Here is a 112,305-nt window from a genome sequence, read left to right as displayed (position 1 = left end):
TCATCGGGGTACTGAGCCGGAGCGACCTGCTTCAGCTGTTCCTGCGCCGGGACCGCTCGATCCAGGAGGAGATCAGGGAGGACGTCGTCGTCCGCATCCTGCGCCTCTCCCCCTCCGCCGTGCACATCGACGTCGACGAGGGCCGAGTGACCCTGAGCGGCACGCTGGACCGCCCGGGGCTCGGCCCGATCATCGTCCGGCTGTGCGAGACCGTGGACGGAGTGGTGGAGGTCGCCGACCGGCTCACCTACGAGGCGGCCGACAGCGACGGCGCGGGGAGCCCGGCGGGCGAGTGACGCCCCACCGGGCCCCCGGCCCGAACGGCGGTCCCGTCAGGACACAGCCTCCGGCCAGCCGTACCCGGGACCGGTGTGCTGGGGTACCGTCCCGGCACCCACCGCCTCCATCTCCCGGTTGGCCTCCCGCATGAGCTTGCCCGCCAGGTCCTTCATCGCGCGGCTCGCGGCGAGCTCGTCACCGATCGCCGGTACGTCCACGTCGCCCGGGTTGCACCGGGCCGAGCCGTGGCCCGTGAGAGTCGAGTTGCCGGTCCGGAGCCGGGCCTCGGCCTTGGTCCTGCCGTCCTCCTCGACCAGTTCCATGTCGACCGTCCATTCCAGGGAGCGGGTCATGGTCTGCCTCCTCGCACAGGGGGCCGCGAGGCACCGGGACGCGGCCCCTTCCTCTCCCTCAAGGATCCATCCGCCGGGGCCGGGGCGCACGGGGACGACGGGGGCGGTCGCTCACGCCCCGCCGAGACCTCAGGGGGCGCGGAAGAGGCGCGGGAAGCGCGGCGCGAGCCAGGGCCTGCGCCCCCAGCCGAGCGCCTTGCCCCGGGCGATCACGGGCCAGGGGTCGACCCGGCCCAGGGCGAGGAGGAGGAAGGCGACCGGCTCGGTGAGGATGGTGCAGTCCGGCCGTACGGGCGGCTCGTGGGTGACCTCGACCGCGCCGTCCGAGACGAGGACGCCGAAGCCCGGGCCGCTCCGGAGCCGTACCGCGAACCGCGCGGTCAGACCGGCGACGGCGGCCGGGTCGGTCACGCGGGGCATCGCCTCGACCATGAAGGGCAGGGTGAGGTCGACGCGCCGCGCGTCGAGCATGTGGGGGCGGCCGACGGCGAGGGCCAGGTCGTAGCCGTGGCCGAGCATATGGGTCAGCAGGTACGAGCCGAGGACGGCCGGACGCATGGCGCCGAGCGGAGTGTCGAGAAGACCGTCCGGGTCACGCTCCTCCACGGACACGAGGAAGGCTTCGGCCTGGGCGGTGATCATCTCCGCGAGCGGGCCGGGCGCCCGCTCGGCGAAGCCGGCGAGCGCGCGCTCGTTGGCGTCGGCCAGGCTGCCGGGGGTGCCGTCGCCGTAGGGACGCTCCTGACCGGCGGCCAGGTCGGCCATGAGGGCGTTCGCCTGGGCCAGGTGGGCGGCGGCCTCACCGAAGGTCCAGGTGGACCGGGGCACGGGCAGGCCCGCTCCGTCGCCGGAGGCGCCGTCCCTGCCCGGGGCCGCGCGCAGCACCGTGGCGATGTCCTCGGCCGTCCCCCGTATCGCCTCCGCGAGCCCTTCCGGAAGCACCCCGCCCGTTCGTCGCACCATCGCTCCGCCCCTCCCCTGGCTCCGGCGGCCCCACGCGGAGCACCGGCTGATCAGGGACCGTACCAGCGAGTAGCTCCGTCGGCACCGGTCGCGTCGCCGACGGCTCGGGGCGCCGGTGAGAACCGTGTCACCAGCCGCGTACGCCGGTGCGCCGGAACGGAGACGGGGAGCGCGTCGCCGGGGGCGGCTTGGGCCGCGGGGCGGGGCCGGGTGCCGGTCGTGGGGCCGCCCGCCGGGGATGCCCTCGACGCCGTGCCCGGTGATCACCGCCACCGGGCCCTCCTGACGCGCCCCTGACGTGCGGAGCCCGCACGCATACACCCCGCTGACGCCGAGCGGCTCGCCGCCCCGCGTCGGCGGGGGCGGCGGGCCGCTCGGTACCCGGAGGGATCACTCCACGACGAGGACGATCTTGCCCGTGGTGCGCTCGGTCTCGCCGAGCGCGTGCGCCTTCGCGGCCTCGGCCAGCGGGAAGACCGCCTCGACGTGGGCGCGCAGGGCTCCGGACTCCACCAGGGCGGCGACCGCGTTCATACCGGAGTGGTCGGCCTCGACGAGAAGGGTCGCCACGCGGACGCCCCGGGCCGCGGCCTTCGCCGGCTCGTCCGGGTCGGTGCCCGGGAGCAGCGAGACGAGGGTGCCTCCGGGGCGGAGGACGCCGAGGGACCGGGTGCGGGTGTCTCCGGAGAGGGGGTCGAGGACCATGTCGACGTCCTGGACGACCTCGGCGAAGTCGACCGAGCGGTAGTCGATCACCTCGTCCGCGCCGAGAGAGCGTACGAAGTCGTGCTTGGCGGCGCTCGCGGTGCCGATGACGTACGCGCCGCGGGCCTTGGCGATCTGGACGGCGAGGTGGCCGACGCCACCGGCGGCCGCGTGGACGAGTACACGCTGGCCGGGGCCGACTCCCGCGGTGTCGACGACCGCCTGGTAGGCGGTGAGGGCCGCGAGCGGCAGGGCGCCGGCCTGGACGTGGTCGATGCCGGCGGGCTTGTGCGCGAAGGCGCGGGCGGGGCCGGTCACGTACTCGGCGTGGGAGCCGACGCCGAACGGGTAGGGCAGCATGCCGAAGACCTCGTCGCCCGGCTTGAACACGGTCACGCCGTAGCCGACGGCCTCGACGACGCCGGAGACGTCCCAGCCGAGGACGAGCGGCAGGCGGTTGAGGAAGATGCCGGCGGAGCGGTGCTTCCAGTCGGTGGGGTTGACGCCCGCGGCGCGGACGGCGACGAGGATCTGGCTCGGGCCCGGCTCGGGCCGCGGCAGCACGACCTCCCGGAGCACCTCGGGGGTGCCGTGGTCGTCCTGGCTGATGGCGCGCATGGTGGGGTGGTTGCTCATGGATCCAGCGTGTCGGCCGGCGCAGCCGAGTACCATGGCGTGATTGCCATGTTTCAACGGGATCGTGCCAGCCGGGCGCACACGGAAGGGTTCGTGCCATGGGAGACCTGCATCGGGTCGTCGTCCTCGCCCTCGACGGGGTGTATCCCTTCGAGCTGGGCATCCCGAGCCGGGTGTTCGGTGCGGCGGGCGGGAACTACGAGGTCCTCACCTGTTCGGTGGACGGCGGGCCCGTCCGTACCAACGCCGACTTCTCCGTGACCGTCGAGCACGGACCCGAGGTGCTGCGTACGGCCGACACCCTCCTGCTGCCGCCCTTCGACACCTCGCTCCTCAGCCGCGAGCTGTCCCCGGGGATCGCCGAGGCCCTCGCGTCACTGCGGCCGGGCGCCCGGCTGGTGTCCATCTGCACCGGGGCCTTCGTCCTCGCCTCCGCCGGGCTGCTCGACGGGCGTACCGCCACGACGCACTGGGCGGTCGCGGACACCTTCCGGTCGTGGTTCCCGCAGGTGGCGCTCGATCCGGACGTGCTGTTCGTCGACGACGGCGAGGTGCTGACCTCGGCGGGGGCCGCCTCGGGCGTGGACGTCTGCCTGCATCTCGTCCGCAAGGACCACGGCACCGCGGTCGCCAACCAGGTGGCCCGGGTGTGCGTGGCACCCCCGTGGCGCGACGGCGGGCAGGCCCAGTACATCGAGCGGCCCGTGCCCGAACCCGCGGCGGGCGGGACCTCGGCGACCCGCCAGTGGGCGCTGGAGAACCTGCGGGATCCGCTGCCCCTGAGCGAGCTCGCCGAGCACGCCCGGATGAGTCTGCGGACCTTCGCCCGCCGGTTCAACGAGGAGGTCGGCATGAGCCCGGGCCGGTGGCTCATCCAGCAGCGGGTCTCCCGCGCCCGGCATCTGCTCGAATCCACGGACCTGGCCGTGGACGACATCGCCGGAGAGGTCGGCTTCGCCACCGGGACCTCGCTGCGCGAGCATCTCCATGCCGCCATCGGGGTCACTCCGCTCGCCTATCGGCGGACCTTCCGCGGCACGGTGACGACCGCGGTCGAGGCTGTGACCGTCTGAGCCTTTCCGCAGGCCAGAGGCGCGGCCGGGGCCTCATGGATATTCCCGCGGACCCATCGGAAGTCCCATGGCAGCCATAGGTTTCCTCATTGGAAAGCCGCCCGGGACAGGGCTACGTTCGAGGACATCGCCACACCGGCGGTCTCGGACCGAGGCGCCGGGTGCGCGATCACCGCCCTTCGGGCCGGACCCCGGCCCGTACCTCCTGGGAGAACCCATATGCCCAAGATCCTTTTCGTGATGACCGGCGCCGACCACTGGACCCTGGCCGACGGTACGAAGCACCCGACCGGCTTCTGGGCCGAGGAGGCCGCCGCGCCGTACGAGGCGTTCACGGCCGCCGGGTACGAGGTGGTCGTCGCCACCCCCGGCGGTGTCGTCCCCACCCTCGACAGGAGCAGCCTCGCCCCGGAGTTCAACGGCGGCCAGGAGGGTGCCGACAAGGTCGCGGCCACCCTCGCCTCGATCGCCGAGCTCCAGCACCCGGTCAGCCTGGACGACGTGGACCTGGCGGAGTACGCGGCCGTGTTCTACCCGGGCGGCCACGGCCCGATGGAGGATCTCGCCGTCGACGCCACCTCCGGTCGGCTGCTGATCGACGCCCTGAACTCCGGGAGGCCGCTGGCCGTCGTCTGCCACGGCCCGGCCGCACTCCTCGCCGCGACGGACGCCGACGGCGCGAACGCGTTCGCCGGTTACAAGGTCGCCGCGTTCACCAACGACGAGGAGACCCAGTCCGGCTTCGCCGACAAGGCGAAGTGGCTCCTGGAGAGCCGTCTCGTCGAGGCCGGCGTCGACGTCCAGGTCGGCGAGCCGTGGGCGCCGAACGTGGTCGTGGACCGCAACCTGATCACCGGTCAGAACCCTGCCTCCTCCGCTCCGCTGGCCGCCCAGGTCCTGAAGAAGCTGGGCTGAACACCGGGCGCCGACCGCCGGGGCCCCCACCGGGTCGCCGACCGGCGCACCCGCCCCCCGGGTCGCCGGCCGCGTGGGCGCCGACCGCCGGGGGCCCATCCACCGGGCGCCGTCCGCGCCCGGCCCGGTGCCGGGACAGCGGGCCGGACAGCAGGCCGGACACCCCGTACCCCATGAGGGTGCGGGGTGTCCGGCCGCCGGGGTGTCCGGCCGCTCCACCGCCTCGGCCCTCGCGTCGCCCCGGCCACGCCGCCGCCCGTGCGCGCCCCTCCCCGCCGCCACACCCGCCATAGGGAGATGAGTAGGCTTCCTGTGTGAGGCATACGGATTCTGATGGCCCGGGTGGCGGAGCTCGGCCCGGTACGGCGCCCGCGGCGGACCTGAATCTGCTGCGCACCTTCCTCGCGGTCTACCGCTCCGGCTCGTTCACCGCCGCCGCCGGGCTCCTGGGCCTGTCGCAGCCCACCGTGACCACACAGATCCGCGCGCTGGAGCGGCAGACCGGCCGGGAGCTCTTCGAACGGCTGCCGCGCGGCGTCGCCCCGACCGCGGTCGCCCACGATCTCGCGACCCGTGTCGCGCCTCCCCTCGACGCGCTGGCCGCCGCGACGGGCCACGAGACCGCGCCCCACGAGCGGGCCGCGCCCGTGCATCTGGCGGGCCCGGCCGAGCTGCTCTGCACCCGCGTCCTGCCGGCCCTGGCCCCGCTCACGGCCGAAGGGGTGCGGCTCCGGATCACCCCGGGCCTGACCGACCCCCTCCTCGACGAACTCCGCGCGGGACGCCACGACTTGGTGATCGCGACCTTCCGGCCGCGCGGGCGCGCCCTGACGGCGGTGCCGCTCATGGACGAGGAGTTCGCGCTCGTCGCCGCCCCGGTGTGGGCCGACCGCGTGGGGGATCGGCTGGCCGAGGAGGGCCCGGCGGCGCTGCACACCGTTCCGCTGATCACGTACGCGGAGGACCTGCCGATCGCGCGCCGTTACTGGCGCCATGTCTTCGGAGCCCGGCTGTCGTGCCCGGCCGCCGTCACCGTCCCCGACCTGCGCGGTGTTCTGGCCGCGGTGAGCGCCGGAGCCGGCTTCACCGTCCTGCCGCGCTACCTCTGCGAGGACGAACTCGCCTCCGGCGCGCTCGTCCCCCTCCTCCGCCCGGACGATCCGCCCATCAACACCGCGTATCTCGCCCAGCGCCCGGGCCGACCCGCGAACCCCGACGTGACGCGCGTCCGCGACCTGTTGATCGAGGCCGGACGCGGCTGGTGACGCGGGGCCGGGGCGGAGGAGAGGGAGGAGGGGCAGGGCGAAGGGCCAAGGGGGCAAGGGCAGCGGCTCAGCCGGTCGCTCCGGCGGCGGCCCGCTGCCAGGCGGCCTCGCGGAGGAGGCGCAGTCCGTTGAGTCCGACGAGGACGGTGGACCCCTCGTGGCCGAGGACACCGAGGGGCAGCGGCAGGGTGCCCACGAGGTCCCAGAGCACCAGGCCGGTGATGAACACTCCCGCGACGACCAGATTCTGTACGACCAGGGCGCGGGCCCGGCGGGAGAGCGCGACGACCGCGGGAACCGTGGCGAGTTCGTCGCGGACGATCACCGCGTCCGCGGTCTCCAGGGCGAGGTCGGAGCCCGCGCGGCCCATGGCGATGCCGGTGTGGGCGGCGGCCAGGGCGGGGGCGTCGTTGACGCCGTCGCCGATCACGAGCACCTTGCGGCCGGCCCTCTCCTGCTCCTGGACGACGGCGACCTTGTCCTGCGGAAGGAGTCCGGCGCGGACGTCGGTGATGCCGACCTCGGCCGCCAGGCGGGCGGCTGATCGCGGATTGTCCCCGGTGAGGAGCATCGGCGCGGTGCCGGTCAGCACGGTCAGGGCGGCGACGGTGGCGACGGCGTCCGGGCGCAGCCGGTCCGCGACGCCCAGGACTCCGGCCGGCACCCCGTTCACCTTGACCAGGACGGCGGTGTGTCCTTCGGCCTCCAGCTCGGCGGAGACGGTGGAGGCACGGGCGGAGAGGACGTCCTCGGTTCCGCTCAGGAAGCGGGCGGGCGCGCCGACCTCGACGGTTTCACCGTCCACGGTGGCGGTGACGCCGATGCCCGGGGTGGAGCCGAAGTCCTCGGCGGGCGCGAGCCGGTGGCCGCGGGTGTGGGCGGCGAGGACGATCGCGCGGGCGAGCGGGTGCTCGCTGGGGTGTTCGGCGGCGGCCGCGAGAGCGAGGACCCGGTCCGCGTCCGGGCCGCGATCGGACCTGTCCCGGCATCGACCGGCCCCGTCCGGACCCCGCCCGTCCTCGCCCGTGCCGCCCAGGGCCCGGACGGTCGTGACGTGCGGCGTCCCCTCGGTCAGCGTCCCGGTCTTGTCCAGGGCCACGGCATCGACCTGCCCGAGGCGCTCCATGACCACGGCGGACTTGACGAGAACACCGTGCCGGCCGGCGTTCGCGAGGGAGGAGAGCAGCGGTGGCATGGTGGCGAGGACGACGGCGCACGGCGAGGCGACGATCATGAAGGTCATGGCTCGCAGCAGCGAGGCGGTCGGCTCCGAGCCGAACGCGAGCGGGACGAGGAACACGGCCAGGGTGGCCGTGACCATGCCGAGCGAGTAGCGCTGCTCGACCTTCTCGATGAAGAGCTGCGTGGGGGCCTTGGTCCCGGAGGCCTCCTCGACCATGCGGACGATCCGGGCGATCACCGAGTCCGAGGCGTCCCGTGTGACCTCGACCCGTAGCGCGCCGGTGCCGTTGAGGGTGCCCGCGAAGACCTCGTCGCCGGTCTCCTTGACCACCGGCAGGGGCTCGCCGGTGATCGTGGCCTGATCGACCTCGCTCGCCCCCGCCAGGACACGGCCGTCGGCCCCGACCCGCTCCCCCGGGCGGATCACGACGACGTCCCCGGCCACGAGGTCCCCGGCCGCCACGCTCTCCTCGCCGCCGTCGGCGAGGAGGCGGGTCGCGGTGGCGGGGGCGAGGTCGAGCAGCCCGCGCACCGAGTCCGCGGTACGGGCGGTCGCCACCGCCTCCAGGGCGCCGGAGGTGGCGAAGATGACGATCAGCAGCGCCCCGTCGAGGACCTGTCCGACGGCCGCGGCACCGAGGGCTGCGACCACCATCAGCAGATCCACGTCGAGGGTCTTGTCCTTCAGGGCCTTCAGGCCCTCCCATGCCGGTTCCCAGCCGCCCGTGAGGTAGGCGGCGGCGAACAGCGTCCCCCACGTCCACGCCGGGGCGCCGAGCAGGTCCAGGGAGAGCCCGGCGAGGAACAGCACCAGGGCGGCGAGCGCCCAGCGGGCCTCCGGCAGGGCCAGGACGCGGGCACGCCGCAGCGCGGACGCGGGTGCGGCGGAGGGGGGTGCGGGCTCGGTCAGGGTGGAGGCCATGAGAGAGGGAGTCCTTCACGGGAGGAGTCGTACACCCTCAACGTACAGGAATACTTGAACATCCATTCATGTGTTCATCTCCGTAGGATGGCACCCATGGGCCATGGAGTGAACGCACCGGACAGCAGCACGGCACCGCGCACCCGTCTGACCCCCGAGAACGCACAGCAGGTCGCCACCACCCTCCAGGCGCTGTCCACACCGTCGAGGCTCCTGATCCTGGCCCGCCTGCGCGAGGGACCCTGCGCCGCGACCGAACTGGCCGCCGCCGTCGGCATGGAACAGTCCGCCTGCTCCCACCAGCTGCGCCTCCTGCGCAACCTCGGTCTCGTCGCCGGCACCCGCGAGGGCCGTTCCGTGGTCTACGCGCTCCACGACGACCACGTCGCGGGCCTCCTCGACCAGGCCCTGTACCACGTCGAACACCTGCGCCTCGGCATGACCGACCCGGCCGCCGGGCCGCGCTGACGCCCGCCGGCGCGAATCAGCGGTCCAGCAACTGCCCATGGTGCGGACGAAGGACCATGAGCGAGCCCTCCGGGGTCGCCACCATGGCGAAGGGGAACCGGTCGAGCTCCAGGCAGAGCGCGATGTCGTCCGCATGGACTCCCTGGCGCACGCCCTCCGCCAGTTCGCGGGCGGCGCGTGACTCGGCGGCGCGGCGGAGGAACCCGGCCGGGTCCGTCCCCGCGCCGGTGGCCCTCCGGGCGATGTACTGGGCGCACGCCAGATCCTCGTCGGCCCGCCCGTCCTCGCCGGTGACCACGAAGGTGACCGCGTCGCTCGCGCGGGACCGCAGGAGCCCCGCGGTCGCCTCCGCCACCACGAAGCTCGCGCACAGCACCAGCGACGCGTCCTTCACCGCGAGGGCGCCGACCGTCCCCGCCGTGGTCTTCTGCACGACGGTCCGGCCGCCGAGGTCGACGGACCGCAGCATGCCCGGCGAGTTGACGGCGTCGAACCCGGGCGCGGGCGGGCCGTCCTTGAGCGCCACCCACTCCGGGTGGCGTGCCTTGAGCGCCAGGGCCTCGTCCAGCGACCCGGCGAGAACGATCTTCTCCGCCCCCTGGGCGAAGGCCCAGGCGGCCACCGTGTAGGCGCGCATGACGTCGACCACGACCGCCACGGACGGGGCTTCCACCAGCTCGGGGATACCGAGGAAACGAGCGTCCATCCGACCATGATCACGCATGCCCGAGCCGAAGGGCCCGGACCGTGTCGGGCATCACATCAGCGGTCTCGGCACGCGACAGCTCCGGCTCTCCGTGACGCCGACTCCTCGCGCACGCTCACCCGGTGACGCTGGCCGGCACGTCGTCCCAGGCCAAGGAGGACATCCTCCAGCCCGCGGGGGTCAGGAGGTACTGGGTGGTCTTGTGGCCGGACCCCTCGAACCACTCGCCGTCGTGGTAGCCGGACTTGCGGTACTCGCTGAACCGGTGGGCGATCGATCCGAAGATCTCGGTACGCGCGGCGACCTCCCGTTCGGAGAACTCGGTCAGCGTCCCGTCGGTGAGCATCCTCTGACGGGGTTCGATGAACGCGTCGAGGTCGTAGATCACCGGTTCGTCCCCGACGTTGGCGATGATCCTCCCCTGCGGAATGAAGACGTCGCGGATGACGCCGAGGTCGGGCCGCCTGCCGCCGGTGTTGGTGAAGGCGCCGACGAACACGCCCATCAGCCTGTCGAGTTCGGCCTGGACCGCGGACGCGGACGCTTCCTCGGCGGACGGCCACTCGTCGGCGAGGACCGACCAGACCTCGATGTCGTGCCGCACGCCCCGGTACGGGGAGTGCCGCCGCAGCACACCGTCGCGCGTCATGCCGAGGCGGCGCGCGGCCCCGATGCTGCGGGCGTTGCCCGCCGCGACCCACCACTCGACCCGGCTCATCCCGCGCTCCGTGAAGGCCCAGTCGATCAGGACCCGGCAGGCCCGGTTCACCAGACCCCGCCCCTCCCCGGCCTTCTCGAGCCAGCAGCCGATCTCACACACCCCGGAGGTGCTGTCGAAGCGGGTGAACATGACGCCGCCGACCAGTGTGCCGTCCAGCCAGATGCCGAAGATCCCGCCCGTGTCCGTGGCCAGCCGGTCGGCGTAGCGCTGGAGGGTGGCCTTGGCGGAGGGCAGGTCGGTGCTGAAGGTCGCCCAGGGGATCCACGGGTCGACGGTCTCCCGGGCGCGGTCGATGTGGGCGAGGAACTCCGGCGCCTGCCAGGGCTCCAGGGGGCGGAGCCGTGCACGGTCGCCGATGGGCAGAGTGAACATGTGAGCAGCGCTCCCTCGGTGCGTAACAAGCGTTCGGTACGTAAGCTAGCAGCATGCCGCCCGCACCAGGAGACCGCGCCGCCCGCCGTGAAGACGTATCCGAGACGGTGTGGCAGGTCCTCGCCGACAAGGGGTTCGGAGGGCTGACCCTGCGCGCCGTCGCGACCGCGATGGGAGTCTCGACCGGGATGCTCATGCACTACTTCCCGACCAAACGCGCCCTGATCACGCATGCCCTCGACCTCCTGGAGAAACGCACCGCGGAGCGTCCCCGCCGTGCGCGTCCCGCCGGCGGCCTCGCCACCGTGCGCGTCATGCTCCTGGACATCCTCCCGCTCACACCGGGCGACACCGCCCGCAACCGCATCTGGGTCAGCTCCTGGGACCTCTCCCTCGCCGACGAAGGCCTCGCCGCCGAGCAGGCCGACCGCTACACCCGGCTGCGCTCGACCCTCCTCCCCCACCTGGTGGCCGCACGCGGCCTCGGCGAGCTCCCGGCAGACACCGACCTGGAACGACTCGCCGCCACCGCGGTCGCCTTCACCCACGGTCTGGTCGTCCAAGCCCTCTTCGACCCCGCCAGTTTCCCCGAGGACGTACAGACCGCGATGCTCGACGACTTCCTCGCGTCGACGGCCGCGCCCTGACCGGTGGGGCGGCTCCCCCGTCGCCCCGCCCGTGCGGCTCCTCGCCCGACGCGCGGGCGGCATCCCCCGCCGCGCGGGCGCCCCGTCCGGCCTCCGTGATGTCCGAACCACCGAGCACGGGCAGAATTGACGTGGAAGTCCCGCTCCGCCGGTGAGTGACGCGCTCGCCCTTCGCCCGTGCCCGGAAAGGGGGCCTGGTGTCCTCTCCTCGACCGGGGGGTCGCCCGTCGGGCGAACAGGACCCCGGGCCGCTCTGGTCGGAACCCGGGACACTGCTGGAACACGTGGCCGTGGCCGTGCTCGGCATCGACGGGGAGGGCCGGATCTGCTACTGGGGGCCCGGTGCGCAGCGGCTCTTCGGCCACGAGGCGACGGACGTCCTGTCCCGGCCGGCCGATGTCCTCTTCCCGGCCGCCCCCCTCGACGGGGCCGGTGCGGCGGAGCGCCTCGCGGAGCGTGGCCGCACCCTGGGCTACTGGCGGGCGCGCGTGCCGACGCTGCACCGGGACGGCAGGGTCTTCGACTGCGGGTTCCGGGTCTTCCCGGTGACCGGCGACGACGGCCGTTCCGTCATCGTGGGGCTCGCGAGCGAGAGCGAGGGACTCGACCGGGTGAAGACCAACCTCGCCTTTCTCGACGCGCTCTTCGAGACGTGCCCGATCGGCCTGGTCATGCTCGACGAGAACCTGCGCTACGTCCATCTCAACCAGGCTCTGGCCGACATGGACGGGGTCCCGATCGAGGACCACATCGGGCGGACCATGGAAGAGTTCATGATCACGTCCGACGGGGGCGAGTACCAGCGCATGCTGCGGGCCGTTTCCGACGAGGGCCGGCCCGTCGTGAGCACGCTGGTCGTCCTGCGGACGCCGGGCCGCCCCGACCGGGACCACGTACGCTCCGTGAGCTTCTTCCCCCTCAGCCGGGCCGTGGGCACGCGCCCGGGCGTCGGCGGGCTCCTCGTGGACGTCACCGACCGTGAACAGGCCCTCGTGGAAGCGGCCGCCGGGCGGCAGCGCCTGGCCCTGCTGGACCGGGCCGCCGCAGGCATCGGCACCACGCTCGACGTGAACGTCACCGCCAGCGAACTGGTCGAGGTCGTCGTTCCCGACTTCTGCGACGCCTCCGTGGTGGAGGTCGTGGAGTGGAAGGACGAACGCGAGGTGTTCGATCCGGAGTCGGTGCTGCTCACCCGACGGATCGCGGCCCGCACCTGCCTGCCGCCGCCCGCTCCCGAGCTGGTCGGCGGCCTGGAGAGCGTGACCTACCCGCCCGGCTCCACCATCCACGAGGCGCTCACCACGGGCCGGCCCGTCTGCGTCCCGGTGAACGACTCCTTCATGACCCGGACCGTCATCCACCAGGCGCGGGCCCGGCTCCTGATCGACAGCGGCCTGACGTCCCTTCTCATCGCCCCGCTCATCGCGCGGGGCACGGTGCAGGGAATCACGATGTTCGGCCGCTCCGACGCCCGCCCGGCCTTCACCGAGCAGGACCTCAGCCTGGCGGGCGAGCTCGCCTCGCGGGCGGCGCTGTGCCTGGACAACGCGCGGCTCTACAGCCGGGTCCAGGACATCTCGCTCACCCTCCAGCGGGCGCTGCTGCCCAGCGCCCTCGCGGACAGTCCGTCCGTACGCGTCGCCCACCGCTATCTGCCCGGCAGCCACGCCACGGAGGTCGGCGGCGACTGGTACGACGTGCTCGACCTGCCGGGCGGCCGGGTGGCCCTGGTGGTCGGCGACGTCATGGGACACGGCGTGCCCGCGGCGGCGGCGATGGGCCGCCTCCGTATCACCACCAAGGCGCTGGCCCGCCAGAACCTGGAGCCCGAAAGCCTCCTCGGCGAACTCGACGCCTGCGCCCAGGACGCCGGCATCGCGTACGCGACCTGCCTCTACATCCGCTACGACCCGACGACGGGCCTGGCCCGCATCGCGAACGCGGGCCACCTGCCTCCGTTGCTCCGCCGGCGGAACGGCTCGGTCGAGTCGATCGACGAGGTGCTGGGGGTGCCGTTGGGCGTCGGCGACGTGCCCTTCCGTACGACCGAGATCGAACTCCACGACGGCGACACCCTCGCGCTGTACACCGACGGCCTCGTCGAGGCGCGCGGTGTCGACATCGGCGAGGGAATGGCGGCGCTCCGGTCGCAACTCGAAGGAGCGAGCGGCACGTTGGAGGAGGAGTCCGACGGCGTCCTGGCCCGCCTCCTGCCCGAACCGCCCGCCGACGACGCCGTCATCGTCCTGGCCCGGATCCGGCGCCGGGACGCGGATCCCGGGCCGGGTGCCCGGGACTGAAGGCGCCGACGTCGCCGCAGCGCGTACCGGAGACGCGGACCGCGGGCCGCGGGCGACGCCGGCACGCGCGTGTGACGGCGAGGAGCCCGACGCGTCGCGGACCGGGGAGCACATCGGCCGAAGGGCGGGTGCGGGCGGGTGGACCGACCCGGCTCATGGATCGAACACGCAGGCCCTGCACAGGTGTTCACAGTCAAGGGTGACTTTCCGGCCACACGGAGCCCGTACTCACACATGCGTGTGACAACGACGGTCGGAACGGACGACGGAGAAGCGCCACAGGGCCGGGGAACAGCCTCGGGAGGCCATGCCCGAGGGCTTCGGCCGAACAGCCCAGCCGCCGAGTCGCCTCCATGGAAATGAGTAGGTATGGCCATATTCTTTCGCTGCGATTTCCGAGAGTCCCCGAGATTTTCGACTCGTCCGAATATCTCCCTTACGGCAGTCCACGCCAGCGGAGCGTGAGGCCGTTCCGCTTCCCATCCCTGGAGAACAAATGCGCGTTGCCGTGACCGGTGGCGGTGGATTCCTTGGGTCACATCTGTGCGAAGCGCTCCTGCGGCGCGGCGACTCCGTGGTGTGCCTCGACAACTTCTCGACGGGCGACCCCGAGAACATCGCCCCGTTCCTCTCCCACCCGGGCTTCGCCTTCGTGCACGCCGACGTGAGCGTGGCGGTGGAGGTCACCGGCCGCGTGGACGCCGTCGCCCACCTCGCGTCGCCCGCATCGCCTCCCGACTACCTGCGTCAGCCGCTGGAAACCCTCGGAGTCGGCAGCCGCGGCACCGAGAACGCCCTGCGACTGGCACTGCGCGACGACGCGCGCTTCATCCTCGCGTCGACCAGCGAGATCTACGGCGATCCCCTGGTCCACCCGCAGGAGGAGGCCTACTGGGGCAATGTGAACTCCATCGGCCCGCGCAGCGTCTACGACGAGGCGAAACGATACGCTGAGGCGGTCTCCGCGGCCTACCGCCGCACGCACGGCCTCAACGTCGGCATCGCGCGCATCTTCAACACGTACGGACCGCGGATGCGCCCGCACGACGGCCGGGTGGTGTCCAGCTTCATCACCCAGGCCCTGACGGGTGAACCCCTCACCATCTACGGCGACGGCGAGCAGACCCGCAGCTTCTGCTACGTCGACGACCTGGTCCGCGGCCTCCTGGCACTCCTCGACTCCTCCGAGATGGGCCCGTTCAACCTGGGCAACCCGGTCGAGCGCACCGTCTCCGAGCTCGCCGAGACGGTACTGACGATGACCGGCTCGCGTTCCGAGGTGAGACACCACCCGCTGCCGGCGGACGATCCGGTCCGCCGCCGGCCGGTGATCACCCGCGCCCAGGAGGTGCTGGGCTGGCAGCCGGAGATCGACATCACCGAGGGCCTGCGCAGGACCGTCGCCTACTTCGCGTCCCGCGCGGACGCACTCGGCGCGTCCGCCGCCGCGATCCGCGGCAGCCAGGACGAGACGGTGCCGCTGGCAGCGGCGACCGGCCCGGCGACGCAGACGATCCCCGGCCCGGCGGCCGCGGTCGGCGGTGCGACGCCCGCGGCGGCGGCCGGTCCGTCCGTATCGGGCGGCTGATCCGCCCGACGGGCGCGTCGGCACTGCCTGACGCGCCCCGGCGGCGCCACCGCACCGCCGCCCCGCCACGTCTCCCCCGGCCGGCCCTGCGCCGCCGGACGTCCGCGGCCCCCGGCCGGACGTCCGCGGCCCCCCGCCGCCCCCGAAACCCCCGCCCCGCTGACGCACCGCCTGGAGAACTCGCTGACATGCCGTCGTTGGAGCAAGGTCCCGCCCCCGCACTCGGGACCGTCCAGGATCCCCCACTCCTCTCCCCCGTTCCCGGCTCACCGGAGGAATGGGAGGCACTGGGCGCGGAGATCCGAGCCCTGTCCGACGGCGCCGTGGCCTCCATCGGCCCGGACGGCCCGGTCCTCGCCGGGCCGTCGCGTCGGCTCAGCACCCTCCCGACGAGCTTCGTCAGGGCCTTCTCGCGCTCCGACCGCCTCGTCGTCGCCCTGATGTCCCTCGGCTGGGCCGCCTGCCTGGTCTGGTTCTGGGCCTGGTGGCTCGAACCGTCCCACCGCATCGGCTGGCTCGGACTCGTCGTCAACAGCGCCCTGCTGCTCTATCTGACCTATCTGCCGGTGCACTTCCTCGTCGCGCTGATCCGGATGCGCCGTTTCGATCCGGCCGTCGCCGTACCGGCGCTCCGCACCGCCTTCGTGGTCACCCGTGCCCCCTCCGAGAGCTGGGACATCGCCCGCACCACCTTGGAGGCGATGCTCGGCCAGGACTACCCGTACGCCTACGACGTGTGGCTGTGCGACGAGGACCCGACCGAGGAAATCCTCGGCTGGTGCCGGGACCAGGGCGTCGCCGTCTCGTGCCGGCGCGGCCGCGCCGACTACCACCGGGCCGAATGGCCTCGGCGCACCCGCTGCAAGGAGGGCAACCTCGCCTTCTTCTACGACCATTGGGGCTACGCCGAGTACGACGTCGTCGCCCAGCTGGACTGCGACCACGTCCCCGGGCCCCGCTACCTCACCGAGGTCGTCCGCCCCTTCGCCGACCCGGCCATCGGCTATGTCGCGGCGCCCAGCGTGTGCGACTCGAACGCCGCGGGCTCCTGGGCGGCCCGCGGCCGGCTCCAGCGCGAGGCCATGTTCCACGGCCCCGTGCAGCTGGGTCACTCGGCCGGCCTGGCGCCCGTGTGCATCGGCTCCCACTACGCCGTCCGCACACAGGCACTGCGGGACATCGGCGGCCTCGGTCCCGAGCTCGCCGAGGACTTCTCCACCACCTTCCTGCTCAACTCGGCCGGCTGGCAGGGCGCGTTCGCGATCGACGCGGAGGCGCACGGCGAGGGACCGATCACCTTCGGTGCGATGGTCACCCAGGAGTTCCAGTGGTCCCGCAGCCTGGCGGTGATGCTCCTGGGGATGCTGCCCCGCCACCTCAGCCGGATGCCCCTCAAGCTGCGCGTACGCTTCGCCGCGGCGCTGATGTTCTACCCGCTGCTCGCCGCGGCCACCGTCATGGGCATCACGCTGCCGCCGATCGCGGCGATCACCGGCACCCCCTGGATCAATGTCAACTACTTCGAGTTCCTCGGGCACTTCTGGAGCATGTCCGTCTGGCTCATCCTGCTGACGCTGCTCTGCCGTCGCCGCGGGCTGCTGCGCCCCCGGGACTCCGCCGTCTTCAGCTGGGAGATCTGGCTGTTCGGCCTCTCCCGGTGGCCCTACGTGGCCTGGGGTGTGCTCGCCGCGGTGCTGCAGAAGCTGCGGCCCCGTCAGATCACCTTCAAGGTCACCCCGAAGAGGCGCGACGGCCTGGAGCGGCTCCCGCTCCGCAGCGTCGCCCCGTATCTCCTCATCACGACGTTCCTGTCCGGCGCGGCACTCGTCGGACAGTTCACCGGACCGGCCGTGGGCTATGTCTTCCTCTGTCTCTTCGGCGCCCTCTCGTACGCCGTCGTGACGCTCGCGATCGGCGCGCTGCACGTCAGGGAGACGGCTCGCGCGACCGGGGTCTCCACCTTCCGGGCGTCGCGCACGGCCGCGCTGCCGCTCTTCTGCGGGCTGCTCTGCCTCCTGCCCCTGGGGCTCGCCGTCGCCATCTTCCCCACCTACCTCACCGGTTTCTACGCCTGGTGACCGTCCGGCCCACGCGGCCGATCGAGAAATGAGGTTCTCCGTGCCCCGTACGGTGCTTGTCACCGGTGGCGCCGGCTTCATCGGCAGCCACACCTGCGTCGAGCTGCTCGGCTCCGGCCACGAGGTCGTCGTCCTCGACGACCATTCCAACAGCTCCCCCGAGGCCCTGGAGCGCGTCGCCAAGATCGCGGGCCGTCCGATCGCGGCGGTCCATGTCGCCGACGTGCGGGACCGCCGGGCCCTGGACGAGGTCTTCACCAGCCACCCGATCGACTCGGTGATCCACTTCGCCGCGAAGAAGGCCGTCGGCGAGTCGGTACGCATCCCGCTCACGTACTACGACATCAACGTCGGCGGCACCACGGCCCTGGTCTCGGCCATGCACGACCACGGGGTGCACCGGCTGGTGTTCTCGTCGTCCTGTTCGGTCTACGGCGACGCGACGGCCGTGCCGCTGACCGAGGAGTCCCCGGCAGCACCGACGAACCCGTACGCCACGACCAAGTGGACCTGTGAGCGGATCCTCGAGGACGCGTGCCGGCACGTTCCGGAGCTGCGGGTGCTGGCCCTGCGGTACTTCAACCCGACCGGCGCCCACCCCACCGGGCTGCTCGGCGAGGACCCGCGCGGCGTGCCCAACAACATCATGCCGTACCTCGCCCAGATCGCCGTGGGCCGCAGGGAGGAGCTGAACGTCTTCGGCGACGACTACCCGACGCCCGACGGCACCGGGATCCGCGACTACATCCACGTCGTCGACGTCGCCGAAGGACACCGCACCGCCCTCGACCACATCGACGACGAACCCGGTATGCGGGTCTTCAACCTCGGCACCGGACACGGCGCGTCCGTCCAGGAACTCCTGCGCACCTTCGAGGAGGTCTCCGGCCGGCCGATCCCGCACCGCGTCACCGGGCGCCGCCCCGGCGATGTCGCGGAGCTCGTCGCCGAGCCGTCGAAGGTCACCGCGGCCTGGGGCTGGTCCGCCCGGCACGATCTGGCCGCGATGTGCCGCGACGCCTGGCGGTTCCAGCAGCAGAACCCGTACGGCTACGCCCCCTGAACCGCCCGCTCGACCGCCCAGCACCACCCCACCTCCTCCCGCCTTCCTCTTTCAGACAGGAGCACAGCGCATGCGACTGACCGTCATCGGCACGGGCTATCTGGGAGCCGTGCACGCCGCGTGCATGGCAGAGATCGGCCACGACGTCCTCGGCGTGGACGTCGACGCCGAGAAGGTCGCCGACCTCGCCGAAGGCCGACCGCCCTTCTACGAGCCGGGATTCGAGGACCTGCTGGCCCGGTCCCTCGGCTCCGGGCGCCTGCGCTTCACCACCGACCTGCGTGAGGCGGCGGCGCACGGCGAGGTCCACTTCATCTGCGTCGGCACCCCGCAGCAGGCCGGCTCCCACGCCGCCGACCTGCGCTACGTCGACGCCGTCGTCGACGGGCTGGCGCCGCACCTCTCCGCGCCCTGTCTGATCGTCGGCAAGTCCACGGTCCCGGTCGGCACGACCGCCCGCCTGGCCTCCCGCGTCGCGCGTCTGGCGCCTCCGGGAGTGCGCGCGGAGCTCGCCTGGAACCCGGAGTTCCTGCGCGAGGGCTTCGCCGTCGAGGACACGCTCCGGCCGGACCGGATCGTCACGGGCGTGACCGGCGCGGAGGCGGACGAGACGCTGCGCCGCGTGTACGCCCCGATGCTGGCGGCGGGCGTCCCCTACATCCGCACCGACCCGAACACGGCGGAGCTGGTCAAGGTCGCGGCCAACTCCTTCCTCGCCACGAAGATCTCCTTCATCAACGCGATGGCCGAGATCTGCGACGCCGCGGACGCGGACGTCGTCACGCTCGCCGACGCCCTCGGCCACGACAACCGGATCGGCCGGCGGTTCCTGAACGCGGGTCTCGGCTTCGGCGGCGGCTGCCTGCCCAAGGACATCCGGGCGTTCACCGCCCGCGCGCAGGAGCTCGGCGCCGGTCCCGCGGTGGCGTTCCTCGACCAGGTCGACGAGATCAACCAGCGGCAGCGGAGCCGGACCGTCCTGCTCGCCCGGCGGATGCTCGGCGGCGACCTCGACGGTGCGCGGATCACGGTGCTGGGCGCCACGTTCAAGCCGGACAGCGACGACGTACGGGACTCGCCCGCGCTCGCCGTGGCGGCCGAGCTGCACCGGCAGGGCGCGCAGGTCCGGGTGCACGACCCCGAGGGCGCGGCCAAGGCGCGACTCGCCCACCCGGAGCTGTGGTGCGGCGCGGACCTGCTCGCGGCCTGCCAGGGCGCGGAACTCGTGCTGCACCTCACCGAGTGGGGCCAGTACCGCGAGCTGGATCCGGACAAGCTGGCCCGTGTGGTGCGCACCCCTCTTCTCATCGACGGGCGCAACGCGCTCCCGCACGACGCGTGGCGCGCGGCCGGCTGGACCGTGAAGGCGCTGGGCCGGCCGGCGCCGTCGCCGTCGCCGGAGGGGCGACGCTCCGCCGCGCCGGCCGTGGAAGCCCTGCGCACGGTCATCGCCTCCCCGTCCGCAGGTCCGGACGTGGTCGGGGTGCCGGCCGCCGTACTGCCCGGCGGACCGGTCAGCGGGACGTAGCGAGCCCCGGCGGGAAGAACCGCGTGCTGCCCGGCCCTGACGGTCTCCGACCGGCACGGCCGGGCAACGCCGTTTCGCCTCGGGCAGGTCGGCCCGGCAACCACCGTTCCGTGCCCGGCCGGCACGGCCCGGCAACCGCCGTTCCGTCCCCCGGCCGGCACGGTCCGGCACTCGCGGTTCCGTGCTCGGCCGGTTCGCCGTGGCCGCCCGGGACGGCTCAGTCGGTGGTGCCGGGCTGGACCGCCCCGACCACCGGCCGCCCCGACACCTGGTTGCCGAAGTAGTCGACGGGACCGATCTCGATGCCCAGGGTCGCCGGATCCAGTCCGAGGGGCACCTGGCCGTCGCAGTCGGGAGCCAGGCTCTCGGCGCCGGCACCGGCGCCGTCCGCGACCGGCGCGGTCAGGCCCCTCAGGCACGGGTCCTCGCTGAAGCCGGTCGGGTTGCCCTCCAGGGTCTCCTGGCCACTCGCCGTGCGCCAGCCGTCCAGCGAGGCGTAGCGGTCCGCGCCCCACTCCAGAGCCCAACGGCCGGTGCTGTAGTAGTCGTTGCCCTGGAGCAGGACCTTGCTCTTGCGGTACGACGACTGCGCCTCGACCAGGGGGCCGCCGTCGGTCGCGAGGATGTTGTTGAAGACGCGCACGTCCGTCATGCCGTCGCGCAGCCGCAGTGCCGGGGCGCGGAAGCCCGCGACCTCCGTGGAACCGAGACCCTCGGTGCGCATCACGACCGTGTTGTGGTGGATGTCCAGGCCCTTCATACGGGTGCCGTAGGCGACGATGCCGCCGTACTCGGGCAGCTTCCTGGCGTCGTCCCAGCTCATGTTGAAGCGGACGACGTTGTTCTTGTGCGCCCCGGTCGGCTTCCCGGAGTAGACCAGGAAGCCGGGACCGTCGTTGCCGTAGGCGAGGTTGTACTGCATGACGGAGGAGGACACGTTGTTGTCGAGGCCGAACCCGCCGCCGTCGACTCGGGAGCCGGTGCGGTTGTGGTAGGACCTGTTCCGCTCCAGGACCACGCGGGAGGAGTCGTAGACCCAGATGCCCTCGGGACCCTCCACCGCGCCGGCGGCGGACTTCGCGCCGTTGTCGTGGGCCACGGATCGCACCACCTTCGCGTCCAGCACGCTGCCGAGGGAGATGCCGCTGCCGGTGTTCCGCTCGATGCTCTTCGGATCACCCGTGTTGGCGTACGCCCTGACGCCTTCGATCCGGAGTCCGGAGTGCGCGTAGGCGGGACGCTCGGCCCTGAAGTCGGGCCCGTAGACGACGAGCCCGGTCTCGAGGTTGTGGTGCACGGAGACGTCGGTGATCCGCACGTCGCTGTAGCCGACGACGGCGTCCTCGTCGACGCCGACACTGATCCCGTTCTGGAAGCCGCTCGCCTCCACGTTCGTGATCCTGACGTGGCTGAGCCGTCGGGTCCCCGGCCGGCTGCTGCGGAGGGCGATGCCGACCCCCTCGCGTCGCGACGTACGGTCGCCGACGAGCGCGATGTTCCTGATCTCCACGCCGGCGGTGTCGCGCACGGTGATGCCGGAGGTTCCCCGCGGGGCGATCGTGGCGCGGCCGGCGCCGTACGACTCGATCACGACCGGCTTCGTCCCGCTGCCCGCCTCGCCCTCGTCCAGGGTGACGCTGCCGGCGAACCGTTCACCGCCCTTGAGCCGCAGGCGGTCGCCCGGCTGGAACCGTGCGCCGTTCGCGTGGTCGAGGGTCCGCCACGCCTTCTCCGGCGACATGCCGTCGTTGTCGTCGTCACCGCCTGGGCTCACGTAGAACGTGAACGGACCGCCGGTGACAGGGCGGGCCGGCCGGTAGACACCGGGTACATCACATCCTGTCACCAACAGAAGTACCGCGGCCGAGACACCGACGACGCCCCTCGACGTCCGACTCCGCTTCTCCACGTTCACGCACACCCCTTAAGGACTTCTCGCAAGACATGCCCCCATAAGCGGACAGACTGCCAGAAGAGGGAAGTGCGAAACGCCGACGACGTGTGCGCCATCCAGCCGACGATGGCCGTGTATCGAGGAGTGAAGGGGTTCACACCCACCTCCGCCGAACAGCGAACCGATCGCGGTGTCGCCCGGCAGATCCATCAGCTCGCTGTGCTGCCGGGAGGCCAGGTCAGCCCCGCCGGACGACAGCAGGCTGCCGGCGGGCACCCCCGGCGGCGCCTGGACGAGCCGGTCCCGCAGCTCGGAATCCGAGTCGGCGCCCCGCCCTCAGCCGCCCGCCCCCAGCAGGCCGCCTCGCCTCGGCACCGAGTTCAAAAGGAGCCGGGTGTACGGGTGGTCCGGCGCGTCGAGCACCCGGTCCACCGGGCCCGTCTCCATCACCCTGCCCGACTTGAGGACGAGCACCCGGTCCGCGATGTGTCGTACGACCGCCAGGTCGTGGGTCACGAACAGGAATCCGATGCCCGCCTCGCGGCGGATCTCGCGGAGCAGTTCGAGGATCTGGGCCTGGATCGACACGTCGAGCGCGGCGACCGCCTCGTCCAGGACCAGGACCCGGGGCTCCACCGCGAGGGCGCGGGCGATCGCCACGCGCTGGCGCTGTCCGCCGGACAGCCCGCGCGGCAGGGCCGCCGCCTCGCGGGCCCCGAGTCCGACCTGGTCGAGGAGTTCGGCGACCCGGGCCCGGCGCGCGGTCACGCCGAGGTCGGTGTGCAGGCGCAGCACCTCGTCCAGGCAGCCGCTCACCGTCACCCGAGGATCGAGGGAGAGGTACGGGTCCTGGAAGACCATCTGGATCTCGCGGGCCCGGGCGAGCCGCTCGGCACGGCCCCGCGCGCGGGCCGAGCGGTCCCGGCCGTCGAGCCGCACCGTGCCGCCGTCCGCGCGCTCCAGGCCCACGAGCATCCGGACCGTCGTCGTCTTGCCGCTGCCGGACTCGCCGACGATCGCGAGCGAACCGCCCGGTGGCAGTGTGAACGACACCCCGTCGACGGCCGCGTGCTCGCCGTACCTCTTGCACAGCGCTTCGACCTCCAGTCCCTTCGTCACAGCGTGATTCCTTCCTCGGCGCGGAGGCACGCGGCCAGTCCCGCGCCGTGCGGTGCGAGTGGGGGTGCCTCTGCCGTACAGCGCGGCACCGCGTGGTGGCAGCGGGCGGCGAAGGCACATCCGGGCGGGGCTTCGGCGAGGGAGACGGGCCGGCCCGGGATGGCCCGGGGCGGGGGCGCGCCCGCCTCGATGCGCGGGGTGGAGGCGAGGAGTCCCGCCGTGTAGGGGTGGCGGGGCCGGTCGAAGAGTTCGTCGGTGGACCGGGTCTCGACGATCCGGCCCGCGTACATGACGTACACCCGGTCGCAGATCGCCGAGGCGAGTTCGAGGTCGTGGGTGACGAAGAGCATCCCGGTGCCACGCTCGGCCCGCAGCCGGGCGAGCAGCGCGATCACCTCGGCCTGGGTGGTGACGTCGAGCGCGGTGGTCGGTTCGTCGGCGAGGAGCAGGGTGGGCTCGGCGGCGAGGGCGGCGGCGATGACGACCCGCTGGAGCATGCCGCCGGAGAACTGGTGCGGGAAGCGGCGCAGCGCGCCGCGCGGGTCGCGGATGCCGACGGCGTCGAGGAGTTCCTCGGCGCGCGCGGCGGCCCGGTCGGCGGGGGTGCCCGCGGCGCGCAGCCCCTCGGTGAGGAAGTCCCCCACTCTGCGCAGCGGGTTGACGGAGGCGCGCGGGTCCTGGAAGACCATGGCGACCTCGCGGGCGCGCAGCGCGGCCAGCTCCTTGGGGCGCATGCTCAGCACGTCCCGCCCGGAGACCCGGACCCGACCGCTGGTGCGGGCGCCCCGGGGCAGCAGTCCGAGGACGCTGCGGCAGGCGACCGACTTCCCGGAGCCGGACTCGCCGACCAGGCCGACGGTCTCCCCGGGCCGTACGGTCAGACTCACCCCGTCCAGGATGGGCCGCGCGGCCCTGTCCTCCGGGAGTCGTACTCCGAGCCCGTCGATCTCCAGGACGGGTGTGGTCGACGTCGTGGTCATCGTGTTCACTTCTCCCTCCGCGCGATGCGGTCGGCGAGCCCCTCGCCGACGATGCCGAAGGCCACGACCGCGAGCACGATGCACGCGGACGGCGCCAGCGCGGGGAGCATCGCGCCCTGGAGGACGGCCCCCTGGCCCTCGTTGATCATGGCTCCCCAGTCGGCGGTCGGCGGCTGGACGCCGAAGCCCAGGAAGGACAGGGCCGCCAGGTCCATGAGGGCGTACCCGAAGTTCATCGCGGACTGGGCGAAGACGGTCGGCGCGATGTTCGGCAGGAGGTGGCGGAGGCAGACCGTCCAGCCGGACCAGCCCTGCACCACGTACGCCTCGATGTACGGCCGTTCCTTCTCCTGGCGGGCGATGCCGCGCACGAGCCGGCCCACGTACGGGGTGTAGGCGACGGCCATGGCGATGACGGGTGCGGTCATGCCGGAGCCGAGGACGGAGACGAGCAGGATCGCGAGCAGCAGCCCCGGGATGGCGAAGACGAGGTCCATCGAGCGGGACAGGATCGCGTCCGCCCAGCCGCCCCGCCAGGCCGCCACCACACCGAGCAGCATGCCGAGCAGGGTGGAGACGCCGACCACGAGGAGTGGCCCGAGCAGCCCGGTGCGGGCGCCGTGGAGCAGCCTGGACAGGATGTCCCGGCCCGACTGGTCGGTGCCGAGGAGGTGGTCGCCGCCGGTGCCGACGAGGCTCGCGGAGAGGTCGAGTGCCTCGGGGTCGTACGGGGCGAGGACGGGTGCCAGCACGGCGACGAGGACGAGGACGGCGAGCACCGTGACCGACACGGCGAACAGGGGCCCCTGGCCGAAGAGGCGCAGTGCGCGCAGACCCGGCCTGCGGTACGGCACCGGGGTGAGAGTGGTGGTCATGAGGGGCCTTCCCCGGGGGAGAGACGGGGGTCGATGAGCGGGGCGAGGAGGTCGACCGCGAGGTTGACGAGGACGAAGGCCGCGACGCTGAGCAGGGTGACCGCCTGGACGACGGCGAAGTCCTGGGCGGTGACCGACTGCACGAGCAGCGAGCCGAGTCCCGGCACGTCGAAGGCGGTCTCCACGATCGAGGTGCTGATGAGGAGGCCGGCGAGCATGGTGCCGCCGACGGTGACGACCGGGCCCAGCGCGTTGCGCAGCACGTGCCGGCGTACGACCGTCCGGCCGGCGACGCCCCGGGCGCGCGCCACCTCGACGTGCTCGCGGCCGAGTTCGTCGAGCATCGCGGAGCGGGTGACCCGGGCGAGCAGGCCAGCGAAGGTCAGGGCGAGGGCGAAGGCCGGCAGGGTGAGCTGGTGGAGCCTGGCCCCGAGGCCCTCCGCGGCGCCGCCGCCGGGGCCGGGGAACCAGCCGAGCTGGACCGAGAAGAGCGAGACGAGCACGATCGCGGTGACGAAGGACGGGGTGGCGGTGGCCACGCCCGTGCCGATGAGCACGATCCGGTCGACGGCGCCGGGGCGGAGTGCGGCGAGGATGCCGACGCTCACCCCCAGGACGGCGACGAGCAGGGCCGCGTAGCCGACGAGGAGGGCGGTGCCGGGGAGCCGGGAGCCGAGGACGGCGGTGACGTCCTGGTGGTACTGGGCGGAGCGGCCGAGGTCGCCGGACAGGACGCCGCCGAGCCACTTTCCGTACTGGACCACGAGGGGGTCGTCGAGGTGGTGTTCGGCGCGCAGGGCGGCCACGGCCTCGGGGGTCGCGGGGCGGCCGTGCAGCAGGAAGGTCACGGGGTCGCCGGGGGCCAGGTGGATGGTGCCGAAGACGACGACCGAGGTCACGAACAGCACCGCGACCAGGCCCAGGAGCCGTCCGACGAGGAAACGGGTCATGACTGTGCGGCCCCGATCGTCGCGGCCCACGGGTAGTAGAGCTGGGCGATGCCGGTGGGGGCGCCGGTGATCCGCTTGCCGAGGAAGACCGAGTAGGGCGCCTCGTAGACGGGGATGACGGGGAGCTCGCGGAGGGCGATCTCCTGGAGCTTCGCCGTGAGGTCGGCGCGCTTGGCCGCGTCCGGCTCGGAGTTGGCCCGGTCGAAGGCGACGTCGAACTCGGCGTCGGACCAGTTGCCGTAGTTCCCGAAGTCGCCGGTGCGCAGGTACTGGTAGAACTCCAGCGGGTCCGGCGTGTTGTCGTAGCCGTTGGTGATGACCAGGTCGAGCCCCTCACGGGCCTTCGGGTCGACGAAGATGCTGCTGTAGGCGTCGGGCGAGACGGGCTTCAGCTTGACGTCGAGGCCGATCTGGCGTCCGGCCGCCTGCACCGCGTTGGCGACCACGCTGATCTCGGGCGCCAGCGAGCTGGTCACGAGGGTGATCGTGCGGCCGCTGAAACCGGCCTCCCGGACCAGCTTCTTGGCGCCCTCGACGTCGTACACCGGCTCGGGCAGTGTGTCGTACAGGGCGGCGGTCTTCTCGGGGACGAGTGCCCAGGCACCGCGTGCGGCGGGGGCCTTGGCGGGGACGCCGACGCCGCCGGCCGCCGCCTTGATGATGTTCTTCCGGTCCAGCGCCATGGACAGGGCCCGCCGGACCTCGCGGTTGCCGAGGGGGCCGTGGAAGTCGAGGACGGCGAGGTTCGAGGCCGCCGTGTTGGGGCCGAAGAGGACCGAGCCCTTGCCGCCGGTCCGAAGCTGGGCGAAGGAGGTGGACGGAACCATGTAGCCGCCGTCGGCGGTGCCGGACAGGAAGGCGTTGGAGCGGGCGGCCGCGTCCTCGATGAAGGTGAACTTGACGGCCTCGGACTTCGGAGCGAGGTTCTTGTCCCAGTACGCCGGGTGCTTGCGCAGGGTGATGCTGTCGCCCTGGGCCCACTTCTGGAGGGCGAAGGGACCGGTGCAGTTCAGGGCGCCCTTGGGGGTCCCGTAGTCCTTGCCCTCCTTCGCGAGGGAGGCGGCGCTCACGACGGTTCCGGGTGAGGCGGCCATGAGCTCGTGGAAGAGGACGTCGGCCCTGCCGAGGCGGATCGTCACCTCCAGCGGGCCGGTCTTCTCCACGGAGTCGACGCTCTTGAAGGCCGAGCCCCACGGGGAGCCGGTGGCCGGGTCCATCTGGCGCTCGAGTGAGGCGACGACGTCGTCCGCGGTCATCGTGGTGCCGTCGTGGAACTTCACGCCGGGGCGCAGGGTGTAGACGAGCGTGCGCGGGTCGGGCTGCGTCCACTTGACGGCCAGACCGGGCTCGATCCTCAGATCGGGGGTGACCCGCAGGAGCTGCTCGCAGACGTTGGCGAGCACGGTGTTCGGCGGGTAGTCGTACGCGAGGGCGTAGTCGAGGGTGTACGGCTCGGCGTACAGCGACCAGGTGAAGGAGTCCAGCGGCCCCTTGGCCCGCGGTGAGGTCGGGGTGACCTCGAAGCCGGCGCCGCCGGTGGCGCCGGCCTGGGGCCGGGTGGCGCCGGAGCAGGCGGTGAGGGAGGCCGCGAGCGCGGCGGTACAGGCGAATGCGATGAATCTGGGGGTACGCATGCAGATCCACCCCTTTACGGGTGTTGTGACGGGCACGGGGGGATGGAGCGAGTATTGATGCGGGAACGTTCCCGCACAAGACTTCGGCCGGGTTTGCGGGAACGGTTTTGCAGAGGTCGGGAGGATGGCAGCATCGCTCCCATGACCGAAGACTCAGGGCTCGGCGGACAGCCCGCGCCGCAGGACGGGCAGCCCCCGACGCGACGGGAGCAGCCCCCGACGCGACATCGGCGGACCCCGCCCACCCCGCGGGTGCGTCTCGTCGACGTGGCCCGCGAGGCGGGCCTGTCCAAGACGACCGTCTCCGCGGCGCTCAACGGCACCGGCCGGCTCTCCCCCGAGGTCCGGGAGCGGGCCCGCGAGACCGCGCGCCGCATGGGCTACCGGCCCAACGCCACCGCGCGCCAGCTGCGCGCGGGGCGGGCCCGGCTGATCGGATACGTGGTGGGCGAACTGGCCGACGCCCCCTGGACCTTCCTGGAGTCGCCGTACTTCGCCCGGCTCACCGGGGCCACCGCCGCGACCGCCCTCGGCCGCGGCTACGCGCTGGTGCTGCTGCCCGCCGGCTCCCTGGAGAGCGAGTGGTCGGCGCTGCCCCTCGACGCCGTGATCGTCGCCGACCCCGTCGCCGACGACCGGATCGTCGACGACCTGCTCGCCGCCCGCATCCCGGTCTTCAGTGACCGGTCCGTGGAAGGCCGGCCGGAAGCCCACTGGGTGGACGTCGACGCGACCGCCGCCGTCCACCGGACCCTGGACCACTTCCTGGCCCAGGGCGCCCGGCGGCCCGCGCTGGTCGTCCCCGACAGCACCACCCGCTTCCACCGCGAGGTGTTCGCCGCGCACCACGACTGGTGTGCGGCGCACGGGCTGCCGGAAGTGGCGGTACGGGCCGCCGAGCCCGGCAACGGGCCGGTCGTCCAAGCGGTCGAGACCGCCCTGACAACCGGGCCGGAACGCCCCGACGCCCTGCTCGTGGTCGCCGAGGCCAGCCCGCCGCTCGTCCTGGACGCGGCCCGCCGCCACGGCTACGACGTCCCCGGCGACCTCCTCCTCGCCTGTGTCAGCGAGGACGAGACCGCCGTGCACACCGAACCGCCGGTGACGACGCTCAGCCTGCGCCCCGACGCGGTCGCCGAGGCCGGGATCGAACTGCTCGTGGCCGTGCTGGAGCACGGGCGGTCGGAGACCCGCGGGGTCCTCGTGCCGGTCCGCCTCGACGTCCGCGCGTCATCGGTGCGACCGCCCCGGCTTCCGCCGCCTCCTCAGCCGCCGTGCACGAGCTCACCGCCCACATAGGTCCGCTCCACCCGCGCCTCGGCGATCTCCTCCGGCGGCGCGGCCAGGATGTCCCGGTCGAGCACCACGAGGTCGGCGAGATGTCCGGGAAGGAGGCTGCCGGCGTCGTCGAGCCCGTTCACGTGCGCGGAACCGGCGGTGTAGGCGGCGATCGCCGAGAGGAGGTCGATGCGCTGCTCGGGCAGGAACACCCGGTCGTCGGACGCCCCCGGTTCCCGGCGGTTCACAGCGACATGGATGCCCGCGAGCGGGTCCGGACTGGAGACGGGCCAGTCGCTGCCCGCCACCAGAGTGGCCCCGGCCCGCAGCAGACCGCCGAAGGGGTACTGCCAGGCCGCGCGCTCCGGACCCAGGAACGGGATGGTCAGCTCGTCCATCTGCGGCTCGTGCGCCGCCCACAGCGGCTGGATGTTCGCCAGGGCGCCGAGGGCCGCGAAGCGGGGCAGGTCGTCGGGGTGGACGACCTGGAGGTGGGCCAGGTGGTGCCGGTTGCCGCGCCGCCCGTTGGCGGCCACGGCCGCCTCGATCGCGTCGAGCGCCTCGCGCACGGCACGGTCGCCCAGCGCGTGGAAGTGGACCTGGAAGTCCAGCGCGTCCAGCGCCGTCACATGGTCGCGGAGGGCCTCCGGATCGACGAAGCTCAGCCCGCTGTTGGCGGTGGCGCAGCCGCAGCCGTCCAGGTACGGGGCGGTCAGCGCGGCCGTGAAGTTCTCCGCGATCCCGTCCTGCATGATCTTCACCGCCCCCGCCCGGAATCTTCCGTGCGCCAACTCCTCGCGGCGCTGGACCAGTTCGGGGATCTGCTCGGCACCGCGCTCGCGGTCCCACCACAGCGCGCCGGTCACCCGTGCGGTCAGCGAACCGTCCCGCGCGGCGGCCAGATAGGCGGTCGAGGGGTCCGCCATGCCGTTGAAGTCGCCGAGCAGCGCGTCCTGCCAGCCGGTGATGCCGAGCGAGTGCAGCAGCTCCTGGGCCCGCAGCAGCCCCGCGAGGCGCTCCTCCGGTGTGCTCGGCGGCACCAGCCGCGCGACCAGGGCCGTCGCGCCCTCCTGGAGCATCCCGCTCGGGAAGCCGTCCGCCTCCCGCTCCATCCGCCCGTCGGCCGGGTCCGGGGTGGCGGCGGTCAGCCCCGCCAGTTCGAGCGCCCGGGTGTTGGCCCAGGCCCCGTGGTGGTCGCGGTTCGAGAGCAGCACCGGCCGGTCGGGCACCACGGAGTCGAGCAGCTGACGGGTCGGCAGGCCGCCCGCGAAGCTCTCCATCGACCAGCCGCCGCCGGTGATCCACTCGCGCTCCGGGTGCGCCTCCGCGTAGGACCGGATCCGCTCCAGGTACGCGGCGGCGTCGACGATCCCGGTCAGGTCGCACTCCGCCAGCTCGCTGCCGCCGCCCACCGCGTGGACGTGGGCGTCCTGGAAGCCGGGCAGCAGCAGCCGGCCCGCGAGGTCCACGACCTCCGTACGGGGCCCGATCAGCTCCCGCACCTCGTCGTGGCCGACGGCGGTGATCCGCTCACCGGTGACGGCGAGCGAACTCGCCCGGGTCCGGGCCGGATCCATGGTGAGGACGGGTCCTCCGGTGAAGACCAGATCGGCGTGAGGCATACGGCGGCTCCCTTGCGTTCGTCCGCGCCGGACAACTGCGAGTGACGGGTGGCGAGTGACGGACGCCATGGAAGCCGAGTGGCGTTTACACGTCAATGGTGTTGACGTAAGGTCCCGGCCATGTCCGCACGCGTGGTCCCCGAAGGCGGCCGGCAGCGCCGCCGCCCCACCCGAGAGGGCGCCGTCCTCTCCGAGCGCCTGATCGTCGAGACCGCACAGCGTCTCGTCGAGCAGCACGGCGCGAAAGCACTCTCGGTCCGCAGACTCGGCACCGCCCTCGGCGCCGACCCCACCGCGCTCTACCGCTACTTCCGCGATATCGACGCGCTCCTGCTCGCCCTCGCCGACGAACTCATCGGCCGGGCCCAGCGGGGCTGGACGGCGACCGGCGACTGGCGCGCCGACCTGCGCGCCATGGGCCTGCGCATCCACGCCTCGTACCTGGCCCAGCCCCAGGCCGCACTGCTCGCCGCCCACCGCACCACCGGCCGCCCGCACGAGACCAGGGCCGTCGAGACCATCCTCGGCATCCTCCGCGACGGCGGCTTCCCCGACGCCCTGGCGGTGCGGATCTACCACGCCTTCGTCGACCAGGCTCTGGCCTTCGCCGCCCAGGACGCGGCGGCGGCCGCTCTGCCGCCCACCGCGGCGGCGGCCGACGCCGAGGTCTGGCACGCCGCCTACGGCCGCCTCCCCGGCGACAGTCACCCGCACATCACGGCGACGTATCCCCTCCTGGCGGCCGACATGCGCGACAGCGGCTACCCCTTCGCCCTGGAGCTGATGCTCACGGGCGCGGCCGCCCTCCACCCGGACGCGGAGCGGCAGGCGTCCGGCGGCCGCGCGGGGCGGTAGACGGCCCGCCGGCGGCCGCACGGAGCAGAGCCGGGTCTTACGTCAACACCATTGACCTTACCGAGCCCCGCCGGGTCTCATGGGCGGCACCTCGGAACGAGCCCCCTCGCGCGGGCTTCTCCGCCACCCGAAGGAAGCCACCATGGACCCCCTGCTCTCGCTCCGGGACGCCGACCCGACCCCGTTCTGGCTCGACGACCCGCGCCGCCCCCGGCCCACACCCGCCCTCGTCGGCGGCACCACCTGCGACCTGCTGGTCGTCGGCGGCGGATACACCGGCCTGTGGACCGCCCTCGTCGCCAAGGAACGGGACCCCTCCGCCGATGTCGTCCTCATCGAGGCCGACGAGGCGGGCGGCGCCGCCTCCGGCCGCAACGGCGGCTTCTGCGAGTCGAGCCTCACCCACGGCCTCGGCAACGGCCTCGCCCGCTGGCCCGACGAGATCGGCGTCCTCGAACGCCTCGGCCGCGCCAACCTGCGGGCCATGGAGGACACCCTCACCCGCCACAAGATCGACTGCGACTGGGAACGCACCGGCTCCCTCGTCGTCGCCACCGAGCCCCACCAGGTCGACTGGCTCGCCGAAGAGGCCGAGACGGCCGCCCGGTACGGCGCCACGACGACCGTCCTCGACACCGACGCCGTCCGCGCCGAGATCGACTCCCCGACCTTCCTCGGCGCCGTCTGGAACAAGAGCGACACCGCCATGCTCAACCCGGCGCGGCTCGCCTGGGGCCTCAAGCGCGCCTGCCTCGACCTCGGCGTCCGGATCCACGAACACACACCGGCCCTCTCCCTGGACGAGCACGGAGCCGTCGTCTCCGTCGGCACCCCCTACGGCCGCGTCACCGCCGGCCGCGTCGCCCTCGCCACCAACGCCTACCCCTCACTGGTCCGCCGCCACCGCCTCTACACCGTCCCCGTGTACGACTACGCGCTGATGACCGAACCGCTCGACGAACGACAGCTCGCCTCGGTCGGCTGGCGCAACCGGCAGGGCTGGGCGGACCCCGCGAACTCCTTCCACTACGTACGGATCTCCGCCGACAACCGCATCCTGTGGGGCGGCTACGACGCCGTGCACCGCCGCCACGTCCGCGCCGAGCACGACCGGCGCCCCGCGTCGTACGCGACGCTCACCAGCCAGTTCTTCCACACCTTCCCGCAGCTGGAAGGCCTCCGCTTCAGCCACGCGTGGGGCGGCGCCATCGACACCAGCACCCGCTTCTGCGTCTTCTTCGACACCAGCCACCGCGGCAAGGTCGCCTACGCCGCCGGCTTCACCGGGCTCGGCGTCGGCGCCACCCGCTTCGGCGCCGAGGTGATGCTGGACCTGCTGGCCGGCGAGCACACCGAGCGCACCGCCCTCGACCTCGTACGCCGCAAGCCGCTGCCCTTCCCGCCCGAGCCCGTCCGCTCCCTCGGCATCGGCATCACCCAGCGCTCCCTCGCCCGCGCCGACCGCGACGAGGGCCGCCGCGACCTGTGGCTGCGGACCCTCGACCGCCTCGGCCTCGGCTTCGGCAGCTGACCCCCGTACCTCTCTCGCCTCGCGCGCACGACCCGCCGCGCGCCCCGTCCCGGGGCGCGCGGCTTCGCGACGGATGGTTTCGCCCGCCGGGATTCGTGGCCTCGGTGCCGCGCCCGACCGTGTCGGCCGACATACGGTGAGGGTGGCCCGCCCAGCCCCGCGCTGTGCGCCGCCGCTGCCGCGGCCACAGTCCGCCCCCCCACGGCGACAGAACCCTGATGCGACAAGAGGAGTCCGCGATGGGAACGTACGAGGATGTCTTCCGCGCGAGCACGGAAGACCCGGAGAACTTCTGGCTCGACGCCGCCGGGGGCATCGACTGGGATGTCGTCCCGCGACGAGCCCTGGACTCCTCGCGCGCTCCCTTCTACCGCTGGTTTCCCGACGGGCGGCTCAACGTCTGCTTCAACGCGCTCGACCGGCACGTCGAAGCCGGCGACGGCGACCGGCCCGCGCTCGTCTACGACTCCCCCGTCACCGGCACCCGGCGGACCTACAGCTACACCCAGCTGAGGGACGAGGTGAGTGTGTTCGCCGGAGCGCTCGCCGGGCTCGGTGTGGGGCGCGGCGACCGGGTGGTGATCTACATGCCGATGGTTCCGGAGGCCGCCGTCGCGATGCTGGCCTGCGCTCGCATCGGCGCGGTCCACTCGGTCGTCTTCGGCGGTTTCGCCCCACGAGAACTCGCCCTCCGCATCGACCACGCCGCGCCGAAAGTGGTCGTCTCCGCCTCCTGCGGCATCGAGGGCAAGCGTGTCATCGCGTACAAGCCGCTGCTCGACCGGGCGATCGAGCTCGCCGCCCACAAGCCGCAGAAGAGCGTGATCCTGCAACGGCCGCAGGAACCGGCCGAGTTGGGGTCCGACGACCTCGACTGGGCCGACCTGGTGGCCGCCTCGCAGCCGGCCGCATGCGTTCCCGTCCCCGCGAACGATCCCCTGTACATCCTCTACACGTCCGGAACGACCGGCAAGCCCAAGGGAGTGGTGCGCGACTGCGGCGGCTACGCGGTGGCCCTCCACTGGTCGATGGGCGCCGTGTACGACATCGGCCCGGGCGACACGATGTTCACCGGATCCGACGTCGGATGGGTCGTCGGTCATTCGTACATCGTCTACGCGCCCCTGCTGGTCGGCGCCACGACCGTCCTGTACGAGGGCAAGCCCGTCGGCACACCGGACGCCGGCCAGTTCTGGCGCGTCGCGGCCGACTACCAGGTCAAGACCATGTTCACGGCGCCCACCGCCTTCCGGGCCATCCGCAAGGAGGACCCGGAGGGAGCGCTCACCGCGGACCACGACCTCTCCCGCCTGCGCTACCTCTTCCTCGCCGGTGAGCGTCTCGACCCCGAGACCTATCGCTGGGCGAGCGCTCTCCTCGGGGTCCCGGTGATCGACCACTGGTGGCAGACCGAGACCGGCTGGCCCATCGTCGCCAACCCGGTCGGAATCGAGGCCGCCCCCGTCAAACCGGGCTCCCCCACCCGCCCGCTGCCCGGCTGGGACGTCCGCGTCCTCGACGCCTCGGGCGAGCAGGTACCCGCGGGCGTCGAAGGCGCGATCGTGGTCAGGCTCCCCCTGCCGCCCGGAGCGCTCCCCACCCTCTGGAACGACGACGATCGCTACATCGCCTCCTATCTGTCCGCCTTCGACGGCTTCTACCTCACGGGCGACAGCGGCCACATCGACGAGGACGGCTATGTCTTCGTCATGGGCCGCACCGACGACGTCATCAACGTCGCCGGACACCGGCTGTCGACGGGCACGATGGAAGAGGCCCTGGCCGCCCACCCCGACGTCGCCGAGTGCGCCGTCATCGGCGTCGCCGACCCCCTCAAGGGGCAGGTGCCGCGGGGCTTCGTCGTCCTGAAGGCCGGCACCGCCCGCGCACCCGGCGAGGTCGAGGCCGAACTCGTCCGGCTCGTACGCGACCGCATCGGCGCCATCGCCTCCCTCAAGGACGTGGCGGTCGTGGCCGCGCTGCCGAAGACCCGCTCGGGAAAGATCCTCCGGAAGACCATGCGCGGCATCGCCGACGGCCTCGACGAGCCCATCCCGTCCACGGTCGACGACGCGACCGTCATCGAAGCCCTGCGCCCCGTTCTCCGGCGCACGGGTGACACCGGTCATCCCGGCTCCTCCGACAGCCCGACCGTCTGAACCGTCTGAACCGTCTGAACCGTCACGCGAAGAAGGGCCCGAACTCGACGAGTTCGGGCCCTTCTTCGTCGGCGCGTGGAGTCCGGACCCTGACAGCACGACCAAAGCGCACCCCATCTCCGCAACCCTCAACTCCCCTTTGAGACAACAAAGTTGACCGAAGTTGATTCTGTCAGGTGCATGACTTACAGGGGTCCGGGAGCATACCGTCGGAAGGCCCCGGAGGTTCGGCGATCCGATCGCCAGGTCGACCGGTACCAGCGCCACTCCTCCCGCACTCCCGGTTCCGCCAGGTCCCGGGTCCCCCCACGAGTGAAGGAGCAGCATGTCGCTCTACACATGGCTGAAGACGGCCACCGTCGGCGCCGCGGTCGTCCTGGCCACGGCATCGGCCACCACGGCGAACGCCGCACCCACGCCGACGACGGAGCCTTCGGCGACGAGCGTCGCGGCAGTGGTGACTCTTCGTTACGACGACAGCCGCGCCGGAGGCTGGGAGGCGGCCATCGCGGCCGGTGTCGCCTCGTGGAACGCGAACGTCGACAACGTCAAGCTGGTCGAGGCCCCGCCGGGCACCCGGGCGGAGATCGTGATCGTGGCGACCACCGGCTGGCCCCAGGCCACGCTCGGACCCGTCCGTCCGGGCCGGCAGGTCCGTGTCGAGCTGGGGAGTCAGGCGGTGAGCCAGGGGTACGACAAGACCCGCATCGCCGCCCATGAACTCGGCCACAGCCTGGGCCTCCCCGACACCAAGCCCGGCCCGTGCACGCAGTTGATGTCGGGATCCAGCGCCGGTACGGCGTGCGTGAACGCGGTCCCCAACGCGACCGAGCAGGCCCGGGTGGAGTCCGCCTACGCCGGCGGCGCCGCCTCAAGCATCGCGACCGACGGCCGCACCCTCGTGGACGCCCCGTAACCCCGTAACCCCGTAACCGAAGCCTCAACGGCCGAGGTCCCGAACGGCGGGGCGCCCGATCGAAGTCCACGATCGGGCGTCCTGCCGTCACCGTCGACAGCTGGTGCGAGCCACCTCTGTCAGTCGCCCGCGTACCAGCGCTGGTTGGACCCACCGTTGTTCTTCCACAGCTGGGCCGGGGCGCCGTTCGCGTTGCTGAAGCCACCGATCTCGATGTTGAAGGAACTCCACGCGAAGTAGTAGACGGGGCCGACCCCTTCGCCCGGGAGGCGGTAGAACCTCTGATTTATGTCGTCTTCGCCGAAGTTGTAGTGGCACGTCCACTGGATCAGCTGGACTCCGTTCGCCACATTGCCGTTGGGGATGTCCACGCATCTGCCCGAGTGGACATTCACCAGGGTGAACTGGTTCACCCCATCGGGGTCGACCACCCACCAGCGCTGGTTGTCGCCGCCGGTGCAGTCCCACTGGCGGACGGGAGCGCCGTTGTCCAGACTCCAGTCGGCCACCTCCAGGCACTTCCCGGACGCCCGGTTGATGATCCTCGTGGGCCCCCCGGTCGATGCGTCGGCGGACGCGGGCTGCACCAGGGTGAAGGACAGAATGAATCCGGCGAGGCCGGCGAAGGCCCGCAGAGCGGTCTTTCTCAGGTTCACGATGATCTTCCAGAATCGATTCGGACGGACGCCGTGCGGGACTCACTGTGCTCGGCGCCTCCAACCGCTGGTTAACACCGCTCTAACGGATCCGCGGCACGGACGACCACGACACCCCTCAGGATCCCGCCGAGCCGGTCAGGGGGTGACGATCGGGAAATTCGGGTCCGGCTTCGTCACGTACGAGAAGAGGCGGGCCAGCAGCTCCGGGTCGCCGTCGACGACCACTCCGTCCAGGCCCTTCCCGGCCAGGACGCCGAGGAGCCGTGACTTGGTCAGGGTGAGGGTGAGACCGGCGGGGGTCCGGGGTTCGCCCTCCACGGTCCGGTGGGTGAGGGCGCCGTTGTGCAGGGTGAGGCGATGACGGGCGTTCTCGTCGACGAGCACGAGATCGATCGTGATGTCCTCGTTCCAGGCGCGCGGCCCGTCGATCCGGATGGCGATCGAGTCCGCGAGCATGGGGACCGTGAGCGCCTTGAGCAGTTCGGGGCTGGACAGGTCGACGATGTCGGAGGACGGTCCGTCACGGAGTTCCTTCGCCCCTGTCAGATAGAAGTTCCGCCAGGTGCCGTTCTCGGCGCCGTGTCCGAGCGCTTCGTACACCCCGGCGAGAGCGGACTTCGCCTCCGAGTTCTGCGGATCGGCGAAGACGAGGTGGTTGAGCACCGTCGCGGCGAACCGCAGATCGCCGCTCTCGATGTACGTGCGGGCCTTGGCGAGCGCTTCGGCGGGGCCGCCGGCCAGGGCCACGTACCGCACCGCGAGTTCCACCGGCGGGTGCTCCCAGAGGTGGGCGGGGTTGCCGTCGTACCAGCCGAGGTAACGCTGGTAGATCGCCTTGGTGTTGTGGCTGAGGGAACCGTAGTAGCCACGGGCGTGCCAGGACTTCTCCAGGGCGGGCGGCAGCTCGATCCGCTCGGCGATCTCGACGCCGGTCAGGCCGTCGTTGAGCATGCGCAGCGTCTGATCGTGCATGTACGCGTACAGGTCACGCTGCTCGGCCAGGAACCGCACCACGTTGTCGTGGCCCCAGGTCGGCCAGTGGTGGGAGGCGAAACCGACGTCGTAGCGCCCGTGGAAGTACTCGATCGCCTCGTCGAGGTAGCGGGCCCAGATCCGCGAGTCGCGGACGACGGCGCCGCGCAGGGTCAGGACGTTGTGCATGGTGTGCGTGGCGTTCTCGGCCAGGCACAGCGCGCGGTGGTCGGGGAAGAGGAAGTTCATCTCGGCCGGCGCCTCGGTACCGGGTGTCAGCTGGAAGACGATCCGCACCCCGTCGACCGTCTCCTCCTGCCCGGTCTCCGTGATGTCCACGGTCGGCGGAACGAGGGAGATCACGCCGGTCGAGGTGGACTGCCCGAGGCCCACGCCGATCTGGCCCGCCGGCGAGGTGGGGAGCATGACGCCGTACATGTACCCGGCTCGGCGGCCCATGGCGTTGCCCGCGTAGACGTTCTCGCTGACCGCGTGCTCCAGGAAACCGGCCGGTGCGAGGATCGGCACACCCTCCTCCGTGCCGTGTGGGAGCACCCCGCGGGAGCCGCCGAAGTGGTCGCCGTGCGAATGGGTGTAGATCAGTCCGGTGACCGGGCGGTCGCCACGGTGCCCGCGGTAGAGAGCGAGGGCCGCGGCGGCGGTCTCCACGGAGATGAGCGGGTCGATGACGACGATCCCGCGCTCGCCCTCGACGATCGTCATGTTGGAGAGGTCCAGGCCGCGGACCTGGTAGATGCCCTCGGTGACCTCGTACAGGCCCTGCCGGGCGCAAAGCTGCCCCTGGCGCCACAGACTCCGGTGCGCGGTGTCGGGGCAGTCGCCCTCGAGGAAGGCGTAGACGTCGTTGTCGTAGACGACCCGGCCGTCCGCCGCCTTGACGACGCCTGGGTCGAGAGCGCCGACGAACCCCCGATCGGCGTTCTCGAAGTCCGTCGTGTCCTCGAACGAGGGCAGGGTGCTCATACGGCCGCTCCGTTGCATGGTCTGGCGTACTGTCGCTCAATAGGACCATTCATTTGAAACCCTTGCATATCGCTTGATAGCCCACTCCTCCTTGCCCGCCGTCGCGTCACATTTCGGCCCACACCGTCTTCCCGTCGTCGGCGTAGCGGACGCCCCAGTTCTTTGCGAGGGTGGCGCAGATGAGCAGTCCCCGGCCGCCTTCGTCGCCGGCTCTGGCGTGCCGGAGGTGCGGGGCGGCCGCGCCGGCATCGCTGACCTCGCAGATGAGCCCTGTCGAATCCGGTGCGTCCGCGATGAGTCGGAGCGTGATCGGGGCCGCGCCGTAGCGGATAGCGTTGGTGACGAGTTCGCTGGCGACCAGCGTCGCCGTGAAGGGGTCGGCGGGGTGCCCCCACTGCCGGAGGCAGGACTCGACATGACTCCGTGCGGTGGCGACGGACGGGAAGTCGAAGGGAATCGTCCACTGGGCCAGTTCGCTCGGCGGCAAGTGGCGCGTGCGGGCGACCAGCAGGACGCGGTCGGGGGCCAGGAGCCGGTCCACGTCGTCCGCCATCGCCTCCGGGGTGCGTCCGGGGTGGACCAGTGCGTTGACGACGGCTTCCATCGACGGGCCGTCGTCGACGTATGCCGCCGCGGAGGCCATGCAGAGGATGCTGCCCTCGGGCGGGACATGCGTGGAGCAGGCGAAGGGCGGCCCCTCGGCTCCGAGCAGGGGGCTGTCGTCGACCGGCTTCGTGTCGACCGTTCCGTCGGGGTGGGCGACGACGAACAGGGAACGTCCGGCGCGTGCGATGTCGAGCCGGCCGCCGACCGGGTCGTGGACGGCGATCGTGCAGCTCGCGGTAGGGACGCCCGCATCGGACGGATCATCCTGTTCGGCGGCGAGCCGGAGGGTGGTGGCGTGGAGCCTGGCGAGCAGTTCGTGCGGGTCGAGATCGAGGGTGGTCAGACTGTTGACGGCGGTCCGCAGCCGGCTCATGGTGGCGACGGTACTCAGCCCGGCGTGCTCGACCTGGCCCACGACGAGCGCGACGCGCGCCCCCGGAAGCGGGATGACGTCGAACCAGGAGCCGGCGCCTCGGCCACCGGACCGGTGCCGCTGGGCGACTTCGACGGCCCTCTGCGTGACCTGCTCCTGGCGCAGCGGCCAGCTCTGCAGCGCCGTCATCACGATGTGTTCGCGGGTGAACCGCAGGGCGTTCTCCAGGCAGGTCACCGTACGGGCGGCCATGCCGTCGACGAGGTCGAGGTCACCGGCACCGTACGGTTCGGCCCCCGCCACCCGGTGGAAGGCGACGGCACCGAAGATCTGCCCGCGCATCGCCAACGGCGCCGCGATCCCGGCAGAGGCGTCGCGTCCGCCCGTCGCCGACATGATCGAGGAAGCCGTCGCGGACAGGACGTCTCCGAAGACGCCGGGAAGCAGGATGGCTCCTGCCTCCGGAACGGACATGTCCCCGCGCGTGCTCCCCGCCGCGGCGCAGCGCAGGAGTGGAAGGCTGTCCGCTGCCTGCAGGCCGGGTTCCTTTCCCTGCAGTACGGCGTCGGTGAGGGCGACGACGGCCCAGTCGGCGAAGTCGGGCACCGCCACTTCGACGAGTTCCCGGGCCGTGCGCTCCACATCGAGGCTGGAGCCGATCCGTTCGCGGGCGCTGTGCAGCAGTCGAAGCCGGTCCTGTGCGCGTTCACGCGCGGTCACGTTCGTGCTCGTGACGACCACGCCGAGCACACGCCCCGCATGGTCCTCGAGCCGGTGAGCGGAGACCGAGAAGACGCGCCTTGTCTGCGGATCGGCAGGAGGCCGGCTCGTGATGAGCCGTTCGACCACCGGGCGTCCCGTGGCGAGGACCTCGCGCAGAATGCTCCCGTCGACACGGACCCCGACAGGGGCATAGGCCTCCGCCGCCGGCATCCCGACCACGCGCTCCGCCTGGAGGCCGAACAAGCCGAGGGTGACGGCGTTCACGCGGACGATGCGCAGATCCGTGTCCAGGACGTGGAGTCCCACGTCGGACTGCGCGAAGACGGCGTCGAGGATGGCCTCGTCCCACACACCTCGACGGCCGTGTTCCGCATCGTCGGCGTCCGGTTCCGGTCGGCTACGGCGCCGGAAAAGACCGTCCCGGGCCCCCTGTTCGCGGGGCTCTTCGGGGTGTGCGTTCACCCGTCCCTCCCACCCGTCCACACATGCCGGCACAAGGACCGGGACAGATCGTCGCCGGTCGAAGCGCCTCTCCGAGCTCGTCGCCTGAACCGGCCGACCCCGCCGGCGCGCTCCTCCCGGTGATGTCCTGGGGTGCGTGGGCCACGCCTCCAGCTCTCCGAGGTGCGGCCACGCCGGGCGACTCGGCGCGCCCTGATCCCGAGCCTCGCGCAGGGCGGGCGCCTTCGGCGAGGTGGAAGGGACCGTTCGAGTGAATGGCGGCGACCGGCAAGGAGCTTCCGGCACAACAGAAAGAGGGGGCGCCGGTGCCACCGAACGGCCAAGGTCGGGCGGACCGTCATCTCTCGTCCCGGGCTGGTCCGATCGGTCGGATCCTCAGGTCGTCGCGCCGGGCGCGGCGGCGATGAGGCTATGGATGCGTCACCGGACCATCCATCGGCATCACCCTCAGGAGCCACTCAATGCGCCCCATCAGAGCAGCCTGTCTCGGAACGGCCACTGCGCTCGTCACCCTGCTCGCCGGCGCCCCTGTCGCCGCCGCTGCCGATTCGGCCCATGCCACGGGCAAGGACAAGGTCATCATCCTCATCGGCCGGCTCGCGGAGCAGACGCGTTTCCCCGTCAACCCCGGCGGCAGCCCCGCCCAGGGCGATCGGACCGTCTTCCGTTCGGTCCTCTTCGACCAGGAAGGCAACCAGGTCGGCGAGACCGGCGGCACCTGCGACACCACCCGGGTCGACAACGGCGGAGCGGAGGTGTGCGTCGTGACCTACAACCTCCCGGGCGGCCAGCTCTCCGTGCAGGGGATGGTCTTCGGCCAGCTCAACCCGGGCCCGCCCCCTTCGTTCGACAACGGGATCACCGGCGGCACCGGCACGTACGACCGGGCTCGCGGCTCCATCCACGCCGAAACGATCGCTCCGGGCACACGGCGCTTCACGATCAACCTCGCCTGAAAGACGCCTGCCACCAAGCCCGTTCAGGGGCACGGGGCACGGGGCACGGGCTTCGGATAAGACGTCCGCCGAGGCCGCCGTCGGGGACGACCTCGGCGATGCGGGCGAGGTCGTCGGTGGTGTACTGGTCGCGAGACGTCACCTCGCCGCTGAGGAAGCCGCGGGCGAGTGGGGAGTAGGCGACGAAGCCGACGCCGAATCCGCCAGGACCGGGAAGAGCTCCTGCTGCCCGACGCCCGGCCGGCCCGCCTTCGGTGGCGACGGCGGGACAGGCCGGCAAGAAGATCGGCTGCGGGCCCACCTGCCCGCTGGCGACCACCGGCCGCGCCTACTACGGCGACCACGTCGCCGGCTCCGTCACCGCCTCCGACTTCTCGAAGGTCTCCTCGGCCTCCGGAGCGGTCGCGACGCGCACGTGTTGCAGGCACAGCGCCTGTTCGGCGAGCCGGACTACCTCCTGCGGGTCGCCACTGCCGACCTGGCCGCCTTCCAGCACCTCTACGACCAGCAGCTCGCCCGGCTCCCCGGCGTCCAGCGCCTGACGTCCACCCTCGTCATGAAGAACGTCGTCCAGGACAGACCGCTGCCCGAATAGCCGCTGAGCTGCCGGCGTACGCGCGGCCCCTCGGCCGCCACGTTTCGAAGCTCCGTGCACGGACAAACGGTTCGTCGACGCGTGGGCAAGGGAGGGGTTTCGAATGAAGGCGACCAGTGTGGACACCGGTGCGGTCAGAAGGAGCCCCAGAGCTTCGTGGCGCGACCTGGTGCTCGCCGTGGGGCTCGTGGGGATATGCCTCGCCGGTCTGATGCTCTTCTTCAAGGCAGCCCAGACGGCGGGAAGCCGCGGCTCAGGAGTCGTCGCCGTCGTGCTCGTGGCGCTCGGCGTCCTGGGAGTGTTGTCCGTCGGACTGTCGACCGCCAAGAGGGGCATGGCATCCTTCCGGGTGCACGGGCGGAGGCCTGACGTCCGGCGGGACGACCCGGTCCCCGCGCCGACCGCTCCCGACATCGGCGGCGAGGCCCTGGACCACACAGCCGTCGACGCCGACGGTTTCGAGCACACGGTGGCAGCGCTCTGCGCGAGGGACGGCTGCACCCCCGTGGAAGTGGTGGGCGGGGCGGGCGATCTGGGCGCCGACGTCGTCGCGGTCACCGTGGACGGCCGACGTCTCGTACTCCAGTGCAAGCACTACGCACCGGACAACCGGGTCGGCTCCCAGGATCTGCAGCGGTTCGGCGGCACGTGCTTCACCATCCACGAGGCGGACGTGGCCGTGGTCGTGACCACAAGCTCCTTCACCGCGCCGGCCGTCGAATACGCCGCCACGTGCGGGATCATCTGCGTGGACGGCGAGGCACTGGCCGCGTGGACGGACCAGATCACGCCCGCGCCCTGGGAAGCACCCGCGACGGAGCCGACGGCTCCCATCTCGCTGAGCGGCGACCCGGCCTGAGCCTCCGGACCGGTTGCGGAGGCCCGCGGGCGGGGGGGGTGGGCATTCTCGTTGCGTCAGCGCAGGTAGGCGTGCAGGGCCCCGAGTCCTGAGCGGGCCGAACTCGTCCAGGGCGAACGGCCGGTCCGGCCGCTCGGTGAGCGCGAACTCGATCCGGTCGAGCTTGGGGTCGAGTCCGGGTCCGGGGACTCCTTCCGGGTCTTGGTGCGGGGGCCGTCCACGGTCGGTCCGAACCTCGCGGTCCGAGAGGACTCAGGGCCCACAACGCCGGTGGCCGCAGGAGCGGCCCTCCGGCGCCGCCGCAGCGCCGTCGCTCACCGACTTCCGGGTGGACTCGCGGCGGGAACTCGGCGAACACCGCCGACTCGGCCGACGGTCCTTCACGATCGGGGAAGGATCACTTGGAGAGGCCCCGTCCTGGCGACAGGGCCGGGTCCGCGGCCGACGACACGACGAGGTGAATGGTGTGACGGGAATCAGCGGCGCCGGCGACCGGGACGCAGACCGCAAGAACCTGCTCCGTGGACTCAGCGTGGACGACACCAACCCCGAGCAGCCCGTTCTCCTCAGCGCCGAGGGCGCCCCGATCCGTACCTGGCGGGAGAACTACCCCTACGACCGCAAGCTACGGCGGGGCGAGTACGAGCGGGCCAAGCGGATCCTGCAGATCGAGCTGCTGAAACTGCAGCGGTGGGCCAAGGAGACCGGCGCACGGGTGGTCGTCGTGTGCGAGGGCCGCGACGCCGCCGGCAAGGGCGGCACCATCCAGCGGTTCACCGAGCGTCTGAACCCCCGGGGCGCCCGGATCGTCGCTCTGGACAAGCCGACGGAGCGGGAGGCCGGGCAGTGGTATTTCCAGCGCTACGTCGCCCACCTCCCCGGCCCCAGCGAGATCGTCTTCTTCGATCGCTCCTGGTACAACCGGGCGGGCGTCGAGCGCGTCATGGGATTCTGCTCGGACGACGAGTACACGCTCTTCCTACGCCAGTGCCCGGCGTTCGAGCGCATGCTGGTCGACGACGGCATCCACCTGGTGAAGTTCTGGTTCTCGGTGTCGCGATCCGAACAGCACACCCGGTTCGCGATCCGGCAGGTCGACCCCGTACGCCAGTGGAAGCTCTCCCCCACCGATCTGGCGTCGCTGGACCGCTGGGACGACTACACCACCGCCAAGGTCGACATGTTCAGGGCGACGGACACCGCGCACGCTCCCTGGACGGTCGTCAAGAGCAACGACAAGCGCCGCGGGCGTCTGGAGGCCATGCGCAGTCTCCTCTGGCGCATCGACTACACGAGCAAGGACCCCGAGGCGGTGGGGGAACCCGACCCGCTCGTCGTCGGCGCCGCGGACACCCTCCTGGAGGCCGGTGAGGAGACCTCCACCCTCTCCCCCACACCCCTGGCCCCGCGCCATCAAGGCCCGGGAGCCCACCCGGAGACGAACAGCGACACGTAGGCGCTCGACCCCCGTGGCCGAGGTCGGTCAGTCGGTGTCGCTTGCGATCTCCAGAGCCAGGGCCTGCAAGATCTGCTCGGTGGGCGCTCCGGACTCCGTCTGGTCGTACGCATCGGCCACCGTCTCGAAGGCGAGGATGAACCCGCTGACCAGAGCACTGACCGGTCCCGTGAGCTGGGTCAGAACCGCCGCTCCGACCTCCACCGCATCGTCGGTATCGGGAACCAGGAACCGCGTCGGAATGACCTCACCGAGCAGGTCGGAGACGTAATCCTGGGCGACTCCCCCGCGCAGGGCCGTGAGCGCCGCGATTGCCTTGAGCTGGATCTCACTCTCGGTCATGCGTCGAGCGTAGGCATTTCGGGCCGGTATCGACGCGGCCACGCCGATCGGCGGAACGCATATCGGACGGGGGCCTGCTCAAGCCGACGGACTTTGCCGCTCGTGCGCGTCCGACACGACTGTCAGCCGTGTAGGTGCGGAAGAAGCCGGTCCGGGGTCAGGGGCAGGTCCCGCAGCCGTACGCCCACCGCGTGGTGCACGGCGTTCGCGATCGCGGCCGCCGTCCCCACGATGCCGATCTCCCCGATCCCCTTGCTGCCCATGGGGTTGAGATGGGGGTCCTCCTCATGGAGCCAGTGCGCTTCGATCGTCGGCACGTCGGCGCAGACGGGGACGTGGTACGAGGCCAGGTCCCGTTCGGCGAAGTCCCCGAACGCGGGGTCGAGCGTGCTGCTCTCGGTCAGCGCCATGCCCAGCCCCATGGTCATACCGCCGATGAACTGGGAGCGCGCGGTGTGCCGGCTGAGTACCCGGCCGGCTGCGAAGACCCCGAGCAGGCGTCGGACCCGTACCTCCCCCGTCACGGTGTCCACGTCGACCTCCGTGAACTGCGCACCGAACGCGTGCCGTGCGTACGGGGATTCCCGGCCTGCCTCCTCGGCGGTGTCCGCCCGGGCGGTGAGGCCCTCGGGCGGGAGCGGGCCGGAGTGGGCGCGCACCATGCCGGCCAGGGCCGTACAGGCTTTGTGAACGGCCCAGCCCCAGGACGAGGTGCCCGACGAGCCGCCGGCCAGGGGGGCGGTCGGCAGCGCGCTGCTCCCGAGCTCCACGCGTACCGAGGCCGGCGGGACGTCGAGCGCCTGGGCGGCGATCCGGGCGAGGACGGTCCGGGCCCCGGTCCCGATGTCGGTGGCCGCGAGCCGTACGAGGTGCGTGCCGTCCGGAGCGGCGTGCGCGGAGGCCGACGAGGGACTCAGGAGGTACGGGTAGGTCGACGCGGCCACGCCGGTGCCGGTCAGTCGGCCGCCGGCCCGTCGCACTCCTGGGCGGGGGTCGCGGCCCTCCCAGCCGAAGCGCCGCGCGCCCTCCCGAAGGCATTCCGTGAGGCCCCTGCTACTGAACGGCCTGCCGCTGTCGGGTTCGGTGTCGGGCTCGTTGCGCAGCCGGAGTTCGACAGGATCGACGCCCGTGGCGACGGCGAGTTCGTCCATGGCCGCTTCGAGGGCGTACATGCCGGACGCCTCGCCCGGAGCACGCATCCACGAGGGCGTCGGCACGTCCAGGGCCACCACCTGGTGGCTCGTCCGGCTGTGCGGCGAGGTGTACATGGTGCGCGCGGGGACGGCCGCCTGCTCCACGAACTCCTTGACCGTGGAGGTCTGCGTGACGACCTCGTGGGCGAGGGCGCTGATCACGCCGTCGACGTTCGCGCCGATGCGGACGCGCTGGACCGTGGGGGCGCGGTGACCGACGACGGCGGCGAGTTCGCGGCGCGGGAGGACCAGCTTCACCGGCCGTCCGAGGTGCAGGGCGGCCATCGAGGCGAGGACGGCCTGGGGCCTCGGGGTGCCTTTGGAGCCGAAGCCGCCGCCGACGTACGCGGAGACGACCGTGACGCGGTGCCGGGGCACCTGGAACAGCCGCGCGAGGACGTCTCGTACCTTCGTCGCCCCCTGGCTGGAGTCGTACACGGTCAGAGCGCCGTCCTCCCACCACGCGGTGGAGGCGTGCGGCTCCATCGGATGGTTGTGCTGGGCGGTCATCGTGTACGTGGCGTCGACGCGCACGGCCGACGTGGCGAAGGCCGCGTCGAAGTCCCCGCGCTCGCGCAGGGCCGGATGGCCGCCGTTGGCCTCCTCGGGTGCGTAGAGGCCGGGGTGGCCGGCGGTCGGGCCCGGGTCGTGGTCCTCGGTGGCGTACTCGATCCGCAGGTCGTCGGCGGCGGCGCGGGCGTTCTCCAGGGTGTCGGCGACCACGAGGGCGACGTACCAGCCCCGGTGCGGAACGCGATCGGTCTGGAGCAGCGTCAGGGTCGGGTCCTCGGCCTCGCCGAGACGGGGCGCGTTCGTGTGGCTGAGTACGGCGTGGACGCCCGGCCGTCGCGTGATCTCGTCGACGTGGACGGCGGTCACCCTGCCCCGCGCGACGGTGGCGGGCACGGGCACGGCGTGGACGCAGCCGGGCGGGGTGTGCTCGGCGGCGTAGCGCGCCGTGCCGGTCACCTTCTCCCCGGCGTCACGACGGACGCAGTCGTCACGGCGGTCGGCTGTGTCACGACGGTCGGCGTCTTCTCCGTCGGGCGCGGAGGGGACCGGGGAAGGGGAGTTCATGGGCATGACGGTGGCCGGCTCCTCAGGGGCGGGACGCGAGATCGGTGAGCACGCGTACGGCGAGACCACGGGCGAGCGGCACCTTGAAGGCGTTGTCGCGCAACGGCTCGGCCGCGGCGAGCTCGGCGTCGGCGGCCCGTACGCACGTCTCTTCCGTGGCGGGAGCTCCTCGGAGGACCTCCTCGGCCGCGCGGGCCCGCCAAGGTGCGTGCGCGACCCCGCCGAAGGCGAGCGCGGCATGGCGGACGACTCCGTCCTCGACCGTGACGGCCGCGGCGACGGACACGAGCGCGAAGGCGTACGAGGCGCGGTCGCGGGCCTTGCGGTAGGCGCTGTGGGTTCCGGCGGGCGGCGGGAGCGTCACCGCTGTCACGAGTTCGCCCGGCCGGAGGACGGTGTCGTGCTCCGGCGTGTCACCGGGCAGCCGGTGGAACTCCGTGAGAGGTACGGTGCGCTCGCCGTCGAGGCCGATGAGGTGCACCCGGGCATCGAGAGCGGCGAGCGCGACCGCCATGTCCGAGGGGTGGGTGGCGACGCACCGCTCGGAATGGCCGAGTACCGCCAGGTCGCGGTGGACGCCCTCGCGGGCGGGGCAGCCGGTGCCCGGCGCGCGTTTGTTGCAGGGCTTCGAGGTGTCCTGGAAGTACGGGCAGCGGGTGCGCTGGAGCAGGTTGCCGCCGGTGGTGGCGGCGTTGCGCAGTTGTGCGGAGGCTCCTGCGAGGAGTGCCTGCGACAGTGCGGTGTAACGGGTCCGTACCAGCGGATGGGCGGCCAGGTCGCTGTTGCGGACGGTGGCCCCGATGCGCAGGCCTCCGTCCGGGGTCTCGTCGACGCCGTCCAGCGGGAGTCGGCTGATGTCGACGAGGAACGGCGGGTCGGCCACGCCCAGCTTCATGAGGTCGACGAGGTTGGTGCCGCCGGCGATGTACTGGGCGCCGGGGTGCTCCGCGTACGCGGCGAGCGCCTGGTCGGCGCGGTCGGCGCGAAGGTATGCGAAGGGCTTCACGAGGCGACCTCCTCGATGGCGTCCACGATGTTCACGTAGGCACCGCAGCGGCAGATGTTGCCGCTCATCCGCTCGCGGATCTCCTCCGGGGTGAGGGGCTCCGGGTCGCCGCTGCCCGGCCGGTCCGGCGGTGTGACGTGTGAGGGGTGCCCGGCGGCGGCCTCATCCAGCATGCCCACGGCGGAGCAGATCTGGCCGGGTGTGCAGTAGCCGCACTGCAGGGCGTCGCGAGAGACGAACGCCTCCTGAAGGGGGTGGAGCCGGTCGTGGCCCGTGAGGCCCTCGATCGTGGTGACGGGCTCGTCGCAGGTGACGGCGAGCATGAGGCAGCTGTTGATCCGCCGGCCGCCCACGAGCACGGTGCAGGCGCCGCATTGGCCGTGGTCGCAGCCCTTCTTCGCGCCAGTGAGGTCCAGGTGCTCACGCAGGGTGTCCAGGAGGGTCGTGCGGTTGTCGAGCCGTAGTTCGTGCGTGTTCCCGTTGATCCGGAGCGAGACGTACGACGTGGCGTCGGGCTGTCCCCTCTCCGTCCCGCCTTCACGGAAGGTCCGGCTCCCACTGGTCGCCCGGGCATCGTCCACGGTCCTCACTCCTTCGACGGCGATGGGGGTCGGCTGCTGGCCGTCGTCTCCTTGGACGCGCGGCGAAGAATGCGGGGGGAGGGGAAGTCGGGTACGAGTGCCGGCGGCGGCGGTGCCCGAGGTGCACCCGCGCGGGGACCCTCGACACCGCCCGCGACCGCCCCCGCGGCACCCGGAGCCGACGCTCAGCAGATACGCGGCAGCTGCTCCCCGAGCGGCATGTCCACCACGCGCGTCCCGCCGAGCCCCGTACGGGCGACCACCATGCCCGGATGCGCCTCGACGACCTCGCCGATCACGGTCGCCCCGGCACCCAGCGGATGCGCGCGCATCGCCGCGAGGACGGCGTCGGCCTGCCCACGCGGGACGAAGGCCACCAGCTTCCCCTCGTTCGCCACGTACATCGGGTCGAGGCCGAGCACCGCGCACGCGTTGGCGACAGGGGCGGGGACGGGGACGGCCCGCTCCTGGACGACGATGCCGGTGCCCGAGGCGGCCGCGATCTCGTTGAGCGAGGCGGCGAGTCCCCCGCGCGTGGGGTCACGCAGCACGTGCAGGTCCGTCGAAACCGCGAGCATCGCCTCGACCAGGCCACCGAGTGCCGCGCAGTCGCTCTCGATCTCCACCCCGAACTCCAGGCCCTCGCGCACGCTCATGATCGCGACGCCGTGGACGCCGATGGGCCCGCTGACGATCACGACGTCGCCGGGCACGACGCGTTGCGGCCGCAGGTCGACTCCGGGCGGGATGAGACCGATGCCGGAGGTGTTGATGTAGATACCGTCGCCGTGTCCGGCCTCCACCACCTTGGTGTCGCCGGTGGCCACCTGCACGCCGGCCGCGCGGGCCGCCGCGCCGAGGGCGTTCGCCACACGGGCGACGACGTGGGTCTCCACCCCCTCCTCCAGGATGAAGCCGCAGGAGAGATAGGCGGCGCGGGCCCCGCTCATGGCCAGGTCGTTCACCGTGCCGTTGACGGCCAGGTCGCCGATGCTGCCCCCGGGGAAGAAGAGGGGGCGCACCACGAAGGAGTCGGTCGAGAAGGCGAGCCGGGCGCCGCCGAGTTCGACGGTCGCGGCGTCGGTGGTGACGGAGAGCGCGGGGCCGCCGAAGGCGGGCGCGAAGACGTGCTCCACCAGTTCGGCGGAGAGGGCGCCGCCTCCACCGTGGCCCATCACGACACGCGGCTGGTCCCGCAGTGGGGCCGGGCAGGTCCAGGCGAGCATGTCGGGTGCCTGCTCCGCAGGGGTGACGCGGGTGAGCTCAGACAACGGAACTGCCTTCCAGGGGTGAGGACTTGGCCGACGTGGACTGGGCCGGCGCCGACTCCGCCGTCGCGGACCTCGCCGTCGGGGTGCCGAGCTCGAGCCTTCGGTAGAGGTAGTACGCGGCGCACGCCCCCTCGCTGGAGACCATCGTGGCGCCCAGCGGAGAGCGGGGCGTGCACGTCGTGCCGAAGGCCTCGCACTCGTGAGGCTTCAGCAGCCCCTGCAGGACCTCGCCGCTGCGGCACTCCGCCGGCTCACGGGTGTCGATCCCCTCGACCGAGAAGCGGTGCTCGGCGTCGTATGCGCGGTACCGCTTCGAGAGCCGCCAGCCGCTGTCCGGGATGACGCCGATCCCTCGCCAGGCACGGTCGGTGACCTCGAAGACGTCGTCCAGCATCGCCCGGGCGGCCTGGTTGCCCTCGGCCTGTACGGCACGCGGATACGCGTTCTCGACGCGGTGCTCCCCGCGCTCCAGCTGGAGCACCGCCCGTCGTACGCCTTCGAGGATGTCCAGCGGCTCGAACCCGGTGACGACGATCGGTACCCGGTGGCGTTCCGCCAGTTCGGGATACTCCTCCGTGCCCATCACGCTGCACACGTGCCCCGCGGCAAGGAAGCCCTGGACGCGGCAGTCGGGGGAGTTCATGATCGCCTCGATCGCCGGGGGTACCCGGACGTGGGAGACGAGGAGGCTGAAGTTCCGGATGCCGAGCTTGCGCGCCTGATACACCGTCATCGCGTTGGGCGGCGCCGTCGTCTCGAACCCGATGCCGAAGAAGACCACTTCTCGGTCCGGGTTCCGCTCGGCGATCCGCAGGGCGTCGAGCGGCGAGTAGACGACCCTGACGTCACCGCCCTGCCCGCGGACCTGGAACAGGTCACGGCCCGTGCCGGGAACCCTGAGCATGTCCCCGAACGAGCAGAAGATCACGCCCGGGCGGGACGCGATCTCCAGCGCCTTGTCGATCACCTCCAACGGGGTCACGCACACCGGGCAGCCGGGACCGTGAATCAACTCCACCTCAGGCGGCAGCAGTTGGTCGATTCCGTGTCGGATGATGGTGTGGGTCTGGCCGCCGCAGACCTCCATCAGCGCCCAGGGCCGGGTCACCGTTCCCCGGATCTCGTCGAGCAGCCGCCGGGCGAGCTCGGGGTCCTGGAACTCGTCGATGTACTTCACGGCTGCACCTCTCCGGCGACGCCCTCGTGCGCCGGCCGCTCGTCGCCCGTCGCTTCGGCGGCCGACTCCCACGGGTCGCCGAACTCCTCCTGGAGCATGCCGAGGGTCTCGAACAGCTCCAGCGTCCTCCTTGCCGACTCCTCGTCCAGACGCTGCAGGGCGAACCCCACGTGGACGATGGCGTACTCACCGGGCTTCAGGTCCGGCAGGTACTCCAGGCACACCTCCTTGACCACGCCGCCGAAGTCGACTGTGGCCATCCGGGTGCCGTCCCGGTCCTCGACGTCCAGCACTTTTCCGGGTACCGCAAGGCACATGGGTGTCTCCTCACTGTCGCTCTCGTCGTGGCGTGCCGGGGGCCGCGCGGTCCGTGACCCGGGCGGCCACGACAAGCTGACCGAGGGCCAGACCGCCGTCGTTCGGCGGGATCCGGCGATGGCGCAGGACGGTGAAGCCGTCCTCCCGCAGTCCGTGGGCGCAGGCCGACGAGAGCACCGTGTTGGCGAACACTCCCCCGGTCAACGCGACGGTCTCGATACCGGTCTCGCCGCGGGCGGCGACGCAGACTGTGCGGACCAGTCGCGCCACGGCGCGGTGGAACCGCGCCGCGACGACGGCCGTGGGGGTCCCGTCGAGTACGTCGGCGGCCACCGCGGTCAGCAGGGGAGCGGGGTCGGCGGTGAGCCGGGCTCCGGCGCGCGGCGAGCCGAGCCGGAAGGCGTAGCGTTCGTCCTCCGCCACGGCGGGTGCGCGCAGGGCTGCGGCCTCCAGCTCGATCGCGGCCTGCGCCTCGTATCCGGCGTGGTGGCAGATCCCCGCGAGGGAGGAGACGGCGTCGAAGAGGCGCCCCATGCTGGATGTGGGTACGCAGTTCAGTTCGCGCGCCAACTGACGTTCGAGCAGGCGGAGTTCTCCGAGTGCGCAGGCTCGTGTGCACGGCAGGCCGGGGTCGGCGGCGAGGCCCGCCGCCCGCAGGTGGGCGAGGGCCATGCGGTAGGGCCGTCGTACGGCGGCGTCGCCGCCCGGGAGGGGTACGTAGGCCAGGTGCGCGAACCGTGAGAACCCGGCGTAGTCCGCGAGCAGGAACTCGCCGCCCCACACGGCGCCGTCGAGACCGTAGCCGGTGCCGTCGAAGGCCACGCCGATCACGGGGCGCGTTCCGTCCAGGCCGTTCTCGGCCATCGCCGCCGCGACGTGGGCGTGGTGGTGCTGCACGGGGACGACGGGCCGCCCAGCGGCGTTGTCACGGGCCCAGCGGGTGGACCGGTAGGCGGGGTGACGGTCCGCGGCGAGCAGTCCGGGCCGTACGCCCGTGACGGACTCCAGCTGCCGCTCGGCGGAGGTGAGGGCGAGCTGCGTGGCGAGGTCGTCCATGTCGCCGATGTGGGCGGAGAGCCACGCCTGGCGTCCGTCGCCGAGGCAGAAGGCGTTCTTCAGGTCCCCTCCCACGGCGAGGGCGGGGGCGACCTCGACGGGCAGGGCGACCGGGAGGGGGGCGTAGCCGCGGGAGCGGCGCAGCGTCAGCTGCTCGCCGTCGCAGACGCGGACGACGGAGTCGTCGCAGGGCACATGGATGGGGCGGTCGTGCAGCAGCCAGGCGTCCGCGAGGCCGGCGAGCCTGGTCAGTGCCTCGGCGTCGTCCGTGACGATGGGTTCGCCCGAGAGATTGCCGCTGGTCATCACCAGCAATCGGGGGCCTTCCCGGTCCGGTGCGCCGAGGCCGAGGAGGAGGTGGTGCACGGGGGTGTACGGAAGCATGAAGCCGAGGTCCGGGCTGCCGGGCGCCACCCCTCGCGCCGGGGCGGCCCCCTGGCGCGGTCGGGCGTCGTCGTGGCGGCGCAGCAGGACGACGGGCCGGACGCCGCCGGTGAGGAGTTCCCGTTCGAGCGGGCCCAGGTGGGCGAGCGGCTCGATGTCGGCGAGGTCCGCTGCCATCATCGCGAACGGCTTGTCACCACGTGCCTTGCGGCGGCGTAGTTCGGCCACCGCGTCGGGGTTGGTCGCGTCGCAGGCGAGGTGGTACCCCCCGAGTCCCTTCACGGCGAGGATCGCGCCTGCCGCGAGCATCCGCCGCGCGGCGGTGACGGGGTCGGTACCGGCCGCGGTGCCGAAGCCGACCCCGTCACGGGACTCGGAACCGGAGTCGGCCCCGGTACCGGGCTCGGTGGCCGTACGGGAGTCAGTGTCCGTACGGCAGTCAGTGGCCGTACGGGACTCAGCGCCGGTCTCGGCCTCGGGTTCGCCGGCGCCCCTTGCGGAGACCAGTCGCAGCCGGGGGCCGCACCGGGGGCAGGCCACGGGCTGTGCGTGGAAACGCCGGTCGGCCGGGTCCGCGTACTCCCGGGCACAGTCCGGACACATCGGGAAGCCGGCCATGGTGGTGTGGGCGCGGTCGTAGGGCAGACCGGTGACGATGGTGAAACGCGGGCCGCAGTGGGTGCACGTGATGAAGGGGTGCAGATACCGCCGGTCGGCCGGGTCCGCGAGTTCCGCGAGGCAGTCGTCGCAGGTGGCCGTGTCCGGCGGGACGAGGGTGCGGACCGCGCCGCCCCGGCGGGAGGGCACGATCGTGAATCCGTCGCCGCCGCTCGCGACCACCTCGGCCGCCTCGACGGACTCCACCCGGGCCAGGGGCGGCGCGTCGGGGGCGATGCGGGCGCAGAAGGCGGCGACGTCCGCGGGGTCGCCCTCGACCTCCGCGACGACGCCGTCCGACGTGTTGGTGACGTGGCCCGACAGGCGCAGCCCGGTGGCGAGGGCGTAGACGAAGGGCCGGAAGCCCACGCCCTGCACGACGCCGCGGACGATCACCCGGCTGCGCCGGGGGGTCGTGGCGGGTGCGGGTCCGGGTCGCGCCGTGGTCATGCGCCGGCCCGGGCCATCACCGGGGTGTGGACGCGGTTCCCCTCGGCCGCCGCGAGCGCCCGGTCCAGCAGCGCGCCGGCGCCCCGGCCGTCGCGCACCGAGCTGAGGACGACCTCGACACCGGGGTTGACCTGCTGCACGTTGGCGCGGAAGGCGGCCTCGTCGAACTCCGCGGGCTCGGCCATGTCCGTCTTGGTGACGATCACCAGCTGGGCGAGGCCGAACGCGGTCGGGTACTTGAGCGGCTTGTCCTCCCCTTCCGTGACCGAGGCGAGCACGACGCGGAGGGACTCCCCCAGGTCGTAGCCGGCGGGGCAGACGAGGTTGCCGACGTTCTCGACGAACAGCAGCCGTGTGGACTCGGGCAGCCAGTCGTGCAGGTGCCGGGCGACCATGTCGGCCTCCAGGTGACAGAGACCGTCCGTGAGCACCTGCTTGACGGGGACCCCCGAGCGGGCCAGGCGTCGGGCGTCGTTCTCGGTGGCGAGGTCGGCGGTGAGCGCGGCGGCGCTGACGCCCCGTTCGCCGGCGAGACGCAGTTCGCGCTCCAGCAGGGCGGTCTTCCCGCTTCCGGGGCTGGAGAGCAGATTGACCACGGTGGTGCCGCGGGCGGTCAGTTCGGTGCGCAGGATCTGTGCCGCGGCCTCGTTCTTGGCGAGGACGGCACGCTGGAGATCGACTGCTCGGCACATGCTCAGCTCTCCTCGGTGATCGGTTGGCGATGTCGTTCGCGCGCCGCCTCGGGGTCGGCCCAGCGGACCTCGCGGATCTGGAGTTCGCGGCCCGAGACGAGTTCGTCGGCCGCGGCTCCGCAGCCGGGACAGAGCAGTCGCGGCGGCATGCCGACCGCCCAGTCCTCGGCGCAACGTGCGCAGCGCGCGGTGCCCGGGACGGTACGGGTGATCAGCTCGGCGCCCTCGACGACCGTGCCGGCGCAGGCGAGTTCGAAGGAGAAGGCGAGGGCGTCGGCGACGACGCCGGCCAGCTCGCCCACGTCCAGCTCGATGCTGTGGACTCCGACGGCCCCGCGGGTCGAGGCCGCGGCCTCGACCTGGTCGACGACGGCGACCGCGAGGGACATCTCGTGCATCGGTCTCCGTCCTGGGCGGGCGAGTGGGTCTCGGGCGCCATTAGAGGACGGGCGGCGGCGGCCTCCCGCCCGGCGCGCCGGGACCGGACGGCGGTGTCGTCCGTTCGGTGCAGCCGCTCGCGCGCCGGGCCCGGGTCGTCACGGCCCGGACCCGTCGTCGGGGAGCGTCACATCCTGCTGATGCGCAGATAGCGCCGGACGTCGGGGAGGACCCCCACGAGGACGGCCACGACGGCCATGGCGGCGGTGGCGGCGACTGCGGCACCGAGGACGTTCCTGTGCATGGTGTTCTCCGTTCCGGTGTTCATACGACGGCTTCCTGGCGGACCAGTTCGGCCACCATCCGCACCGCCTCGGGCACGGCCGCGGCGACCGGCGGGCTGAGCCCGATGCCCTCGTCGAGGCAGGCCGGTTCGCAGCCGACGACGAGGATCCGTCGCGGCGGTGCGGCGCCCGTCCCGGCGCACAGGGTGTCGAGCAGGGCGAGGACGGCGTCGGGGGTCATCCGGTGGCCGTCGAGCGGCGCGGGCTCCTGGCCGGAGCTTCGCTCGTCGGCCTTCGAGGCGTCGATCAGGTACAGCGTCCCGGGCTCGCCGCCGCGGGCGGTGACGTCGACGAGGACGAGCGTGTCCCAGCCATCGAGGACCTGGTAGGCGAGGTGGACGCCGCGGACTCCGACGTCGGCCAGCTCGACGGAGGCGGGGAGTGCCTCGCGGGTGAGCCGCCGCAGGGTCTCGACGCCGAAGCCGTCGTCGCCGAGGAAGATGTTGCCCACCCCGGCCACGAGGGTGCGGGCCGTGCCGGGCGCCTGGGCTCCGGGCGCACGGCCGTTCACACGTCCTCCGGGGCTTCGACCTCGTCGGGCTGGAAGTAGAGGAAGCGGCCCTGTTCACGGCGGATGTCGGCGCCGGGGTCGTCCTCCACGGTCACCGCGATGTGGACTCCGCCGTCGACGTCGTGGAGGACCGCCTCGACCAGCGCGCCGCGCCCGTCGAGGAACAGGTCCTGGGCATCCGTGTGGCGCAGCCCGGGGCGCAGGACGACCCTGCTGCCCGCGCGGACCACGCGCCCGTCGACGAGGACGTGGTCGCTGCCGGGGTCGACACCGGTGTCGCCGCCCGGGTCCCACCAGGGCGTCTCCGGTTCGAGGAAGTTTCCGGCCGGCTTCGGGGGCCCTGTGACGCTCTGGAGGCTCCGTACCGCTCCGTGCAGTCGTTCGAGGACTTCGGGCGGCATCGTGTCCGCCAGTTCGATCACGGCCGCGGCACGGGCGTCGGTCCCTCTGGCCTCGCGCTTCTCCTCGTCGGTGAGGGCTGCGGTGCGCAGGGCGAGGATCTCGTCGATCTCGGTCGCGTCGTAGAGGGCTCCGGGGCTCTCGGGCGCGATCGCCGGATGGTCCTCCAGGATGATCGGCGAGGAGAGCATCAGGTCGTCACGTCCGGGTTCGCCGGCCAGTACGGGCCAGGTGTGCAGGTTGCGGCAGGCCGCGACGGCGCCCTTGGCCCATTCCGGCGGGTCGGTCATCGAAAGGAACGACCCTCCGTCGAGGCGGAGCAGTGTGTGCGTGGCGACGAGGGAGTACGGCAGTGCCGCGTGGCGGTCTCCTCCGCTCCGCGCGGTCCAGGTGCTGGTGTTCTCCACCGTGACCGACAGGCGCTCGACGCGGTACGGGCCGTCGAGTTCGGCTGCCGTGATCCGCAGCGTCCCGCTGATCTCCTCGCGCCGGCGTACCAGTCGGCCGAGGACGCGTCCGTCGGCGTCGGCGACCTCCTCCACCTCGTCGGCGGCGGGGCGGGTGAACGGCAGTGCGATGCCTTCGCCGCGCAGGTCACCGGTGGGGACGACGAGGGTGACCCGCTCCTCGACGCCCTCGTCCCAGGCCACCAGGACCCGGTCGGCCAGGTGGAGTTCGCCGGTCGCGGCGAAGGTCCCGTCCTCGCGGAGTTCCTCGACGGTACGCCGCTGGGCTCGCAGGAAGCGGACCTCCACGGCGAGTTCGGCGCCGGTCCTGGGCTCCATGAGGCACTCGGTGAGCTGGAAGTCGTGCTCTTCGGCGGCGGCGCTCCAGGACGGCGGCACCAGGACGCCGAACTGCCAGCGGAGCCGGTTCTTGGCGGCGGACGCGCGGTACGGGTAGAGCACGTACCCCTCGAAGAGGACGGCGTCGGCGACGTGCCGGGCGACGGCGAACCGCGCCTCGGTGCCGGGGGTGAAGGGGACGGTGGTGGTCATCGTGTCCTCTCCCCCGCCTCTGCGAGCAGGGTCTCCACGGTGGTCTGCCAGGAGGCGTGGGCCTCCCGCGACCGGTAGGCGAGCAGGGCGTCCATGGTGTCGGCCGGGAGCCGGATCCATCCGCAGCCCGGGAAGTGCTGGTCGATCATTTCCCGCCATACCTTCACGGGCATCCGGTGGGAGACCTCCCGGTCCCAGGGCACGGGTTCGACGTGGAAGCCGCCCGCGCCGGTGAAGGCGGTGCCGGAGAAGAGCAGGAGCAGCGGGATGTCGCCGTCGGAGAGCGCCCGGAAATAGCGGGACGCGGCGATGTCGGTGTCGTAGGTGCACGGCACCACGAGGTCGGTCTCGATCTCGCCGGTGAAGCCGGGCACCATCACGGAGGCCTGGGCGAACTGGACCGGGTTGAGGCTGCTGCCCCACCGGGAGCGTTCGCCGAAGAGGTCGCCCAGGGCCGCGGCCTCGTGGTCGTCGTATCCGCGCCGGGCGGGTTCGATGCGGATCTGGCAACGCAGGGCCATGGCGTGGACCCGGGTGCCGCCGGTGGCGGTGATCCGCAGCCGGAACACGAGTGTGGGTCCCGCCGCGTAGGCGTCGGCGCGGACGTCGGTGCAGCTGAAGGAGAACTCGGTCACGGCCTGCTCCCCTGCGGCTCGCGTGCCAGGCCGCGTACGTGGGCGAAGAGGGCGTCGAGGGCAGCCCGCGCCTCGGCGCCTCCGTCGAAGCCCTGCCAGTGCAGTCGCATGCGGCCCACCAGTTCGTAGCAGAGGTCGATGGGCACGAGGAAGCACTCGGTGCTGCCTTCGTGGCGGCGCAGCAGCAGAGCCTCCACGTCGGGTGCGAGGTGGGCGGCGAGCAGTGTGGCGTCGAGGACGGACTGCCAGGCCGGTTCGTCCAGTTCGCTCTCGGTGGCACCGGCGGGGCTCGGGTAGAGCGCCACCGGCCGGTCGAGGGCGGAGTTGCGGAAGAGGAACGCGACGGAGACCGGGATCCGCAGCGACTCCCAGGCCCGGTCGTCGATCCGGTGGTCCGGGTCGACGAGGAAGCGGCCCGGGACCGCCCGGAAGCGGCCGTGGGAGTCGCCGGAGCGGTCCATGAGCTGCGAGCACGGGCGGCAGGCGCAGACCAGGGCCCGCTTGTCGGTGTCGACGAGGTGCGGGTGCCGCTGCTCGGCCGCGAGGGGAATGCCGCACAGTTCGCAGCGCTCCTCACGGGGCGGGCGGGGAGTGGTGAACCGGCGCAGGCCGGTGGGCCCGGGGGCCCTGCCGACGCCGTTCGGCAACCCGTTCACCGGGCGGCCGATGTGTGGCCGTCCGCGCCCGCGAGCGACGGCCGGGTGCCGATCTGGAGCAGCGCCGGTTCGCGCGGTGCGCCGCTCTCCAGCTCCACGCCGGTCACCTCGGGGGCGAAGCAGGCGAGGGCGTCCACGGCCGCCTGCCGGACGGACTCCTGGGTGCCGGAGCAGCCGCAGCCGCCGGTCGAGGCGGCGGCGCGCAGCCGCAGCACGCCCGTCGCCGGGTCGAATCCGGCGTTCTCCACGGGCTGCGGCAGAGCGGACAGGGCGCGGTCGATGCGGGTCGGCACGTCCTCGGGGTGCAGTCCGTGCAGGTTGAGGAGGCTCGCGACGAGTTCGTCCGCGAGCAGCGGTCCGAGCGGGTCGGCGGGCGGCCGGCCGGCGGGAGTCCCGAGGAGCTCGACCACGCGGGCGATGCCACTTCCGTAGAACTCCATGAGGACGCGTACGACTTCCTCCGCGGCCGCGGAGGCGTCGGCGTCGCCGTTCTCGGCCAGCCGGTCCAGGACCTCCTCGACGCGTCGGCCCGCCTGTTCGGCGGTGGTCGCGCTCATCCGGCCAGACCGCTCAGGCCGGTGGGCACGTGCATCTTCTTCACGGTCCTGCCGTTGCCCGTGTACATGTGGACGCCGCACGGCAGACAGGGGTCGAAGCTGCGCACGGCACGCATGATGTCGATGCCCTTGAAGTTCTCGGGCGTGTTCTCTTCGAAGATCGGTGTGTTCTGCACCGCGTCCTCGTACGGGCCGGGGGTCCCGAACGTGTCCCGCGTGGAGGCGTTCCACGGAGTCGGCGGATAGGGGTGGTAGTTGGCGATCTTGCCGTCCCTGATGACCATGTGGTGCGAGAGGACGCCCCGGACGGCCTCGGTGAAGCCGACGCCGATGGACTCGTCCGGCACTTCGAACTTCTCCCACGTCTGCGTGCGTCCGGCGCGGACCTCCTCAAGGCCCTTCTCGGCACAGTGCAGGGCGACGGCGGCCGCGTACGCCTGGAAGTAGGTCCGGGCGCGGTTGCGCTCCAGGGCGTTGCTCCACTTCGGGATCTTCCACTCGAAGGTGGTCTCCGGCTTGGTCATCGTGCGGGGGAGGTTGATGACGACGCTGTGGCCGGTGGCCTTGATGTAGCCGATGTCGACGAGGCCGGAGAGCGCGGTGGACCACAGGCGTGCGAGGGGGCCGCCCCCGGTGTCCAGTGCGAGGTGGTCCTTGCCGTCGAACCAGCGCGGGGACATGACCCAGCTGTACTTGTCGTCGAAGTTCCGCTTCTGCGGGGCGGGGATCGTGTGCTGGTTCCACGGGTGGCGCGGGTCGACCGGGTTGCCGAGGGGATCGTGGGTGACGAATTGTTCCTGGCCCTGCCAGTCCTCGTAGTACGAGCTGCCGAGCAGGATACGGATGCCGAGGTTGATCTCGGTGAGGTCGTTGGTCACCAGTTTGCCGTCGACGACGACGCCGGGGGTGACGAACATCCGCCGGCCCCAGTCGGTCATGTTGGCGTAGGTGAAGTCGCAGTGCTCGGGGTCGTTGAGCGCGCCCCAGCAGCCGAGCAGCACACGGCGGCGGCCGACCTCCTCGTAGCCGGGCAGTGCCTCGTAGAAGAAGTCGAAGAGGTCGTCGTGGAGCGGGACGACGCGCTTCATGAACTCCACGTACCGCATGAGGCGGCTCATGTAGTCGGTGAACAGCTGCACGGACGCGACCGTGCCGACACCGCCGGGGTAGAGGGTGGAGGGGTGGACGTGGCGCCCCTCCATGAGACAGAACATCTCACGGGTGTAGCGGCTGACCTGGAGCGCCTCGCGGTAGAACTCGCCCTCGAGGGGGTTGAGCGAGCGCATGATGTCGGCGATCGTGCGGTAGCCGTGTTCGGCGGCGTGGGGGGCCTCGGTGCGCTCGGCGAGTTCCAGGACCCCGGGGTTGGTCTCGCGGACCATCTTCTCGCAGTAGTCGACCCCGACCAGGTTCTCCTGGAAGATGTTGTGGTCGAACATGTACTCTGCGGACTCGCCGAGGTTGATGATCCACTCGCCGAGGTGCGGGGGCTTCACTCCGTACGCCATGTTCTGCGCGTACACGGAACAGGTCGCGTGGTTGTCACCGCAGATGCCGCAGATACGGCTGGTGATGAAGTGCGCGTCGCGGGGGTCCTTGCCCCGCATGAAGACGCTGTAGCCGCGGAAGACGGAGGACGTGCTGTAGCACTCCGCGACGCGCTTCTGCTTGAAATCGATCTTCGTGTGGATGCCCAGGCTGCCCACGATCCGGGTGATGGGGTCCCACGCCATCTCCACCAGTCCGGAGCCGTCACCCGTCGTCTTCGCCGGAGATGCCATGGTCTTTGCGGTGCCCTTCGTCAGCTCTTCGACTTCGCGAACAGCGCTATGGATGGGAGGACTTGCGGTGCTGGAGCGGTCGCGCCGGGGTCACCAGGGCGGCCGGTAGCCGGTGGTGATGCGTTCGCCGGTGTGCCGCCACTTCGGCTCCTTGTCCACGGTCCTGGCCGTGATGGCCCGCAGCCGGCGGACTACGGAGCCGTACACACCGCTTGCGGTGCTGGAGACCTTGGCCCCGGGAGGTTCGTCCATGAACGGCATGAACTTGTCCGGGAATCCGGGCATCGTGCAGGCGATGCAGATGCCACCGACGTTCGGACAGCCTCCGATGCCGTTCATCCAGCCGCGCTTGGGGACGTTGCACTTGACGACCGGCCCCCAGCAGCCCAGCTTGACCAGGCACTTGGGCGAGTCGTAGGTCGAGGCGAACTGGCCCTGCTCGTAGTAGCCGGCCCGGTCACAGCCCTCGTGCACGGTCGCGCCGAACAACCAGGTCGGACGGAGCTTGTCGTCCAGCGGGATCATGGGCGCGGAACCGACCGCCTGGTAGAGCAGGTAGGTCAGTGTCTCCGCGAAGTTGTCCGGCTGGATGGGGCAGCCGGGCACGCACACGATCGGGATGCCGGCATGCGACTTCCAGTCCCAGCCCAGATAGTCCGGCAGACCCATCGCGCCGGTCGGGTTGCCCGCCATGGCGTGGATGCCGCCGTACGTGGCGCAGGTGCCGATCGCGACCACCGCGAGCGCCTTGGGAGCCAGCCGGTCGATCCACTCGCTCGTGGTGATGGGTTGACCGGTCTCCGGGTTGTCGCCGAAGCCGCTCCAGTAGCCCTCCTGCTTGATGGCCTCGTTCGGGATGGATCCCTCGACGACCAGCACGAACGGGTCGATCTCGCCCCGCTCCCCCTTGAAGAACCACTCGATGAACGTGTCGGCGCCGCCCACCGGGCCGCACTCGAAGTCGATCAGTGGCCAGTGGACCGCGATCCTGGGCAGCCCCGGCAGCCCCGCGAGAGCGATCTCCTCGATGCTGGGCTGCATGGCGGCGGTCAGGGCCACCGAGTCGCCGTCGCAGCTCAGTCCCGCGTTGATCCAGAGAATGTGGATGGGCTTCTCTTCGCTGCCGGGTGCGGCACCGTGGTCCTCGACCGGGGCCGGCTTTACTGCGCTCATGAGTCGCCTCCTGAGGAGGGATGGGGCGAAGGCCTCGTTTCGGGCCTAGGTCTTGCTTAACAGTCGGCCGATCCGGCCGCGTCCGCACCTGGGCCGTCCGGGGACGGGGCCGGTGGCGCCTCTTTCCGTACGAAAGCCCGGCGCAGTGCGTGGTAGCTCGCGGCGGGATCGTCGAAGATCTCCCGCATGCGGGAGAGCTCGTGCTCACGGTGGGCGGCAAGGGGAGCGAGGGACTCCCTGCGCGCGTGCTCCGCCTTCTTCGCCGCGACGCGCGACGCGACGCCGCGACGACTTGCCAGGTGGAGAGCCAACCGGGTGATCTCGGCGGCGAACTCCCCGGGCCCGCAGTCGACGACCCGGTCGACCAGACCCATGTCGAGCGAGGCCACCGCGGACACCGGGCGGGCCTCTTCGATGAGCCGGGCGGCGAGGGCCTCGCCCACCTTCCCGGGCAGGGTGCGGGTCCAGTACTCCGACCCGTACAGCCCCATGCGGCGGTAGTGCGGATTGAGCACCGATCCCGACCGGCACCAGACCTCGTCCGCGGCGAGGGCCAGCATCACCCCACCGGCGGCGGCATTGCCGCCGATCGCGCTGACGACGAGGCGGTCGGTCGTGGTGAGCACCGCCTCGACCAGGTCGTCCATGGCGTTGATGTTGGCCCAGGACTCCGCTGCCGGGTCGGCGGAGGCCTCGATGACGTTCAGATGGATGCCGTTGGAGAAGAAGTCGCGCTGCCCGCCGAGGACGAGCACGGAGGTGGGACGCGTGAGGGAGGCCTTGTAGGCGTCCAGCAGGCGGCGGCACTGATCGGTGCTCATCGCACCGCCGGGGAACGCGAAGGACAGGATGCCGACCGGTCCCTGCTCGCGGTAGCGGATGTCGGACCAGGTCCGCCCGCCCTGCGCGTCCTGTGCGTCCTGGGCGGGCACAGCCAGCTCGGGGAGTTCCGGCAGTCGTCCCGCGAGGGCCAGCGTCGCGGGAAGTTTGCAGGCCCGCGGCCTGCCGGGGCCGGTGCGGGCGCGAAGCTCGGGGATCCACACCGCGCCGTCCACTGTGGCGCGGCAGACCCCACCCGCCCGGGTGGCGAGCAGCTCGCCGGGCCGGCCCCGCAGACCGTCCTCCGCGTGACCGCCGTGCAGGAACCACTCGGCGCCGAGCAGCCGGTCCAGTACGCCGGGCTGGGAGTCGGCGGCCCGCAGGGTGCGCAGAACGCTCTCGGTGCTGTCCTCGCCCCAGGAGATCCGGCGCTCCTCCTGGCGGAGCACGGGACGCGCGCGGATCTCGCCGGTCTGCGGGCGCGGTGTCGCCCCCGCGGCCACCCGCTCGACGGCCAGCAGCACGGCGGCCACGGCAGCGTCGGACAGCTCGTTGCGGTACAGGTCGCTCTTGCCCGCCACCGGGACGCGGAAGGTGGCTGACGCCCAGACGTCGCCCGCGTCCATCTCCTCGTCGGCCTGGAGGACGGTGACGCCCCATTCGTCGACACCGTCCTTGATGGCGTGGTCCAGGGAGGACGGCCCCCGGTCGCCCACGGGTCCCGGGTGCACGATGAGGCAGCGGTGCGCCGTCCACACGTCCCGGGGCACGACGGCCTTCAGCAGGGGGGCGACGACCAGATCGGGCGCGTGGCGCGCCACGGCCTCGCGCACAGCGGGCCCGTCGGGGGTGACCTCGACGGGAACGGTGTGGCCGCGGTCGCGCAGCTCGACCAGGACACGCTGGGTGAGGCTGTTGAAGCTGCTGGCGACGAGCAGGATGCGCATGAACAGCCCTTCTGGGTTGCGGCAGACGATGCGGCCCAGGAAACCGCGGTCCACTGACCACCTTGAGATGTTCGGGCACCACAGGCCGGGCGGAAGCGAGACGGCGCCCGCACCTCACCCGTTCGAGGTGCGCCTCGGACCGATTGGCGGGGAGGATGACGCACCGCGGAACCGGGTGGGGCCGACGAAACCGAGGCGAGGACCGCAGCGCACAAGGCTGGTCATGCATGAGCCCGCCGCACCGGCGGGCGGCCGTCAGCGCTGCCCTTGTTCGCCGGCAGGGACGGGCTGCCCTTCCCTGCCGGCGGTCAGGGACTCACACGGATGACTGCCGGCCGGGCAGCGCGTGCGCGAGGAGGTACTCGGTCGCTCCCGCGATGGCCTCGGCATACGTACGGTGGACGGGCTCGGACTCCGTTTCCTGATGATCCGCGGCAGTGGCCGCGTACCACCAGGCATCGGTCTCGGCATCGTGGTGCACCACAGCGGTACCACCCGCGTAGTGCAGCGGAATGGACTCGCCTGCGGCCTTCCTGACGACGGCGTGGGGCCACTTGAGGCGAGCGGACTGACGCTTGATTCCGCCCCAGGCGGCACCGAGCTGAGCGTAGTTGGCTCCGCCGCGGCCGGCGACGGTCGCGGCGCTCTCCGCCAGCCGTTCGACGGACTGTTTGGCCTCGTACAGTGCGCGCAGAAGCGCCAGTTGCACATCGGGTGCCGCCATGAGGACGGGGTCGAGGGGCTTGTCGGCGGCACGGTAGGCCGCCGCGCGGGTCGAGATCCGCTCGGCCAGGGCGCGGGCGGCTTCATAGACACTCTCGTCCATGGCGAATGCGTCGTCCTGGACGGGTTCGCTCCAGGCGGGCTCCACCAGGACCGTGGCGGCGGTCCAGAAGTTCTCGTCGTTCCTGTCAGGAGTCGGAAACACACTCACTTCACTCATGCGACAAGCCTAACTGTCGAGAGACGATTGCGACAGGAATACCTGTCGCCAAGATCGTGGGCTCAAGCGCCTCGCCGCCGTCCGAGAGCACCCACTCGTTGATCCGGTGCGGTGACGGGGCTGAGCGAGTTGGGCGTGTCGGACAGGACCGGCAGGCCCCCTCCAAAGGATGGTGACGGCCGCGGCATCGGCCCTGGACCACACCACGACCGCCACAGCGAAATGGACATGGGATGACCAGAAGACACAGGCGGCACCGGGGTGTCGGCGCTGCGGGAGTCGCGGTAGCCCTCATCTGGGGATGTGCCACCACCGGGAATGCCCTGCCAGCCGACGCGGACGCGGCACCCGGCGGCTTCGAGCGGGCGGCCGAGCAAGCGGCGGCGGAATTCGGTGTGCCGAAGGAAGTGCTTCTCGGCGTCAGCCACGAGTCCTCGTGGTGGGAGTCCCATGACGGCCGCCCGAGCACCAAGGGTGGCTACGGTCCCATGCACCTGACGGACACGACGTCCGGGAGAAGGTACGACCATCGCCCGGGCGAGGGGCCGGTGGACGCAACGGGCACCGACGACCCGTCCGAGCACACATTGCAGGCCGCCGCCGCGCTGACCGGCGTCGCGCCCCCGGCCCTCAAGCGAGACGAACTGCAGAACCTTCGAGGCGGCGCCGCACTGCTCGCCTCGTACCAACGGCAGATCACCCGCTCGATGCCGTCCGACCCGGGCAGCTGGTACGGCGCCGTGGCGCACTACAGCCAGGCCGCCGACACCGGCGCGGCCGGACGGTTCGCCGATGGGGTGTTCGCGGTGATCCGCACCGGCAAGCAGAGGGTGCGTAAGGACGGCCAGAGGGTTTCCCTGGCGAAGACTCCGTCCGTCCGTCCGGCAAGGTCACAGCTCGCGTCCCTGGGGCTGCGGACGACGGCCGCGGCGGCAGTGCCGGAGTGCCCCGGCGAGCTCAGTTGCCGGTTCGTTCCCGCCGCCGCCTCGAACTACCAGGTGTCCACACGGACCGCGAACGGCATGGGCGTCGACTTCATCGTCATCCATGACCTCGAAGGGTCCTACGACGGGGGAGTCAGCTGGTTCCAGGACCCCGCGAGCGGGGCTTCCGCGCATTACGTGATGAAGGCCGACGGCAGCGCGGCGACGCAGATGGTCGCCACCAAGGACATCGCCTTCCACGCCGGAAACTACTGGACCAACCTGCACGGCGTCGGTATCGAACTGGAGGGGTACGCCGCCCAGGGGCCCACCTGGTTCACTCCGGCCCAGTACAGGGCGACTGCCGCTCTGGTGGCGTACCTGGCACGGCGCTTCGACGTCCCGCTGGACCGCAGGCACATCATCGGGCACGACAACGTCCTGCCGCCGAGGCCGGCCCGCGCACCGGACGCGCACTGGGACCCCGGCCCCTACTGGGACTGGGAGAAGTTCATGGCTCTCCTCGACACCGACCACCGCCAGGAGCGCGAGGCCGGGGGAGGAAAGACGGGCGGGAACATCGGCATCGGACAGGCGGTCACGATCGCCCCGGCCTACGGCCGGAACGCGCAGACGGTCACGGTGTGCGCTTCGACGTGCAGGTCCCAGACGCAGCCTTCGAACTTCCTCTACGTGCGCACGGAGCCCCGTGCCGACGCTCCGCTCGTCTCCGACCTCGCCCTTCGCCCCGACGGGTCGGCGGGAAGCCAGCGCATCGACGACTGGGGCTCCACCGCGATGTGGGGGCAGGAATTCGTCGTCGCCGACCTGCGAGGGGACTGGACGGCCATCTGGTTCGGTGGACGGAAGGGATGGATCCACAACCCGGCGGGCGTGAACACCCGCCCCGCCCCGAACGCGCGGATCGTCCGTCCCGCGAGTGGGACGAAGTCGGTCTCCGTCTACACCACGGCCTACCCCCGCGCCGCCGAGTACCCCCAGGGGGTGACCGCCTCGGCCCAGACACGGTTCGCCATGTACGCGTTCCCGCAGGGGCAGGCGTACGTGGCCGCTCCCACATCCGTGGTCGCCGACGACTTCTTCCCTGCCACACCCACCCGCCGGGAGATTGTGGTCACCGGTGACCAGAAGTACGACGTGATCCAGTACAACCGGCGCCTGGCCACCGTGAACACCGCCGAGACGGACTGACGGCCCCGGAGCCGGCGCGTGCCTCGGAGTGAACCAGGGCAGAGCCGCAAGGCGGCGGCGACGGTTCCATGGCCGCCCCACGCGTGCGCGTACATCTCCGACGCGCACGCGTGGGGCAGCTCGTCGACCCGGGGAGCGTGTCAGCTCCCCTCGGTCTCGAAGGTGCGCAGCAGATCGGCGGCGACGCTCACGGCGATCGTCGCGGGTTCCTTGCCGGTGATGTCTCCCAGCCCGATCGGGGTCTTGATCCGGTCGATGGTGGACTCGGCGTGACCGCCCTCGGTGACGAGGCGTCTGCGGAAGCGTCCCCACTTGGCCGCCGACCCGATCAGCCCGATCGAGCCGAGATGGCTGGTGCGCAGGGCGGCGTCGCACAGAGCCGCGTCCTCGGCGTGATCATGAGTCATGATCAGGACGTGGGTGCCGTGCGGCAGCTCCTCCAGCACTTCCTCGGGCAGCAGCGGTGTGTGGTGCACATGGATCCGGGCCACCGCGTCCGCCAGCACGTCGAGCCGCTTCCCGGCGAGGAGGTCGGAGCGGGTGTCGATCAGATGGAGGTCGAGGTCCTGGCGCGCGAGGATGCGTGCCAGTTCCATTCCGACGTGCCCGACACCGAAGATGGCCACCGCTCGTACCACCGGGAGTGGTTCGAGCAGCACCGACACCGTGCCGCCGCAGCACTGCACGCCGTGCTGGTTGGTCACCTTGTCGTTCAGGGCGAAGTCGAGCAGTTCCGGCTCGGGTTCGGCCGAGGCGATCATCTCCCGTGCCCGGTCGATCGCGACCGCCTCGACATTGCCGCCACCGATCGAGCCCCATGTCTCGGTCCGCCCCACCACGAGCTTCGCCCCGGCGTCGCGGGGTGCGTGGCCGCGCACGGTCGCGACGGTCACCAGCACGCCGGGCTCCCGGCGTGCTCGCAGCCGGGTGACCGCGGCGACCCACGTCATGTCAGGCACCACTCAGCGCTTCCGCCTCGGTGCGGGTCGTGCCGTCGGCGGCAGACCCGTTGCCGGTGTGGCCGTGCGGGGCCTCGTCGTTCCGGGAGGCGTCACCGCGGCGGGCCGCCTGAATCGCCCAGTACACCGCCTCAGGCGTCGCGGGCGACGCCAACTCGACGCTGACCCCGCTCGGGCCGAACGCGGCGGCGGCCTGCCGCAGCGCCTCTCGCACCGAGAACGCCAGCATGAGCGGAGGCTCCCCCACCGCCTTGGACCCGTACACGGCGCCCTCTTCGGTGGCGTTCTGCAGCAGCCTGACGTGGAACTCCTCGGGCATCTCCGAGAAGCTGGGCAGCTTGTACGTGCTCGCGGCCTGGGTCAGCAGCCGGCCGCGGTTCGGCCCGTCGCCGGCGTCCCAGCGCATGTCCTCGAGCGTCAGCCAGCCCGCGCCCTGCACGAAGCCGCCCTCGACCTGACCGATGTCGATCATCGGGGACAGGCTGTCGCCGACATCGTGCACGATGTCCACCCGACGGATGCGGTACGCGCCGGTGAAACCGTCCACCTCGACCTCGGCCGCGGCGGCGCCGTGGGAGAAGTACTTGAACGGTGTGCCCTGGAACGCCTTCGCGTCCCAGTGCAGGCCCTCGGTGCGGTAGAAACCGGCCGCCGACAACTGCACCCGCTGGAAGTACGCGGTGCGCACGAGGTCGTCCCAGGCCAGCTCCCGGTCGCTGCCCAGGGCGCGGGCGACGCCCTCGACGATGCGTACGTCCGAGGCGCTCGAACCCAGTTGGGTGGCGGCCACCTGCAGCAGCCGCTCGCGCAGCTGCTCGCAGGCGTTCTTCACCGCCGCGCCGTTGAGGTCCGTGCCCGCGCTCGCGGCCGTGGCCGAGGTGTTGGGCACCTTGTCGGTACGCGTCGGGGCCAGCCGCACCTTGGGAAGCGGGATGCCCAGCGTGGTCGCCGCCACCTGCAGCATCTTGGTGTGGAGACCCTGCCCCATCTCGGTGCCGCCGTGGTTGATCAGGACCGAGCCGTCCTTGTAGATCAGCACCAGCGCGCCGCCCTGGTTGAAGGCGGTGAGGTTGAAGGAGATCCCGAACTTGATGCCGGTCATCGCGAGCGCCCGCTTGGTGTACGGGTGCGCGGCGTTGAAGGCGGTGATCTCACGCTTGCGGTCGGCGATTCCCGCGTCGTCCTGGACCTGCCGCCAGACGGCGGAGATCCGTTCGGGCTGGACGACCTGCTGACCGTACGGGGTCGACTGCCCCGGCCGGTAGAAGTTGCGCTCCCGCAGCTCCATCGGATCCAGGCCGAGCAGCGGTGCGCACCGGCCCATGATGTCCTCGATCACGAGCATGCCCTGCGGTCCCCCGAAGCCGCGGAAGGCCGTGTTGGAGACCTTGTTGGTCCTGGCGATGCGGCCGGCGACGCGCGCGTTCGGAATCCAGTAGGTGTTGTCGATGTGGCACAGCGCCCGGGCGACCACCGGCTCGGACAGGTCAAGACTCCAGCCGCCGTCCGCGGTCAGGGTGGCGTCCAGGGCCCGGATGCGGCCGTCCGCGTCGAAGCCGATCTTCCACTGGGCGTGGAACCCGTGCCGCTTGCCGGACATGGTCAGGTCCTGAGTCCGGTTGAGCCGCACCCGGACCGGCCGGCCGGTCAGCTTGGCGCCGAGCGCGGCGACGGCCGCGAAGCCGTGCGGCTGCATCTCCTTGCCACCGAAGCCGCCGCCCATCCGGAGACACTGCACCGTCACCTCGTGGCTGTGCAGCCCGAGCACGTGGGCGACGATCTCCTGGGTCTCGGAAGGGTGCTGGGTACTGCTCTGGACGAACACCTGCTCGGCCTCGTCGATGTGGGCCAGCGCCGCGTGCGTCTCCAGGTAGAAGTGCTCCTGATCGGAGAACTGGAGTTCTCCCGTGAACACGTGCGCGGAGTCGGCGAAGCCCGCGTCGACGTCGCCGGACAGCATCACGGGACGTGCGCCGTGAAAACTGCCGGCCTCGATGGCCTCCCGCAGCGTGACCAGAGAGGGCAGTTCGTCCAGTTCCACCTCGACGGCCGCCGCACCGAGCCGGGCCGCCTCCAGGGTCTCGGCGAGCACCCAGGCGACCGCATGGCCGTGGAACATGACCGTGTCGGGGAACAGCGGCTCGTCGTGCTTCATGCCGGCGTCGTTGACACCGGGCACGTCGGCAGCGGTCAGGACGCGGACCACGCCGGGCACGGCGAGCGCGGACTCGGTGCGCAGCGCGGTGATCCTGCCGTGGGCCTTCATGACCTGGACCGGATAGGCGTGCAGGACGTCCTTGGTGCGGTGGACCAGGTCGTCGGTGTAGAGCGCGGCGCCGGTGACGTGCAGCGCGGCGCTCTCGTGCGGCATCGGGACGCCGACGACCGGCTTCTCCGGTCGCTGGGACAGTTGACTCATGACGACACCGCCTCGGTGGTCTGCGCGTACGTCTTCAGCAGGCTCTGGCCGAGCATCGCGGAGCGGTAGCCGGCGCTGGCACGGTGATCGTCCATGGGGGTGCCCTCGACCCGCAGCACCTCGGCCGCGGCCTCGACGGTCTCCGCCACCCACGGCCTGCCCTCCAGGGCCGACTCGGTCGCGAGGGCGCGGATCGGGGTGGCGGCCACGCCTCCCAGGCCGATGCGTGCCTTGCGTACGATCCCGTCCTCGATGTCGAGCGCGAAGGCGGCCGCGACGCTGGAGATGTCGTCGAAGCGCCGCTTGGCGATCTTGTGGAAGGCGGTGACCGGCGACAGCGGCAGCGGGACCCGTACCGCTCGGATCAGCTCGCCGGGACGGCGCACGCTCTGCCGGTAGCCGGTGAAGTACTCCGCGAGGGGGACCTCGCGCTCACCGTCGGCGTCGGTGAGCACCAGCGACGCCTCCAGCGCGAGCAGTACCGGCGGGCTGTCACCGATCGGGGAGCCGGTCCCCAGGTTGCCGCCCAGGGTCGCGCCGTTGCGGATGAGCCGGGACGCGAACTGCGGGAACAGATCGGCGAGGAGCGGGACACCTCCGTCGAGGCGACGCTCGATCTCGGTGAGCGTCAGCGCCGCCCCGATCTCGACGTACTCGGGCTCGACCCGCAGCTCGCGCAGTTCGGGCAGACGGTCGACTGCCACCACGCAACCGGCACGGCGCGAACGGATGTTGACCTCCACGCCCCAGTCCGTGGATCCGGCGACCACCACCGCTTCGGGGTGCTCGCGCAGCAACCGCAGCGTCTCGGCGAGGGTGTTCCTGCGCAGGAACGCGTTGTCGTCCTGTACGTAGTCGGTGGCTACCGGCGTGGGCGGGGACTGCTCGCGGCGCTGGGCGAGAGGGTCCTCGGCGACGGGCGTACCGACGGCGAAAGCGGCATCGCGGATGGGACGGTAGCCGGTGCAGCGGCACAGGTTTCCGCTCAGCGCGTGAAGGTCGAAGCCGTTCGGACCGTGCTCGTGGTCGGTGCTGTCGCTGTCACCGTGACTGGGGCTGTGGCTGGGGCTGTGGCTGGGGCTGTGACTGAGGCTGGGGCTTTGGGCGGTGTCGAAGACGTCGGTGCGGTTGGCACCGTCCGTCACGCCCTGGGCCGGCTCCGCGCTCGCCCGGCGGTCGGGACGGTAGTACTCGGCGGCCATGCTGCAGACGAACCCCGGCGTGCAGTAGCCGCATTGGGAGCCGCCGCGGACCGCCATCTCCTCCTGCACCGGGTGCAGGGTGGGTGCCGTGCCGGGCCGGCCCGCCGTGGCGAGGCCCTCCGAAGTGATGAGCTCCTGACCGTCGAGCGACGCGGCCGGGACCAGGCAGGCGTTGACGGCGACCCAGTCGGTGGGCTTGTGAACCCCGGGCCGGGCCACCAGCACGGAACAGGCGCCGCATTCGCCCTCGGCACAGCCTTCCTTGGTGCCGGTGAGGCCCCGTTCCCGCAGGAAGTCCAGCACCGTGGTGTGGGGCGGGGCGGGAGCGAGGGATGTCTCTTTCCCGTTGACGGTGATCCGCGCGGCTACCATGATGGGCCTTCGATTCGGTGCGAGATCGGTCGATTCATCATGTTCGCCAAGGTTCGGGCAACTTTCTGTGCTCAGGGGGCGCCACGGGACGGGAGCGGGCGCGCAGCGGCGGCACGCGACAGCGATGTGCCGGGGCCGGGGCGGGGTGGGGTGGGAACAAGCGGAAGGTGCCGCGGAGGGCACAGCAGAACGGCGTGCGGCGCGTACTAGCAGCCGTGCGCGATACGACCCGGAACCCAGACCGTGGTGTGGGCGAGGCGACTCAGGTCGGAGCAGGTGTACATCCGTCGGTCGCCTCCTCTCGGTCGCCATGGGTGAACGTTGACCGCAAGGTAGTTGCTGACGCCACGGAGGTCAAGCACGCGCTCTCGACACTCCCTCGCACGGCCCACTGCCAACGGCGGCCGCTGGAGCGCCTCCTCGCGGACAGAAGCTGACTGTCGCGGCAAACCCCGTTGGGACGGGTCCGTGGACATTTGGACACCTGCCATACCGGCCCCAGCCAGAGGAGCCGCTCAGGGTCAGAGCCCCGTCGGGTCCGTGTCGCAGGTGGCGCGGCGCCGGCCGATCGTGACCAGGGCCTCCCAGAGGGCGTCGAGCTCCCCGCGGCGAATCTCGTGGATCGCTCCGACCAGGGGTTCGGCGCCCGGGCCCAGCGGCCGGTCCGGCTCCCCGGCGTCCCTGCGCAGAACGATCCCGGTGGGCGGATCCAGGGCACGCAGCTCCCGCAGGAGACGGTAGCGGGCGACATCGGCTTCGGGATGGGGCAGGTGGCGGGTGATCACCGCGATGTCCGGCAGCAGTACACGGGCCTGGGCCAGGGCGATCCGGGGCTCGTAGGCATGGGCGACGATGCGGAAGTGCGGGCCGGAGTGCACGCGGGCGCGCACCGATTCCAACTCGGCGCCCTCGGGCAGGCCTGCGATCAGCACGGTCATCATCGAAGCCATTGTCCCTCCATCCGGCCGACCGCGCCTCGCCGTGGCTGCGGTGGAGGGCGCCTGGCGGAGCCCGCCCGCCGATCGACGGCGCTCAGCCGCTCATCACGATCCTCTCGACCGAAGGAGACCGCCGGTGGTCCCCTGACGGCCGGGTACGACCGGGTACGGCGGGGCGACTCCGGCGGCCCCCGCCGGACGCGGCCGGGGCCGGACGCGGCCGGGGCCGAACGCCCGCAGGGTTCGTCCTCTACGACCGCTCCCTGCCACCAGGCGGTGAGGCCGCCCGGACGGCGGCGGTCTACTGGGCGGCCATCGACGCACTCGCGGCCGACGGCACCACCGAGCTGCTGCGCGCAGCCGGATCCACCGACCCCATGGATGCCGACGCGCTCCGCCACGTCTGGACGGACTTGGTCAGCACCCTCGTGCGCTGGTGGGTCAAGCATCCCGAGGAGGCACCGGAGGCCATGACCCGTCGCTGCGCCCGCCTCTTCACCGTCGCCGCAGCACTCGCGGTCGACCCGGCGCCCCCGGGCTGACCGGAAGACCACCCGAGGACCGGACGGCGAGAAGGCCGGTGCACCGGAGGGCCGGCCAAGTGGGACCGCACCGAGGACATCGCCCCGGCCTTCGCGCGCGGCGTGGAAGGGGCGGCCCGTGAGGTCTCTTCACCGGTCACATGCCGGTGACGTCCCTGACCCGCTGGAGCACGGAGTCGAGCGCGGCCACCCCGCCGTCGCGCCGCTTCGCACGCGCCGCCCGGTCCTCCGGAACCAATCGTTCGGCGGTCCGCACGGCATAGGCGTCCGGGTCGCCGAAGGCGGCTCGCGGGTGCTCCCCCGTCTCCGCGCAGTGCGTCGTGACCTCCTTGACGGCCTGAAGCACGACCGCCCGGTCCACGCCCGGCTGCATGGCGAGCCGTACCTGGAAACGCGCCATCCACTTCTCGCGGTCCTTCTCGCCCGCCGCGTCCGTCGTCCGGTCCTCATTCGCCACGTGTTCTCTCCGGTGTGATCGGCAGCCGTCCGTCATGGAGTGGGACGTCGAGGCCTCCGGGTGGGTTGCCCGAGCGAGAGCTCTTCCGTCCGCCGACGACGCCCTGCCCTGGCCCGGGGCCCCCGCGACCACGTTCGACTCGGGCTCCCGACATTGCGACGGCCAGGTGCACCTCGGTGGTGCATCCTCCCCCATCGAGCTGTGAGCCGCTCGCTCCCCGGTCGCCCAGGGCCTGTCCGGCGGATCAGGAGACCAGTCGGCGTTGTCTCGGTTGGAGGCGGGGCTTCCTTCCTGCTGACCCGTCACGCAGGGGCCGCGCCGACGCAGAACTCGTTGCCCTCTGGATCAGTCATCAGGATGTGATGTCCGTCGAACTTCTCCTGGACGGTCCCGCCCGCTCGCACCAGGCGCTCGGACTCCGCCGTGATCCGTGCCCATCGTTCAGCAGAACTGCCGAGTCCTGGCACTCGTACGTCGATGTGAAGCCGGTTCTTCGCTGTCTTGGGCTCGGGGACCTTGAGGATGCACAGACGCGGGCCGACGCCGTCGGGATCACAGAGCCACGCGCCGTCGTCCACGGAGTCGTCCTCCGGCAGGTCGAACTGCGCGAACCACTCCTCACGTGTCCTGAAGGGAGCAGGCGGTGGCTCGTCGACGTAACCCAGGGCCGTCTTCCAGAAGACGGCAAGAGCCTGCACGTCCGCACCATCAAGCGTCAGGTCGATTCTGGCTGCCATGGAGGGACCGTACTGTGTACCTCTGACAGCCGAGGGCTGAAGGTCCCATGCTCCGCCGGACGGGCCCTAGCCGATGAGGGCCTCGGTGATCTGACGGGTGGTCTGCGCGGCCACTCGGGGGTTGACGGCGGCGTAGTGGGTGTATGCGTTCAGGGCCGTCGCCAGCGCCCAGCCGCGGCCTCGGATCCAGGTGGCGTCGTCCACGCCGAGCGCGGCGCGGAAGGTGGCCCGAGGCCCCGCCGACAGAAGCGTGAAGGCGATCGTCAGGTCGCAGGCCGGGTCGCCGATACCGAGCCCGCCGAAGTCGATGACCGCGCTGAGACGGCCGTCGACGGTCAGCAGGTTGCCATGGTGGAAGTCACCGTGGACCCAGACAGGAGGGCGATCCCACCCCGGGGCGCTCAGCGCCGCATCCCACAGCCCGGTCATGGCCGCGGTATCGAATGTGCCCCCGACCTCCGCGATGGCGGCGCGCGTCGCCCGGTCCCGTGCGGCCAGCGGCCGGACGGTGAGATCCTCGCTGCTGCCCAGGCCCGGCATCTCCTCGGGCTCGAACCGCTGGAGGGCGGTCAGGAACCCGGCCAATTCGACTGCGGCCTCGGACGAATGGGCCAGCGCCTCGACGGTCGCCACCTCACCGTCCAGCCATCGGGACACCGACCACGGCCATGGATAACCGAAGCCGGGCTCTCCCAACCCCACCGGTACCGGGACGGCCAGGGGGAGATGCGGGCCGAGCCGGGGCAGCCGCAACCTCAAGCCCCCTTCAGCACGCAGCGGTACGGCGCATCGTCCGGACGCGGCGCACCAAAGATGCGGGGGCGCGTCGTGACCCTCGTGCCACCGACGAGACCGGTCGTCGCCACGCAGGTCCGCGCGACACCGGCGAAGCCGGCACGGGCCTCGAAGGCCGGGCTAAGGACACCATCCATCCTGCACGCCCTGGCCACGACGAACCGTCCGGCTGACCCGTCCCGCCGCCGCGGTGTTCCTGGCGGCCGGAGCGCTCTCCGGACCGCTGCCGCTCCGGCTGCCGGAGATGCACGTCGTGGCGAACCGCGTCTGGGCCGAGCACATCACCGAACTCTGCGTGATCGTCTCCCTCAGGGGCGCCGGCCTCGCACTGAACCGGCCCTTCGGGTTCCGTGCCCGGCCGGACCGAGGCGGTTGATCGGCATCACCCTGCCCCTCACGGTCGTCGCGGCGGCGGCCCTCGCTTTGCGTGGTGTCATTCGCGCTTTCCGGTGTCGAGGGCGTCGACGATCGCCGAAGCGAAGGCGTCGAGGTCTCCAGGCCTGCGGGAGGTGATGAGGGGATGGCGCCCGGAGGTGTCCACGACGACCTCCTGGTCCAGCCATGTGGCGCCCGCGTTCTCGAGGTCGGAGCGGAGCGACGGGTACGACGTGAGTTCGCGGGCCTTGGCCAGCCCGCTCTCCACCAGCAGCCAGGGTCCATGACAGATCGCGGCGACGGGTTTGCCGGCCTCGGCGAAGGCCGAGACGAGACGTCGGGCGTCTCCGTCCGTCCGCAACCGGTCGGCGTTCACGGTGCCGCCGGGTACGACCACGGCGGCGAATCCGTCCGCCGTCGTCTTCGCCAGGGTCGTGTCCGGCGGGACCAGAGCGCCCGGCCTGCGGTCCGATACGAGGGTCTGGACCGCGTCGTCCTTCTGCGCGGCAATCGTGACCCGGGCGCCGGCCTCACGCAGAACGGCCGCCGGCTTCGTCAACTCGTCCTGCTCCGTCCCGTAGTTCGTCGTGAGGATGAGTACGTTCCTGCCGTCGAGTGACACGTTGCCTCCCTGCGGGGCGTACCGCTGTCCCCGTCGTTCGCGGCTCGGGCGAGCTGAGTGCGGCAAGGGCCCAAACCGGTCGACCCACACCGGTCGCGGTTTCCCCGGGAGATCGCTTCGAACCGTATGGAATGGGCACTCTTCTCTCCGGGCTCCGACGGACACCCGTCGCTCCCTCCGCGGTGACGACGGAGGGCCACCGCCGCCGCCGAAGGACTCCTCATGTTGGCCGGGCCACCCTCGCCCCCTCGTGCCCCGTCAGCACCGGGCCGAGCCGATCACGGGCCTCGGGAACCCTTCGGATCGGACGCCGCGGTACGTCGTGCCGCTTCCCGCGTCGAGGGGGCGTGCACGAAGCCGTCGACCCCGTCCGTCCACACAGCCAGCCGCACATCGAATCCAGGTCACCACCTGTACCAGCGGCTGTTGCCGCTCCGCATCAGGAACCCCAGCAGCCACAACACGAGTACGGCAATGGCAATCCACCACAGCACGTCGAGCGCGAAGCCCGCGCCGAAGAGGATCAGAATCACCAGCAGGACGAGAAGCAGGGGAACCATGACGCCACCTCCGAGTGCTGCCGAAGTCCGTCGGGCCGTCCTCAGCGCACGTGACCTTCGTTGCCCCTGGCGGTTGCCCGTTCTCCACGGCTTCATGCATCCGTCGCGGAGGGGAGCGAAGAACCGCGTCTTCCGACGGTTGTGGGATCGAGCAGCGGGCATCCGCCGTGAGAAGGCCTCGCCACGACCCGTACGAGGGTGACCGGCCATGACCACCGCACGTGGCCTCATGACCCCGGACGCCCTGCGTCCGCCGGGGCGGGACACTCGCCGGCGCCGCGCAACGCGAGATGGCCACCCTCGTTGTCGGAGCGCTGCCGACCTGCGGTGGTTGTCGACAGCCGGAACCGGCAGGGCCTCGCACCCACCTCGCGGAGTTGATTCCCATGCCGCCCGCAACCCGTACCTCCGGTTCCTCCATGTCGCGCTCCTCCCCCGAGGACGGCAGTGGACGCGCCGAGCCAACCGTCGAACTGATGGCGTTGACGCTCGTCTCCGGCGAGCTGGGGACGTTCACCGTGCCCCTCGAAGGCCCAGGTGGCGACATTCCGTACGAACTACCGGGGGGCTCTGTGGTCAGCATCGCGCTGACCTTCCGGCTGGGTGCGGACACCGACGGCCTGATCTTCGAAACCATCAGGGTCGGCGAGGGCGAGGATCCCGTGGGCACGCGAAGCGCCTTGGGCAGTTTCCGCGCCGGAGGCCCGTACGAGATTCGGCTGCCGCCCGAACGGCTGCCCCTCGGCCGCGCCCACTGCGGCACCTACGACGTGACGGCGCGCATAAGTGACGCCGCAGGGGTCGAACACGCCCGGGTGAAGCATCGCTTCACTCTCGTCCACCGGCTGCCCGGCGGAGCGGCCCAGGGCTCCAAGGACGACGCTGCCCGGACAGCAAAGGGGTGGGGGTGAGACGGCCCGAAGGGCATCGGATGCGGACGGCGGACAGGAACCGGAGCGGGAAACTCCGGATGGGGCCCTTGGGTTGGGGTCGGTCTCGCCGGGTACGCGCGGAACGACACCGAATTGTTCACGACACAGGCAGGAGGCACGACATGAGCATGGTGAAGCAGACGATCGACGTGGACGTTCCCGTGCGGAACGCCTACAACCAGTGGACGCAGTTCGAGGAATTCCCCCATTTCATGGAAGGCGTCGAGGACGTCACTCAGGTCGACGACCGGCACTGCCATTGGCAGACCAAGATCGCCGGCGTCCGGCGCGAGTTCGACACGGAGATCGTCGACCAGCTGGCCGACGAGCGCATCTCGTGGCGCACCGTCGGCGGCGACGTGAAGCAGAAGGGCGTCGTCACCTTCCAAGGGCTCGACGAAGGTCACACCCAGGTGAGTCTCGCCATGCACGTGGAAGCCGACGGCATGGCCGAGAAGGCGGCTGACGTGCTCGGCATCCTGGACCGACGGGTCAAGGGCGACCTCAAGCGGTTCAAGGGCTTCATCGAGGATCACGGTCACGAGACCGGCGGCTGGCGTGGCCGCGTGCGGCCTTCGGACACCTCTGGCGGTCCGACCCGCGGCGACACACTCACGCCGTCCGACGCGCCGGTCCGGGAGGCTCCGGGGACGAGGGGCGCTCCCGGTCCGACAGGTACGCCTTCGGGAGCACAGGAGGCCTGGCCGATGCCGCCCGGCGCCTCCGACGGCCGCGTCTGAGCTGACCTCCGGGCCAGTTCGGCCGGCCCCACCCGCGCCGGCCACGCAGCCTGTCCGCCCGCCTCCGAAGCCTGGGGGCGGGCGGGCTGCATTCGCAACCGCCCTGGTCCAGATCGGCGGCGCCCATGCCCTTCCTCTTGCGGGGGGGGCGGGTCTCACCATTCTTCTTCGAAGATGCCAGGTCTGCGCCGTGCGGCTCGTCGTTCCCTGCCGACGCACGCCGGTGCCTCATGATGGCGCCCGGTGGCGTGCAGGCAGGTGGCGAGACTCAGAGACGGAGGCGAGGTTCCCGGTCTCCGCAACCTCACGTCGAAGCGTTCGACCGCCAGGTCATCGGGGCGCACCGTCGGTCGATGCCGACGACGAACGGACTCAGCTCAAGCCGGGTCCGGCGGTGCGGATGTGGCTGCGCGGCGGTATTGCTCGTTGATGCGCTGGGCCTCTTCGAGCTGGTCTTCGAGGACGATGATGCGGCAGGCGGCCTCGATGGGGGTGCCTTGATCGACGAGTTCGCGGGCGCGGGCCGCGATGCGCAGCTGGTAGCGGGAGTAGCGGCGGTGGCCGCCCTCCGAGCGCAGCGGGGTGATGAGGCGGGCTTCGCCGATGGCGCGGAGGAAGCCCTGGGTGGTGCCAAGCATTTCGGCGGCCCGACCCATGGTGTAGGCGGGGTAGTCGTCGTCGTCGAGACGCCCGAACGAGTCATCTGCTGTCATTTGCACCTCTCTGTGAAACGCGTTGAGGGGCCCTGGCGCCGTACCGGCACCAGGGCCCCGAAGGAACTACTACACCACCTGCCGGCCCTGACACTGCGCCGGCGTTCTGTGTCCGCGTGCCCGACCGGAACAATGTCGGGTATGCGGGGATCGTTGTCGCTTGACCGTAGACCACCTCACTATCGATGTCCTGCGGCACCCGGGTTCACTTCCCGCCCGGGCGATCCTGATGGCGTGAGCTCCTCCGTTCCTCCTCGGTGATCCACTACTTACTACGGCTACCGCATACTGCGGGTACTGATCCACTGCGGGCCACCCGGTCCGGCCGTCAGTCCCGTCGCCGTCCTGCCACATTCCTGGCTTCGAAACTCCACCGCCGCACCGATCTTGCCAACTGCGACTACTTGTAATGCCTGCCGGCAGTTCGTCTCTGCCAGGCCCTGTGGTCTCTATGGGCTACGAGAGAAACCATAACCACGACACCATGCAATGTCTACTCCCGCCAAGATAGATTTCCGCATGTCTGATGGATAGGTAATGGACCTTGGGCAGTGACACGGACCGGTCGCCGCCGGGCGGCCACCGCACACCGTGGCCCCCTCCACCGGTACGCGAGAGGGCCCGCCCGGCGGGTGCCGGGCGGGCCCTCTTGACTGTCCGATGGTCAGCTCACGGTCGCGTGGGCCTCGGTCACGCCGCCGTCGGAGTGCCGAGCATCGCTGAGGCGTGCTGGAGGGGGTCGAGGCCGCGGGCGGGCGCGGTGTCCTGGGGCAGGCCGCGACAGGTGAAGCCGAGCTTGGCCATGGCGCGGAGCACCTCACCGGCACTGAAGTCGCGTCGGTCCTGACGCGTGACGATCTGGCCGACCTGCTTGACGGGGTAGGTGCGGCGGCCGATGATCACGGACTCGCCGACGACCTCCTCGGGCTTGACGCCCTTCATGGTCTCCAGGACGCCGCTCTTGGTGAGGTCGAAGGGGAAGCGGGCGATGACACAGCGCACGATGCCTCACAGGGAGAGGAAGGGGATGGATCCGCCGTGGTGAGGCGGTTCACGCGAGGACGAGGACGGGCGTGGGGGCGCCCGGGGTGGCGTCCTGTTCACCCGTGGCGCAGGAGGTGACGAACGCACGGGGACGTGGCGGCCGCGCGGCCCTCAGGGCGGCGGCCGAGGTGTGCGCCCCGCCGTCACCGGAGAGGTCACGCAACTGGATCCGGTCCGTGTAGGCGGGACTGTCGCGGACGGTGGCAAGCTGCGCCCGGGTGACGAGTCCGGTGCGCTGGCCGTCGTCGTCACAGACGAGCAGGTGTCCGGTCCCGGCTCCGGCCATGACGGACAGGGCCACCTCGACGGTCATGTCGTCGCCGACCCGCAGTCCGGCCGTGTACACGGTGTCGGCCACCGTCGCGAGCGCAGGGGTGGGGGGCTTCGGGCGGTGCGGCATCCGGACGAGCGTCACAACGGGCCTCCTGAAGTGATGGGTCGGCTTTCGGATTGCGGGGCGCTCAGGCCACCGTCCCGGTGGCCGACCGCTGCCCGCCGACGCGCCGAACACCCGAGCCGGGACCGCGCCGGCCACGGGAGCCCGCACCGCGCTTGCGCTGCTCGGCGGGCGGCGCGGTGATCGTCACAGGGATTCCTGTGGGGGTCCGCGCGCCGGTGATCCTGCGGAGCGCTTCCTCGCCGGAGCGGACCTGGGTGGTCCGGGGCACGATCCCGGCCGCCGCCATGAGGCGGGTCATGTCGCGGCGCCGGTTGGCGGTGACAAGGGTGACGACACTGCCTGATTCGCCTGCCCTCGCCGTACGGCCGCCGCGGTGCAGGTAGTCCTTGTGGTCGGTGGGCGGGTCCACGTTGACGACGAGGTCGAGGTTGTCGACGTGGATGCCGCGAGCCGCGACGTTCGTCGCGACCAGGGCGGTGACGTGCCCCGTCTTGAACTGCGCCAGGGTGCGGGTGCGCTGCGGCTGCGACTTCCCGCCGTGCAGGGCTGCGGCCCGGACACCGTTTGCGAGGAGGTCCTCGGTGAGGCGGTCCACGGCGTGCTTGGTGTCCAGGAACATGATCACCCGGCCTTCGCGGGCCGCGATCTCGGTGGTCAGCCGGTGCTTGTCGGCGCCGTGCACGTGCAGGACGTGGTGTTCCATCGTCGTGACCGCGCCCTGGGAGGGGTCGACGGAGTGGACGACGGGGTCGGCAAGGTAGCGGCGGACCAGGAGGTCGACGTTACGGTCCAGGGTCGCGGAGAACAGCATCCGCTGACCCTCGGGGCGGACCTGGTCCAGGAGCGCGGTGACCTGGCATGAAGCCCATGTCGGCCATCTGGTCGGCCTCGTCCAGGACGGTGATCGCGACTTCGTTCAAGCGGCAGTCACCGCGGTCGATGAGGTCCTTGAGACGGCCGGGGGTGGCCACGACGACCTCGGCTCCCCCGCGAAGCGTGCTCGCCTGCCTGCCGATCGGCATTCCGCCGACGACGGTGGCCAGGCGCAGCTTCACGGCGCGGGCGTACGGGGTCAGAGCGTCGGTGACCTGCTGGGCCAGCTCTCGGGTGGGGACTAGGACCAGCGCCAGCGGCCGGCGCGGCTCGGCGCGCCGTCCCGCGGTGCGGGCCAGCAGAGCCAGGCCGAAGGCGAGCGTCTTGCCGGAGCCGGTCCGACCACGGCCGAGGACGTCACGGCCCGCCAGGGAGTTCGGCAGTGTCGCGCCCTGGATGGGGAACGGGACGGAGACCCCCTGCGCGGTGAGCGCGCCAAGGAGAACGTTCGGCATGTCGAGGTCGCTGAACGCTTCGACGGGGGGCAGGGCCGGGTTGATCGTCTTCGGCAGGGCGAACTCGCCCTGAACTGCGGCGGGCCGACGGCCGTGACCGCCGGAACGGCTCGGGCCGCCGGAACGGCTCGGTGCGGACGAACCGAAGCGACTACCCCGACCGGAGCCGGCGGGGGACTCATAGGGACGGCCGCCGTTGCGGCGGCCTCGGGAGGAACGGCTGTCCGTGCGTGTGGGGTTCATTCAGAACCTTCCTTGATACGGCGCGTATCGAGGAATTCCGCCAGCGGATGGACAGCTTAGGGAATAACAAGCACGGGCCGAATAGAATGTGGAAACGGGAGGCTCGCCCCAGGGACAGGAACTGTCGATTCAAGCGGGCGAGCGACCGAGGTGCGGTTGCGCAGGTACGCGTGCGGGGGTGCAGGTAAGCGTGCGGAACCTTGGAAACGCGCACAGCTGGGGCCCGCACCCCGAGGGATGCGGGCCCCAGCTACGTCGTATTACGCGCGAGCGTCAGGCGGAGACGATGTTCTCGGCCGTCGGGCCCTTCTGGCCCTGCGCGATGTCGAAGGTGACCTTCTGGCCCTCCTGCAGCTCGCGGAAGCCCTGGGCGGCGATGTTCGAGAAGTGGGCGAACACGTCAGGGCCGCCACCGTCCTGCTCGATGAAGCCGAAACCCTTTTCCGCGTTGAACCACTTCACAGTGCCAGCGGCCATGTCATATCTCCTCAGGGCAGTACGCCGACATCCGTACCGTACGGATGCCATGTCGCCGCGATGATGCCCTCCGGGAAATGGCCGGAAATACCAAGCAATTCTGCATGGCACGCGGCCGACGGAAGAGCTTGAAGTTTTTGGGTACCAAAACTGCAACCGACTTCGACAGTAGCACGTCACCACAGCAAGCGGGCGTCAAACATTTCTCCCTGCGTGCCGCTGGAAAGAATCCTCTCGGCGATGGTCGCTAAAATCTCAGGCCGCGAACACAGGTATTCATTGGCTCCGAATGAAGTGTTCGGAAGCCGACTCTCGACCGGCTGGGCATCGGCGGGCAGGCGCTGCAGACCCGATGGGCGGGTATCACCAGGAACGGCGGATACGTGAGGCCCATCGGGGTAGCCGGATCACATGGACACCACCAACGAGACCACACCGCTGCGTGCTGTCGCGCTGGTCTGCAGCCTCTCCCCGTCGCCGAAACGGTCCAGCTCGCAGTTGCTGGCCGAGCAGACCATGACCGCCCTGGCCGATCACGGCGTCACCGGGAAGGTGATCCGGATCGCCGACCACGACGTCAAACCGGGCATCGAGGTCGACATGGGCGACGACGACGCCTGGCCGGACATTCGCGACACCGTCTTGGGCTGCGACATTCTGATCCTGTCCACACCCATCTGGCTCGGCCACCCCTCCAGCCTCGCCCAGCGTGTCCTGGAACGCCTCAACGCCGAGCAGGGCGTGAGCGACGACGAGGGCCGCATGCTCACCTACGGCAAGGCCGCGGCCGTGTGCGTCGTCGGCAACGAGGACGGCGCTCATCACGTCAGCGCCGAACTCTTCCAGGGCCTCAACGACGTCGGATTCTCCCTGGCCCCGAACGCCGTCACCTACTGGGTCGGCGAAGCCATGCAGGGCACCGACTACCAGGACCTCGACAAGACCCCCGAGAAGACCGCCGCGACGACCAGGACCCTCGCCGCGAACACCGCGCATCTGGCACGCCGCCTCAAGGCTGCTCCGTATCCGCCCTCTTCCTGAGCATCGCCCCACCCGCCAGTGCCGGAAAGGAGATCGCGATGTCCTCCCACGAGCAGTCCCACCTGGTCGATCCGCTGGGGCTGTACCCGCGGCCCCCGTTTCCCGCACAGGACCAGGAGCACCCCGGTTCGACCGAGGCGATGGATCCCCGCCCCGATCACGGAGAGGAAACCTACCGGGGCCACGCACTGCTGCACGACCGCAAGGCGTTGGTCACCGGAGGGGACTCCGGGATCGGCCGGGCCGTCTGCCTCGCCTTCGCACGGGAAGGCGCGGACGTCGTGTTCACCCACCTGCCCGAGGAAACCGAGGAGGCCGAGGAGACCTCCCGTCTGATCCGCCGGGCCGGCCGCAGGGCGGTAGCCGTCGTATGCGACATCCGGCACGAGGGCGAGTGCACCGCCCTCGCCGAGACGGCCGTGAGCGAGCTGGGCGGCGTCGATGTGCTCGTCAACAACGCCGCCTACCAGATGGCCCAGCCGGACGGCATCGAGGCGATCACCACCGAGCAGTTCGACCGGGTGATGAAGACCAACCTGTACGGGATGTTCTGGCTCACCAAGGCCGTCCTGGCTCACATGCCGCGCGGCGGCTCCGTGATCAACACCGCCTCCGTGCAGGGCTACCGGCCCAGCCCGCACCTCCTCGACTACGCCATGACCAAGTCCGCGATCATCTCCTTCACCCACGGCCTCGCCCAGATGCTCGCCGAGCGAGGCATCCGGGCGAACGCCGTGGCCCCCGGACCGGTATGGACCCCGCTGATCCCCGCGACGATGCCCGACCCGTCGAAGTTCGGCGAGCAGTCGCCACTGGGCCGGCCCGCACAACCGGCGGAAATGGCACCCGCGTACGTCTTCCTCGCCTCCGACCAGGCCTCCTACATCACCGGCGAGATCGTCAACGCCACCGGCGGAACCCCCCTGCCGTGACCCCGGACGAGGCCCTGCGACGGATCGCCTTCCTCCTCGAATGGCGTGGGGCGTCCCCGTACCGGGTGCGGGCCTTCCACACGGCGGCCGACGCCGTCCGTGACCTGCCGCCGGGCCCGGTGGACGCCGCGCAGGTCGGACGACTGCGCGGGGTCGGCCCCGTCACCGCCGAGGTGATCGCCCATGCGTCGACCGGAGCGGTACCGAGCTACCTCGCCCATCTGCAGGCCGAAGCCGACCCGAAAACCCTTGCCGGCTGGGACCTCGCGGCCGGGAGCACCGGGGACTGCCACCTGCACTCCGACTGGTCGGACGGCGGCAGCCCCCTCGAGGACATGGCCGACGCGGCTCGTGCCCTGGGCCACCGATGGGCCGTTCTGACCGATCACTCTCCGCGACTGACGATCGCCCACGGACTGAGCACCGAGCGGCTCGAACGCCAACTGGAGGCCGTAGCCGCCGTGAACTCCACGATGGGCCCGGATTTTCGACTGCTCACCGGCATCGAGTGCGACATCCTCGAAGACGGCTCACTCGACCAGGACGAGGAACTGCTCGGCCGACTCGAGATCGTCGTGGCATCCGTACATTCCAAGCTCCGCTCGGAACCCGGACCGATGACCGCCCGCCTGGTGGCCGCGGTGCGCAACCCGCACGTCGACGTCCTGGGCCACTGCACGGGACGGATCATCACCGGCCGGGGGCGCCCGCAGTCCCGCTTCGACGCCGAGGCCGTGTTCGCCGTGTGCGCGGAGGCCGGTACCGCGGTGGAGATCAACTGCCGGCCCGAGCGGCGCGACCCCCCGGACGACCTGCTCGTGCGGGCCGCCGCCGGAGGCTGCCGCTTCGCCGTGGACACCGACGCCCACGCCCCCGAGCAGCTGCACTGGCGGAGCACAGGCTACGCACGCGCGGCCCGGATCGGCCTCGGAACGGACCGGCTGATCACCACCTGGCCTCTCGGGCGGTTGCTGACCAGCAGAAGCGGCCGCCGATGAACCGACAACCTTCCGCTCGATGAAGTGCTTGAACCGCTTCAGGTCGCCCACCGATCTTGGCCGCCCGCCCGGCACCCCGGTGGCGCGACCGCCGTCACCGGTGTCGCCCCCAGGCGGCCCAAGGGAGCACGACGCACTGCCGAGACGTTTCCCCCATGGGTTCGGCGTACGGTCCAATCCGGTCGTCATTCCGAGGTAAGCGCATGTCACGGCCGACTGGCACCGCATCATGCGGGTACACGCCTGCGGGGCGGCACGAGCCGTCCCCCGGTGAACAGACGTGAGGAAGCGCTGTGGACGGGATCGTACTGCTCAAGGAAGATCACAAGACGGTGGAGAAGCTCTTCAAGCGCTTCGAGAAAGCCGGGGAGAACGCCCACACCGAGAAGCGCAGGATCGCCGACAGGGTGATCGCGGAACTCACCACCCACACCTGGATCGAGGAGCGGATCTTCTACCCCGCTGCCCGCGAAGCCGCCCCCGACCGCAAGGACCACGTCCTGGAAAGCGTGGAGGAGCACCACGTCGTGCTGTGGATGCTGTCCGAACTCAAGGATCTCGACCCGGCCGACGAGCGCTTCGACGCGAAGATGTCCGTCCTGATGGAGAACGTCCGCCACCATGTCGAGGAGGAGGAGAAGGAGTGGTTCCCCGACGTCCGTAAGGCCATGGGCCGCAAGCGCCTCACCGAGCTCGGCGAGAAGATGGAAGAAGCCAGGAAGACCGCTCCGGAAGAGCCCCTCGCCGTCCCCAGCGCCCACCAGTAGGCCCCCGCCCGTGCCCCTCGGGCACCACTGCGCCCACTGTTCCCGTCCGTATCCGGGAGGAGATCATTCATGGCCGTCCGTCACCAATTGATCCGGCGCCCTCCGTATGCGGTTTGGGCCGTCCTCGCGAACCCGAGCCAGTACGGGAAGTGGGTCGTCGGCCCCTCGGAGTCGGCGCCGCTCGATCCCGACTGGCCCGCGATCGGGTCGCGTCTGCGCTACACGGTCCGGCTCGGCCCGTGGTCGGCTCAGAGCGTGACCACCGTCCGCCACGCGGAGCCGGGCAGGGAACTGGAGCTGGAGGCGATGGCCAAGGGGCTGGGGAGTGCACGGATCTTCATCCAGCTCCGTCCCTGGGGCGAGGAGACACTCGTCGTCTGCGACGAGCACCCGCTGCGCGGCCCGGGCGGGGTCCTGCACAATCCCGCGAGCGAGGCACTGCTGCAGATCCGCCACCGGGGCATGCTCGCCCGCCTGGCCAAGCTGGTGGAACGGGACGGCGTGGGGACACGTCATGCCTGACGCGGTGGTGATCGGGTCCGGCCCCAACGGCCTGGTGGCCGCGAACCTGCTGGCCGACGCCGGCTGGAGCGTGGAGGTCCTGGAAGCACAGCCGGAGCCGGGAGGCGCCGTGCGCAGCGACCGGGCGGTCCACCCCGACTACGTGACGGACGTCTTCAGCGCCTTCTACCCCTTGGCCGCCGCCTCCCCCGTCCTCGCCGGCCTCGACCTCGCGGCCGAAGGGCTGCGGTGGAGCCACGCGCCGCGCGTGCTCGCCCACCCCCTCCTGAACGGCCGGTGCGCCGTACTGGAGCGGCGGGTGGAGGAGACCTCGGCCGGGCTGAACGGCTTCGCGGGAACCGATGGCGACGCGTGGCGGGGCATGTACGACGTCTGGGGCCGCATCGGGCCGGACCTGGTGTCGTCGCTGTTCACCCCGTTCCCTCCGCTGCGGTCGGGACTGCGCCTCGCGGCGAAACTCCGGGCCGCCGGGGGGTTGCGGCTGGCCCGGAACCTGGCACTGCCGGTGCGACGTCTGGGCGAGGAGACGTTCGCCGGGGAAGGCGGGCGGCTCCTCCTCGCCGGGAACGCCCTGCACGCGGACCTCGCCCCCGAAGCTGCGGGGAGCGGCGGCTTCGGCTGGCTCATGTCCATGCTCGGACAGAGCCACGGCTTCCCCGTGCCGGTCGGTGGCGCCGGCGCTCTCACCGCGGCCCTGGTGAGCCGGCTGCGGCGCAAGGGCGGGGTCCTGCGCTGCGGGGAACGGGTCGCCTCCGTCTCCGTACGCGGCGGCAGAGCCGTAGGGGTGGTCAGCGCGGGCGGGGAGCGGATCGGCGCGCGGCGGGCCGTTCTGGCCGACACCTCGGCGCCTGCCCTCTACCGGGAGCTCGTCGGCGAGGAGCACCTGCCCGCCCGCCTCCTGCGGGATCTGGATCGGTTCCAGTGGGACTTCGCGACCTTCAAGGTCGACTGGGCGCTGACCGGACCCGTGCCCTGGACGGCGCCGCAGGCCGCCGGAGCCGGAACGGTCCATCTGGCCGACGGCGTCGACGGCCTGACCCGTTACGCCGCGCAACTCGCCGTGGGACACGTCCCCGACCAGCCCTTCGCCCTGTTCGGCCAGATGACCACCGCGGACCCCACCCGCTCACCCGCCGGAACCGAATCCGCCTGGGCCTACACCCACCTCCCCCAGCACATCAGCGCCGACGCCGGCCCCGACGGAATCACCGGCCGCTGGGACGCCCGCGAACAGAAGGCCCTGGCCGACCGCGTCGAAGCCCAGGTGGAGCGGTACGCGCCCGGCTTCCGCGCGCTGATCGGCTCCCGCCGGATCCTGGCTCCCACCACCTTGCAGGCCATGAACGAGAACCTCCACAACGGCGCCATCAACAACGGCACCACCGCTCTCCACCAGCAGGCCGTCTTCCGCCCGACCCCGGGCACCGGCCGCCCCGAGACCCCCGTCAAGGGCCTCTACCTCGCCTCCGCGGCGGCCCACCCCGGCGGCGGCGTCCACGGCGCGCCCGGCGCGAACGCCGCCCGCGCAGCCCTGCGCGCCCACGGCCTGCACAGCCTCCTCCACCGCGCCCAGTACGTCTGATTCATCAGCCTTGTCAGGGCGATGGGGCCGCCCTTGCCTGGTCCTGCCCGTGCCTGGTCCTGAAGGTCGCAGAGGCGGGCGCTGAGGCCCCGACGCCCGTCGGTCCAACGTGGCTCCTTCTGCTCAGCCTGGACGGTGAACGGCGGCCTCCGCATGGGCCGGATGCTCGGCTCCCACCTGGAGGACAAGGCGTGGCGCCGACCCGCGTCCCCTCCCCACTCCGGGGCGGCCTCGACGCGGGTCTCAGGTCATGTCGCGTGATGACGGCGGTCCGGGGCCCAGAAGTCGATGAGGGTGCCTCGGCCCGGGGCCAGCCCGTCCCATCCGCCGACGCAGTCCACGACGACGACACCTGCCGTGGGGAATGCCGCCCTCAGGCGTTCCAGCAGCTCCGACGGCCCCCTGCCGCACAGGGCCGAGGCCAGTTGGTGGAGACCGGGGTTGTGGCCGACGAGAGCGAGAACGCCGAGGCCCGTGCCCAGGTCGGCGAGGGTGGCGACCAACTCGCTCGGACCCGCGTTGTAGAGCCGCTCGTCATACACGGTGGCCGGCCGGTCGGTCAGCGCCGGCTCGGCGTGCCGCCACGTCTTGCGCGCCCGACGAGCCGGCGAACACAGCACCAGCTCGGGCCTGTACGGAGACTGCTCCAGCCAATGGCCGGTCTCGGCCGCATCGGCGCGCCCCCGAGCGCTCAGCTTCCGTTCGAAGTCGTCCGTGCGCCCTTTGGGCTCCGCCTTCGCATGGCGCACGAGCAACAGCCGGCAGTCGGCGCCGCTGCCGGCTCCGGAGGCCGTCCCATGGATTTCGGTTTCCGGCGACATGCTTCGATCGCCTCCCGGAGTGGCGGGGCTCAGATGATCAGGACGATGGCGTAGACGAGGAAGAACAGGGCGACCACCAGGGCGACCAGACAGATCACGATGAGCGGCCCTTTGCCCCAGCCGCGCGAGAGGGGCCTGTACGGGCCCGCCCCGGAGCCGGTGCTCGACTCCCCCGCCGGAGTTTCGCCCGGCGGGGCGCTGCCCCTGCGCGGATCGGGATCGGAAGCCGGGTTCGACGGGGTCATGGTGTGCACCTCCCAGGAGACGTCCGGCCTGTCAAGCGCCGCAGCCGACCCGGCGTACAGCCCTGAGGACCGGTACCCGGCGGCTACCCGCGGGCCGCCCGCTCACGCTTGCTGCGGCAGGCGGGCCGGAACACCGCCCACCCGGCCGGTGCCGACGCCCTCGGTCGCGGTTCCTGTCGCCGAGGTCCCCCTCCGTGCACCGCGCCCCCAGCCTCTCGGGGACGGACCGGCACTCCGGATGATCTTCACCGACCACTGTGTGAACATTCATCCGACGAGACGGGTGGACCACACCGCCTCCCACGCAACGCCCACCACCCGGCCACCGCGGTGGAGTGGCCGGGTCATGGCGGCCGGTCCCGCCGCGCCGGCCTGCTGAGGCGCGGTCGGCCGGAGCGCTGCGTACGCTGGTCTGAAGGGGCTCCTCTCGGGACGAGGATCGGAACGCCTGTGAGGCCGGAGATCGACCACGGGGCGTTGTTCGCCGCGACGCCCAGCCCTTATCTGGTGCTGGCACCGGATCTGGTGATCGTGGACGTCAACGACGCGTACCTGCGGGCGACCGGTCGCACCCGGGACGATCTCCTCGGGCGGCACGTGTTCGACGCGTTCCCCGACAATCCCGCCGACCCGGACGCGGACGGGGTGAAGAACCTGGGGGCGTCGCTGGGGCGGGTGCTGGCCACCGGTGAGGCCGACACCATGGCGGTGCAGAAGTACGACATCCCCGTCGTCTCGCGGCCCGGTGTGTTCGAGGAGCGCTGGTGGTCGCCGGTGAACACCCCGGTCAAGAACGCGGACGGGCGGGTCGCGTGGATCATCCACCGCGTGGAGGACGTGACGGCGTTCATGAAATCCCGACGGTTCCGGGGCCGGAACGAGGGACGGCGGATGACCGAGCGCGAGGAGGGGATGGAAGCCGAGCTGTACGCCCGCGCGCGGGAGCTGCAGCGGCTGAACGAGGAGCTGCGGGCGGCGCACGCCCGGGAGCGGGAGATCGCCGTCACCCTGCAGGAGGCGATGCTGCACTCCCCCGACCTGGCCCGGCACAGTGACGTGGCGGTGCGCTATCTGCCGGCGATCGGATCGCTGAACGTGTGCGGCGACTGGTACGACACCGTCGACCTGGCCGAGGGGCGGTTCACCGTCGCCGTGGGCGATGTCGTCGGGCACGGGCTGGAAGCGGCCACCGTTATGGGCATGCTCCGCAGCGCGCTGTCCGCGGCCAGTCGGGCGGTGGCCGGACCCGCCGGGGCCCTGGAGGTGCTCGGCATGTACGCCCGCTCCGTGGACGGCGCGCTCGCCGCGACCGCCGTCAGCGTGCTCGTGGACACCCGCTCCAAACTGCTCGTCTACTCCAGCGCGGGGCACCCGCCGCCGGTGCTGCTGCACGCGGACCGCACATGCGAGCTGTTGAACCAGGCCACCGACCCGCCGCTGGGAGCCAGGCCCGAGCACGTTCCCCGGCCGCAGGCCGGCATCTCCTACCGCCCGGGTGACACCCTCGTCCTCTACACCGACGGACTGATCGAACGTCGCGACGAGGACATCGACACCGGCCTGGACCGGCTCACCACCGCCCTGGGCGACCTCGCCGGCCTCGACCCGGCTCAGCTGGCCGACGCGCTGCTCGCGCGACTCGGCGTCGCCAGCGGAGCCCGCGACGACATCGCCCTCGTCGTCGTCCGCGTCTGAGCCGGCGGGCGACCTCCCGGCACCGGGTCTACCTCCGTGGAGTGGGAACGAGGCGCAGCAGCCCGTGGAGGACAGCGTCGATCGTGTCCTGTGCGGGCTCGTCGGTCACATGGGTGAGCAGGCGGGCCAGGGTGCGCAGCACAGGGGGTGAGGCCATCACACGGGGATGCAGGACGGGCCGGAAGCCGTAGCGCGAGAAGACCAGATCCCCGGCGAGGCCGCCCAGCCGGTAGTAGCGCGCCCAGCGGCGCCGGATCTCGGCCGGGTACTGGTGCAACGCGTGTTCCCGGCGCGGTCCGGCCGGGCGGGCCAGCGCCAGGGCGATGACGTCCGCCGCCACCTCGGCGGCCTCCATGGCCTGGGCGATGCCCTCGCCGCTCCACGGACTGACCATGCCGGCGCTGTCGCCCACGAGCAGTACGCCCCGCCGGTACTGCGGACGCCGGTTCAGTCCCATCGGCAGCGGCGCGCTGCGCAGCGGCGAGTCGGCGGTCTCTTCGTTCAGCCCCCAGTCCGCGGGCAGGCGGGGCAGCCAGTGGTCCAGCGCCGCTCGCAGGTCCACCGGCCTGCGCCGCCGTTGCTGCGGCAGGACACCGAGGCCCACGTTGACGCGCCCGTCCCCCAGGGGAAACACCCATCCGTATCCGGGCAGATCCCGTCCGGTACGAGGACAGCGCAGGTCGGCCCAGAGCTCCAGGTAGGGGTCGTGCGTACGCGCCTCGCTGCGGTAGTACCGCCGGGCAGCGGCTGCGACGGGCCTCTTGGCATCCCGTTCGAACCCCAGGCCGAGAGTCGTGCGCGCCGAGGCTCCGTCGGCGGCGACCACCAACGGCGCCCGATAGCGCACCGGTTCCTGCCCCGGGCCACGGGAGGCGGACACGCCGATGACGTGTCCTGCCCGGTCGGTCAGCGGGCCCGTCACCCTCACGTGAGTACGGAGACGCGCTCCGGCGGCGCGGGCGTGGGCGGCGAGCAGGTCGTCGAAGTCATGCCGAGTGCGGGTGAGTCCGAAGTCGGGAAGGGCTCCCAGGCGCGGCCAGTCGATCTCCGCCTGATGACCGCCGCAGACCCATCGCATGCCCTTGTTGCGCATCCACCCCGGTGCATCGATGTCGATGCCCATCCGCACCAACTGGTACACGCTGCGCGGTGTCAGCCCGTCGCCGCACACCTTCTCCCGGGGGAAACCGCCCTTCTCCAGGAGGAGCACGTCCACACCCGCTCTCGCGAGGTGCACCGCGGCGGTGGAACCCGCCGGACCCGCCCCCACCACGATGACCTGTGCCTCTTCGTCACCGGCGCCTTCAGGGCCCGAGCTGACGGTGTCGCGCCGGTCACCGGCCTCGCCGCTTTTGGTGATCACCCCACCACTATGCCCAGGGCGGGAGGCGGTGGAACGTGCGGCGCGGCCGAGTCCTCGGGTCGCTCGAAGGCCTGGAGTGGATCGAGGCGCTCCCGACCGGGTCGCCCGAGCCGAACTGAACGACCCCGGCACCCGAGAGCGAAGAGCATGCCGCCGGGGAAGAACGCACCAGAGGCGCGGTTCAGTGACCGGCCGGTGTGCGACGTCGTCCTCGTCCAGATCGAACCGGCCGTCAGTGCCGCGGGAACGCCACCGCCGTCGGAGCCGGCCCCAGCGTCGTCGTGCCAGGGGGCGACCGGTGGCCCAGCCCGGTACGGTACGCGTCCATCGCGGCCTCGGTACGGCCGCCGCGGCGCAGAAGGTCGCCCAGCAGACGGCACAGGTCGGCGAGGTCGCCGCTCGCTCCGCTGCGCTCCAGCAGCCCCAGCGCCATGACGTAGTGCTCCTCGGCCGTCTCGCTGTCCCCTCGCTCCTCGGCGATCAGCCCGAGCAGCCTGTGCGCACCCCCCGCGTGCACGGCGCCGTGCCGATCACCGGGCTCAAGAAATGCGGAGAGCAGGTCCGACGCCTCGTCGTGCCGTCCGAGCCGCCGGAGGACATCGGCCAGCTCCACCTCCACGTGCGCGGTGAACAGCGCCGCGCGCTTGACGTTCAGCATGTCCCGGGCAGCGCGCAACTCCTTTTCGGCCGAGGCGAGTTCGCCGTTCTGAGCCTGGACGTAGCCGCGCATCCAGTGGCAGTGCGCGAGATCGGTGCGCAGGCTGAGCTGCTGGTAGATCGCCTGCGCCTTGGCCAGTGAGGCATCCGCCTCGGCCGTGCGCCCCTCGGCGAGGAAGGTGCGGGCCACCTGCCGGTGCATGCCCGCGACCAGTGCCGGGTCGTCGACCTGCGGAGCGAGCGCCAGGGCGAGCTCGGCGGCGTGCGCGGCACGGGCGTGGGCGCCCATGTCCATGTACGGGCCGATCACGGCGGCGTACAGGATGACCAGCGCCTCGGGGTCGGCCAGACCGCTCGCGCCGAGCTCGTCGATGGTGGACTCGAGGAGGTAGCAGGCGTAACGCAGCTCGCCGGCCAGGAGGTGCGCGACGGCACGGCCTCGGATCGCGCGTGCGCGGCAGGGCAGCGGCTCTTCGGCGAGGAGTCGCTCGGCGGCTTGGAAGTGGCGGCCCGCGGCGTCCAGTTCACCGGTCTCCAGGGCACAGTCGCCGAGCCCGAGCAGCGCCTCGGTCTGCTCGGGCACGAGGTCGAGGCCCTCTGCGTCGGTGAGCAGGCGCCGGTAGCTCACGGCGGCCTCCTCCGCCGTCCCGGTGGCCAGCTGCCGGCGCGCGTCGACGAGAGCGAGCCGCAGCTCCGTGGCGAGGTGCGCGGGCCTGCCGGTGGCCAGCTCCTCGTACGACGTACCGAGCCGCTCCGCGAGGAACCGCAGTGCGGTCTCCGATGGCCTGACCCTGCCCGACTCCAGCGTCGACACATACGCGGGGGTGTAGGAGGGCTCGGCCAACTGTCGCTGTGTCAGTCCGCGTTGAGCGCGCAGCCGCTGCACTCGGTGGCCGATCGTGGCCGGATCGTCCATGTGGATCCCCCTGGTTCGTGAACTGCCCAGTATTCAGAAGCAGGAGGCATTGCGCACGCCCTCGCCTTCGCCCTAGGTTAAGCGACTCCTTCAGTGCATTTACTGATGCACTTAACTCGCCTGGCAAGGGGCTGATTTCATGCGTTCAGCACGACGAGGAGCCATGGCGGTCGGAGTGACCGTCGCCCTCACGGCGGTTCTCGCCGCCGCACCCGGCAGCGCAGCCGCTGACCCGACGGCGCCCTCCACGGCCCGGGTCGAGGTCGAGATACCGGGGCCGGAACACGGGGCGTCCGCCGGATCCGGCCACACGCGTGTACCGGCGGAGGGACGGAACCTGGCGGCCTCCCGCCTGACGGCGACCGAGGTGGCCGCCGACGGCGAAGTGGCCAAGATCGTCGACAACGGCCCCACCGCCGACCGGCTCGACATCGTCGTCGTCGGAGATGGCTACACCGTCGCCGAACTGCCCCGCTTCCACGCCGACGCCCAGCGGAAATGGGCCGAGCTGACGGCCGTCGAGCCGTACACCACCTACCGAGGCCTCTTCAACGTCTGGACCGTCGACGCCGTCTCGAACGAGTCCGGCGTCTCCGGCGACCCCTCTCCCGACACCCTCCGGGACACGGCTCTCGGCTCGTACTTCTGGTGCGACACGATCGAACGGCTGCTCTGCATCGACCAGGACAAGGTCGACGGATACGTCGCGAAGGCGCCGGAGGCCGACCTCGTGCTCGTCCTCGCCAACAGCACCAAGTACGGCGGCGCGGGCTACAACGAGCGCAGTGAGACCCTCGGCTACGAGGGCATCTCAACGGCCTCGGCGGGCAACGAGAAGTCCGGCCAGGTCGCGATCCACGAGACCGGCCACTCCCTGGGCAAGCTCGCCGACGAGTACTTCTACCCCGACTACCCCGGCTACGAGCGGTACCTGGGTCCCGAGCCCGCCGACTCCAACATCACCACCCTCACTGCCGACGACATGGCCGACCGGGGCGCCAAGTGGCACCGCTGGCTCGGCGAGCAGTCTCCCGACGGCGGCACCGTCGGCGCGTACGAAGGCGGCGGCTACTACGTCACCGGGCTGCGGCGCCCCACCGAGAACTCCCTGATGCGCTCCCTCGGCAAGCCCTTCAACCTGCCCGGAGTGGAAGCGATGATCGCCGGCTTCTACCGCGAGGCGCGCATCGCCTCCCCCGTCACGGCCACCGATCGCACCCTCCGCGCACGCGACACCGCCAAGGCCCTCGTACCGCGGCTGACGGGCGCGGACGGGCGTCAACTCACCATCCGCTGGCATCTGGACGGGCGAGAGGTGAAGTCTCTCGCGGGCCGCACCGAGGTACGCGTGTCCGACCTGGCCCTGCGCCTGCTCGACCTTCGGAAGCACACACTGTCCCTCACGGCCGAGGACCGTACGCCCTCTGTGCGGGACCGAGGCATCGCCCGGACGATGAGGTCCACGGTCAGCTGGACGGTCCGGCTCTGACGGGTGGAGCCGGTCCCGAGTGCTCTAGAAGTTCTGCCACTTCACGAGGGCGGCTGCCAGGTCCTTCACAGCGAGGTCCAGGGGCGTATCCGGGTCGGCTTCGCAACCGAGATCCGGCTCTGGTCGGCTTCTTGTGGTGTGCGCGACGCCGGGTGAGTAATCGTCAGGACCTCTGGATTGACTGCCGAGCGGGGAGACTGGGGTTGAGTCTCCCGTAGGGGGAGGCATGAGAGTGAGGGCATGGACGGCGACACGCTCTTCACGATCGGTGACCTGGCCCGGCGGACCGGGCTGACGGTCAAGACCATCCGGTTCTACTCCGACACCGGGATCGTGCCGCCGACAGACCGCAGCCCGGCCGGCTACCGACTCTACGACATCGGCGCGCTCACACGTCTGGATCTGGTACGCACCTTGCGTGACCTGGGACTCGACCTCGGCATCATCCGGCGGCTGCTGGATCGGGAGGTCTCGGTCCCCGAGGTCGCCGCCGCGCACGCCGACGCCCTGGAGGTGCAGATCCGCACGCTGCGAATGCGGCGCGCTGTGCTGCGTGCGGTGGCCGAACGTGGCTCCAGCCCCGAGGAGATGGATCTCATGCACAAGCTCGCCAAGCTTTCCGACGACGAACGCCGACGCCTGATCACCGACTTCATCGACGACGCATTCGGTGGGCTCGATGCCAACGCCGACTTCGTCGACATGATGCGCTCGGCCATGCCGGAGCTGCCGGACGACCCCGAACCCGAGCAGGTCGACGCCTGGGTGGAACTCGCCGAGCTCACCAAGGATCCCGACTTCCGCGCGGCCGTGCGCCGCATGGCGCAGTACCAGGCGGCCGAGCGCGCCCAGGGCGACCGCACCGGCCTGCACCACGACCTCACCGAGGCCGTCCGGGACAGCGTCGGCCGCGCGATCGAAGGAGACATCGCCCCGGCCTCGGCCGAGGCCGCACCCGTTGTCGACGCCCTCACGGCTCGCTATGCGCAGACCTTCACCCGCGCTGACGACGCCGACCTGCGCCGCTGGCTGCTGACACGCCTGGAGGTCGCCGGCGACACCCGCGCGGAACGCTACTGGCACCTGCTCGCCGTCATCAACGGATGGCCCGTCCCGCCCAGCCTGGCTCCGGTGTTCACGTGGTTCACGCAGGCCCTGCGCGCCCGCACCGGGCAGCCGTCCCGCGTGGAGTAGTCCCGCGCCCGGCGTTCCCCCGTTCCTCGCGGCCTCGACCAGGCCGCGAGGTCCCAGGGGCGTCCGACGGCGGATCCGTTCCCCCGCCGACGATCAGTTCGCCTTCCCCCTGGCCCGGGACGGGGCGGTCGTCGGCTTCGGCGGGCCGCTGCCCCTCCTTGTTTCGGATGCTGATTACGGCTTGCGTCCGCACCATGCCACGAGGCGGTCGATGGCCGGCGCGTCCGCGTCGACGTCCACCGCGGCCCCGAACGGCGCGCCGTCACGCGGCCCGGTGGGCAGCCCGCGCCTCATGGCGGCGTACGAAATCGCCACGATCTCGGGCCCCCACTCCGGGAGTTGACCGGTCGCGGTGGCCACGTCCCAGGTGTGAACGGTGAATTCCGAGGTCCAGACCGCTGCGGCGGCGGCACCCGGAAGGCTGCCGAACGGAAGGGTCAGCGTCCGGCCCAGGATCGCGGGATCCGCCCACGCCGCCTCGACCTCACGCACCGCGGCGTCCCACGCCTCCTGCCAGTCGGTGTCCGCGAGGTCGTCGTCGACCGTGGGCAGACTCGTCACGTCACCGCCGCGCCCGGCGAGGGAGATTCGGCGCAGGACGGCGACGAGGTGCCCGGCCAGCCGGCGGACGGTGAATTCGGGGCAGGGCGTGGGCCCGTCGAACTGCTCGGGCCGGACCGCGGCGACGGTGCGTCCGGCCAGCGCGATTGCCTTCAGCAGGTGGTGGCGAGGGTCGTCGGTGGCGTCAGGGGTGACAGTGGACCGTGGGGTGTTCTCGGTGTGAGTCATGACCCCATCCTGGAAGCCAAACAGGTCATCTCCTGGCCACTTTCCCGAAGAGAATGATCGGTATGAGAGCCGATCGTCTGGTGGCAACGCTGCTGTTCCTCCAAACCCGCACCCGGGTGACCGTGGCCGAGGTCGCCGCCGAACTCGAGGTGTCGCCACGGACCGCACGCCGCGACCTGGAAGCCCTGTCCACCGCGGGCATCCCCGTCTACTCGCAGCGTGGCCGCGGCGGCGGCTGGTCGCTGGTCGGCGGCGCTCGTACGGACCTCACCGGGCTGACCGCCGAGGAGATCCGGGCACTGTTCCTGCTCGCGGGTCCTTCGTCGACCACTCCCGAACTCCGCACGGCCATGCGTAAGTTGGTACGTGCGCTGCCCGCACCCCTGCGTTCGGGCGCCGAGGCCGCGTCGCGGGCCGGCCTCACCGACGGTACAGACTGGTCCCGCACCGGCCCGGCCACCGGACCGCACCTCGACGCGCTCCGGCGAGCCGTGGTGGACGGGATTCAAGTGCGGCTCGGATACGCCGGGCCCGGCAAGCCCGTCGGCGTGCGAACCGTCCATCCGCTCGGGCTCGTGACGAAGGCGGGTCACGACTACCTCGTCGCCGATACGGAGCGGGGCTTGCGGACCTTCCGGCTCAGCCGGGTCGACTCGGTCGAGGCAACCGGCGAGCCCGTCGTACGGCCGGACGGCTTCGACCTTCCCACGGTCTGGCGTTCGTTCGCCGCGCGCTTGGAGGAGCGGCTGTACGCGGCGACGGTTCGGGCCCGGGCCGAGCCGGGTGCCATGCCGATCCTGAAGCGGCTGTTCGACGGAAGCCTGCACGTCGGTCCGATGCTCCCCGACGGGTGGACGGAGATACGGATCGACGGGCCGACGCCGGAAGTCGTCGCGACACAGTTGGCCGGGCTGGGGGCACGCATCGAGGTGCTGGACCCGCCCGAGGCGAGGGAGCGGCTCGCCCGTCTGGCGGTCGAGCTGGGCGGTGTGTACGGACCGCCAGGCTCTGAACAACAAACAGTGCACTGACCCTGAGGCTGAGTGCACGAAGAACAACAGCGTCTACCTCGACGCACAGAACGGCATGAGGACGCCGAGGCCAACGTGTCGACAGCGGAACAGGCACTCGCCGGGCCCGGACCGACCGGACGAAGTCCGACATCACTGCGCATCCCGACCCCGCCCCGGGCGTGACCGACTCCGCCGCCGACCCCTCAGTCGGTGCCCGCGCCTCTTGGTGTTCCGCTCGGATCGGTCAACGGCTCACCCGGTAGCGCAGGTGAAGCACCTGGTTGCCCTGAATCACCACGTCAGGATCTTCCAACGACGACCACGTGGTCGATCCCGCCCGGAGGCTTCCCGTCCCAGCCGTCCGTGATGTCGAAGACGTGGCGGCCGACGATTGTCGCACCGATCTGGTCCCAGTACGGCCGGGTGTAGTCGTAGGACGTCTGCGACACCTTCAGCGCGCCGCTCTCGTCCAACGGGACGTCACCGCTGGACAACCAGTCGAACAGTGGTCCCGGCTGGTCATTCTCGTCCGCGACGAAGCCGTCCACCGACACCGAGCTGTACATGACCACCTTGCCCACAGGGCTCTCCTCTGCTTTGGGGTGCCCTCAAATTAGCGTGTCATGAGCTGCCGCTCCTGTAAGGAATCGATGGGCCGGAAGAGGCCGGCTGTCCAGCGCGTGACCGGGATGTTCGCGCGGGAACCGGCGTCGGACTTCGACGTACCGGGTCGGCGTGAGCCTGGCGAACGCCCGGAACCCGTGGCCGAAGTGGGCCTCGGGCTGCCGCCGGAACGGGCGAGCGTCCGGAGTGAGGTAGCCAGCAGGTCAGCGAGGTCCGGGCGCCCGCTTGAGCGTGGTGTGGGGACCGCGTTCCGCGCGGACGGTGGTGGGCGGGGTGTCGGCGAGGCGGACGCGGGTGCCGTTGAGGGTCACAGGAAAGCCCGCCCGGTCGAGGGCGGCGAAGGCTTCGGCCCAGTGGGAGGTGTCGACCTCCACCGCTGTGGTGGTGCCGATGATCTCGCGTTCGGTGCCGGCGGCGACCGCGTACCCGTGGGACATGAGGATGAGCCGGTCGCACTGCCGGGCTTCCTACATGTAGTGGGTGGTGACCAGGACCCCGGTGCCCTGCTCCGCCTGTTCGTGGAAAGCGTCCCACAGGCGGGCGCGGGAAAGGGGGGCGACGCCGGAGGTGGGTTCGTCCAGGACGAGGAGTTCGGGGTGGTGGGCGAGGGCGATGGTGAAGGCGAGTTGGCGCTGGAGGCCGAGGCCGATCTCTCCGACGAGGCGGTGCTCGACGGCCGCGAGGGCGGGTTCGAGGACAGGAGGCCGGGCGTCGAAGGCCGCGGCGGCGAAGGAGACGTTCTCGGCGACGGTGAGGGTCTGCCACAGGCCCAGGCCCTGGGGGACGTATCCGAGGCGGCCGCGGGTGGTGCGGTCGGGGGTCCGGCCGAAGGCGGTGACGGCGCCTTCGGTGGGGAGGGTCAGGCCGGGCAGGATGCGGATGAGGGTGGTCTTCCCGGCGCCGTTGGCGCCGAGCAGGCCGACGATCTCGCCGGGGCGGACGTTCATGGTGACGGTGTCGACGGCCGTGAACGTGCCGAACCGCTTGGTGACGGTCTCGGCACTGATAGGACGTCACTCATGTCAGGCCTCCTGCTGCTGGGCGGCGAGGGTGAGGGCGATGACGGTGTCCTCCATGTCGGCGGTGACCGGCTGCTCGCCGGGACGGGCGGGGCCGGGGTGCCAGGAGCGGGTGGCGCGGCCGCGGCGCCAGGACAGTTCGCGCGGCCCGGCGGGAGCGTCGCCGCTGGTGACGGTTCCGGGCACGTGGGCGAGGACGTCGGCGGAGTGCCGGAGGCGAGGGCGTGCCCGTCGTTGAGGACGAGGCAGGTGGAGGTGCGTTCGGCCTCGTCGAGTTAGGTGGTGGCCATGACGGCGGCGGCGCGGGAGATCAGCCGCCACAGGTCGACGCGGGAGACCGGGTCGACACCGGTGCTCGGCTCGTCGAGGACGAGGAGGCGAGGGCGGTGCAGGGTGGCCAGACAGAAGGAGAGCTTCTGCCGCATACCGCCGGAGAGCGCACCGGCCAGCCGGTCGGTCGCCCGGTCCAGGCCCGCCGCTTTCAGCAGCTCGTCGCGCCGCCGGTCGAGTGCGGTGCCGGTCAGGTGGTGGGCGGCGACGACGAAGGCGATGTTCTCGACGACCGTGAGGTCCTGCCAGACCCCTGAGGTGCCGGTGGGCATGAAGCCGCACTCGACCGTGGCGGGGGCTTCGACGTGCCCGGTGGAGGGGGCGACCCGGCGCACGAGGGTACGCAGCAGGGTGGTCTTGCCGGCGCCGTCCCCGCCGACGACGGCGGCGACCTGGCCAGGAACGGCGGCAAGCGTGACGTCGTCGAGCGCGGTGGTGGCACTGAAGGCGACGCTGACGTCGAACGCGCCCCAGCCGCTCGCCGGATCCGGGGAGGTCGGGTCGGGGGTCACCGGGCGCTCCCGGCGAGTGCGGCCTTGCGGGCCGCCTTCGGGGCGGCGGGGGCCAGGTCACGGCGGAAGCGCAGCACGGCGGCGGTGAAGACCAGGATCGCCATGCCCGCCAGGACGCCGAGGGGCAGCGCGAGGGAGTCGAGCGGGGCGTCGCGGAGCATGACGCCGTTGGAGATCATGCGCCGAACAGCAGGCAGCCCAGCACGGTCACCAGGACCATGTCGAACGCGGCCAGCACGAAGTACGGGGCGATCTTCCCGCCGATCACGTCGGACGCCTTGAACGGCATCCCGGCCAGCTGCTCCAGCGTGCCGAGATCGCCGACCTCGTCCGCAGCGACCCCACCGACCTCGGGCAACGCCTGGTCCGTCTCTACCTCGGTCTCTGGAAGGACCCCGCCTTCCGCACACCCGCCACGGCGATGCTGCGCTCGGTCTTCACCGACGAGGAAGCCGCCGCGGCCCTCGGCCGCTTCTTCGCCGCCGAGATGGTCGGCCCCGTCGTCGCCGCCTCCGGACGGGACCAGCCCGAACTGCGGATCTCCCTCGTCATGACCCAGCTCCTCGGCCTCGCCAGCGGCTGGCACATTCTCAACGCCCTCGCCCTCGCCCACGCCGACACCGAACACCTCGTCGCCTGTGTAGGCCCCGCCGTACAGCACTACCTCACCGGACATCTCCCCACCCCCACCCGCTGATGCGCCCTGCTGGCAAGAGCCGCGGAACCAGAGGCGGTTGAAGGCGTACGCAAACGACCAGGACGACCTCCACCCGCTGGTCAACAGCCGGCCGTCGTGCCCACAGCCGCGCCAGACAGTGCGTAGATCGGACCGCTTGAGCGCGGCGAGTCGGTCCTGATCTGTGGCGACGACACGCCTCCGCACTCTCACTGGAACGGTACGCCCGCCCAGGCGTCGACGCGGTCGCCCGACACGTTGCCGAACGCGACCCGCCGCCCGCCGGCGTCCACGAACCTCCAGAGCACACCCGCGGACCACTGGGTCGTGTCACGCGATGGTGTCGGCAACCCTTGTTCCAGGCTTCGCCGGCTTTCGGGCCAGGAGGTACGCCTGCTGACCTTGCCGGGGCTGCTCCTGCTCGTTCGGCTCGCGGATCAGCCGGGCATCGACCATCAGCCCGTTCTGGCTCAGCAGCTCGGCGATGCGGTCAGGAGAGACCCAGTAGACGTCGAGGGACAGCTCGTGCCCGTATGCGTTCTCCAGGTGTCGGAGCCTGTCACCGGCCTTGAAGGCGAGCAGCAGATGGCCGCCCGGAGCCAGCACGCGGTGAAACTCCGCGAACACGACCGGCAGCACCTCCGGAGGGGTGTGCACGATCGAGTACCAGGCGATGACGCCGCCCAGACTGCCGTCGGCCAGGTCCAGGCTGGTCATCGACCCTTCGTCGAATTGCAGCTCCGGATGCCTGCGCCGGGCGACCGCAACCGTTTCCGGGGACAGGTCGATGCCGAACGCGGCCACCCCGAGGGACTGCAGGTGCGCTGTCACGTGGCCGGGCCCGCAGCCGAGATTAGCGACGGGCCCGGCGTCGAAGTCCCGCGTGAGTTCGGCGAACGCGCCTATCATCGCGCGGCCGTACAGATCGTCCTCGAACGCGGCGGGCACGAGCTTGGCGTAGTTCTCGGCAACGGTGTCGTAGGCCACGCGGGTGGCATGCAGGTAGGTCGGTTCGGTCATAGCTGGGGACACTAGTGGCCGCCTGCTCTTGCCAGTTGTCCTTCACCGGGCCCCGGCCACCGCCACGTAGGGACCTCCGCACATTCAGCCCGTGGGGTGCGCGGGCCGGGCGCCCCGCGACCCGGGTGGTCGGGTCCAGTTCGAGGCGCTCTGATCTTTCGCCCGCGTAGGTACCCGGAATCCGCGGGCGGCGTAGCCCTCGTCCCCGACGACGTGTGCGGGCCGGGTCCGGGGCCTGCCCGGACCCGGTTACGGGCCGCGCATCGTGGTGCTGACGGCTTCCGCCTCAGGGCAGTCATCGCGGTTGCCGCCGGTGACCAGGAAGGCCAAGGGCCGACCTCGCCTGTCCCAGGCAAGGTGCGTTTTCGGAAAGACACCCCCTTAGCTGGCCTCCTCCGGCTTCTCCGGACGGCTCTTGCTTCGCCGGGGCGCGGTGGCGCCGCGGATCTCCTCCGTGGCCGCGCGGAACGCGGGCGCGGCGCGGGCGAAGTAGTCGAAGAGCACAGCCCGGTGCTCCGGCGGGAAGGAGCCGATCACCGCCGCGATGTGCCGGCGGGCCGGGCCGACCACGTCCTCGATGCGGTCCAGCGCGTCCGGCACAGGCTCCACGATGACCCGGCGCCGGTCGCCCGGATCGGCGGCCCGGCGGGCGTAGCCGGCCCGTTCGAGTCGGTCGATGAGCCGGGTGGTCGCGCCCGTGGTCAGCCCGGTACGGGTGGCGAGCTCACCGGAGGACAGCCCCCCCTCCAGCGTGATGAGGCTGAGCGCGTACCACTCGGACGTGTGCAGGCCGGCCGCCTCCGCGCTGGCCAGACCCTGGAGTCCGACGGCGTCCAGGTACTGCCGGAAGACCGTGTGCGCGTCCGCGCCGCCACCTGTTGCCATTTACGGGATCGCCTCCTACCTTTATATCTGCACGCATGCAGATACTGCGTTCGTTCAGTATCTGCATCAGTCTAGCCAATTGGGGAGTGGTCCGTCATGCAGCCCATCAGCGAGTCCGTCGCCTCCGTCCAGGCCGTGCTGAACCGCCTCGTCACCGCCTGGGAGCGCCACGACGCCGAGGCCTATGGCGAACTGTTCACCGAGGACGCCACGTACATCACCTACGTCGGCACCTTCTACCGAGGGCGCCGCGACATCGTGGAGAGCCACCGCACCCTCTTCGCCGGCTTCCTCAAGGGCACCCGACTGGCGGACGAGGTCCTCGACATCCGCTTCTACGGGCCCGGCGTGGCCGTGGTGAACGGGCGCGGGGACACGTACAAGGGCAAGCGCCCGGAGAAGCTCGGCAAGATCCAGACGTACACGCTCGTCCGCGAGACCGACGGGCAGTGGCGGATCGCCGCCTTCCAGAACACCAAGCGCAAGCCGCTGATGGAGGCCGTGTCCTACCACCTCGCCCCGGGCCTCGTCCCGTCCGCCGAGCACTGACGTGCGCGGCCGCCGACCCGCAGCACTCGCCGACCCGACAACCTTACGGAGAGCCCGCATGACGACCGACCTCACCACCACCGACCTCGCCACCGCAGCCGCCCCGCGCGACGGAGCCGGTGCCCCGGCCGCCTCGCCCGCCCCTCCCGCCTCGCCCCGCCGACGCCGACGCACCCTCAAGCGGGCCCTGATCGCCACCGCGCTCACCCTCGGCCTGACGGCCGGTGGGGGCTACCTGTGGCTCGACTCGGCCTCGGATGTCAAGGTCACCGGCGCCGCGGCGTGCACCGCCGTCACCCCGGCGGGCTCCGGCACCGGTACGGGCGACCGCGACGCCGTGTGCGGCGTGCTGTCCTCGCTCGCCGCGGCCTGGGGTGCGGCCGACGCCGACGCGTACGGCGCCCTCTTCACGCAGGACGCCACGTACACGACGTACGTCGGTACCCACTATCAGGGCCGCGGCGACATCATCGAGGCCCATCGGGCCCTCTTCGGCGGCTTCGTCAAGGGGACGAAGCTGGCCGACTCCATCCTGGGCATCCGTTTCCTCGGCCCCGACGCGGCCGTCGTCACCAGCCGCGGCGACACGTACACGGGCGGGCGGCCGGGAGAGCTGTCGAAGGTCCAGACGTACACGCTCACCCGGGAAGCCGACGGGCGGTGGCGAATCGCGGCCTTCCAGAACACGCAGCGCCAGCCGGTCATGGAGAAGGTCTCCTTCCTGCTGTCCCCCGGCACGGTGCCCGGGGCCGAGAAGTGACCGCCCGAGCGGCCCGACCCGCTCGCGCCGCCCTGGTCACCGGGGCCAGTGCGGGCATCGGCCTGACCTTCGCCCACGAACTCGCCTCGGCCGGCTGGACCGTGACCGCCGTGGCCCGGGGCGAGGACCGGTTGCGCGCGCTCGTAGAGGAGCTCGGACCCGGCCACCGCTACTTGGTCGCCGACCTCTCGACCCCCGAAGGGCAGGGACTGGTCGCCGCCGAGCTGGTCCGGCGACCCGTCGAGCTGCTGGTCAACAACGCCGGCACCGCCCACCACGGCCCCTTCACCGGGACCGGCCCACGGGAAGCGCTGGCCGCCCTGCACCTGAACGGCGACGCCGTCGTCGTACTGGCGCACGCCTTCCTCTCCGGGGCCCGGCGCGGGGACGTGCTCATCAACGTCTCCTCCACCCTCGCGCACGCCCCGGCCCCGGGCCTCGCCGTCTACAGCGCCGGCAAAGCCTTCGTGACAGCCTTCTCCGAAGCCCTCTGGTACGAGCAACGCCCCCTCGGCGTCCATGTCATGGCCCTCTCCCCCGGCCCGACCTCCTCGGAGCCGGAGCCGGAGCTGGAGCCGGGGACGGAGCCGGAGTCGCAGCAGGCCTCCGGCCCCGGGGCGGCCTCCCGTCGCCACCAGGACGCCCCGGCAGCCATGGTCCAGAGCCCGACGGCGGTCGTACGCACCGCTCTGCGCGCCCTGGACCGCCGTACCGGCCCCACCGTCGTCCCGGGGCGGGCGAACTCCCTCTTCGTCCTCGCCACCCGCCTGTTGCCGCGCCGCACGCTCCTGGCGATGCTCAGCCGCTAACTGTATCGGTGTGCGGGCCAGGTCCACCGCGGCCGCCCGTGAGTGGGAGAGCCGGGTCATCTTCCTCCCGCTCCCTGCCGGATGGCGAGCCGCGAGGCAATCGACCGGGAACAGCCCGACCGGCCGGCACATGATGATGTGCCGGCCGGTGGAATGGGTCAGGCGAGGGTGAGGAAGAGTTTCTCCAGCTCGTCCTGCGTCATGGGCGGGGCGTCGGAGTCATCGGCGAGGCACTGACGCATCCCACTCGCCACGATCTTGAACCCGGCCCGGTCCAGGGCCCGGGACACGGCGGCCAGCTGGGTCACGACGTCCTTGCAGTCACGGCCGGACTCCACCATCGTGATCACCGCGGCCAGCTGCCCCTGCGCCCGCCGCAGACGGTTCAGGACGGGCCGTACCGCTTCTTCGTCCACCTGCACGAGATCCTCCTTCACCCCCCTGACGAGAATACCCTAAGGGGTATAAATCAGGACCTTACTGTGTGGCGCTCGTGTCCCTCCCTTGGCGTGGCGTGCCGTGGCCCGGAGGCAGCCGCACGAGGACTCGATGAGCGTCGGGCCCGCCGCAGCCGGGAAGCGAGCCCGACGGCCAGGGCGGCACCGAGCACGGCCCAGGTGGCGGGGTGGTTCCAGACGCCGGTGTCGAGCTGCTGGGCGAGGACGAAGACGCCCATGACCACGACGAACCAGCCGAACGCCGTACGCAACGTGTCCTGCGGGATGCGGCCCGCGAGCCGCCCTCCGACCAGACTGCCGACCACCGCTGTGGCGGTCACGGTCAGGGCGAGTCGCCAGTCGATCTCGACGCCGGAGAGGTGCCCCGCAAGTCCGGCGAAGGACTTCATCGCGATGACGAGGAGCGAGGTGCCGACAGCGATGCCCATCGGCAGGCCGCCGAGGATGGCGAGGGCGGGGACGACGAGGAAGCCGCCGCCGGAGCCGACCAGACCGGTCACGGCGCCGACGACGAGTCCCTCCACCGCGATGTGCTTCAGGGGCAGTTCGTGGCGCGCGGGCCGCGCCTGCCCCTTCTTGCCGCTTCGGGGCTTGCGCAGCATCGCGTAGGCAGTGGCCAGCATCATCAGCGCGAACGCGACGAGCAGGACCGTTCCCGGGATGTACTCGGCCAGCCGCCCGCCGCCGTACGCGCCGACCATACTGAAGGCGCCGAAGAGCAGACCGGTCCGCCACCGCACCCGATGGGCCCGCGCGTGCGGGATCAGAGCGGCGAGGCTCGTGACGCCGACGACGAACAGCGACGTGGCGATGGCCTCCTTGGTGCCCTGTCCGGCCAGGTAGACCAGGATCGGTACGGTCAGGATGGACCCGCCGCCGCCGAGGACGCCGAGACTGACACCGATGAGCAGGGAGACCGCCACGATCAGGGCGGTCACGACGCGCTCCGCAGCTCCGCGATCACGGTGCGGATGTCGGCGCGGGGGCCACGGTTGTAGGGCAGCTTGGACAGCAGGACACCCATGGCGCAGGAGTTGCTGAGGGCCGCGTACGTCAGGCCTGCCCCGACCGCGGTGCCGATCAGGTGCGCGCCCGAGACGAGCAGCCCGACAAGGCCGGTGGCCAGGACGATCGAGCCCGCCACGAGCCGCACCTGGCGCTCCATGTCCCACCGCTCCGGACCCCGGTTCACGGGCGCTCCGGCCGTCTCCCAGGCGACGATCCCACCCTCCAGGACGCGCAGGTTCGGCAGCCCGGCCTCCGACAGGGCCTTCTCGGCCTGCGCGGCACGCTGCCCGGAGCGGCAGACGAGCACGACGTCCTCGTCCAGGTGGGCCAGGAGCTCGGCGCGGTGCTCACGCAAGGTGTTCAGGGGCACGTTGTACGAGCCGGGGATGTGCGCCGTACGGAACTCACCGGGCGTCCGCACGTCGAGCAGGCGCGGCACGCGCCCTTCCTGAACGAGTCGGTGCAGTACTGCGGCAGTGAGCGAGGGGGCGGGGGTGGTGCTCATCGGATTCCTTCGAATGATCCATATACACCCTGGGGGGTATATGTGGGAGCTGCTGGGGCCCGGATGGATCGCGGGCCCCAGGGGATCGGAGTCGCGCCGGTCAGACGTTCACGGTCTCGGCCGCGAGGGCCCAGGCGGCCCAGCCGCCGAGGATGTCGGACACGTCGCCGAATCCGCGGTGGCGCAGGAGGCTGGCGGCGATGGAGGAGCGGTGGCCGCCGGCGCAGTGCAGGACGAGGGGCCGGTCGGCGGGCAGCTCGCCGGTGCGGGAGGGCAGTTCGCCGAGCGGGATGTGCAGGGCCTCCGGGATGAAGCCGTTGGCCTCGCGCTCGCCGCAGGTGCGCACGTCCACCACGAGCGGCGGGTTCTCCCCGGCCAGGGCGGCCTTCAGGTGCGCGGCGGTGAGCCGACTGGCTGGGGCGACCTCGTCGGCCATCACCCGCAGCGCATCCTCGGGGTTGCGGACGTAACCCACGGCACGGTCGAAACCGACGCGGGCGAGACGGGTGACGACCTCCACCTCCCGGTTCTGCGGGGCCAGGACGACCAGCTCCTCGGCCGGGTCCAGTACGCTGCCGGCCTGTTCGGCGAACCGGCCGTCGGCGGGCACGTTCACCGCGCCGGTCAGGTGGCCGGCCGCGAACTCCTGCGGGTCGCGGGCATCCACGACGATCGCGCCGGCGGCCCGCAGTCCGGTGAACTCGGCGAGCGTCAGCGGCCGGGGGGCCGCCGTGGCGTCGTAGCGGGCGCGGTCCTTGCGGTTGAGCTCGGCGTCGTAGGCGAAGTAGCCGGGCGCGGACGCCTGGCCTGCGGCGATGAGTGCGACGAACTCTTCGCGGGGCATGGGTGCGCAGGCGTAGTTGGTGGCGCGCTGCTCACCGATGGTGGACTGCTTCTCGGTGGAGAGGTTCTTGCCGCAGGCCGATCCGGCGCCGTGGGCGGGGAAGACGCGGACCTCGTCCGGCAGTCCCATCAGCTTGTTCTGAACGCTGTCGTGGAGCATCGCGCCGAGCTCCTCGGCGGTCACGCCCACCGAGGCGAGCAGGTCGGGGCGGCCGACATCGCCGATGAAGAGGGCGTCGCCGGTCAGCACGCCGTACGGCACCGTGTCCCCCGCCCGCTCGTACACGAGGACGCTGATCGACTCCGGGGTGTGGCCCGGCGTCTCCATGATCTCCAGGACGACGTCGCCGAGCGCGATCCGCTCACCCTCGGTGAGGTGGCGGATCGGGTACTCGGTCTCCGCCCGGGAGCCGTAGCCGATCCACGCGCCGGTCTCGTCTGCCATCTCCAGGTGGCCGGCGACGAAGTCCGCGTGGAAGTGGGTGTTGATCACGCCGACCACCGTGAATCCGTGCGCGGCGGCGTCCGCCAGGTACTCCGAGACGTCCCGGCGCGGGTCGACGACCACCGCCTGACCGGTCTTCTCGTCGGCGATCATGTACGACGCCTGGGACAGGCAGTCGAGGTAGTACTGGGCGAAGAACACGGCAATCCCTTCATCAGGAACGCACGCCCGAAGCGGGCGCGAGGACTGGGGTACGGGGCGGTGGCCCGGCCTCGAAGGCGGGTCCGGCCCCGGAGGCAGGGGTCAGGCGGCGTGAACGGCGTTGCCGCGCACGAGCGGCCGACCGGCGCGGGCCCAGGCCGCGGTGCCGCCCACGACGGAGACGGCGTCCACGCCCAGAGCCGCGAGCTGTTCGACGGCCCAGGCGCTGCGGTTGCCGCTCGCGCAGATCACGTACACCGGCCGGCCGCCCGGAAGCTCGCCGAGAACGGCTCCAAGAGCTGACAGCGGGGTACTGCGCGCTCCCGGCACGTGGCCGGCCGCGTACTCGTCGGGCTCGCGGACATCGATGACGAACGCACCGTGAGCGAGCCCTGCCGCGAAGACGCCCATGTCTACTTCACGCATCGAGACAGCCCTTGCCTTAGATACCCCCCTGGGTATTTACGTACTCGACCGTAAGGCGGTCCGCAGGGGAAGTCAAATACCCCCCTAGGTATCCAGGACCACAGGGTCATGCATAAGAAGCTGCTCGATCACAATACGGGTGGGGGTATTCTGAAGTGCAGGTTTGAGCTATGTGACAGCTCGGGACACGCCCGGCGCCTTCCCCACCCCGTCAAGGCACGGAGGGCATCCGCTCGTGAACGCCACACCCACGGCCGCCGTGCCGACCGACACCTCAGGACGTCCCGTCCGACTCGGCCTCCGTGAGAACCGGCTTCAGTTCACCCTGCTCGTCGTCGTCAACGTCGCCGTGGGCGGTCTGATCGGCTTGGAGCGCACCACTGTGCCGCTGATCGGCACCGACACCTTCGGCCTGACCAGCGACCTGACCGTCTTCTCCTTCATCATCGCCTTCGGCCTCACCAAGGCCCTCACGAACCTCGCCGCCGGAACGCTGACGGCCCGCTTCCGCCGCAAGCAGCTCCTCGTCGTCGGCTGGCTGATCGGGCTCCCCGGGCCCTTCGCGCTGGCCTGGGCGCCGTCCTGGGAGTGGGTTGTCGCCGCCAACGTCCTGCTCGGCCTCAACCAGGGCTTGGCCTGGTCGATGACGGTCAACATGAAGATCGACCTCGTGGGGCCCGCCCGCAGGGGCCTGGCCACCGGACTGAACGAGGCCGCCGGCTACACCGCCGTCGGCGCCACCGCTCTGCTCACCGGATACGTCGCCACTTCCTACGGCCTGCGCCCCTTGCCGGAACTCATCGGCATCGTCTTCGTCGTCGCCGGCCTCGCTCTGGCCCTCGCCGTACGGGATACCGCCGCGCACGTCGCCCTCGAACTCTCCCAGCACGCCGCGACCCTGCCCCTCGGCGAGAAGACGGGACCGGCCGCCACGTTCGCCCGCACCTCCTGGCGGAACCGCTCTTTGCGCGGCGCCAGCCAAGCCGGACTGGTCAACAACCTCAACGACGGTCTGACCTGGGGCGTCTTCCCCCTCCTCTTCACCGACCACGGCCTCGGGCTCGCCGCCATCGGCCTCATCAAAGGCCTCTACCCCATCCTCTGGGGCATCGGGCAGATCCCCGCCGGTCACCTCGCCGACCGCGTCGGCCGCAAACCCCTCATCGTCACCGGCATGCTCGTCCAGGCCGCCGGACTCGTCCTCGCCCTCGCCCTGCTGGACACCCCGCTCCCGGCCGGACTCCTGTCCGCCGTCGCCCTCGGACTCGGCACCGCCATGGTCTACCCCGCCCTCATCGCCTCCGTCTCCGACCACGCCCATCCCACCTGGCGCGCCAACGCCCTGGGCACCTACCGTTTCTGGCGTGACATCGGCTACGCCGCCGGAGCTCTCATCGCCGGAGTCCTCGCCGACACCCTCGGCCTGAACGCAACCGTCATCGCCGCCGCCGCCCTCACCGCCACCTCCGGCCTCCTCGCGGCCCGCTGGATCACCGACGCCACGAACCATCGACTCCCCCGCACGGCCCCTGACAGCGAAGGATTCCCGGCACCCGCGGCCGTACCAACCGAGCCGCCACTCGTGTGAACGCCGCAGTCGACTTGGCCTCGTGAGGTCGCTCCGGTGAAAGCCGCCGCCCGCCCAGGCGATCCGGCCCGCAAGCTTCTTCCGGACCGGACGGGGGCCGGCCTTGATCAAAGTAAGGTGCTCCGTCGGGCGTGATCACTCAAGAGAGAAGACGGGCAAGGAATCTGAATCGCACACGTACGACGGTGGTACTCGGTCTGGTGCTGTCCACGGGTCTCGTGACCCGGTGCTCCGGAGCGGCGGCCCCTGACGCCAAGGCCGACGGCGGGGAGAAGGGGAAGGTCACGGCGTCCGCGTCGGCGGCACCGAAGCGCCCGGTCTACCACCGTCGATGACGACGGCCTCGCCATCTCCCCGGACGGCAAGACCGCCGTGGTGCAGTACGGCAAGGGGGGCGGTCGCCTGGAACACGGAGACCGGCAAGGAGTTGTGGCGCCAGGTCACGGACGAGGTGAACATCACGCCTCGCGCCCTCCCGGGCAACGGCGTCCTCTACGCGTACCTGGACGGCACCGGAGCCGCGCTCGACGCCCGCGACAAGAAGCTGCCGGCCTCCGGGATCGAGGAGATGCCGCAGTTCACGACGGACGGGTACGCCGCCGTCCGCAACGCCGGGGGCATCTTCGTCTTCGCCGCCCAGCCCGTCTGAAAGGGGCCCCGCCCCCGGTTCAGGGCTTCGGGGAGGCCGGCGGTCCACCGTCAGATTCGCGGTGAAGCCGTCGGCCGTGTCACCGATCTGGATCAGCGCCCGCCCGACGACAGTGCCGTCCGCCAGGAAGAGGTTCGAGGACATCTTGCGCGGAAACTCCGACTCCGGAAGGAGCTCGCCCGCGTCCTTCGCCCAGGCTTCTCCGGCTCCTCGATCCCACGGGCGGTCCCTCACAGGTACGTGACGCGGGGCCGACCACGTATCTCGCCCTTCCGGTGGCCGTCCCTCGCGGTCCGGGCTGCTGACGCTGGCCCGTGCGGGGTGTCCTGTGACATCGAACCTTGAGCGTGTGCCATCGAAGTTTGAGTGACTGGTGCTGTGACCGCAAAGGTCCACCGGGGCCGGGAGGGGTGAGGA

The 112,305-nt window shown here is 71.6% G+C and carries 106 protein-coding genes and 4 pseudogenes (1 of these 110 only partly in view); 41 read left to right on the top strand and 69 right to left on the bottom strand.

Translation table 11 applies throughout. The annotated features are described in order from the left end of the window. Positions 1-296, top strand: the 3' end of a protein-coding gene (locus tag ACH4MY_RS09110) for a CBS domain-containing protein (RefSeq protein WP_397999716.1). Its footprint begins 328 nt before the window's first position; 296 of the gene's 624 nt are visible here — the last part of the coding sequence; the start codon falls outside the window, past its left edge; it ends in the stop codon at positions 294-296. 36 nt (positions 297-332) lie between these two features. On the opposite strand, the gene ACH4MY_RS09105 is transcribed toward ACH4MY_RS09110, so the two are convergent. The 3 genes from ACH4MY_RS09105 to ACH4MY_RS09095 form a co-directional block, all read right to left on the bottom strand. Further along, complete coding sequence (locus ACH4MY_RS09105; RefSeq protein ID WP_397999713.1) at positions 333-632, bottom strand: DUF1876 domain-containing protein; 300 nt, start codon at positions 630-632, stop codon at positions 333-335. Between the two features lie 129 nt (positions 633-761). Continuing rightward, positions 762-1,595: a maleylpyruvate isomerase family mycothiol-dependent enzyme gene (locus ACH4MY_RS09100; protein ID WP_397999710.1), complete on the bottom strand. Its 834-nt coding sequence runs from the start codon at positions 1,593-1,595 to the stop codon at positions 762-764. A 390-nt stretch (positions 1,596-1,985) separates the two neighbouring features. After that, positions 1,986-2,936 carry an NADP-dependent oxidoreductase gene (locus ACH4MY_RS09095; RefSeq protein WP_397999708.1) on the bottom strand — a complete coding sequence of 317 codons (951 nt, stop codon included), beginning with the start codon at positions 2,934-2,936 and terminating at the stop codon, positions 1,986-1,988. A 98-nt stretch (positions 2,937-3,034) separates the two neighbouring features. Between ACH4MY_RS09095 and ACH4MY_RS09090 the strand changes: the two genes are divergently transcribed. From ACH4MY_RS09090 to ACH4MY_RS09080, 3 genes are all read left to right on the top strand, one after another. Continuing rightward, positions 3,035-4,009 carry a GlxA family transcriptional regulator gene (locus tag ACH4MY_RS09090; RefSeq protein WP_397999704.1) on the top strand — a complete coding sequence of 325 codons (975 nt, stop codon included), beginning with the start codon at positions 3,035-3,037 and terminating at the stop codon, positions 4,007-4,009. Between the two features lie 219 nt (positions 4,010-4,228). After that, positions 4,229-4,924: a type 1 glutamine amidotransferase domain-containing protein gene (locus ACH4MY_RS09085; protein WP_397999701.1), complete on the top strand. Its 696-nt coding sequence runs from the start codon at positions 4,229-4,231 to the stop codon at positions 4,922-4,924. Positions 4,925-5,238: 314 nt separating this feature from the next. After that, a complete protein-coding gene (locus ACH4MY_RS09080; RefSeq protein ID WP_397999698.1) occupies positions 5,239-6,189 on the top strand; it encodes a LysR family transcriptional regulator in 951 nt (316 codons plus the stop codon). A gap of 67 nt (positions 6,190-6,256) precedes the next feature. On the opposite strand, the gene ACH4MY_RS09075 is transcribed toward ACH4MY_RS09080, so the two are convergent. Next, a complete protein-coding gene (locus ACH4MY_RS09075) occupies positions 6,257-8,293 on the bottom strand; it encodes a heavy metal translocating P-type ATPase (protein ID WP_397999695.1) in 2,037 nt (678 codons plus the stop codon). Positions 8,294-8,389: 96 nt separating this feature from the next. Here ACH4MY_RS09075 and ACH4MY_RS09070 point away from each other — a divergent pair, with 96 nt between their 5' ends. Continuing rightward, positions 8,390-8,761 (top strand): ArsR/SmtB family transcription factor, encoded by a 372-nt coding sequence (locus ACH4MY_RS09070; RefSeq protein ID WP_397999692.1) that lies wholly within the window; start codon positions 8,390-8,392, stop codon positions 8,759-8,761. A 16-nt stretch (positions 8,762-8,777) separates the two neighbouring features. On the opposite strand, the gene ACH4MY_RS09065 is transcribed toward ACH4MY_RS09070, so the two are convergent. Both ACH4MY_RS09065 and ACH4MY_RS09060 read right to left on the bottom strand, forming a co-directional pair. Beyond that, entirely contained in the window at positions 8,778-9,467 is a 690-nt protein-coding gene (locus ACH4MY_RS09065; RefSeq protein ID WP_397999690.1) for a 2-phosphosulfolactate phosphatase, read from the bottom strand. Positions 9,468-9,582: 115 nt separating this feature from the next. After that, a complete protein-coding gene (locus ACH4MY_RS09060; protein WP_397999687.1) occupies positions 9,583-10,560 on the bottom strand; it encodes a GNAT family N-acetyltransferase in 978 nt (325 codons plus the stop codon). A gap of 53 nt (positions 10,561-10,613) precedes the next feature. Between ACH4MY_RS09060 and ACH4MY_RS09055 the strand changes: the two genes are divergently transcribed. The 6 genes from ACH4MY_RS09055 to ACH4MY_RS09030 all read left to right on the top strand — a co-directional run bounded on the left by ACH4MY_RS09055 (position 10,614) and on the right by ACH4MY_RS09030 (position 19,764). Continuing rightward, positions 10,614-11,207 (top strand): TetR/AcrR family transcriptional regulator, encoded by a 594-nt coding sequence (locus tag ACH4MY_RS09055; protein WP_397999684.1) that lies wholly within the window; start codon positions 10,614-10,616, stop codon positions 11,205-11,207. 155 nt (positions 11,208-11,362) lie between these two features. Next, positions 11,363-13,507 (top strand): SpoIIE family protein phosphatase, encoded by a 2,145-nt coding sequence (locus ACH4MY_RS09050; protein WP_397999681.1) that lies wholly within the window; start codon positions 11,363-11,365, stop codon positions 13,505-13,507. Positions 13,508-14,003: 496 nt separating this feature from the next. Further along, the gene (locus ACH4MY_RS09045; RefSeq protein ID WP_397999678.1) at positions 14,004-15,095 is read left to right on the top strand and encodes a UDP-glucuronic acid decarboxylase family protein; all 1,092 of its coding nucleotides are present in this window, start codon (positions 14,004-14,006) and stop codon (positions 15,093-15,095) included. A gap of 188 nt (positions 15,096-15,283) precedes the next feature. Continuing rightward, positions 15,284-17,173 (top strand): glycosyltransferase family 2 protein, encoded by a 1,890-nt coding sequence (locus ACH4MY_RS09040; protein WP_397999675.1) that lies wholly within the window; start codon positions 15,284-15,286, stop codon positions 17,171-17,173. 40 nt (positions 17,174-17,213) lie between these two features. Beyond that, positions 17,214-18,236: a UDP-glucose 4-epimerase GalE gene (gene galE / locus ACH4MY_RS09035; protein WP_397999673.1), complete on the top strand. Its 1,023-nt coding sequence runs from the start codon at positions 17,214-17,216 to the stop codon at positions 18,234-18,236. 70 nt (positions 18,237-18,306) lie between these two features. Then, positions 18,307-19,764, top strand: a complete 1,458-nt coding sequence (locus tag ACH4MY_RS09030; protein WP_397999670.1) for a UDP-glucose dehydrogenase family protein — start codon at positions 18,307-18,309, stop codon at positions 19,762-19,764. A 217-nt stretch (positions 19,765-19,981) separates the two neighbouring features. On the opposite strand, the gene ACH4MY_RS09025 is transcribed toward ACH4MY_RS09030, so the two are convergent. The 6 genes from ACH4MY_RS09025 to ACH4MY_RS09000 all read right to left on the bottom strand — a co-directional run bounded on the left by ACH4MY_RS09025 (position 19,982) and on the right by ACH4MY_RS09000 (position 27,216). Further along, positions 19,982-21,538, bottom strand: coding sequence for a right-handed parallel beta-helix repeat-containing protein (locus ACH4MY_RS09025; protein WP_397999667.1), 1,557 nt, complete (start codon positions 21,536-21,538; stop codon positions 19,982-19,984). A 456-nt stretch (positions 21,539-21,994) separates the two neighbouring features. Beyond that, positions 21,995-22,777, bottom strand: a complete 783-nt coding sequence (locus ACH4MY_RS09020; protein ID WP_397999666.1) for an ABC transporter ATP-binding protein — start codon at positions 22,775-22,777, stop codon at positions 21,995-21,997. After that, positions 22,774-23,757, bottom strand: a complete 984-nt coding sequence (locus tag ACH4MY_RS09015) for an ABC transporter ATP-binding protein (protein ID WP_397999665.1) — start codon at positions 23,755-23,757, stop codon at positions 22,774-22,776. Before ACH4MY_RS09015 ends, ACH4MY_RS09020 begins: the two co-directional genes overlap by 4 nt. 5 nt (positions 23,758-23,762) lie before the next feature. After that, a complete protein-coding gene (locus tag ACH4MY_RS09010) occupies positions 23,763-24,632 on the bottom strand; it encodes an ABC transporter permease (protein ID WP_397999663.1) in 870 nt (289 codons plus the stop codon). Beyond that, entirely contained in the window at positions 24,629-25,582 is a 954-nt protein-coding gene (locus ACH4MY_RS09005) for an ABC transporter permease (RefSeq protein ID WP_397999660.1), read from the bottom strand. Before ACH4MY_RS09005 ends, ACH4MY_RS09010 begins: the two co-directional genes overlap by 4 nt. Further along, positions 25,579-27,216, bottom strand: coding sequence for an ABC transporter substrate-binding protein (locus ACH4MY_RS09000; RefSeq protein ID WP_397999657.1), 1,638 nt, complete (start codon positions 27,214-27,216; stop codon positions 25,579-25,581). Before ACH4MY_RS09000 ends, ACH4MY_RS09005 begins: the two co-directional genes overlap by 4 nt. Before the next feature lie 141 nt (positions 27,217-27,357). On the opposite strand from ACH4MY_RS09000, the gene ACH4MY_RS08995 reads away from it, so the two are divergent. Beyond that, positions 27,358-28,515 carry a LacI family DNA-binding transcriptional regulator gene (locus ACH4MY_RS08995; RefSeq protein ID WP_397999655.1) on the top strand — a complete coding sequence of 386 codons (1,158 nt, stop codon included), beginning with the start codon at positions 27,358-27,360 and terminating at the stop codon, positions 28,513-28,515. On the opposite strand, the gene ACH4MY_RS08990 is transcribed toward ACH4MY_RS08995, so the two are convergent. Beyond that, the gene (locus ACH4MY_RS08990) at positions 28,482-30,116 is read right to left on the bottom strand and encodes an amidohydrolase (RefSeq protein WP_397999653.1); all 1,635 of its coding nucleotides are present in this window, start codon (positions 30,114-30,116) and stop codon (positions 28,482-28,484) included. The two genes, ACH4MY_RS08995 and ACH4MY_RS08990, sit on opposite strands and share 34 nt — an antisense overlap. A gap of 120 nt (positions 30,117-30,236) precedes the next feature. Between ACH4MY_RS08990 and ACH4MY_RS08985 the strand changes: the two genes are divergently transcribed. The 4 genes from ACH4MY_RS08985 to ACH4MY_RS08970 all read left to right on the top strand — a co-directional run bounded on the left by ACH4MY_RS08985 (position 30,237) and on the right by ACH4MY_RS08970 (position 35,577). Beyond that, positions 30,237-30,971 carry a TetR/AcrR family transcriptional regulator C-terminal domain-containing protein gene (locus ACH4MY_RS08985; protein WP_397999650.1) on the top strand — a complete coding sequence of 245 codons (735 nt, stop codon included), beginning with the start codon at positions 30,237-30,239 and terminating at the stop codon, positions 30,969-30,971. Positions 30,972-31,113: 142 nt separating this feature from the next. Beyond that, positions 31,114-32,502, top strand: coding sequence for an NAD(P)/FAD-dependent oxidoreductase (locus ACH4MY_RS08980; RefSeq protein WP_397999647.1), 1,389 nt, complete (start codon positions 31,114-31,116; stop codon positions 32,500-32,502). Positions 32,503-32,741: 239 nt separating this feature from the next. Next, a complete protein-coding gene (locus ACH4MY_RS08975) occupies positions 32,742-34,661 on the top strand; it encodes a propionyl-CoA synthetase (protein ID WP_397999644.1) in 1,920 nt (639 codons plus the stop codon). Between the two features lie 325 nt (positions 34,662-34,986). Next, positions 34,987-35,577: a snapalysin family zinc-dependent metalloprotease gene (locus ACH4MY_RS08970; RefSeq protein ID WP_397999641.1), complete on the top strand. Its 591-nt coding sequence runs from the start codon at positions 34,987-34,989 to the stop codon at positions 35,575-35,577. A 119-nt stretch (positions 35,578-35,696) separates the two neighbouring features. Here ACH4MY_RS08970 and ACH4MY_RS08965 read toward each other — a convergent pair whose 3' ends face one another. The 3 genes from ACH4MY_RS08965 to ACH4MY_RS08955 all read right to left on the bottom strand — a co-directional run bounded on the left by ACH4MY_RS08965 (position 35,697) and on the right by ACH4MY_RS08955 (position 40,245). After that, positions 35,697-36,233 (bottom strand): RICIN domain-containing protein, encoded by a 537-nt coding sequence (locus ACH4MY_RS08965; RefSeq protein ID WP_397999639.1) that lies wholly within the window; start codon positions 36,231-36,233, stop codon positions 35,697-35,699. Positions 36,234-36,371: 138 nt separating this feature from the next. Further along, positions 36,372-38,192: an alkyl/aryl-sulfatase gene (locus ACH4MY_RS08960; RefSeq protein ID WP_397999636.1), complete on the bottom strand. Its 1,821-nt coding sequence runs from the start codon at positions 38,190-38,192 to the stop codon at positions 36,372-36,374. A 106-nt stretch (positions 38,193-38,298) separates the two neighbouring features. Continuing rightward, positions 38,299-40,245 carry a SpoIIE family protein phosphatase gene (locus ACH4MY_RS08955; RefSeq protein WP_397999633.1) on the bottom strand — a complete coding sequence of 649 codons (1,947 nt, stop codon included), beginning with the start codon at positions 40,243-40,245 and terminating at the stop codon, positions 38,299-38,301. A 572-nt stretch (positions 40,246-40,817) separates the two neighbouring features. Here ACH4MY_RS08955 and ACH4MY_RS08950 point away from each other — a divergent pair. The 4 genes and pseudogenes from ACH4MY_RS08950 (at position 40,818) to ppk2 (ending at position 44,222) form a co-directional block, all read left to right on the top strand. After that, positions 40,818-41,312, top strand: a complete 495-nt coding sequence (locus tag ACH4MY_RS08950; RefSeq protein WP_397999631.1) for a hypothetical protein — start codon at positions 40,818-40,820, stop codon at positions 41,310-41,312. A gap of 415 nt (positions 41,313-41,727) precedes the next feature. Further along, a pseudogene (locus ACH4MY_RS08945) lies at positions 41,728-41,907 on the top strand (Lrp/AsnC ligand binding domain-containing protein); the annotation flags it as partial. 103 nt (positions 41,908-42,010) lie between these two features. Beyond that, a complete protein-coding gene (locus ACH4MY_RS08940) occupies positions 42,011-42,766 on the top strand; it encodes a restriction endonuclease (RefSeq protein ID WP_397999628.1) in 756 nt (251 codons plus the stop codon). Between the two features lie 475 nt (positions 42,767-43,241). Then, a complete protein-coding gene (gene ppk2 / locus ACH4MY_RS08935; RefSeq protein ID WP_398000549.1) occupies positions 43,242-44,222 on the top strand; it encodes a polyphosphate kinase 2 in 981 nt (326 codons plus the stop codon). Positions 44,223-44,249: 27 nt separating this feature from the next. On the opposite strand, the gene ACH4MY_RS08930 is transcribed toward ppk2, so the two are convergent. The 20 genes from ACH4MY_RS08930 to ACH4MY_RS08835 form a co-directional block, all read right to left on the bottom strand. Next, a complete protein-coding gene (locus ACH4MY_RS08930) occupies positions 44,250-44,564 on the bottom strand; it encodes a hypothetical protein (protein ID WP_397999626.1) in 315 nt (104 codons plus the stop codon). Between the two features lie 122 nt (positions 44,565-44,686). Then, positions 44,687-46,834 (bottom strand): xanthine dehydrogenase family protein molybdopterin-binding subunit, encoded by a 2,148-nt coding sequence (locus ACH4MY_RS08925; RefSeq protein ID WP_397999623.1) that lies wholly within the window; start codon positions 46,832-46,834, stop codon positions 44,687-44,689. Between the two features lie 22 nt (positions 46,835-46,856). Next, complete coding sequence (locus ACH4MY_RS08920; RefSeq protein ID WP_397999621.1) at positions 46,857-47,840, bottom strand: FAD binding domain-containing protein; 984 nt, start codon at positions 47,838-47,840, stop codon at positions 46,857-46,859. After that, the gene (locus ACH4MY_RS08915; protein WP_398000546.1) at positions 47,837-48,325 is read right to left on the bottom strand and encodes a 2Fe-2S iron-sulfur cluster-binding protein; all 489 of its coding nucleotides are present in this window, start codon (positions 48,323-48,325) and stop codon (positions 47,837-47,839) included. Before ACH4MY_RS08915 ends, ACH4MY_RS08920 begins: the two co-directional genes overlap by 4 nt. Before the next feature lie 281 nt (positions 48,326-48,606). Further along, the gene (hypE, locus tag ACH4MY_RS08910; protein ID WP_398000543.1) at positions 48,607-49,647 is read right to left on the bottom strand and encodes a hydrogenase expression/formation protein HypE; all 1,041 of its coding nucleotides are present in this window, start codon (positions 49,645-49,647) and stop codon (positions 48,607-48,609) included. A 37-nt stretch (positions 49,648-49,684) separates the two neighbouring features. Then, the gene (hypD, locus tag ACH4MY_RS08905) at positions 49,685-50,869 is read right to left on the bottom strand and encodes a hydrogenase formation protein HypD (protein ID WP_397999619.1); all 1,185 of its coding nucleotides are present in this window, start codon (positions 50,867-50,869) and stop codon (positions 49,685-49,687) included. Beyond that, on the bottom strand, positions 50,866-51,186 hold the full coding sequence (locus tag ACH4MY_RS08900; protein WP_397999617.1) for a HypC/HybG/HupF family hydrogenase formation chaperone: 321 nt from the start codon (positions 51,184-51,186) through the stop codon (positions 50,866-50,868). Before ACH4MY_RS08900 ends, hypD begins: the two co-directional genes overlap by 4 nt. Positions 51,187-51,196: 10 nt before the next feature. Continuing rightward, the gene (hypF, locus tag ACH4MY_RS08895; protein WP_397999614.1) at positions 51,197-53,734 is read right to left on the bottom strand and encodes a carbamoyltransferase HypF; all 2,538 of its coding nucleotides are present in this window, start codon (positions 53,732-53,734) and stop codon (positions 51,197-51,199) included. Continuing rightward, entirely contained in the window at positions 53,731-54,426 is a 696-nt protein-coding gene (hypB, locus tag ACH4MY_RS08890; protein WP_397999611.1) for a hydrogenase nickel incorporation protein HypB, read from the bottom strand. The genes hypF and hypB overlap by 4 nt, the downstream gene beginning before the upstream one ends. A gap of 2 nt (positions 54,427-54,428) precedes the next feature. Further along, entirely contained in the window at positions 54,429-54,824 is a 396-nt protein-coding gene (locus ACH4MY_RS08885; RefSeq protein WP_397999608.1) for a hydrogenase maturation nickel metallochaperone HypA, read from the bottom strand. Between the two features lie 167 nt (positions 54,825-54,991). Further along, entirely contained in the window at positions 54,992-55,132 is a 141-nt protein-coding gene (locus ACH4MY_RS08880) for a DUF6893 family small protein (protein WP_397999606.1), read from the bottom strand. Beyond that, the gene (locus ACH4MY_RS08875) at positions 55,129-55,659 is read right to left on the bottom strand and encodes a hydrogenase maturation protease (RefSeq protein ID WP_397999603.1); all 531 of its coding nucleotides are present in this window, start codon (positions 55,657-55,659) and stop codon (positions 55,129-55,131) included. Before ACH4MY_RS08875 ends, ACH4MY_RS08880 begins: the two co-directional genes overlap by 4 nt. Then, positions 55,656-57,056, bottom strand: coding sequence for a hypothetical protein (locus ACH4MY_RS08870; protein ID WP_397999601.1), 1,401 nt, complete (start codon positions 57,054-57,056; stop codon positions 55,656-55,658). Before ACH4MY_RS08870 ends, ACH4MY_RS08875 begins: the two co-directional genes overlap by 4 nt. Then, positions 57,053-57,691: a DUF6084 family protein gene (locus ACH4MY_RS08865; protein ID WP_397999598.1), complete on the bottom strand. Its 639-nt coding sequence runs from the start codon at positions 57,689-57,691 to the stop codon at positions 57,053-57,055. Before ACH4MY_RS08865 ends, ACH4MY_RS08870 begins: the two co-directional genes overlap by 4 nt. Next, positions 57,688-58,347 (bottom strand): DUF5947 family protein, encoded by a 660-nt coding sequence (locus tag ACH4MY_RS08860; RefSeq protein ID WP_397999596.1) that lies wholly within the window; start codon positions 58,345-58,347, stop codon positions 57,688-57,690. Before ACH4MY_RS08860 ends, ACH4MY_RS08865 begins: the two co-directional genes overlap by 4 nt. After that, on the bottom strand, positions 58,344-58,904 hold the full coding sequence (locus tag ACH4MY_RS08855) for a hypothetical protein (RefSeq protein WP_397999594.1): 561 nt from the start codon (positions 58,902-58,904) through the stop codon (positions 58,344-58,346). The genes ACH4MY_RS08860 and ACH4MY_RS08855 overlap by 4 nt, the downstream gene beginning before the upstream one ends. Then, positions 58,901-60,685 carry a nickel-dependent hydrogenase large subunit gene (locus ACH4MY_RS08850; protein WP_397999591.1) on the bottom strand — a complete coding sequence of 595 codons (1,785 nt, stop codon included), beginning with the start codon at positions 60,683-60,685 and terminating at the stop codon, positions 58,901-58,903. Before ACH4MY_RS08850 ends, ACH4MY_RS08855 begins: the two co-directional genes overlap by 4 nt. A 90-nt stretch (positions 60,686-60,775) precedes the next feature. Beyond that, on the bottom strand, positions 60,776-61,858 hold the full coding sequence (locus ACH4MY_RS08845) for a hydrogenase expression protein HypE (protein WP_397999588.1): 1,083 nt from the start codon (positions 61,856-61,858) through the stop codon (positions 60,776-60,778). A 56-nt stretch (positions 61,859-61,914) separates the two neighbouring features. Continuing rightward, positions 61,915-63,624: an enoyl-CoA hydratase-related protein gene (locus ACH4MY_RS08840; RefSeq protein ID WP_398000540.1), complete on the bottom strand. Its 1,710-nt coding sequence runs from the start codon at positions 63,622-63,624 to the stop codon at positions 61,915-61,917. 316 nt (positions 63,625-63,940) lie between these two features. Beyond that, positions 63,941-64,567 (bottom strand): hypothetical protein, encoded by a 627-nt coding sequence (locus tag ACH4MY_RS08835; protein WP_397999586.1) that lies wholly within the window; start codon positions 64,565-64,567, stop codon positions 63,941-63,943. Between the two features lie 395 nt (positions 64,568-64,962). Between ACH4MY_RS08835 and ACH4MY_RS08830 the strand changes: the two genes are divergently transcribed. Beyond that, entirely contained in the window at positions 64,963-66,702 is a 1,740-nt protein-coding gene (locus tag ACH4MY_RS08830; RefSeq protein ID WP_397999583.1) for an N-acetylmuramoyl-L-alanine amidase, read from the top strand. Positions 66,703-66,842: 140 nt separating this feature from the next. Here the strand turns inward: ACH4MY_RS08830 and xdhC are convergent, their stop codons facing one another. The 4 genes from xdhC to ACH4MY_RS08810 all read right to left on the bottom strand — a co-directional run bounded on the left by xdhC (position 66,843) and on the right by ACH4MY_RS08810 (position 72,604). Further along, on the bottom strand, positions 66,843-67,652 hold the full coding sequence (gene xdhC / locus ACH4MY_RS08825; protein WP_397999580.1) for a xanthine dehydrogenase accessory protein XdhC: 810 nt from the start codon (positions 67,650-67,652) through the stop codon (positions 66,843-66,845). 1 nt (position 67,653) lies between these two features. Then, a complete protein-coding gene (xdhB, locus tag ACH4MY_RS08820; protein ID WP_397999577.1) occupies positions 67,654-70,080 on the bottom strand; it encodes a xanthine dehydrogenase molybdopterin binding subunit in 2,427 nt (808 codons plus the stop codon). Continuing rightward, the gene (locus tag ACH4MY_RS08815; RefSeq protein ID WP_397999575.1) at positions 70,077-71,654 is read right to left on the bottom strand and encodes a xanthine dehydrogenase small subunit; all 1,578 of its coding nucleotides are present in this window, start codon (positions 71,652-71,654) and stop codon (positions 70,077-70,079) included. Before ACH4MY_RS08815 ends, xdhB begins: the two co-directional genes overlap by 4 nt. A gap of 521 nt (positions 71,655-72,175) precedes the next feature. Further along, the gene (locus ACH4MY_RS08810; protein WP_397999572.1) at positions 72,176-72,604 is read right to left on the bottom strand and encodes a hypothetical protein; all 429 of its coding nucleotides are present in this window, start codon (positions 72,602-72,604) and stop codon (positions 72,176-72,178) included. Between ACH4MY_RS08810 and ACH4MY_RS08805 the strand changes: the two genes are divergently transcribed. Beyond that, a complete protein-coding gene (locus ACH4MY_RS08805; protein WP_397999570.1) occupies positions 72,604-73,134 on the top strand; it encodes a hypothetical protein in 531 nt (176 codons plus the stop codon). The genes ACH4MY_RS08810 and ACH4MY_RS08805 overlap by 1 nt on opposite strands. A 136-nt stretch (positions 73,135-73,270) precedes the next feature. On the opposite strand, the gene ACH4MY_RS08800 is transcribed toward ACH4MY_RS08805, so the two are convergent. The 3 genes and pseudogenes from ACH4MY_RS08800 to ACH4MY_RS08790 form a co-directional block, all read right to left on the bottom strand. Beyond that, positions 73,271-73,591 carry a hypothetical protein gene (locus ACH4MY_RS08800; RefSeq protein ID WP_397999567.1) on the bottom strand — a complete coding sequence of 107 codons (321 nt, stop codon included), beginning with the start codon at positions 73,589-73,591 and terminating at the stop codon, positions 73,271-73,273. Between the two features lie 302 nt (positions 73,592-73,893). Further along, entirely contained in the window at positions 73,894-74,328 is a 435-nt protein-coding gene (locus ACH4MY_RS08795; RefSeq protein WP_397999565.1) for a VOC family protein, read from the bottom strand. A gap of 66 nt (positions 74,329-74,394) precedes the next feature. Continuing rightward, a pseudogene (locus ACH4MY_RS08790) lies at positions 74,395-75,075 on the bottom strand (aminoglycoside phosphotransferase family protein); the annotation flags it as partial. 238 nt (positions 75,076-75,313) lie between these two features. Between ACH4MY_RS08790 and ACH4MY_RS08785 the strand changes: the two are divergent. Continuing rightward, positions 75,314-75,499 carry a hypothetical protein gene (locus ACH4MY_RS08785; RefSeq protein WP_397999562.1) on the top strand — a complete coding sequence of 62 codons (186 nt, stop codon included), beginning with the start codon at positions 75,314-75,316 and terminating at the stop codon, positions 75,497-75,499. A 57-nt stretch (positions 75,500-75,556) separates the two neighbouring features. Here ACH4MY_RS08785 and ACH4MY_RS08780 read toward each other — a convergent pair whose 3' ends face one another. Both ACH4MY_RS08780 and ACH4MY_RS08775 read right to left on the bottom strand, forming a co-directional pair. Next, positions 75,557-76,120, bottom strand: coding sequence for a type 1 glutamine amidotransferase domain-containing protein (locus ACH4MY_RS08780; protein WP_397999560.1), 564 nt, complete (start codon positions 76,118-76,120; stop codon positions 75,557-75,559). Between the two features lie 404 nt (positions 76,121-76,524). Beyond that, positions 76,525-76,680, bottom strand: coding sequence for a hydrophobic protein (locus ACH4MY_RS08775; RefSeq protein ID WP_397999559.1), 156 nt, complete (start codon positions 76,678-76,680; stop codon positions 76,525-76,527). 419 nt (positions 76,681-77,099) lie between these two features. Here ACH4MY_RS08775 and ACH4MY_RS08770 point away from each other — a divergent pair, with 419 nt between their 5' ends. Further along, a complete protein-coding gene (locus ACH4MY_RS08770) occupies positions 77,100-77,591 on the top strand; it encodes a hypothetical protein (protein ID WP_397999556.1) in 492 nt (163 codons plus the stop codon). A 143-nt stretch (positions 77,592-77,734) separates the two neighbouring features. After that, a complete protein-coding gene (locus ACH4MY_RS08765; RefSeq protein ID WP_397999554.1) occupies positions 77,735-78,352 on the top strand; it encodes an SRPBCC family protein in 618 nt (205 codons plus the stop codon). A gap of 377 nt (positions 78,353-78,729) precedes the next feature. On the opposite strand, the gene ACH4MY_RS08760 is transcribed toward ACH4MY_RS08765, so the two are convergent. The 5 genes and pseudogenes from ACH4MY_RS08760 to ACH4MY_RS08740 form a co-directional block, all read right to left on the bottom strand. Beyond that, complete coding sequence (locus tag ACH4MY_RS08760; RefSeq protein WP_397999551.1) at positions 78,730-79,065, bottom strand: MerR family transcriptional regulator; 336 nt, start codon at positions 79,063-79,065, stop codon at positions 78,730-78,732. 690 nt (positions 79,066-79,755) lie between these two features. Beyond that, on the bottom strand, positions 79,756-80,067 hold the full coding sequence (locus ACH4MY_RS08755; protein ID WP_397999548.1) for an SCO5918 family protein: 312 nt from the start codon (positions 80,065-80,067) through the stop codon (positions 79,756-79,758). A gap of 49 nt (positions 80,068-80,116) precedes the next feature. Further along, entirely contained in the window at positions 80,117-80,524 is a 408-nt protein-coding gene (locus ACH4MY_RS08750) for a CBS domain-containing protein (RefSeq protein ID WP_397999546.1), read from the bottom strand. A 46-nt stretch (positions 80,525-80,570) separates the two neighbouring features. Further along, positions 80,571-82,080 (bottom strand): annotated as a pseudogene (locus tag ACH4MY_RS08745) (DEAD/DEAH box helicase). 273 nt (positions 82,081-82,353) lie between these two features. Then, positions 82,354-82,557 (bottom strand): cold-shock protein, encoded by a 204-nt coding sequence (locus ACH4MY_RS08740; RefSeq protein WP_351210659.1) that lies wholly within the window; start codon positions 82,555-82,557, stop codon positions 82,354-82,356. A 411-nt stretch (positions 82,558-82,968) separates the two neighbouring features. On the opposite strand from ACH4MY_RS08740, the gene ACH4MY_RS08735 reads away from it, so the two are divergent. From ACH4MY_RS08735 to ACH4MY_RS08710, 6 genes are all read left to right on the top strand, one after another. Further along, positions 82,969-83,598, top strand: coding sequence for a flavodoxin family protein (locus tag ACH4MY_RS08735; protein ID WP_397999543.1), 630 nt, complete (start codon positions 82,969-82,971; stop codon positions 83,596-83,598). A gap of 38 nt (positions 83,599-83,636) precedes the next feature. Further along, a complete protein-coding gene (locus tag ACH4MY_RS08730) occupies positions 83,637-84,530 on the top strand; it encodes an SDR family oxidoreductase (RefSeq protein WP_397999540.1) in 894 nt (297 codons plus the stop codon). Beyond that, positions 84,527-85,528 carry a PHP domain-containing protein gene (locus ACH4MY_RS08725; RefSeq protein ID WP_397999537.1) on the top strand — a complete coding sequence of 334 codons (1,002 nt, stop codon included), beginning with the start codon at positions 84,527-84,529 and terminating at the stop codon, positions 85,526-85,528. Before ACH4MY_RS08730 ends, ACH4MY_RS08725 begins: the two co-directional genes overlap by 4 nt. Before the next feature lie 293 nt (positions 85,529-85,821). Continuing rightward, the gene (locus ACH4MY_RS08720; RefSeq protein WP_397999535.1) at positions 85,822-86,295 is read left to right on the top strand and encodes a hemerythrin domain-containing protein; all 474 of its coding nucleotides are present in this window, start codon (positions 85,822-85,824) and stop codon (positions 86,293-86,295) included. Positions 86,296-86,364: 69 nt separating this feature from the next. Further along, on the top strand, positions 86,365-86,817 hold the full coding sequence (locus ACH4MY_RS08715; protein ID WP_397999533.1) for an SRPBCC family protein: 453 nt from the start codon (positions 86,365-86,367) through the stop codon (positions 86,815-86,817). Next, the gene (locus tag ACH4MY_RS08710) at positions 86,810-88,399 is read left to right on the top strand and encodes a phytoene desaturase family protein (RefSeq protein WP_397999530.1); all 1,590 of its coding nucleotides are present in this window, start codon (positions 86,810-86,812) and stop codon (positions 88,397-88,399) included. Before ACH4MY_RS08715 ends, ACH4MY_RS08710 begins: the two co-directional genes overlap by 8 nt. A gap of 248 nt (positions 88,400-88,647) precedes the next feature. Here ACH4MY_RS08710 and ACH4MY_RS08705 read toward each other — a convergent pair whose 3' ends face one another. Both ACH4MY_RS08705 and ACH4MY_RS08700 read right to left on the bottom strand, forming a co-directional pair. Beyond that, positions 88,648-89,220, bottom strand: coding sequence for a SixA phosphatase family protein (locus ACH4MY_RS08705; protein WP_397999527.1), 573 nt, complete (start codon positions 89,218-89,220; stop codon positions 88,648-88,650). Between the two features lie 29 nt (positions 89,221-89,249). Then, positions 89,250-89,465: a DUF6480 family protein gene (locus tag ACH4MY_RS08700; protein ID WP_397999524.1), complete on the bottom strand. Its 216-nt coding sequence runs from the start codon at positions 89,463-89,465 to the stop codon at positions 89,250-89,252. 450 nt (positions 89,466-89,915) lie between these two features. Between ACH4MY_RS08700 and ACH4MY_RS08695 the strand changes: the two genes are divergently transcribed. After that, complete coding sequence (locus tag ACH4MY_RS08695) at positions 89,916-91,160, top strand: PP2C family protein-serine/threonine phosphatase (RefSeq protein WP_397999521.1); 1,245 nt, start codon at positions 89,916-89,918, stop codon at positions 91,158-91,160. A gap of 28 nt (positions 91,161-91,188) precedes the next feature. On the opposite strand, the gene ACH4MY_RS08690 is transcribed toward ACH4MY_RS08695, so the two are convergent. Next, the gene (locus tag ACH4MY_RS08690) at positions 91,189-92,436 is read right to left on the bottom strand and encodes a geranylgeranyl reductase family protein (protein WP_398000538.1); all 1,248 of its coding nucleotides are present in this window, start codon (positions 92,434-92,436) and stop codon (positions 91,189-91,191) included. Between the two features lie 319 nt (positions 92,437-92,755). Next, on the bottom strand, positions 92,756-94,096 hold the full coding sequence (locus ACH4MY_RS08685) for a helix-turn-helix domain-containing protein (RefSeq protein WP_397999518.1): 1,341 nt from the start codon (positions 94,094-94,096) through the stop codon (positions 92,756-92,758). A gap of 163 nt (positions 94,097-94,259) precedes the next feature. Between ACH4MY_RS08685 and ACH4MY_RS08680 the strand changes: the two genes are divergently transcribed. Together ACH4MY_RS08680 and ACH4MY_RS08675 are read left to right on the top strand one after the other, a co-directional pair. Continuing rightward, complete coding sequence (locus ACH4MY_RS08680; protein ID WP_397999515.1) at positions 94,260-95,585, top strand: M64 family metallopeptidase; 1,326 nt, start codon at positions 94,260-94,262, stop codon at positions 95,583-95,585. A gap of 240 nt (positions 95,586-95,825) precedes the next feature. Further along, positions 95,826-96,779 (top strand): MerR family transcriptional regulator, encoded by a 954-nt coding sequence (locus ACH4MY_RS08675; protein ID WP_397999513.1) that lies wholly within the window; start codon positions 95,826-95,828, stop codon positions 96,777-96,779. A 174-nt stretch (positions 96,780-96,953) separates the two neighbouring features. Here the strand turns inward: ACH4MY_RS08675 and ACH4MY_RS08670 are convergent, their stop codons facing one another. Then, the gene (locus tag ACH4MY_RS08670) at positions 96,954-97,568 is read right to left on the bottom strand and encodes a TIGR03086 family metal-binding protein (protein WP_397999511.1); all 615 of its coding nucleotides are present in this window, start codon (positions 97,566-97,568) and stop codon (positions 96,954-96,956) included. A 62-nt stretch (positions 97,569-97,630) separates the two neighbouring features. Here ACH4MY_RS08670 and ACH4MY_RS08665 point away from each other — a divergent pair, with 62 nt between their 5' ends. Next, positions 97,631-98,599: a helix-turn-helix transcriptional regulator gene (locus ACH4MY_RS08665; protein WP_397999509.1), complete on the top strand. Its 969-nt coding sequence runs from the start codon at positions 97,631-97,633 to the stop codon at positions 98,597-98,599. 293 nt (positions 98,600-98,892) lie between these two features. On the opposite strand, the pseudogene ACH4MY_RS08660 reads toward ACH4MY_RS08665, so the two are convergent. The 7 genes and pseudogenes from ACH4MY_RS08660 to ACH4MY_RS08630 form a co-directional block, all read right to left on the bottom strand. Next, positions 98,893-99,162 (bottom strand): annotated as a pseudogene (locus ACH4MY_RS08660) (dihydrofolate reductase); the annotation flags it as partial. 246 nt (positions 99,163-99,408) lie between these two features. Then, positions 99,409-99,642 (bottom strand): hypothetical protein, encoded by a 234-nt coding sequence (locus ACH4MY_RS08655; protein WP_397999506.1) that lies wholly within the window; start codon positions 99,640-99,642, stop codon positions 99,409-99,411. A 30-nt stretch (positions 99,643-99,672) separates the two neighbouring features. Then, complete coding sequence (locus tag ACH4MY_RS08650; RefSeq protein ID WP_397999503.1) at positions 99,673-100,152, bottom strand: ABC transporter ATP-binding protein; 480 nt, start codon at positions 100,150-100,152, stop codon at positions 99,673-99,675. 75 nt (positions 100,153-100,227) lie between these two features. After that, positions 100,228-100,410 (bottom strand): hypothetical protein, encoded by a 183-nt coding sequence (locus tag ACH4MY_RS08645; protein ID WP_397999500.1) that lies wholly within the window; start codon positions 100,408-100,410, stop codon positions 100,228-100,230. Between the two features lie 89 nt (positions 100,411-100,499). Further along, positions 100,500-101,066: an ATP-binding cassette domain-containing protein gene (locus tag ACH4MY_RS08640; protein ID WP_397999497.1), complete on the bottom strand. Its 567-nt coding sequence runs from the start codon at positions 101,064-101,066 to the stop codon at positions 100,500-100,502. Next, complete coding sequence (locus ACH4MY_RS08635; RefSeq protein WP_397999494.1) at positions 101,063-101,245, bottom strand: hypothetical protein; 183 nt, start codon at positions 101,243-101,245, stop codon at positions 101,063-101,065. Before ACH4MY_RS08635 ends, ACH4MY_RS08640 begins: the two co-directional genes overlap by 4 nt. Then, entirely contained in the window at positions 101,242-101,424 is a 183-nt protein-coding gene (locus tag ACH4MY_RS08630) for a hypothetical protein (RefSeq protein ID WP_397999491.1), read from the bottom strand. The genes ACH4MY_RS08635 and ACH4MY_RS08630 overlap by 4 nt, the downstream gene beginning before the upstream one ends. Between ACH4MY_RS08630 and ACH4MY_RS08625 the strand changes: the two genes are divergently transcribed. Beyond that, positions 101,365-101,763, top strand: a complete 399-nt coding sequence (locus ACH4MY_RS08625) for a hypothetical protein (protein WP_398000535.1) — start codon at positions 101,365-101,367, stop codon at positions 101,761-101,763. The genes ACH4MY_RS08630 and ACH4MY_RS08625 overlap by 60 nt on opposite strands. 309 nt (positions 101,764-102,072) lie before the next feature. Here ACH4MY_RS08625 and ACH4MY_RS08620 read toward each other — a convergent pair whose 3' ends face one another. Together ACH4MY_RS08620 and ACH4MY_RS08615 are read right to left on the bottom strand one after the other, a co-directional pair. After that, positions 102,073-102,762 carry a class I SAM-dependent methyltransferase gene (locus tag ACH4MY_RS08620; protein ID WP_397999488.1) on the bottom strand — a complete coding sequence of 230 codons (690 nt, stop codon included), beginning with the start codon at positions 102,760-102,762 and terminating at the stop codon, positions 102,073-102,075. Between the two features lie 381 nt (positions 102,763-103,143). After that, positions 103,144-103,647 (bottom strand): MarR family winged helix-turn-helix transcriptional regulator, encoded by a 504-nt coding sequence (locus ACH4MY_RS08615; RefSeq protein WP_397999485.1) that lies wholly within the window; start codon positions 103,645-103,647, stop codon positions 103,144-103,146. 96 nt (positions 103,648-103,743) lie between these two features. Here ACH4MY_RS08615 and ACH4MY_RS08610 point away from each other — a divergent pair, with 96 nt between their 5' ends. The 3 genes from ACH4MY_RS08610 to ACH4MY_RS08600 are packed head-to-tail and all read left to right on the top strand — an operon-like array spanning position 103,744 to position 105,765. Next, the gene (locus tag ACH4MY_RS08610; protein ID WP_397999482.1) at positions 103,744-104,196 is read left to right on the top strand and encodes an SgcJ/EcaC family oxidoreductase; all 453 of its coding nucleotides are present in this window, start codon (positions 103,744-103,746) and stop codon (positions 104,194-104,196) included. Between the two features lie 58 nt (positions 104,197-104,254). Then, positions 104,255-104,956 (top strand): SgcJ/EcaC family oxidoreductase, encoded by a 702-nt coding sequence (locus tag ACH4MY_RS08605; protein ID WP_397999478.1) that lies wholly within the window; start codon positions 104,255-104,257, stop codon positions 104,954-104,956. Beyond that, positions 104,953-105,765: an SDR family NAD(P)-dependent oxidoreductase gene (locus ACH4MY_RS08600; RefSeq protein WP_397999475.1), complete on the top strand. Its 813-nt coding sequence runs from the start codon at positions 104,953-104,955 to the stop codon at positions 105,763-105,765. Before ACH4MY_RS08605 ends, ACH4MY_RS08600 begins: the two co-directional genes overlap by 4 nt. Positions 105,766-105,923: 158 nt before the next feature. On the opposite strand, the gene ACH4MY_RS08595 is transcribed toward ACH4MY_RS08600, so the two are convergent. The 5 genes from ACH4MY_RS08595 to ACH4MY_RS08575 form a co-directional block, all read right to left on the bottom strand. Then, a complete protein-coding gene (locus tag ACH4MY_RS08595; RefSeq protein ID WP_397999472.1) occupies positions 105,924-106,187 on the bottom strand; it encodes a metal-sensitive transcriptional regulator in 264 nt (87 codons plus the stop codon). Between the two features lie 47 nt (positions 106,188-106,234). Further along, positions 106,235-107,161, bottom strand: coding sequence for a sulfite exporter TauE/SafE family protein (locus ACH4MY_RS08590; RefSeq protein ID WP_397999469.1), 927 nt, complete (start codon positions 107,159-107,161; stop codon positions 106,235-106,237). After that, positions 107,158-107,736: a rhodanese-like domain-containing protein gene (locus tag ACH4MY_RS08585; RefSeq protein WP_397999466.1), complete on the bottom strand. Its 579-nt coding sequence runs from the start codon at positions 107,734-107,736 to the stop codon at positions 107,158-107,160. Before ACH4MY_RS08585 ends, ACH4MY_RS08590 begins: the two co-directional genes overlap by 4 nt. A gap of 100 nt (positions 107,737-107,836) precedes the next feature. Beyond that, positions 107,837-109,225: a rhodanese-like domain-containing protein gene (locus ACH4MY_RS08580; protein ID WP_397999463.1), complete on the bottom strand. Its 1,389-nt coding sequence runs from the start codon at positions 109,223-109,225 to the stop codon at positions 107,837-107,839. 102 nt (positions 109,226-109,327) lie between these two features. Further along, on the bottom strand, positions 109,328-109,651 hold the full coding sequence (locus ACH4MY_RS08575) for a rhodanese-like domain-containing protein (RefSeq protein WP_397999460.1): 324 nt from the start codon (positions 109,649-109,651) through the stop codon (positions 109,328-109,330). 235 nt (positions 109,652-109,886) lie between these two features. On the opposite strand from ACH4MY_RS08575, the gene ACH4MY_RS08570 reads away from it, so the two are divergent. Next, complete coding sequence (locus tag ACH4MY_RS08570; protein ID WP_397999457.1) at positions 109,887-111,239, top strand: MFS transporter; 1,353 nt, start codon at positions 109,887-109,889, stop codon at positions 111,237-111,239. Positions 111,240-111,690: 451 nt separating this feature from the next. Further along, on the top strand, positions 111,691-111,888 hold the full coding sequence (locus ACH4MY_RS08565) for a hypothetical protein (protein WP_397999454.1): 198 nt from the start codon (positions 111,691-111,693) through the stop codon (positions 111,886-111,888). Positions 111,889-112,305 lie beyond the last annotated feature (417 nt).

It is taken from the genome of Streptomyces sp. NPDC017246 (genome assembly GCF_044331325.1).
In the GTDB taxonomy this organism is placed as follows: domain Bacteria; phylum Actinomycetota; class Actinomycetes; order Streptomycetales; family Streptomycetaceae; genus Streptomyces.
This window is presented reverse-complemented; position numbering and strand designations above follow the sequence as displayed.

Excerpts from the sequence above, each read along its gene's own strand:
- ACH4MY_RS09105 (WP_397999713.1), bottom strand. The coding sequence starts at position 632 with ATGACCCGCTCCCTGGAATGGACGGTCGACATGGAACTGGTCGAGGAG.
- ACH4MY_RS09100 (WP_397999710.1), bottom strand. The coding sequence starts at position 1,595 with ATGGTGCGACGAACGGGCGGGGTGCTTCCGGAAGGGCTCGCGGAGGCG.
- ACH4MY_RS09095 (WP_397999708.1), bottom strand. The coding sequence starts at position 2,936 with ATGAGCAACCACCCCACCATGCGCGCCATCAGCCAGGACGACCACGGC.
- ACH4MY_RS09090 (WP_397999704.1), top strand. The coding sequence starts at position 3,035 with ATGGGAGACCTGCATCGGGTCGTCGTCCTCGCCCTCGACGGGGTGTAT.
- ACH4MY_RS09085 (WP_397999701.1), top strand. The coding sequence starts at position 4,229 with ATGCCCAAGATCCTTTTCGTGATGACCGGCGCCGACCACTGGACCCTG.
- ACH4MY_RS09075 (WP_397999695.1), bottom strand. The coding sequence starts at position 8,293 with ATGGCCTCCACCCTGACCGAGCCCGCACCCCCCTCCGCCGCACCCGCG.
- ACH4MY_RS09070 (WP_397999692.1), top strand. The coding sequence starts at position 8,390 with ATGGGCCATGGAGTGAACGCACCGGACAGCAGCACGGCACCGCGCACC.
- ACH4MY_RS09065 (WP_397999690.1), bottom strand. The coding sequence starts at position 9,467 with ATGGACGCTCGTTTCCTCGGTATCCCCGAGCTGGTGGAAGCCCCGTCC.
- ACH4MY_RS09060 (WP_397999687.1), bottom strand. The coding sequence starts at position 10,560 with ATGTTCACTCTGCCCATCGGCGACCGTGCACGGCTCCGCCCCCTGGAG.
- ACH4MY_RS09055 (WP_397999684.1), top strand. The coding sequence starts at position 10,614 with ATGCCGCCCGCACCAGGAGACCGCGCCGCCCGCCGTGAAGACGTATCC.
- ACH4MY_RS09045 (WP_397999678.1), top strand. The coding sequence starts at position 14,004 with ATGCGCGTTGCCGTGACCGGTGGCGGTGGATTCCTTGGGTCACATCTG.
- ACH4MY_RS09040 (WP_397999675.1), top strand. The coding sequence starts at position 15,284 with ATGCCGTCGTTGGAGCAAGGTCCCGCCCCCGCACTCGGGACCGTCCAG.
- ACH4MY_RS09030 (WP_397999670.1), top strand. The coding sequence starts at position 18,307 with ATGCGACTGACCGTCATCGGCACGGGCTATCTGGGAGCCGTGCACGCC.
- ACH4MY_RS09015 (WP_397999665.1), bottom strand. The coding sequence starts at position 23,757 with ATGACCACGACGTCGACCACACCCGTCCTGGAGATCGACGGGCTCGGA.
- ACH4MY_RS09010 (WP_397999663.1), bottom strand. The coding sequence starts at position 24,632 with ATGACCACCACTCTCACCCCGGTGCCGTACCGCAGGCCGGGTCTGCGC.
- ACH4MY_RS09005 (WP_397999660.1), bottom strand. The coding sequence starts at position 25,582 with ATGACCCGTTTCCTCGTCGGACGGCTCCTGGGCCTGGTCGCGGTGCTG.
- ACH4MY_RS09000 (WP_397999657.1), bottom strand. The coding sequence starts at position 27,216 with ATGCGTACCCCCAGATTCATCGCATTCGCCTGTACCGCCGCGCTCGCG.
- ACH4MY_RS08995 (WP_397999655.1), top strand. The coding sequence starts at position 27,358 with ATGACCGAAGACTCAGGGCTCGGCGGACAGCCCGCGCCGCAGGACGGG.
- ACH4MY_RS08990 (WP_397999653.1), bottom strand. The coding sequence starts at position 30,116 with ATGCCTCACGCCGATCTGGTCTTCACCGGAGGACCCGTCCTCACCATG.
- ACH4MY_RS08985 (WP_397999650.1), top strand. The coding sequence starts at position 30,237 with ATGTCCGCACGCGTGGTCCCCGAAGGCGGCCGGCAGCGCCGCCGCCCC.
- ACH4MY_RS08980 (WP_397999647.1), top strand. The coding sequence starts at position 31,114 with ATGGACCCCCTGCTCTCGCTCCGGGACGCCGACCCGACCCCGTTCTGG.
- ACH4MY_RS08975 (WP_397999644.1), top strand. The coding sequence starts at position 32,742 with ATGGGAACGTACGAGGATGTCTTCCGCGCGAGCACGGAAGACCCGGAG.
- ACH4MY_RS08970 (WP_397999641.1), top strand. The coding sequence starts at position 34,987 with ATGTCGCTCTACACATGGCTGAAGACGGCCACCGTCGGCGCCGCGGTC.
- ACH4MY_RS08960 (WP_397999636.1), bottom strand. The coding sequence starts at position 38,192 with ATGAGCACCCTGCCCTCGTTCGAGGACACGACGGACTTCGAGAACGCC.
- ACH4MY_RS08950 (WP_397999631.1), top strand. The coding sequence starts at position 40,818 with ATGCGCCCCATCAGAGCAGCCTGTCTCGGAACGGCCACTGCGCTCGTC.
- ACH4MY_RS08940 (WP_397999628.1), top strand. The coding sequence starts at position 42,011 with ATGAAGGCGACCAGTGTGGACACCGGTGCGGTCAGAAGGAGCCCCAGA.
- ACH4MY_RS08930 (WP_397999626.1), bottom strand. The coding sequence starts at position 44,564 with ATGACCGAGAGTGAGATCCAGCTCAAGGCAATCGCGGCGCTCACGGCC.
- ACH4MY_RS08925 (WP_397999623.1), bottom strand. The coding sequence starts at position 46,834 with ATGAACTCCCCTTCCCCGGTCCCCTCCGCGCCCGACGGAGAAGACGCC.
- hypE (WP_398000543.1), bottom strand. The coding sequence starts at position 49,647 with ATGCTCGCCTGGACCTGCCCGGCCCCACTGCGGGACCAGCCGCGTGTC.
- ACH4MY_RS08900 (WP_397999617.1), bottom strand. The coding sequence starts at position 51,186 with ATGTGCCTTGCGGTACCCGGAAAAGTGCTGGACGTCGAGGACCGGGAC.
- hypF (WP_397999614.1), bottom strand. The coding sequence starts at position 53,734 with ATGACCACGGCGCGACCCGGACCCGCACCCGCCACGACCCCCCGGCGC.
- hypB (WP_397999611.1), bottom strand. The coding sequence starts at position 54,426 with ATGTGCCGAGCAGTCGATCTCCAGCGTGCCGTCCTCGCCAAGAACGAG.
- ACH4MY_RS08885 (WP_397999608.1), bottom strand. The coding sequence starts at position 54,824 with ATGCACGAGATGTCCCTCGCGGTCGCCGTCGTCGACCAGGTCGAGGCC.
- ACH4MY_RS08880 (WP_397999606.1), bottom strand. The coding sequence starts at position 55,132 with ATGAACACCGGAACGGAGAACACCATGCACAGGAACGTCCTCGGTGCC.
- ACH4MY_RS08870 (WP_397999601.1), bottom strand. The coding sequence starts at position 57,056 with ATGACCACCACCGTCCCCTTCACCCCCGGCACCGAGGCGCGGTTCGCC.
- ACH4MY_RS08855 (WP_397999594.1), bottom strand. The coding sequence starts at position 58,904 with ATGAGCGCGACCACCGCCGAACAGGCGGGCCGACGCGTCGAGGAGGTC.
- ACH4MY_RS08850 (WP_397999591.1), bottom strand. The coding sequence starts at position 60,685 with ATGGCATCTCCGGCGAAGACGACGGGTGACGGCTCCGGACTGGTGGAG.
- ACH4MY_RS08845 (WP_397999588.1), bottom strand. The coding sequence starts at position 61,858 with ATGAGCGCAGTAAAGCCGGCCCCGGTCGAGGACCACGGTGCCGCACCC.
- ACH4MY_RS08840 (WP_398000540.1), bottom strand. The coding sequence starts at position 63,624 with ATGCGCATCCTGCTCGTCGCCAGCAGCTTCAACAGCCTCACCCAGCGT.
- ACH4MY_RS08835 (WP_397999586.1), bottom strand. The coding sequence starts at position 64,567 with ATGAGTGAAGTGAGTGTGTTTCCGACTCCTGACAGGAACGACGAGAAC.
- xdhC (WP_397999580.1), bottom strand. The coding sequence starts at position 67,652 with ATGACGTGGGTCGCCGCGGTCACCCGGCTGCGAGCACGCCGGGAGCCC.
- xdhB (WP_397999577.1), bottom strand. The coding sequence starts at position 70,080 with ATGAGTCAACTGTCCCAGCGACCGGAGAAGCCGGTCGTCGGCGTCCCG.
- ACH4MY_RS08815 (WP_397999575.1), bottom strand. The coding sequence starts at position 71,654 with ATGGTAGCCGCGCGGATCACCGTCAACGGGAAAGAGACATCCCTCGCT.
- ACH4MY_RS08810 (WP_397999572.1), bottom strand. The coding sequence starts at position 72,604 with ATGGCTTCGATGATGACCGTGCTGATCGCAGGCCTGCCCGAGGGCGCC.
- ACH4MY_RS08795 (WP_397999565.1), bottom strand. The coding sequence starts at position 74,328 with ATGGCAGCCAGAATCGACCTGACGCTTGATGGTGCGGACGTGCAGGCT.
- ACH4MY_RS08775 (WP_397999559.1), bottom strand. The coding sequence starts at position 76,680 with ATGGTTCCCCTGCTTCTCGTCCTGCTGGTGATTCTGATCCTCTTCGGC.
- ACH4MY_RS08770 (WP_397999556.1), top strand. The coding sequence starts at position 77,100 with ATGTCGCGCTCCTCCCCCGAGGACGGCAGTGGACGCGCCGAGCCAACC.
- ACH4MY_RS08765 (WP_397999554.1), top strand. The coding sequence starts at position 77,735 with ATGAGCATGGTGAAGCAGACGATCGACGTGGACGTTCCCGTGCGGAAC.
- ACH4MY_RS08760 (WP_397999551.1), bottom strand. The coding sequence starts at position 79,065 with ATGACAGCAGATGACTCGTTCGGGCGTCTCGACGACGACGACTACCCC.
- ACH4MY_RS08740 (WP_351210659.1), bottom strand. The coding sequence starts at position 82,557 with ATGGCCGCTGGCACTGTGAAGTGGTTCAACGCGGAAAAGGGTTTCGGC.
- ACH4MY_RS08735 (WP_397999543.1), top strand. The coding sequence starts at position 82,969 with ATGGACACCACCAACGAGACCACACCGCTGCGTGCTGTCGCGCTGGTC.
- ACH4MY_RS08730 (WP_397999540.1), top strand. The coding sequence starts at position 83,637 with ATGTCCTCCCACGAGCAGTCCCACCTGGTCGATCCGCTGGGGCTGTAC.
- ACH4MY_RS08715 (WP_397999533.1), top strand. The coding sequence starts at position 86,365 with ATGGCCGTCCGTCACCAATTGATCCGGCGCCCTCCGTATGCGGTTTGG.
- ACH4MY_RS08710 (WP_397999530.1), top strand. The coding sequence starts at position 86,810 with ATGCCTGACGCGGTGGTGATCGGGTCCGGCCCCAACGGCCTGGTGGCC.
- ACH4MY_RS08705 (WP_397999527.1), bottom strand. The coding sequence starts at position 89,220 with ATGTCGCCGGAAACCGAAATCCATGGGACGGCCTCCGGAGCCGGCAGC.
- ACH4MY_RS08700 (WP_397999524.1), bottom strand. The coding sequence starts at position 89,465 with ATGACCCCGTCGAACCCGGCTTCCGATCCCGATCCGCGCAGGGGCAGC.
- ACH4MY_RS08685 (WP_397999518.1), bottom strand. The coding sequence starts at position 94,096 with ATGGACGATCCGGCCACGATCGGCCACCGAGTGCAGCGGCTGCGCGCT.
- ACH4MY_RS08680 (WP_397999515.1), top strand. The coding sequence starts at position 94,260 with ATGGCGGTCGGAGTGACCGTCGCCCTCACGGCGGTTCTCGCCGCCGCA.
- ACH4MY_RS08675 (WP_397999513.1), top strand. The coding sequence starts at position 95,826 with ATGGACGGCGACACGCTCTTCACGATCGGTGACCTGGCCCGGCGGACC.
- ACH4MY_RS08670 (WP_397999511.1), bottom strand. The coding sequence starts at position 97,568 with ATGACTCACACCGAGAACACCCCACGGTCCACTGTCACCCCTGACGCC.
- ACH4MY_RS08665 (WP_397999509.1), top strand. The coding sequence starts at position 97,631 with ATGAGAGCCGATCGTCTGGTGGCAACGCTGCTGTTCCTCCAAACCCGC.
- ACH4MY_RS08655 (WP_397999506.1), bottom strand. The coding sequence starts at position 99,642 with ATGTCCCACGGGTACGCGGTCGCCGCCGGCACCGAACGCGAGATCATC.
- ACH4MY_RS08650 (WP_397999503.1), bottom strand. The coding sequence starts at position 100,152 with ATGAACGTCCGCCCCGGCGAGATCGTCGGCCTGCTCGGCGCCAACGGC.
- ACH4MY_RS08635 (WP_397999494.1), bottom strand. The coding sequence starts at position 101,245 with ATGATCTCCAACGGCGTCATGCTCCGCGACGCCCCGCTCGACTCCCTC.
- ACH4MY_RS08620 (WP_397999488.1), bottom strand. The coding sequence starts at position 102,762 with ATGACCGAACCGACCTACCTGCATGCCACCCGCGTGGCCTACGACACC.
- ACH4MY_RS08615 (WP_397999485.1), bottom strand. The coding sequence starts at position 103,647 with ATGGCAACAGGTGGCGGCGCGGACGCGCACACGGTCTTCCGGCAGTAC.
- ACH4MY_RS08610 (WP_397999482.1), top strand. The coding sequence starts at position 103,744 with ATGCAGCCCATCAGCGAGTCCGTCGCCTCCGTCCAGGCCGTGCTGAAC.
- ACH4MY_RS08605 (WP_397999478.1), top strand. The coding sequence starts at position 104,255 with ATGACGACCGACCTCACCACCACCGACCTCGCCACCGCAGCCGCCCCG.
- ACH4MY_RS08585 (WP_397999466.1), bottom strand. The coding sequence starts at position 107,736 with ATGAGCACCACCCCCGCCCCCTCGCTCACTGCCGCAGTACTGCACCGA.
- ACH4MY_RS08575 (WP_397999460.1), bottom strand. The coding sequence starts at position 109,651 with ATGCGTGAAGTAGACATGGGCGTCTTCGCGGCAGGGCTCGCTCACGGT.